Consider the following 115,343-nt stretch of genomic DNA (forward strand, 5'->3'; position numbering starts at 1 on the left):
CTCGCTGCTCCCGCCCGCGGTCAAGTGGAAGATGTTCTTCAAGAACCAGGCCAAGAACCCGAAGTATCTGCACGACGGCGACGTCGTCGAGGCCGCTATAGCCACCGACGACGGCGCGATCGACCTCGGCCGCCAGCGCACCACGGTGAGGTACCGGTGACCGAGGACCTGCGGTGCCCGCAGCGCGCCGACACAACCCGCCGGGATCTTCTCGGCGCCCTCGACGAGCCGGCCGGCGGGCGAAGTATCGCGGTCACGGTCGACGACGGCGCGAAAGTCGCCACTGTCGAGCTGGACCACATCGGCGACGAAAGCATTGTCGCGGTGATTCCGGATCGGTACGCGCTCGCGTGGAAGCCCGGGGTGCTCCGATGAGCGTCGCATCGGTCCTGCTCGCCGCGGTGCTGGCGGTGTTCTTCTCGGCGATCGGTGTGGCGAAGATACTGGCGGTGCCGTCGATGCGGGAACGGGCCACACACACCGGATACTCCGTCGCCGCCTACCGGGGCATCGGCTTCGCGGAGATCGCGGGCGCCCTCGGGCTCCTGCTCGGCATCGGCTGGTGGCAGCTCGGCCTCGCGGCGGGGATCGGCCTGGTGCTGTTGCTGGTCGGGGCCGCCGTCGTCCACGTGCGCATCGGCGACGGCGTCCGCGAGTTCGCCCCGGCGATCGTGGGTTGCCTCGTCGCCGTCGTGTATCTCGTGACGCTGCTGGGAGCCGCCCGGTGAACGTTCCGGTCGTGATCGTCGGCGCCGGACCCGCCGGGCTCACCGCGGCCCTACTGCTCGCCCGATACGGTGTCGAGTCGCTGGTCTTGGAACGGTGGGAGGGCATCTATCCGCAACCGCGCGCGGTGCACTTGGACGGTGAAATCCGCAGGCTCCTGGGAAGGTTGGGCGTCGGGGACGAATTCGACGCGATCTCCCGGCCTGCGCTCGGCCTGCGCCTGCTCGACCGGGATCTCCGGGTGCTGGCCGAATTCCACCGCGATCCGGCCGGCGGCCGCAACGGGTACCCGGACGCGAACATGTTCGACCAACCGGAGCTGGAGGCGATTCTGCGTGCCGCGGCGCAGCGCCATAGGGGAGTGACGGTTCGGGGTGATGCCGAAGTCACCGCGGTGACCCAGGTGCTCCGCGGCGCCCGGGTCGACTTCACCGACCGGACCACCGGCGCGGCGGAGTCGGTCCATGCGCGGTACGTCCTGGGCTGCGACGGGGCGAACAGCCTGGTTCGCGCGTCGATCGGCGCCGAGATGCGTGAGCTGAACTTCGAGCAACGGTGGCTCGTCATCGACGTGGCCACCACGGCCGACCTCGGGGCGTGGGAAGGCGTGCATCAGGTCTGCGATCCCTACCGCGCCGCGACCTACATGCGCATCGGAACGACACGGTATCGATGGGAGTTCCGCCTCCGTCCCGGTGAGGCAGCGGCCCACTACGAGGACATCGGTCGGGTTCACGAGCTGATCCGCCCCTGGACCGGCGACATTCCGGTGGCGGAAGTCCAGTTGCTCCGGGTAGCCGCGTACACCTTCCGCGCGCAGATCGCCGACCGCTGGCGGGCGGGCCGGGTCTTCCTGCTGGGCGACGCCGCCCATCTCACCCCACCGTTCATCGGCCAGGGCATGGGCGCGGGCCTGCGGGACGCGGCCAACCTCACCTGGAAGCTCGCAGGCGTGCTCGCCGGAGACCTGCCCGAACAGGTGCTGGACTCCTACGAGATCGAACGTAAACCCCACGCGCGAAACATGATTCGGCTGGCGAAGATCACCGGCATGGCGATGACCGAGGGCGGTGAACTGGGCAACATGCTGCGCCGTCTCCTCGCTCCGCGCTTGCGTCGCCTACCCGGATTCCACGCGCTGGTCACCAGCGGCGAGACACCGCCGCTACGCCGGTCCGGGCTGGTCGCGCGGCCGCGCCTGGGTGGCGGCCGGGCGGGCCATCTGGTGCCCAACGCGGTCCTGGAGGACGGTCGTCGCTACGACGACGCAATCGGGGGCCGGTACGCGATCGTCACCGCGGTTCAGCCGACCTCGGCGGACCGCACGCTGGTCAGCGAACGCGGGGGAGTGCTGGTGACGGCAGCCCCGGGGACCGATCTGCGGAGGTGGCTGCGGCGGGCCGGCGCTCGTGCGGTTCTCGTCCGTCCGGACGGCGCCGTGCAGCGCTCCGCCCGGGACCTGCCGGCACTCTGCGCAGCCATGCCTCGATTCGGTTCGCGCGCTCGCGAGGATCGCGCCGACGGCTCGAGCCCTCCTGGGCCCGCTCCCGGCAGCGCAGTAGGGTGGAAACCATGAAACTTCTCCTCACCGCCGGTGTCGCGCTTCTGGTTCTCTTCGGCATCTCCAAGCTGCGCCGGCGCAGCGACGCGGACATGTGGCACGAGGTGACCACCCGCTGAAACCCGGGGGCCTTAGCTCAATTGGCAGAGCACTGCCTTTGCAAGGCAGGGGTTAGGGGTTCGATTCCCCTAGGCTCCACGAACAGGCAGCTCAAAGCTCGTTCCGCACGGTCGGTGGCGGGAGTTGGTCGTCGGACCCCGCGGGGGTGTCGCGAGGGGCTCGATGAACTTCCCACAGGGAGTCGGCTGCATCTCCGACCGAAGAATCCACCTCGACGCCAACACTGGAGACCTCCTCGCGCGAGCGCCATGTCTGGGTCATCACGTCACCTTTCGCGGCATACACGTCACGATCGATGTTCGTCCGGCTGTGCAGGTGTCCGGACATCGATGCCGCCGCGGAACCGCCGGGTCGAGCCGGGCTGCAAGACAGCAGAACCAACGGCCCCGGTCGCGTGTCCAGCGCTTGCGCCAGATGTTTGTTGGCGGCCAGCAACTCCGCGTATGTCGCTCCATCGATCTGCACCGGTTTCGATCCCCAACGCCCCGTCTTGATCGAGACATGGAACGTGCGGGCGTCGGCATGCGCATGGGCGTAGACGGGGTCGGTGTCCGCCCACGGCGCCGGGCGTCGGCGGCCGAAGACCCACTTGGGCTTCTTCGCCGCCGGATCCTCCTTCCAGAAGGCATAGTGCACGTGATCGCTGGACATGAATTTCGCACGCGCCCATCGCTTCTTGCTCCCGACATCGCCCCTTCTCGAAGGAAACGACACGCCTATGACGTTCCCCCGCGAATCGGTCAGTGGAACGGTGATGACGTCGTCGGCCTGGAAGCGGACGAACTGTCCGGAACGAAGATCCCCACCGACCATGCGTCGGGCCACGGGTTGTGTGTCCGAATGCCGGAAGGGAAGTGCGCCTTCCGCATCGGCGTGTTCGAGGCGCACAGCCGTCCCGCGCAGATGAGCACCGGTGGTTGTAAGGCGCCCTGCCACCGCTCGCGCCGCGTTCTCGACAGCTGTATCCAGACGCCCGACCATCCGGGCGAATACCGGTAACACAGGGCGCGCTCACTGATTTCGGTCGGCGTTCCGCAACACCTCCGCCGCGAGACGGAATGGGGCCGGCCCGCCGGGATTGAGCAGGATATCGATTCCCGAGGGAACCACCGAGGGAAGTTCGCTCCCGAGTACCGGCCACCAGCGGTTGGGCTCCACGTCCACCTTCTGTGCTTCCGCGGTGGCTACGAGCACACACCGAACACCGTCCGGCGCGGTGTCCACGATCGGTTTGTCCTGTTCATCGCACACTATCTCGACCACCGAGTCGCGGATCAGAGCCGGCAGTTCCTCGCCGACCGGATTGCCCGCGGCGATCGAGCGCAGCAGCGCATCCGTGGGGTCGGTCGGTGTCGCTTCGTCACCGGGAAGATATGCCGGATTCGGTTGAAACGGACCGGCTTTGCCGCCCTCGTCCATCATCCAGCCGCCGATGACGGCTTCTGTGGGCGGTTCGGACCAGGGGCTGGCCCGCTTCCACCCGCGATCGAGTAACAACAGCCAGTCGTCACGCCGGATCGTCACCGGTTGCGGCTCCATCACAAACTGCCCTTCTCGACACGGTCCCTCATCGAACCGCGAGAGTCTTCGCGGTAATCATCGGTCCGGCACAGTCCGAGCTAACCTCGAATATTCCCAACATGGGGAAGTTCTGCTGGGTCCGGTGGTGTCGTCGTGACGTGGAAGGCGCGACGACGTAAGGCGGTTGTCCTGCCGGTCCTCGATTCGGCGGCACGATGGATTCGGCGGCCGATCCACCGACGGTTTTTGTGTCCAATTGGACACAGAGCAGTGGCGGCACAGCCGCAACAACAGGGCGCAATCGGACGGAATTCGCCGTTACTGTGCCAGACTGGCCCGGCACAGTAATGCACTCCTCACCCTCGGAGGACCGTCTATGACGAATTCTGTTGCGCCACTCGAATTGCCCGAACCTCTGGTCATCACGCTGGGGAATCTCAAGGGCGGTGTCGGTAAGACGACATCAGCGTTCTTCTTGGCGAGCTACTTCGCTTCGGTTCACGAACGTCGGGTGCTGGTGATCGATGCCGACCCGCTCAGCCAAACCGGGTACTCCTGGTACCGGCGCCTGGTCAAAGGGGGCATCGAGGTGCCGTTCGACCTGGTCGCTTTCCCCTCACGGCACGTCAACGACTGCATCACCGACAACGCCGCCGATTTCGATGTCATCATCGTGGATGCCGGGGGTGAGTCGGCCGAGATCTTCAAGGCCGCGATTCCCGAGAGCGATGAACTGTTGCTGCTGACGAGTGTCAGCCCGTCCGAGGTGAAACGAGTCCCGAGCACCTTCAAAGCGGCCGAGGAAGCAGCGGCCGACAGCAACCGGGAAATACGGGTGCGGGTGCTGATGACAAAAGTGCCGGTGATCATGAAGAAAGGCATGAATGTCTCGACCGAATACCGTGCGCAGCGGGGATATCTGGAGAGCGCGGGCTACGACGTCTTCGGTTCCTATTTGAGCGCGTGGAAATGGTATCGAGAAGCGGCCGACGGGGAGGTCGGGGAGGGCGCGGAGAACCCGATCGAGGATCTCGGCGAATACCGGCAGGTGGGCGACGAGCTGGTGAACGCGTACCGGGCGCTATTGGAGGTGCCGGCCTGATGCCTCCACAACGCAGGAAGGGTTCGATCGGCGGCGCCAATCCGCTGTCCGACACCGCGGAGCACACCCCGCCCGTCTCACCGCTGCGCGATGCCGAATGGCGGCGGCCGAAACCGGCCGTGAGCCCGAATGTCTTGACCATGCCGGTGCCCGACGCGGGTGACGGGCCGCTGAGCGACCGCGAGCGCGCGCAGTTGACGGTGTGCGAGTCATCGATCGACACGCTGCGCATCGCGTTCTGGGCGGCCGGGCGCGCTCTGCAGATCGTGCGCGACGGCCGACTGTACCGGGACAGCCACGAGACGTTCGACGAGTACGTGGAACAGCGGTGGGACATGCAGCGGTCCTACGCCCACAAGCTCATTCGCGCTTGGCCGCTGGCGGCGCGGCTGCATCCGATCGCGCCCGCGATCAACGAGGGGCAGGTGCGTGAACTGCTGCCGGTGGCGGCCGAATACGGCGAAGACGCGGCGGTCACCGTGTACACCACCGTGGCGGCGGCCGTCGACGTGAAGGTCACCGCGGGAAAGCTCCGGCAAGCGGTGGCGCTCCTGCCCGAACGCTATGACGAAGACGTGGTGATCGAGCGTCTTCAGGCGTGGCTGCGCGGTGAACTGGAGGGCAGCGAGAACGACCGTGCGGCCGACATCTTCACCGCCATGGAATCCCGGCTCGCCGCGCTGACCAAGCGCGTCGTCAGAGGGTCCAACGACGACCCGCGCGCGGCCCGCGAGTTCGCGGCGAGGCTCCGGACGATCGCCAGACAGATCGAGGAACAGATCACCGCGTGACCCACGAATGGACGATGCGCCCCGCAGCGGAACCGCTTCCGTGCGGGGCGCAGTGTCTCCAGGTGAATACATTTCGGTGTCGTGGAATTCATATCGCGGGACAACGCGTCGAAACGAGTTATTATTTCGTTACGAAATCAAAGGCGCGTTGTGCTTTACAAGGTGCGATATATGCCGAAAGGTGAACGCTCGGATCGGATCCGCTGGACTGACGAATCACCGTGATGGTTTTCGAATCAATTCGAAGTCTTTGGTGACGTCCCACGCGCCGGGAACCACGGCGTCGTACGGCCCACCGAAGGCAAGCGATATGAGCATCGGAGGACCGCATCATGGCATCATCGACCGACGTCCGATATATCCGCTACCTGCGGCGTGCCGTCTTCTGGGCACTCACCGCGGGAGCGGCCGCCCTGCTGGGCATGTTGTTCAACGCCGCGGAGGCATCGGCTCAGCCGCTGACCATCCCGGGCGTAGGAACATTCGAGGTTTCCGACGAAATACCGTTTCCCGACGCACCGGAAAAGCTGTTCCGGAACAACGCTATCCTTCCGGTCACGGAAGCTCCTGTAACGGCTGGAACCCCGGAAATCGAGGCCGCCGCCGCTACTGCCGTCTCGCACATCGAAATCGCACCGGCCACGCTCGGCCCGGCGGTCGAGTCCCCGGTCTCGGTCGTCGTCCCGGCGATCGAACTGCCGGTGCCGACGATCATTCCGGCGATCGAGATTCCGCTCCTCGGCGCACTCCCGGAGATCGAACTCCCGTTCCTCGCCGAGTTCCCGGACATCATGCCGAGGGCACCCACCCCGCCCGCGGCGGTGATACCGCAGAAGAGTGCCGGAGAGATGGCAGTCGACGCGGCACGAACCAAACTCGGCTCCGATTACAGCTATGGCGCGGTGGGCCCCGATTCCTTCGATTGCTCCGGTTTGGTGCAGTGGTCCTACGAGCAGGCCGGCGTGGAGCTGCCGCGCACCAGCTACGACCAGCTCGCCACCGGAACGCCGGTGCCGCTCGACGACCTGCAGCCAGGCGACGTGGTGTCGTTCTACGGCGGAAGTCACTCCGCCCTCTACGCGGGCGACGGCAAAGTCATCCACGCATCGACCTACGGCATCGGGGTGACCACTTCCCCGCTCTCCTCGATGCCGGCGACCGGCGCCCGCCGATTCTGACTTCAGCTGGTCAATCCCCACCGGCAGTTCCCGGTCCGGCAGAGACTGCCGCGACGAGCACCGACAGATGCCCGGCGACTCAGTCCGTGAGGGGACCGTGCCGGTCCAGGTGCAGGTAGGTGAATCCGGTGACCAACAGGCACACCACGGTCGCGGTGATCAGCATGGCCCAGCCCGCCACCAGCAGACTCAGCAGTCCGCCGAGCAGCGCGCCGAGCACGAAACCGGTGTAGAGCAGGAAGTATCCGAGCCAGTCGGCGTAGTCGCCGCCGCTGAGATGACGTTCGATACCCTGCCCCATCTTGACCAGTGTCCCGGTGACGTAACTGAGCGGCACCGATACCTCACCGTTCTGCACGAACGATGTGTTGAGCGCCCCGACGCCGAAAGCGACGAGCATGATCGGCAGCAGCCCGATCGGCTCGATTCCCCTCCGATACTCCAGAATATCGATGACGGATGCGAGCGCCAGGCACACGGTGGTGAGCAGAGTGGCTCCATGCGGGTGCCCCGACCAGTAACGCCGGCGGCACCACGAGGCCACGACCACACCGGCGAGAAATGACAGCAGCAACCCGGTGGCCGCCAACGCCATGTCCGGCTCGTCGTGGAAGTACCCGAGGACAGCCCGTTCGGTGTTGCCCGTCATGAACGTGACGAAATAACCGGCCGTATGCATGAATGCCGCGGCGCCGATCAGCCCGGCGAGTGCGGCCAGTACCCAGGACAGTCTGGCCTCGGAGTCGAATAGTGCTCTTCTCCGACTTTCCTCCAGTTCCGGCACAGGTCGAACTCCTTCCGGTACGACGCGACACCCCAGTGAAGCAGGCGGTTCATCGGATTGGCCGACGCAGCGCCGAGAGACTGCCCCGGCGGCGGCGAGGAGTCCCCGCGCGGTCGCCCTGCGCAACCGGCATCGAGCGTCCGGACGCGGCGGCGGGGTCGGGCTCGGTACGGCCCGGGGGAATCGCTGCTCGGTTACCGTGCTGAGGTGGATACTCTGTTCGACTTCCTGCTGACCGAGCCGGTGGCGACCGCGCCGCTGGACGATGTCGCCGCCGCGTGGACGCGACATCGCGTGGCCGCGAATCGATTCGACCAGCCGGTGGAGATCGCGATCGCGGGTGGCTTCGGCGCCGACCGGCTCGGGTTCGCCTTCCTGTCCGGCTATCAGGAGGCGTTGCGGACGCTGATTCCGGACCTGTCGGACGACGAGCTGGTCGCGATGTGCGCGACCGAGGAGGGCGGCGGCCACCCCGCGGCGATCCGCACCACGCTCACCGAACGGGACGGGGCCTGGCTGGTCGACGGTACGAAGTCGTTCGCGACCATGGGCTCGTTCGCGCGACAGTTGGTGGTGATCGCCAGTGTCGGCGCGGCGCCAGACGGACGGAATCGGCTGCGCGCCTGCATGGTCGAGGCGGGCGAAGCCGGCGTGTGTCTGGCCGATCGTCCGGCGCTCCCGTTCGCGCCCGAGGTTCCGCACGCTTCGGTCGTGCTGACCGGCGCGCCCGCGCTGGTGCTGCCCGGCGACGGATATCTGGACTACCTCAAGCCGTTCCGGACGATCGAGGACATTCACGTGCTGGCTGCCACGTTGGGCTGGCTGGTACGGGTGGCCCGGGCGTCGGATTGGCCGCGGGCGAGTCGGCAACAGTTGCTGACCGCGGTTGCCGCCGTGCGCGGCCTGGACATCGCCGCGCCGAGTTCCGCGGGCGTGCACATCGCTCTCGGCGGCGTCTTCGAGTTGTTCGGTTCGCTGCTTGCCGAACTCGAGCCGTTGTGGCAGTCCGCGGACCCGGTGACTCGACAGCGGTGGGAGCGCGACCGGCCGCTGCTGGCCACCGCAGGACGGGTGCGTGGGCAACGGCTCACCGCCGCGTGGCGGGCGATAGAACCGGACGACCAGTCGGAATAGCGCTCGACCTCGCCTGAAATGGGGAGCGGGCCTCGGCGAAGGGGGGGAGTTAGCCGAGGCCCGCGTAGGGTCGGCCCGGGGGGGAGGGGCCGACGTGAACGATGCTACTCGATGATGTGCGATTGTGTGTGCGGGGGGACGGCCGCGTTCCAAGTTTTTTCGGGTTGGCTCACCTTCCGGACGACCTCTGACGGCCCTTGCCGCGCGACCGGCCGACCCCCTCGCTCCGGACTGTTGTCCTATAGTTTGCCAAAAGCCTTGGCGAGCAACCTATTCCGAGTCATTTCGTGGTGGTGACCTGCTACGGCGCCGAGCGGCACAGAACATGCCGACCAGTCGCCGCGCCACGAAATCGATGGAAATTCCGGCGTGTCGACAACGCCGGGTGTGGCGCCGCGCGGCGTGCATGACGCCCGAACTTGTCGTACCCCGATGCGAACATGTGTTCGTGTTCACCGAATCGATGGTTCCCGCCGAGCGCACCCGCTCGTCGCGATGGTTAGCGCTCGAACGTCCCTCGTTCGAGTACGGGTCTTCCTCGATTCGGGTAGTCCGCTACGCGCGCTCCGATGACGGGGCACACGGGACCATCGAACCGGTCGCATTCCGATCCGGTAACCCCGAGCACCGACTGGATCGGAATGCGGCCTTCTTCCGTGTCCGGGTAGTTCGCGGGGCCGCCCACCCGGAACAAATCGGATGAAATTGTCGGCGGGCGGGACAATACTGACTCGGGTATCGGCCGGTCACCCGATCCAGCGAGTCGTTGGGCGCCTGGCGTCGCACTGCATCACATCGAACTCATCAACCCCAGGAGAATCATGCCCGACGCAATAGTCGCCGAGGGTCTGGTCAAACGATACGGCCAACTGGTGGCCCTCGACGGCCTCGACCTGAGCGTCCCGGAAGGGACCGTCACCGCACTGCTCGGACCCAACGGCGCAGGTAAGACCACCACCGTCCGGGTGTTCACCACCCTGCTGGTGCCGGATGCCGGACGCGCCACGGTCGCGGGAATCGATGTGCTGCGCGAGCCGCAGGCGCTGCGTTCCCGCATCGGGGCGTCGGGCCAATACGCCGCGGTCGACGAATACCTCACCGGTTTCGAGAATTTGGAAATGGTGGGACGTCTTTATCACATGGGCGTACAGCGAAGTAAGGAACGAGCGCGCGAATTGCTCGAACGATTCCGGCTCACCGACGCCGCGGACCGGCCGGTCAAGGGCTACTCCGGCGGTATGCGCCGTCGTCTCGACCTGGCGGGCGCGCTGGTCGCGAATCCACCCGTCCTGTTTCTGGACGAGCCGACCACCGGGCTGGATCCCCGCGCCCGTCTGGATCTTTGGGACGTCATCGAGGAATTGGTCGCGGGCGGGACCACGTTGCTGCTCACCACGCAGTACATGGAAGAGGCGGATCGGCTCGCCGATTCGATCGCGGTGATCGACCACGGCAAGGTGATCGCGAAGGGCACCGCGGACGAACTCAAGACCATGGTCGGCGGCGACCGGATCGAGCTGACCGTCGACCGCGTCGACAATCTCGCGACGGCCGAGACCGCGCTGAAAAGCCTGGCCGACGGCGAGATCCACCTCGAACCGGGGTTGCGCAGGATCACCGTCCCGGTCGCCGACGGATCGCAGGCCCTGGTGGAGGCGGTCGGGCGGCTGGCCGAGCACAACGTACAGATCCACGATGTCGGTCTGCGCCGTCCGTCCCTGGACGACGTCTTCCTCACCCTCACCGGCCACGAAGCGGAGACGAGCGCCGGCGGCGACGCGGCGAACGACAAGCTGGAAGCTACGGAAGGAACGATCCGATGACCGCGACGGCCCCGGCCCTGACACGGCCCTCGCTGGGCGAGCGACTGTCCATCGTGGTCAGCGACAGCGTGACGATCGCGAAACGCAATGTCATCAAGATCAAGCGGGTACCCGACGTCCTGATCTTCTCCACACTCTCGCCGATCATGTTCGTGCTGCTGTTCGCCTACGTCTTCGGCGCGGCCATCGATGTGCCCGGTCTGTCCGGCGGGTACCGCGAGTTCCTCATCGCGGGCATCTTCGCGCAGACCGTGGTGTTCGGCGCGACCTTCACCGGTGCCGGACTGGCCGAGGACATGCAGAAGGGCATCATCGACCGATTCCGCTCGCTGCCGATGGCTTCGTCGGCGGTGCTGGTCGGCCGCACGATCAGCGATGTGGTGATCAACGTGGTCAGCCTGACGGTGATGTCGCTGACCGGTCTGGTCGTCGGCTGGCGGATTCGCGGTTCGTTCCTGGACGCGGTGCTGGCCTACATCCTGCTGCTGCTGTTCGCCTACGCGGTGTCCTGGATCATGGCCGTAGTGGGCCTGTTGGTGCGGGCGCCGGAGGTGTTCAACAACGCCAGCTTCATGGTGATCTTCCCGCTCACGTTCATCGCCAACACGTTCGTCCCCAGCGACAAGTTGCCCACCGCCCTGCGGGTGATCGCGGAATGGAACCCGGTATCCGCGCTGACCCAGGCGACGCGCGACCTGTTCGGCAACACCAGCCCGCTCGCGCCGACGTCGGACTCCTGGCCGCTGCGGCACCCGGTGATCACCTCCCTGGTGTGGGTGGTGGTGATCATGGTGGTGTTCGTGCCGCTGGCTCTGCGTCAGTACAAGAAGACGGTCAGTCGCTGACCGGCGATTCCCGAATCAGCGATCGTGTTCCGCGCCGGCTTCCGCCAAGGGTGCCGGCGCGGAGCCGTTACGGGAGTACCCGATGCGCGGGGGAGCGGGGGCGGGCTCCGGCTGCTGTGGCCGCCGGCTACGGACCAGATAGGCCACGCCGCCCGCCAGCGCGACTGCCGCCGCGAGGAGGAGCCGGTTACGTGAACGCGAAGAGACATGCAAGCGCCCCGAGGTCATTGCACCACTCTAGGCACAGCCCGCCGATTCGCGCAGGAGGCCCAGCTCACAGCACGGTCCGGCCCAGTTCCGCGGCTGGATCGCCAACCGTGGCACGATGGGCGTCGTGACCTCACCGAATCAGACATCCGTGGCAACGCTGCACACGAATCACGGCGATATCAAGCTCGCGCTCTTCGGTAACCACGCGCCCAAGACGGTGCGCAATTTCCTAGGTCTCGCCGACGGTTCGGCGCCGTACACCACCGCGAACGCCAGCGGGGGCAACACCGGCCCGTTCTATGACGGCGCTCTGTTCCATCGCGTGATGGCCGGATTCATGATCCAGGGTGGCGATCCCACCGGTACCGGTCGCGGCGGCCCGGGTTACGAGTTCGGCGACGAGTTCCACCCGGAGCTGCGGTTCGACCGGGGCTACTTGCTGGCGATGGCCAACGCGGGGCCGAGCACCAACGGCTCGCAGTTCTTCATCACCGTTGGCCCGCAGCCGCATCTCAACCGCAAGCACACGATCTTCGGTGAAGTGGTGGATCCGGATTCCCGGAAGGTCGTCGACTCGATCGCGACCACCGGGACCGATCGCAACGACCGGCCGCTGGAACCCGTCGTCATCACCAAGATCACGATCGAATGAGACTATGAATCCCCAGCCGCCCGCACCCACGTGCGTCCGCCATCCGAATCGCCCGACCGGCCTGGCCTGCACGCGGTGCGGGCGGCCGTCCTGTGCGGAATGCCTGCGTCCCGCAGCCGTCGGCCAACACTGTGTCGACTGTCTGCGCACGGATCAGCGCGGCGTCGCTCCGGTGCGGACGGTTTCGGGCGCGGCAGCGGCCCGCAGGTCCGCACCTTATGTGACCTATGCGTTGATCGCGATCAACGTGGTGATCTACGCGATCACCGCGGCCCAGTCGAAGAACCTGATGGACAACCAGCTGGGCTCCGCGCTGTTCGTGGACTGGGTGCTGTGGGCACCGGCCGTCGCGGACGGCGAATGGTGGCGGGTGCTCGGTTCCGGGTTCCTGCACTACGGCCCGATCCACCTGGCACTCAACATGTTCGCCCTGTACGTGGTGGGCCGCGATGCCGAGCTGGTGCTGGGACGATTGCGCTATCTCGCGGTGTACTCGGTTTCGCTGCTCGGCGGGTCCGCCGGGGTCATGCTGTTCTCGCAGAACAGCATGACGGCGGGCGCGTCCGGCGCGGTGTACGGCTTGTTCGGTGCGATCACGATCATCCTGCTCCGGTTGCGCCAGAACCCGAATCAGATGCTCATCATCATCGGCATCAACGTCTTCATCAGTTTGTCGCTGCCCGGCATCTCACTCTGGGGCCATCTCGGCGGTCTGGCCGCGGGTACGCTCGCGACCCTCGGCATCCTGTTCCTGCCCGCGTGGCTGCGCGTGAAAACTCCGCAAGCGGCACGGGTGGTCGGTTGGGCAGCGGTGGCGCTCGTCGCCGTCGCGGCGCTGGCAACGGTAGTAGTGAGCGCGATCACTTCCGCTGCGTGACACGCGGATTCGCTTCACGTGAAACATTCGCGTCCGCGTGGGACGAATGCACGTCAGCGAGTCTTGTCCTCGGTGAGCCGCAGTGCTCCTACCAGGTCTTGGTAGACGAGTTCAGGGTTGGCGCCCAGATCCCAGCGGCCGAAGATCAGGAGCCGCTCGGTGCCGTCGTGCTGGACGTCGAGTTCCAACATCGGCATCTTGCGCCCGAGGCGTCGGTAACTCACCACACGGGCGCGAATGATCTGCTCAGGGGCGTATTCGTCCGCCCCCGTCAGCGTGCGGACAACCATGCGCGGGTGCGCGCCGGTTGTCACCGACAGCCGCGGGCGTTGCCGGAACCCGAGCCCGGCAAGGGCGAGCAGTCCGACGGCGGCGAGTCCTACGAGCAGGCGGCTGGCCGCTTCGGAGGTGACCACCGCGGCGACGGCCAGCGCGACGCCGCCTACGGTGACCGCGACGAGCGCGGGTGTCGGCGTGGTCCAGGCCAGGCGCGGCTCTTCGCGGTCCCGCGGGCCGGGGACCGGGAGCTCCGGACTCACAGCACTCCCCAATCGCTCCTCGAGTTGTCCACAGGCTCATCCACAGGTGTGCATGAATGACACGTCTGTAATCCGGGTCGGTGTTGTGCTCAGCGCCAGCGCATCGTCATGATCAGCCCGACCACCATCAGGCCGAAGCCGATCAGGAAGTTCCAGGCGTTGAGGTCGTTCATCCAGCTGATCTGCTCGGCCGCCAGGTAGTAGACGAGCAACCACACCAGCCCGGCGAGCATGAACCCGAGCATGATGGCGACATACCAGACCGGAGACGGCCCCGCCTTCACCTTCACCGGCGTCCGGCTGGCGGGGTTGATCGTATAGTCGGTCTTCTTACGGACCTTCGACTTGGGCATGACGTCCTCGTATTCGGCTGCAGGTCGTGGTCTCTAGGCTATCCCAACAGGTAATGGATGCGACGCGGTGCCGGGCGGGGACGTAATCTCGATGTCATGCGTGTTCTGGTCGTCGACAATTACGACAGCTTCGTCTTCAACCTGGTGCAGTACCTCGGGCAACTCGGTGTCGACGCTGTCGTCTGGCGCAACGACGACCCGAATCTGGCCGACGTCGGCGCGGTCGTAGGCGATTTCGACGGCATTTTGATCAGTCCCGGCCCCGGCACCCCCGACCGGGCGGGCGCGAGCATTCCGTTGGTGCGTGCCTGCGCGGAGCAGAGTGTTCCGCTGCTCGGCGTGTGCCTCGGCCACCAGGCGTTCGGCGAGGCGTTCGGCGCCACAGTCACCAGGGCCCCGGAGCTGCTGCACGGGAAGACGAGCGAGGTCTTCCACATCGGCGCGGGTGTGCTGGCCGGTCTACCCGACCCGTTCACCGCCACGCGATACCACTCGCTCACCGTCGTCGAAGACACTCTGCCCGAGGAGATCGAGGTGCTCGGACGCACCGAGAGCGGAATCGTGATGGCCATGCGTCATCGCACCTTGCCCATCCACGGCGTGCAGTTCCACCCGGAATCGGTGCTCACCCAGGGTGGGCACCGGATGCTGGCCAACTGGCTCGGCGTGTGCGGGGAGCGCCCCGCCGAGGGTTTGGTGCAGGCGCTGGAGGCGGAGGTCGCCGCACTGGTGCTGCAGTGACCCGTCCGCATGTGCTGCTGTCGGTCGCGGCGAGCATCGACGGGTACATCGACGACGCGAGCCCGCAGCGGCTGCGCTTGTCCGACGCGGCGGACTTCGACCGGGTGGACCAGGTCCGCGCGGACTCCGACGCCATCCTGGTCGGCGCGCAGACACTGCGCAGCGACAACCCGCGGTTGCTGGTCGACAGCGCCGAACGCAGGGCCGCGCGCGTCGCGGCGGGCAAACCGGAATTCCCGCTGAAGGTGACCGTATCGGCGAGCGGCGACTTGGCTCCGGAGCTGCGGTTCTGGCACTACGGCGGCGACAAGCTCGTGTACTGCACCGCGGCGGCCGCGCCGGAACTCACCGCCCGCCTGGCCGGATTGGCCGAGGTCGTGGATCTCGGGACCGAGCTCGATTTCGGTGCACTGCTGGACGATCTGGGCCGACGGGGTGTCGACCGGCTCATGGTGGAGGGCGGCACCCGCATCCACACCGCGTTCCTCGCCGCCGATCTGGCCGATGAACTGCATCTGGCGATCGCCCCGATCCTGGTGGGAGACACCGCCGCGCCGCGCTTTCTCGACCCGGCCGACTTTCCCGGCGCGCCGCATCGCCGGATGCGCCTTACCGGCGTGACGCAAGTCGGGGATGTCGCGGTGTTGCGTTACCTACCGAAGGCCGAGCCTGCCTGACACCGGTGCGATCCCTCGGCGTCGAGCGCACGCGGAACAGCTCGGCGCAGCCCTGGCGTGACGCCGCGAGCCGTCGAGGACGAGCGAACCGCGGACGGCCATCGGCCGTCCGCGGCCCGAACTCACCTGGCACCTCGCCCCGGCTGCCGGCACCGGCCCGATGAGCCGGTGCCCTCATGAGTCGCCGAGCGGGAGCGTGGCCGAAAGAAGCCGAAGTACGTTATGCGGACGCGGAAGGCGTTGTCGGGTACGTTCCTCCGCGCCGGTCCGAAACCTAGGGACGCCCGTAGACGGCGGTGACGAACTCGCCGAGCTGGTTGTCGTCCAGATGCCGGGCCAGGTCGGCCTCGCTGATCATGCCGACCAACCGCTTGTCCTCGATGACCGGCATGCGCTTGACCCGGTTGCTTTCCATCTCGTCGAGGACTTCCTCGATGTCGGCGTTGGCGTCGACCCACCGGGGCGTCGATTCACACAGTTCATCCACCCGGCAATCCGACGGGGTCTTGCCCTGGGCGATGCACTTCACCACGATGTCGCGGTCGGTGACGATGCCGCACATCCGCTCGTTCTGGTCGGAGACGATCAGGGACCCGACGTTGAGTTCGGCCATGGTTCGTGCGGCCTGCTCGATCGTCGTGTCCTTCGAAATCCACTGGACGCCGGGTTTCATGATGTCCCTGGCAGTGGTCATGAGCTACCTCCTCGTGCTCAGCTGCGCTGATTGGGATGAAGCAGCATCATTCTCCCGCAATTCACACCGGTTGGTCTCGTTTTCTGGATACCGGCGGCGGCGCCGATCACGGCGGGCCGAGTACCCCCACGCCGACCAGGATGGTGCTGTTCTTCTGGATCGAACTGCCCGCCGACGGTTGCTGGCTGAGGATGCGCCCGACATTGCCCGCGTCGAAGGTGCCCTGCGGGGACTGGCTGATCTGGCTGGTGCTGCCGGTCCAGCCTTCCGCGCGCAGCTTCTCCACCGCCTGCGAGACGGTGAGACCGACCAGCGACGGCATCTTCAGGTCACCCGCGGACACCTGGACGGTGACCGTGGAACCCTTCTCGGCGCTGCTGCCGCCTGCCGGGCTGGAGGCGACCACCTCGCCCTTGGGCTTCGAGGACTGCACCTCCTGGACCACGACCTTGAAGCCGTTGCCCTCGATGTTCGGCTGGGCCACGTCGATGCTCTGCCCGACGACGTAGGGAACGCGGACCGCCTCCGGGCCGGTGCCGACGGTGACGACGATCTCCCAGTCGACGTCGACCTTCGAACCCGGCGACGGGTTCTGCTCGATCACCTGGTCCTTCTCGGCGGTGCTCGACGGTTTGCGCTCGACGTTCGGATTGATCCGCAGGCCCTTGGAGTTCAAGACCTGCTCGGCCTGCTCCTGGGACAGGCCGGTCAACTTCGGCACCTGGACCTGCGCGGGACCCGAGGACACCTGGACCGTGACCGTGCTGCCCTCGTCGATCCGCGAGCCGCCGAGGGGCTGGGTCGCGATCACGTTGCCCGTGGCGACCTTGCTGTCGGGCTTCTGCTGGATCGCCACCGTGAAGCCGAGCTTCTGCAGCGCGTCCTGCGCTTGCTGCGAGGACTTGTTGGACAGGTCGGGAATGGCCACCTGGTCCGGTCGGCTTCCCGGCCCGAGCAGCACCCAGAACAGCGCGAAAGCCACCGCGACGGCCGCGACGGCGCCGATCGCGATATAGGCGGTCCGGCGCCGTCCGTTCGGCTCGGCCGGATCCTGCTCGGCGGTGTCGTCGTGGCGCTCGACCGTACGGTAGTTACGCGGCGGGGGCTCGTCCGCGCTCATCATGGTGGTGCGGTCCTCGTCGGTCATCACCATCGGGGCGCTGGGCTTCTGGCCGCCGAGCACCCGGATCAGGTCGGCGCGCATCTCGGCGGCGGTCTGGTATCGGTTGGCCGGATTCTTGCTCATCGCCTTGAGCACGACCGAGTCCAGTTCGCGCGGCACCCCGGAATACACGTGCGACGGCAGTCGCGGGTCTTCCCGGACGTGCTGGTAGGCGACGGCCACCGGGGAATCCCCCGTGAAAGGCGGCTCCGCGGTGAGGATCTCGAACAACACGCAACCGACGGAGTAGACGTCCGAGCGCGCGTCCACCGTTTCGCCGCGCGCCTGCTCCGGGGAGAGGTACTGCGCGGTGCCGATCACCGCCGCGGTCTGGGTCATGGGGTTGGAGTTGTCGGCGAGTGCGCGGGCGATGCCGAAGTCCATCACCTTCACCGCGCCCGACCGGTTGATCATGATGTTCGCGGGCTTCATGTCGCGGTGCACGATCCCGGCCTTGTGGCTGAAGTCCAAGGCGGCGCAGACATCCGCGATGATCTCCATCGCGCGGCGCGGTGGCAGCGGTCCCTTGCCGCGCACGATGTCGCGCAGCGTGTCGCCGTCGACGTACTCCATCACGATGTACGGCAGCGGACCGCCGTCCACCTCCGCCTCGCCCGTGTCGTAGACCGCGACGATGGCCGGATGATTGAGCGCGGCCGCGTTCTGCGCTTCGCGCTTGAACCGCAGGTAGAACGTTGGGTCACGGGCCAGGTCCGCCCGCAGGACCTTGATCGCCACGTCCCGGCTCAGCCGGATGTCACGAGCCTTGTGCACCTCGGACATACCACCGAACCCGATGATCTCGCCCAGCTCGTAGCGAGACGAGAGATTCTTCGGGGTCGTCATGGCAGTCCTTGCGAAGAAGTGGCGGATCCGCTGCGGGTGGCCGAAGGCCCTCGGGCACCGGGAATCTCCGGGAATGGTATGTCGAGAGTCGGGATGCGCGGACGGCTGGTGGTGGCGGTGGGCGCGGTGGTCGTCGGCTTCGTCGTGCTCGGTGCCGTGCTGGTGGGCGGCGGGGTGGTCGTCGTCGGCTCCGGTGTCGTGGTCTTCGGCTCGGTGGTGGGCGGTTCGTAGGTCTCGGTGTCCACGGGCGGAGGTGCGGGCTTGGGGGTCGTCGTGGCCACCGGCGGGACGGGCTTGGGGGTCGGCACGACCGTCACGGTCGGCGACGGCGTGGAATCCGGATTGGTGTCTCCACCGAAGAGCAGGTAGGCCGTGAGCGCCCCGAGCAGCACGGCGCCGATGCCGAGCCCGGTGAGCCATTTCTGGGTCGTGGTGAACCTGTTGCCGTTTCCGGGCGGGGGACCGCTCGCCGCGCCGCGGCTCAGCACCGTGGCCGGAGCCGCGAGGGTGCCCGGCTGATGGCCCGCGCCCACCGCGCCCGCGGCGGGCGTCGAGTAGCGCACCGTCGCACCGTCGAAGTCGGCGGGCGTGGAGGGGATCACGGCGGTCGGGCCGGGCGGGAGCACTCGCGTGGCACCGGTCAGAGGCGTGGCGGAGTGCGCCCCGCTGGGCGGCGGCGGGCGGCGGCCCGCGCGGACGGCGGCGACCGCGTCGGCGAACTCACCGCCGCTGGCGTAGCGCCGCGACGGGTCCTTCTCCATCGTGATCTCGATCAGTTCGCGCACGTTGCCGGGCAGATCGGCAGGCATCGGAGGCGGTGTCTCGCGCACGTGCTTCATCGCGACGGTGATCGCGCCGTCGCCGGTGAACGGCCGCTGTCCGGCCAGCACTTCGTAACCGACCACGGCGAGTGAGTACACGTCGCTGGCCGCGGTGGCGTCCTCGCCGACCGCCTGTTCCGGTGCGATGTACTGGGCGGTGCCCATCACCATGCCGGTCTTGGTCACCGGGGAGGCGTCCACCGCTTTGGCGATACCGAAGTCTGTGATCTTCACCTGGCCGGTCGGCGTGACCAGGATGTTGCCCGGCTTCACGTCACGGTGCACCACGCCCGCGCGGTGCGCCACGTCCAGCGCGCGCCCGGTTTGCTCGAGCAGATCGAGTCCCTGGGCCACCGACAGCCTGCCGAGCCGGTTGAGCACGGTGTTCAGCGGCTCGCCCTGGACGAACTCCATGACGAGGTAGGCGATCTCGCTGCCCTGCGGGTCGATGGTCTCGCCGTAGTCGTAGATGCCCGCGATGCCGGAGTGATTCAGCTGGGCGGTGGTCTTCGCCTCGGTGCGGAATCGATGCCGGAACGTCGGGTCGGCCGAGAACTCCGACTTCAGCACCTTGACCGCGACCCTGCGGTCGAGCCTGGTGTCCAGCGCTTCCCAGACCTGGCCCATGCCGCCGGTCGCGATCAGTCGCTGCAGCCGGTATCGGTCGGCGATCATCGCACCGTTGTTCAGCATCGAGGTCCCCGTACCTTCACTCGCACATCCATATCGTTCAGCCCCCTCGAAGACCGGCGTCCAGAACCGCGCGAGCCACCGGCGCGGCGACCGAGCCACCGGTCGCGGCAAGCGCCCGGTCCCCACCGTTCTCCACGATCACCGCGATGGCGATCTTCGGGTTCTGCGCGGGGGCGAACGCGATATACCAAGCGTGCGGCGGCGTGTTACGCGGGTTGGTCCCGTGTTCCGCGGTGCCGGTCTTGGACGCGATTTGATAGGGGGTCTGGCCACCTCCGGAGGTGTTGCTCTCCGACGCGATCATCAAGTTGGTTACGGTCGACGCTACATCGGCGCTGACGGCTTGGCCGACCGAGACCGGCTTGGTCTTGGTCAGTTCGCTCAGATCCGGGCGCTGCAACTGATCGACCAGGTACGGCTCCATCCGGACGCCGCCGTTGGCGATGGTCGCCGCGACGACCGCGTTCTGCAAGGGGGTCAGCGCCACGTCGCGCTGCCCGATGCTGCTCTGCGCCAGGGCGGCGTCGTCGGAGATCGTGCCGACGGTGCTCTCCGCCACCGGCATCGGGATCCCCCGGTGCGGGCCGACACCGAACGCGGCCGCCTCGTCCTTGAGGTCCGCGGCGCCCACCTTGATGCCGAGTTCGGCGAACGCGGTGTTGCACGAGCGCCGGAACGCCTCGAACAACGAAGCGGTCGGATTCGGACCGCAGGTGGTGCCGTTGTAGTTCTCCATCGGAGTGCTGGTGCCGGGCGGTGTGAAGGTCGGGGCGGCGGTGAACTGGTCGTCGGGGGTCGCGACGCCGTTGGCCAGCGCGGCCGCGGTGACCACGACCTTGAACGTGGACCCGGGCGGATAGGTCTGCGAGATAGCGCGATTCAACATGGGGTGGTTCGGATCCGCGCTCAGCGTTTCCCACGCCTGGGTGCCGCGCGCGCCGTCGTGCCCGGACAGCAGGTTCGGGTCATAGCTCGGCGTGGACACCATGGTGAGGATCTTGCCGGTGCTCGGCTCGATGGCCACCACCGAGCCGGTGTAGCCCTTGCTGGTCATCTGATCGTAGGCGACCTTCTGCATCAGCGGGTTGAGCGTGGTGAGCACGTTGCCGCCGCGCGGGTCCCGGCCGGAGATCAGGTCTACGAGACGGCTGCCGAACAGCTGACTGTCGGAGCCGTTGAGCACCGAGTCCTCGGCGCGTTCCAATCCGGTGCTTCCGTACTGCATCGAGTAGAAGCCGGTGGCAGGCGCGTACGCCTCCGGCTCGCTCGGGTAGGCGCGCAGGTACTTGTAGCGATCGTCGGTCGCGATCGAGCCGGCCAGCACGGTGCCGCCCGCCGAGATCTGCCCGCGCTGGCGGGCGTATTCGTCCAGCAGCACCCGGGAGTTGCGTGGATCCGAGCGCAGGTCGTCGGCCTTGATCACCTGCACGTAGGTGGCGTTCGCCAGCAGTGCGACGACCATCACCATCACCGCGACCGCGACTCGGCGTAGTGGAGTGTTCATGTCAGCGGCCCCGCATCCGGTCGTCCCCCGTCGCGGCGCAGCAGTTCGGTCTGCGCGTCGGCGATCGGCGCCGGTTCCTTCTTACGCACCGGGGCGGGCGCGCGGGCGGCGTCGGAGACCTTGATCAGCAACGCCAGCAATGCGTAGTTGGCCAACAGTGACGAGCCACCGTAGGACATGAACGGAGTGGTGAGACCGGTCAGCGGAATCAGCTTGGTCACACCCCCGACCACGACGAACAGCTGGATCGCGATGGTGAACGACAGACCGGCCGCGAGCAGCTTGCCGAAGCTGTCGCGCACCGCGAGGGCGGTGCGCAGCCCGCGCACCACGAACACCAGGAACAGCATCAGCACCGCGGCGAGCCCGATCAGGCCGAGTTCCTCGCCGATCGTGGTGACGATGAAGTCGGTCTTCGCGAAGGGCACCTGGCTGGGCCTGCCGCTCCCGAGGCCGGTTCCGGCGAGACCGCCGGTGGCCAGGCCGAACAGTGACTGCGAGATCTGATAGCCGGTGTTGTTGTAGTCGTCGAACGGGTGCAGCCAGGTCTCCACCCGGACCCGCACGTGGCCGAACAACTGGTAGGCGAAGATGAATCCGAGTGCGAGCAGCCCGCCGCCGATGACCAGCCAGCCGACCCGTTCGGTGGCGATGTAGAGCATCACGAGCACCGTGCTGAAGATCAGCAGCGAGGTACCGAGATCCTTCTCGAACACCAGCACGCCGATGCAGACGATCCACACGGCCAGGATCGGGCCGAGGTCGCGGCCGCGCGGGAACTCCATGCCCAGTACGTGACGCCCGGCGGCGGTGAAGATCTCGCGCTTGGCCACCAGCACCGAGGCGAAGAAGATGATCAGCAGGATCTTCGCGAACTCACCCGGCTGGACGCTGAACCCGGGCAGCCGGATCCAGATCTTGGCGCCGTTGGTCTCGGAGAACGCGCTGGGCAGCAGCGCCGGGATGGCCAGCGCGACGAGGCCGATCAGGCCGAGGGTGTAGCTGTAGCGGGCGAGCGTGCGGTAGTCGCGCAGGGCGATCAGCAGTGTGATGAAAACCAGCGTGCCCAGCGCGGTCCACAGAATCTGCTGATTGGCGTCGGGGGATGGGGTCGCCCACGAGTTGTAGGCGGCGGTCTGCTGGTCGGCCAGGTCGAGCCGATGGATCAGCACGAGACCGAGTCCGTTGAGCAACGCGACGATCGGCAGCAACAGCGGGTCGGCGAACGGGGCGAACCGCCGCACGGCCAGGTGCGCCACCGCGAACAGCGCCAGGTAGGCCAGACCGTACTTGGCGATATCCCAGGTGATCGACTGTTCTTGACTGGCCTCGACCAGGAAGAGGGACACGGTGGTGATGACCGCTGCCGCGGCGAGCAGCAGCAGTTCCGCATTTCGTCTGGTGCTCGGCGGTGGCGCGGGAGCGAAGCCGCCCGGGGGACTGGGAAAAGCCCCAGCCGACGGCGGTGCCGGCGCGGACATCAGTCCGTCACCCGGCAGTTCTCCCCCGTGGTCTGGGGATTGGGCGAGGTGCTCGACGGCGTGGCAGGAGCCTCCGACTTGGTCGGCGTCTTGATCTCGGTGCCCCTGGCGTCACCCTGTTCCGGCGCAGGCGCAGGCGCAGGCGCCGGTGCCGGCGCGGGTGTGGTGGTGGCCGGTGCGGGCGGAGCGCCGTTGGGCGCGGGCGGTGTGGCCTCGGCGGACGGGACGACTCCCGGCTGCGGCGCCGATTCCTTGACCGGGCACGGCGGCAGCAGTTCTCGCTGAGCGAGATAGGTCATCGAGTCCCTGGCCTTGTCCAGCGAACCCGGCGGCAATCCCTTGTCCACCTGGTCGCGGCCGGTCTGCTTCAGATCGCTTACCTTCAGCGGCTTGCACGAGGAGGGCGGATCCGCGCCGGGATCGGACAGGGTGAGTTCACCGTTGCGGGTTACGCACCCGACCAGGTTCACGTCATGGATCGAGTAGCCGAGGATCGACCCGGGCAGCCCGCGCAGGATCACCACCGAACCGTCGTCGGCGCCGACGTAGTAATTGCTGCGGATCATCTTGTAGCCGACCACGAGCCCCACGCAGACCGCGACGACGAGCGCAAGCGCGAGCACGATCCAGCGCAGCCGGTGTGACTTCTTCGCGGGCGGCTCGGGCGCGGCGGCGGCCCGGCGCGGAGCGGACCGCGGCGGACGCAGGGCGGAGGCCCGGCCCGCGGCGGTGTTGGGCGGAGGAGTGTCCTCGTCGACGCCGGACGCGGCGCCCGCCACGATCGGGTGGCTCTGGCCGTAGTCCAGATCGATGACGTCGGCCACGACGACGGTCACGTTGTCCGGACCGCCGCTGCGTAACGCCAGCTCGATGAGCCGGTCGGCGCACTCGTCGGTGGTGCCCTCGCGCATCGTGTTCGCGATGGTCTCGTCGCTCACCACGTCCGAGAGACCGTCGGAGCACAGCAGGTAGCGGTCGCCTGCGCGCGATTCGCGCATGATCAGTGTCGGCTCGATCTCGTTGCCGGTGAGCGCGCGCATGATCAGCGAACGCTGCGGGTGCGTGTGCGCCTGCTCCGGTGTGATCCTGCCCTCATCGACCAGCGACTGGACGAATGTGTCGTCCCGGGTGATCTGGGCCAGCTCGCCGCCGCGCAACAGATAGGCGCGAGAGTCGCCGATGTGCACGAGGCCGAGTTTCTTGCCCGCGAACAGGATTGCCGTGAGCGTGGTGCCCATGCCGTCGAGCTCGGGCTCCTCTTCGACCTGATCGGCGATGGCGGCGTTGCCTTCTCGGGTCGCCGCGTCGAGCTTGCCGAGCAGATCGTCGCCGGGTTCGTCGTCGTCGAGGTGGGCGAGCGCGGCGATCATCAACTGGGACGCGACTTCTCCCGCGGCATGGCCACCCATGCCGTCGGCGAGTGCGAGCAGCCGGGCACCCGCGTACACGGAGTCTTCGTTGTTGCCTCGGACGAGACCACGGTCGCTGCGCGCTGCGTAGCGGAGAACAAGTGTCACGATCGCAGCTCGATCACTGTTTTGCCGACACGAACAGGCGTGCCGAGTGGAACACGGACGGCGGTGGTGACTTTCGCGCGATCGAGGTACGTGCCGTTCGTCGAGCCGAGGTCTTCCACGTACCAGTCGTCACCACGCGGAGACAGTCGCGCATGCCTGGTCGAGGCGTAATCATCGGTGAGTACCAGCGTGGAGTCGTCCGCACGCCCGATCAGCACCGGTTGGGTGCCGAGCGAGATGCGGGTGCCGGCGAGTGAACCCTGAGTCACCACAAGAAATTTGGCGCCCTTCTGGCCCCGGCTGAAGGAAGGCAGCACCGCGGAACCGCGTGCGGCCCTGGGCTGAATCCGAATGCCGGATGCCGCGTAGATGTCGCTGCGCAACGTGCGCAGCACAGCCCACACGAACAACCACAACAGCAGAAGGAACCCCGCACGGGTCAGTTGCAGGATCAGTCCCTGCACGGCGCTCCACCTCCTGTTCGACCGTGTACGTCGGTGCCGTAGGTGCGGTTCGACCACCCCCACCAGCCTGCTGGTCTTGCCGGCCCCGGTGTCGGCGCCGCGCGTGTGTAGGCAGCATCATAGGGCCGTCGGTCGAGTTCGATCACGATACGGCCGACGAATCCCTCGAGAGCCATGTCGTGACCTGCACCGCGAGCTTACGGGATCAGACGATACGGATCAGGATCTCGGAGTGCCCGGCACGGATGACGTCGCCGTCGGCGAGCTGCCAGTCCTGCACGGGGGAGCCGTTCACCAGGGTGCCGTTGGTGGAGCCGAGGTCGGACAACATCGCGGTCTGTCCGTCCCAGCGCACCTCGATGTGCCTGCGCGACACGCCGGTGTCGGGCAGGCGGAAGTGCGCGTCCTGGCCGCGGCCGATGATGTTGCTGCCTTCCCGCAGCTGGTAAGTCCGGCCGCTGCCGTCGTCCAGCTGGAGGGTCGCCGAGTAGCCCGAACCGGCCTGCGGCGCGGCGCCGTAGCCCTGGCCGCCCGCGTAAGCCTGCGGCGCGCCGTATCCGGGTTGCTGCGAGTACGCCTGACCGTAGCCGCCCTGGTCGTCCTGACCGTAGCCGCCTTGATCGGCGTAGCTCTGATCGCCGTAGCTCGGATCGGTGTATCCCGACTGCCCGTATCCGGGCTGACCATAGCCTGGCTGGCCGTAGCCCGGCTCGGCGTAGCCCTGCTGGCCGTAACCGGCCTCGCTGTAGCCCTGCTGGCCATAGGCTTGGTCGGCGTAGCCCTGCTGGCTGTAGCCCTGGTCGCCGTAGCCTTGCTGGCCGTAACCGCGTTCGGCGTAGCCGCCCTGCTGGCCGTAGCCCGATTCGCCGTAGCCGGCTTGTTCGCCGTAGCCGGCTTGCTGGCCGTAGCCGGAGCCGGCTTCGCCGTAGCCCTGCTGGCCGTAGCCCTGACCGCCCTGGCCACCCTGGGGGTAGTCGTAGCCGTTCTGGTAATCGCCGTAACCCTGCTGTGCGTCCGGAGCCTGGTAATCCGCCCCGTACGCGCCGCCGCGGCCGTAGTCGTCGCGGTACGCGCCGTTCTGCGCACCGCCGCGACCGGCAGGCGGTGGAGCGTACCCGCGGTTGCGTGGATCGGACTCCGCGGGCTCACGGCTCGGGTCGTAGCCTGAGTTCTGCGTCATGGGGCCAGCTCCTGGTTGCGGGTTTGCAGGTCGTTGTGGCGGTGATTCGGGGCCGCGAGCCGCGCCGGCTCTGTGTCCGGCGTCGGGATCGACGCGGCCACTCGCCCTGAACTGTCCGGTGTGCAGCGTAGGTGATGCCTCGAACGCCACGTGTACTTCGCCGTAGGTCTGCCAGCCTTGTTCGCGGATGTAGTCCTGCAGGTGTTTGGCGAACGCGCGGGTGGTGAGGTCGTGGTCGGCGTCCAACTGCTGGTGATCGGAGGAGTTGATCGTGATCACATAGCTGTTGGGTGCCAGCAGATGCCCTCCGCCCACGTCTTGGACATGATCGGCGGCCTCGCGTTGCAGCGCCGCCTCCACCTCTTGGGGTACGACACTGCCGCCGAAGACTCGGGCGAACACGTCACCGACGGCGCCTTGCAGGCGACGCTCGAATCGCGAAACGATGCCCATCAAGGCCTCCCTTCGGTGCGCGTCTCTTCCTGATTCGTAACAACGACACGCGTGTATGGCGTGTCGTTAATCGACCACGTTCATTGCATGATATCCACGATCGTCCACACCTGTAACTCTTGGCGACGGCCGCGGGTTCCCGGGCCTGTCCAGCCCCCCGGTCAGGCCTCTGAAATGGCGATTTCGTATCCGGCGCGAGGCCGTGATACTGTCTCCCAGTCGCTCGGGCGAGTGGCGGAATGGCAGACGCGCTGGCTTCAGGTGCCAGTGTCCTTCGGGACGTGGGGGTTCAAGTCCCCCTTCGCCCACAGACGGGAAAGCCGCGTATCCGATTGGTACTGATACGCGGCTTTCCCCATTTTCGTGTTTCGAAACGCTGCGCTCGGGCCGCGTCGGTCAGTGTCCTCCCACAGCGGGTAATACGCCGAGCTGCTGAAGGAACCCGAGCACGTCCTTGTCGGACCACTTCTCGGCGATCCTGCCGTCCGCGATCCGATGGATCGCGGTACCGGTCATCGTCAATTCGTTCCCGGTCGCCGGTATCCCTGGGAGGTCCCCGGTATGGCGGCCATACGCGGTGAGTCGTGTCACGACCCGGTCGCCTTCCGCGAGCTGATCCTCGATCACGTGCCTCCCGGGAGTGGCGTCCCAGAACATGCGAAAGGCCTGTTTGAGGCCCTCGCGGCCAGTGGCGAGGCCGGGAAACGGCGGCGGCGAGTGGTCGAGGTAATCCTCCGCGACGAGGTCGTCCATGGCGTCGACGTTCCCCGCGTCGATCTCCTGATAGAACCGGCGGACCAGCGCCTTGTTGGCTTCCAGCGACATGATCGACCTTCCTGCTCGGGTGCCGGGCGGCGAACGGCCGTTGGGTACCCGAGTGTCGCGCCGCGCGGACAGCAACTTCTACCGACAGTGCTCAGAATATCGAATAAGCATCTCGGCGAACTATTGGCAAAGGAATCCGCCGGGGCAGTCAGGCCACCGGGCCGTGGCGATCGAGGAAGCGCTGCTCGAACCCGGCGATGAACTGCGCCCGATCGACAGCCGAAGACGAGTGCGCGAACTCGCCGTCGTCGGCGACGTAGAAGACCGCACGGCGGACCTTTGCGTTCGCGGGCACGTGCACCATCCAGCCGAAGCGGAAGCGCTCGGCGCTCAGCTGCGACAGCGGATACCCGGTGGTGTCCAGCTGCCGTCCGGTGATGTAGTCGCGTACCCGCCCGATCGCCTGTGCGGCGGGCATCGGCTCGGGCACGGTGGACAGCAGTCCGGCCGCCGAGAACTGGTAGAGCGCGCCGTCGATGTCGTAACGGCCGTCATCGGCGAACACGGCGACCAGCGCCGATCGCGTCACCCTTCCTGTCTCGGCCGCGGACAACAACGCGTCTATAGCCTCCGACGCGTCCCTTCCCGCGCTGTCCGCGAGCAGACCCGCCACGATCTTGATCGCCGTCTCCCGCGTCCACATGCCCGGCACGGCAGCCGCGCACTCCTGTGCGGGCGGTGACTGCCCCCGGTACCAGCGCCCCGCTTCCCACCAGTAACAGAACGACAGCAGGCCGGATGCCGCCCGCGGGTTCAAGACGGGGTCGGCCACCCAGTCCGGCGCGCCGCCGTACAACTCCGGCATCGGTGCGCCCGCGTTGTACGCCGCGTCCAAGGTCGGCGCGTTCCATACACCACCGGACAACACGGCCCGTCCGGCCGGGAGCGCGTGCAATGTCGATCCCCCGCGTGCGGTGCCTTCGAACACTCCTACCCAGGGCAGCATCCGTGGGCCCCATTCCGACCGCACCGCCACGAAGGCCGCGGCGATCGTCGTCCAACGCGACCACATCTGCGGGAACGGCGGGAACTCGTTCTCCGCGAGCACCGCCCACACCTGTTCGGCCCGGTCGGCGCGCGCCTGGGCGGCGGCCTGCTGCGGGGTGCGCCGCTGCCGGTCACCATGACCGATGTAGGCGGCCAACCACACGGGCACCTTCGCGCGCGGAAACGCCGCGAGGTCGGCGCGGTACGCCTCCGGCACGAACAGCTGATCGTCCGGGAAGGGCTCGTCGCCGTAGTCGTAGGCGACTTCGATCCGGCCGGAACTCGTCATTGCCAGCAGCAGACGCCACCAGGGTTCCGCGCCGCCGCCGGCCGAGACCGCACGGTGCTCCCGGACGATGGCGAGCACCGGCTCCGGCGGGTCTACCGGTATCGCCTGTTCGCCAACGACATACACGAGATGGGCGATCTCACCCACCACCGTGACAGCGAACACCGCGTCCACCCGCTGCCACCCCGTCGGCGCGTGTGCCGCCAGCGCACGAGCGAGCGGGTGTTCGACGGTCAGCCCACCGGGTTCGTCTGCCAAGTCGTCCTCCGTATCGATGTCGAGCCACTGGTCTCGCCGCACTCCGCCGAGTGAGCAATGCGCGTCCGCGGTGGCAGCGGACGTCGAAGATAGCCGGGGTGCGGCATGCTCTCACGGTTGCCATGAGCGGAGAATCTCGAGTTCCGCGCGCGGCGGCAGTAGCTTGGTGTGACCGGACAGCTCACGCACCTGGATCACAGCCTCACTGAATTCGCTGTTGACGAATTCGATCAGTTGGGGGGTGAGTTGTCCGGCGGCAGCCAGCGGCGCCAGCTTGACGGTGTCGTTCATGACCCGCTTGAACTTCTCGAGCCGGGCGAATTTGACCATGTCGGGGCCACCGAGTTCACGAGGCACCTCGATGCCGGGAATGAGATGGCCCAACCGGGCCCAGTCGTAGGCGCTCGGGCCGGTGACGGCGAGCTCCCAGTCGAGCAGTGTCACGTGTAGTTCGTTGCTGATGAGGAAGTTTCCCTCATTCGGGTCGGCATGCAGGATGTGGTGGCGGGACTCCCGCATCGATCCGGCCTCATCGATGAGTGGCTCGAAAGGATTTCCGCGCAGCAGGCCGAACTCGTCGAACAGCTGTCCGAAGCGGTCGTAGTGCCGACGATAGAAATTGTCTGTGTACCAAGCGATATGACTCAGGTACCAGGCGCCGGTGTCGCCCCTTGCGACGCCTGGTGGTGTCAGTCGCGCCAGCAGCGGATGGTCCTCCGGCATCGCGCGCAGCTGCTCGTGGATGTTCGCGAAAGCTCGCAGTATCAGGCCCTGATGGGATCGGATCGTTCTCCGGTCGGCCCGCCGGAACGTCTCGGCGAGATTGTCTCCCCGCGCGAGTCTTTCGATGAGAATCGGCGTCGATTCGTCGACGACGCGCCCGTCCGGCATGCGGCCGGTGATGACTTTCAGCAGTTGAGGCGCGTTCCGGACGTAACGAGAGATATCGGGGAGGGTGCTGTGCTCGGGTCCGAAACGTGGATCGTAGCTGTCGGTATCGGGCCGGCCAATGCGCAGGACCAAGCCGAGGGTCTCGAGGATGACTGTCGTGTTGTAGGTTCCCGACAGCGCATCATGAAGTAGTGGTTGAGCCGCTCGGTACACCGTCAGGCCCTCGTCGTGGTTCATGGCGAACCCCCGGCGGCCCCCGAGCGGTCGGTACTCGTGCGCGGTGAGCAGCTGAGACACGTCGCGGACGGTGGTTGGGGTCTCGATCAGCGGAGCGGCTGATCGGCTGGAGGCGTCCGGCGCGGATTCGATATCGGCGCCTTGCCCGACCATGATCAGCCCGATGGTGTTCGGGTCGCCGTCCCGGTCGCGGTGGGGGTTCAGCGTATACACATCTTCAGTGCCGATATGGAGCTGATCGGCGGTGAGGAGCCGGTCGTCGGCCGAGCCGGGAACGAGAACGATCTGGTCCACAGCTCGATCCATCCCCAGAGTATCGGCGGCCGAGCGCAGCACACCGATACCGTCGCCGTGGCCGATCACAGTGAACAACTGCGACCTGCGAGACCAACTCTGGTCGCTGCTGTCGAGGGATAATTCGCGGGTTGCGTCATAGGTGATGAGTTCCCGCATCACGTTGTCCCCGGCTACGTCTCGAGCCGCGACGACGTTCTCCATTGCCACGGTGTCCGGCTCAGCGGTGTGCGAAGGATGCCTTCGCCATCCCGCCCATCGTCGACGTCGATCCGCACCGGCTGCGCGCGGGCTTCGAGACGAAGGTGCCGGCGCATCGATTTCCCGCGGTGAGCCGACCGAGAACATGATCGCCACACGGGCGTCGCCGGGCGCGTGCTGCTGCGCTTTCTCGAACTGCTGGCAGGCGTGACCCGACCAGTGCGACAGGTCGGTTACAGGTGTGTCGGCTCCGGGGACGTTGAACGCGATGAAAGATGCGCTGTCGGCTTCGCCGATCGAGACGACACATCGGCCCGTGCCTCCTTCGGTGATGGGATCGTAGGAGATCAGCAGCACCGGTGGCGGACCCGAGCCGGGAACGGCGAGCCCGAAAGCAGCATGTCTGACCTCTGCCAACTGGTCGCGCAGCGTGGCCAGCTCATGCCGGCGTTCGGGCGCGATTCCGGGGGATTCGAGGTCGCGGGCGAGCGATAGCCGATTCGCCAGATCCCGCGCCCGGTATTCGATGCCGGGGGCAGCTCCGATGATGTGCGGATACTGTCTCAGCACCGCCAACTGCATCTGCGACACCGAAAAGTCCGTGGCCCCGGCCAGCAGGGAACCGATCGGTGTGTTCCCGCCGGTCCATCTCCCGAGTTTGTTCCACCATCGCATGTTCTTCGAAACGCTGTCGAAGGTGTCCTCGAACAGATCCGGGGAACCGCTGTGACGTAGCAATGACGAAATGCCGGCCTCCGGTCCCCGGACGTTGTGCAGCAAGTCCGCTGCGGTTTCGACGAGGGCACGCTCGTCATCGGTGGTATCCCAATCCCACGGCAGGACGGGGTCGAGCCGGTGCTCCCGAGTCGCGTACTCGATCCCCGGACTCTGGCTACCCAGTCCCCACAGCGCCCGCACGCCCCAGAGGAATGATCGGTGGAAGGGGGACTCCGATGCGAGGCCGAAAAAGTCCGACAGGGTTTCGTGAATGCGCCGCGCGCGGGTTTCGGACGATCGACGCGAGTCCGCGGCGAGGATGTCTTCGTAGAGTTTGTGTACGTTGTCGGCGGCGTCCTGGAGCGAATAGACGACGATGTGGTTCGCGAAGCGCGTGGTGGCCTCGGTCAGCAGGTCGTCGGCCTGACGCAGGCAGTCCAGTCCCAAGGCGAAGTTGCTCGTGGGGAGCAGGTAGAACGCCGCGTCGAGCAGATGCGGCAGGGCAGTCGCGGCCGTCGCGGCGAACAGCCGGTCGGAGCCGGTTCGCGCCCGATCGAGCGCGAGGGCGTGGACGGGCAGCGACTCGAAGATCGTGGCGTACCTGGACGAGAAGTTCTCCCCGGATCGCAGCTGTAGACGCGTGTTCATGACATAGGCCCACTCCGCGACCATTCGAGCGATCGTCGGGCTGCGCACGTCGTCCAGCACGACGGACTCCGCAAGCCGCACATGTTCCGCATCGAGGGCGCCATCCGGCGAGAATGCATCCTCCTCGAGCCAGATGCGATGCCGCACGGCTTCTTCGATACGGTTTGCCAGCTCCTGGAGATGTGCCGGGACCGTGTGGTGCATCGCACCCACCGACCAGCGGTGCTCGACGGCCGTACGGGACACAGCGAACGCGGCGTCGAGCACTGCGGTCATGCCGGCGTTCAGGTCGGCGAGGGTGCTTCGGCTCGTCCGCAGCCAGGACCCGAGAGCGAACAATTCGCGGTAGGTGCTCGGCGTGGTGGTAGGAGCGCTGTCGCCCAAGCGACCGGCCGCTTCCGACACGATCGCGCTCAGCAGGCGTGCCGGATTGATCACATGGTCGGTCGCCGATGGCGGTTCGCCGCGATGAATGGCCGCTAGCTGTCCGGCGACCCGGTGGGTGAAGCCGGTCAACAGGTGCTGGAGAGCGTCATCGGAGAGGCGTTCGGCCCAATTCCGGAGGTTGTCGAATGTGGCCTCGACTCGGAAGGTCGACAGGGCAGCGTTGGCGATTCGCTCGGCTTCGCTCCGTCCACCGCCGAACGCGCCGCCATGCGGGTCACCCACGTTCGCGGCATGGGCCACCACGCCCTCGGGCAAACCCCGTGGCACGCCGCCGAGGTGATTCGCCACTACCGACGGCGGATCGAAACCGACTCCATCGAGACCACGGGCACGTTGCGGGGGAAGATCCAGCACCACAGCCGGATCGACCGCAACGCGCTCCTCGAGCTGCTGCGCAGGGGTGGCTCGGGCGTGGTCCGCTGGCGTCCCAGCCTCTGGTGGGGGCGTGGGGGTGCCAGTCGCAGGTGCAGCCTGCGCTGGTGCTGTGGGAGGGCGTCGGGTGGCGCCGTCTCCGGCGGGGCCGGGCGGAACAAGCAGCTTGCGGCCGCCCAGGCTGCTGTCCACCGTGGGGAGAGTCGAAGCGGAGTTCCGGCAGGCCGCACAGTTGTCCAAGTGCTCTTCGACCTCGGCCCCTACCTTTCGGCCCAGGCCTCTGAGTGCCCACACGCCGAGCTGCTCCATTGTGGAGCGGCATGAATTCGGCAGGTGATGGGAAAGTTCATGGAGCAATACCCGGCCGGCTGCTACACCCTGACGGCGCAAGTACGGACGGACTACATCATCCAAGTACTGCACCTCGAGCGGTTTGGAGGCGATCTTGTCGAAGATGGCGACCGTCAGGTAGCGCGTGAGCAGGAAGTCGGGGGATTGCGGTTCCAGTTCCCGGCAGCCGGGATAGTGCACGGTCCACAGTGCGTCGTGGCTGAACATCAGCCACAACGCGTACTCCTCGGGCGTGAGGACGGGATCGCGTCCCGCCACCATGAGGTTGTAGCCCTCGGCATAACGGCCCGCCACCATGAGGTTGTGTCCCTCGGCGCGTAGCAGGCGGCCCCCGACGTAGGCCATTTCTCCCTGGCGAATCTGCTTGGTCTGGGGCAGCTCGTCCCCGGACACTCTCCTCCAGAACTTCTCGAAGGGCGTCATCTCCTCCACGTCGGCGCGATTGGCCTCGCGTACCTCCGCGTCGGCGTGAATGGTCCGCTTCTTCTCGGCATCGATCTCGCCACGGCCCGGAATGACCCGTCGTTGCTGGATCGTCGCGGGTCCAGGAGTCGCCTTGGGGGCCTTCAGCAATCGCTCGGCTCCGAGCGTCAACCGTACGGCCGCGTCGACTCCCGCATAGAGCGGTGCCCGTCGAATCGCTCGCCGCCTCATCCAAGCTTTTCGCTCGCTGCTTTCGATCCATTCCCGGCCGGATGGCTCACCTTCCCGAGGCAGCGGAAATTTCCAGAAGTAGGAAAAGATCTCCTTCCACGGACTCAGCCGCTCCATGAGCTCTTCCAGAGAGGGATCGGCGGGCATCACATGCGCGGCGGGCACGATCAAGCTGTTGGTCGGGTCGGCGGGCACGATCAGTCCGGCGGGAGTTATGCGAATACCGCCGCCGGTGTTCTCGCGAGCACCTGGCTGTCCTGCGGGGCGAGATTCGTTCTCATGGTGGTCGGTCGTTTCGATCTCGTCGCCGCGAGGCGTCGGTTGCGCGGCGGGTCGGCTGCCCGAGGCGTTTCCCGCTGGTTCGTGGGCACCGGACGGTCGCTGGGGCCCACGCCGACCGACCGCCCAGGCGTCCGGTCCGAGACGAGGGTCGACAGCATGGACCATGCCGGGGTCGAAGCGCCCGCGTGGGGGCGGCACTGTCCCTATGTCCCGGGCTTTTCGTTCGGGGATGTCCAGGGCCATTCCGGCGGGACCTGTCCCCGATACTCGATGCGAGTCGAACGGATTGGTCTGCCGTTCAGTCGAATGGTGCTGCTGAGCAGGGGCTTTCGGATGGTTCGATGCCGTGGGTGAATGCCGGTTCTCGGCTGTCGCCCGGCGATACAGCTGATCGGCGAACCGGGGCCGCGGCCGGGGCACCGCGTGGGCTTGCTCGAACGCGTAGGCGTAGCCGATCAGCGTGGGTTCGCTCCATGCCGCGGCTCGGAAGGTCACATTGACATGCTCTCCGGCTGGATGGTCGGGGTCGGCCGGAGTGCGGCCCGCCGGGACGAGGATGCAGGGGTATCCGGCCTTATCGCCTATCACCGATCCGTAGTTGTAGACGGATACCAATGCGGTGAGGTTGTGCTCGGCCATCACCGCGTCGATCCGGGTTTTGCTTTCGGCGATGTCCAATTGAACGTCTGCCTGGTATTTCGCCGTGTCGACGCTGTCCACGTCGAGGTCCATCGCCTCTGCGGAGAGAGCGAGGTCTTGGCCGTACTTCAAGGCGGTTTCGGCGTGGGCGTTGTTGTAGGCGATGATGTCGGCCAGGTTCTTCATCGGGGTGTCGGCCGGCAGCCGCGAAAGGTAGGCGTTCAGGTCGCGCTTGAATTCGTAGGAGAACACACTCGACCAGTCCGGGTTGTTGTCCTGGAAGCTGTGGGAGCTGTCCAGGTCGACGGTGATCAGGGTGGCGCCCTGGGCCGCCAGCGTATTCAACGCCGCATCCCACAAGGGGCGCTGTGGGGCATCCTCTGATGGAATCCCTGCCGTCATAACGCCGATCCGGGCCCCGCGCAGAGCTTCCGGATTCAGATCCGCGGTGAAATCATGGCCCGCCAAGGGATTGTGCGCGGTGGCAGGGTCTTGCGGATCGACGCCGACGAGCGCCGTCAACAACACCGCGGCGCCGGTGACGTCCGGACTGAACGCACCTGGGGTGTCACGGGTGGTGGCGAGGGGCAAGACGCCAGTGCGGGACACAGCACCCACAGTGGGCTTGAATCCGACAATCGAATTCCAATTGGCCGGAACCGAAATCGACCCTACTGTTTGGGTGCCTATGGCGAGCGGCACAAGCCCGGCCGCGACACCGACGGCAGATCCTGAGCTGGAGCCCCCCGGTACCAGGGACACGTCGATTGGATTGAGGGTCTGGCCGCCGTACGAACTGTACCCACCAGGCAAGGTGCTGCTCAGGTAGAACGCGAACTCGGTGAGATTGCCATGGCCGAGGATCACCGCGCCCGCCTCGCGCAACTGCGTCACCAGCGTGGCGTCCGTGCCGGGGTACGAGTCCGCGAGAGCCACCGAGCCAGCGGTGGTCGGCATGCCCGCGATGTCGATGTTGCCTTTGATCAGGACCGGCACCCCCAACAGTGGGCCGTGCGCGGCGCCGGTCCGCCGGAGTTCATCTGCGCGGGCAGCCTCCTCGAGGACCCGGGGATTGATGCCGATCACCGCATTCAGTGCCGAAAGCGCTTCAGCGCGTCGCAGACACAGCCGGGTCAGTTGCACGCTGGTGATCCGGCCGCTATCCAGCAGTTCGATAAGCTGCTCACTGGTCACCGGGACAAGATCCAGCGCCGGCACCGCGTCGGGTTCGGCATTGTGATCGCCGATGCCGATCGACTGGTCGCTGTCTATCGGCGTCGGTTCTGCCGTCACCGGAGCGGATTCCGCCGGAGACGGACCGGAGCTGTCCGCCGGATTGTCGTCGGCGTCGGTCGCGCGGGCCGGTTCCGAGTGGTTCGGAGTTTGTCGAGCTTCCGGTCGAGGTGCGCGTTCGCCCCAGGTCCGGCCGTCTTCGGGGTTGTGGTGGAATGCGAGATGGGCGTCGGGGGGAATGATCCCAGACCTGCGCCTGCCTGCGACGTGCCGGAAGCGCTCGGGGGCGAGACCGGCCGCTACGGCTGGGTCAGCGTGCCCACTTTCGACCTCGACCGCGTACGTGTGCGGTGCGGAACGGTCGATCGCGGCGGTTTCCGCCCGGGCGGCGGACTCGTCGCCTTCTTGCTCCGATCCCGCGCCGTGGGGCGCCGTGATCGCCGCGCCGGTCTCATCGAAGAATATCCCCTGCACGCCGGACGGTCTCGGCGATCGGGTGGAGGGCACATGATTTGCCCGCAGCACGCCCTCGACCGGACTTCGCAGCTCGATCCGCGTCGTCCCGTCCGGGGAGGCGCGGCGCACCAGCAGGTAGGGGTCTCGTTCCGGCAGGACGACAAGTGCCGAGACACCGTCGCCTCGATTGCCCGACGACTCGTCCCACGTCCGTAACCGGGCCTCGATCTCAGCGGCATCGGCGAAGTGCTGTGGCTGCCCACCGGTCGCGGCCGCCAGGACATCCACTGCCGTATCCCCCGGGCGAAGACGGGATGGTATCGCGATGTCATCGCGGCCGGTGACGTCACGGAAGTCCTGCAAAAGCAGCGATATGTCCGGATCGCCGGATGCTTGTCGCTGTGCCCATCGCGCCAAGAACTCTGCCGGCGATGATCCGTCACGTGTCACCGTCAACCAATGCAGCACTCGCGCCGGATGGGTCAGCGGCAAGGATGATTCGACCGCACCGGCCCTTGCCCCTTCGGCTACCCCCTCGACCGGGTCGAACGTATTCGTCACGGGGTCCGTGAACGTCAACAAGGAATAGTGGGGTAGCTGGGCAAGCCATTCGGTGTACCCGACATCGGCCGCGATCAGATCCAGTTCACGATAGAGCTCATAGGCCGCCCGCAACATCGCCGGTGCGAGGTGATGGAGCACCCAGTTACCCTCGTCCGCCACGACGTGGATGAACTCATGATGCGTCAGCTGGTAGATCATGTCCTCGGCCGACTCCGCCCAACGATGGTCCGCGGTCTGTTCCGCCCACGCTCGCGCGAACTCCGGATCGGTGAGGATCTTGCTGTTGAGGGTGACAGTGACGTAATAATCCTTGGCGTCGGGAGTGGTGGTGCCGAAGCTCTGGGTCAGGCCGAAGCCCTCGATTTCGTCGTCGAACCTGAAGTACCGCAGAGCGAAACGGCCGCCGTATTCCGCGATCAGGTCTCGCAGCGCACGGTCGACGGATTCGACGGCTCGCACCGGAACGACCGAATCCTTCCAACCCCGAAAGCGGATGCGGTGATCGTCGTGCAGTTTTCGAACGATGCGCGCTTTCGCTTCGAGAGCTCCCCGGGGCGGCGGATCGACGACGCTGTCGCCGCTCGGTTCCGTCCGCGGCTCGTCGAACCGAGCCCACACCTCACCCCATTGCTCGACACCCGACACGGTGGCGAGGTCGAGCAATTCCCGCACCTCTGCTCCGATCTCGGCGTGGCTGAACAGCGGCGCATGCCACGTGAACATCTCGATGTCGGGAGATCGCTGGGGACGGTATTGGTCGACGTCGAACGACACGTAGAGCGATCGGGCATCGGCCTGCGTGGATATCCGCAGTGTGAGCCGCGCCTTCATGTCCTGCACGGCCGTCTGTTCCTCGTACCACTCGACGCCGCGCCGTTGCAGTGAGCGGGTGTAGCGCTCCATGTACGTCATCGCGTTGCGCCCCGCGCCACGCACCAACTCGGTTGCGGCTTCGATCTGACTCCGATCTCGCCAGCCGCGCTCGCGCATCATGTCGGCGACGGCCATCGCGACCGCCTCCAAATCCTCCTCGGTGCGCAGACCATCGGGTGCGTACAGCGGAACGAATTCCACGGTCAGATCCGGATTCAGATCTCCTCGATCCACCGGCAGATCTCGTACCGCGGCAACGGCGGCCTCGTCCGGATCCATCCGGGAGTGCCGGCGTTGCCCTCCTCCGGAGACCCAACCACCCCCATCTATGTGGAGTTCGCCGAGTTCGCGCAGCCGTTTGCGCATTTGGCGCGGTGTTTCGTGAGCCGAGGGGCTACCGTCCGAGAGTGCGCCGGCCCCGCCTACGTCATCCCAGGTAGGAACGCTCGCGTGCCCGATCAGGCCAACCTGCCTCGAAGCGCGCTGTGATGCGGGGCGGTCGTGCGCGGTCGGCTCCTCCTCGGATGTCGGCGTCCGGCTCTCATGGGTCTCTGAAGCCGGTCGGTTGTCCGTGACCGGAGGTTCCGTCGTTGTGCGCTGTTCGGGATGATCGTCGGTACCGATGATTCGTCTTTGCCTGGCGACCGCCACGATCTCCGCTCGGTCGCCGATGACGCCGAGCTTGACCCGAATGCGTTCGAAGCTGTATTTCACCTTCTTCCGGGTGATATCGGCGGCTTGTGCGATCTCTCTCGCAGAGAGGCCCTTGGCAGTCAGTTCGAGGACTTCGATGTCGAGATCGGACAGGCCATGACGTCGGTGCGGTGTTATCGGCGCGGACGGCGGAGTCGCCTTGTTCGGACGGAGGGTGGAGGGTGCGGCCGCCTCGCCGACCTGCGCGTCATCAGCCACGCGCCGACCTACCACCGTGGTGCCCACCCCGAACTTGCCGACCACGTAGCCCTCAGTGCTCAACTGTCGATACATCCTCTCCACGGAGCTTTTCGACATATTCAGATGAATACCGAGTTCCGCAGGGGTGGGCAGTAACCGACCCGGGGAGAGCCGGCCGGAAAGGATCGATCGGCGCAACGCGGACATGACGGCGACACGCCAATCACCCCCCGCCGCCTGTGCCAATTCCTTCATCGACGACTCGCCGGTGAAGATCTCCAGCAACTCGTCAGGAGTAACCACAGCGTTCTGAGGCGCCGCTGCGCTCGGCCATCGGTCGCGGCTCGCTGTGGTCGCTCCAACCCCCTTCTTCATCACCAGGTAGCCCTCATCGGAGAGCTGCCGATACGCATTGCCCACGGGGGTTTTCGACGGTATGCCCAGATGCTCGGCCAGCGCCGGAGCCTGGGGCAGCCAGCGACCCTCGTGCAGCTGACCCGACTGGATCACCGCGCGCAACCTCTGAGTCAGCGCATTTTCCCAACCGATCCGCTCGGCATCCTGTGCCAGCCTCGTCCTCGTTACTGCTGCCTCTAACACCTCGAGCAGCTCCGGCGGGGTGAGCGGGAGCATCCTGGCGAGGGCGTGTACGGCGCGGTGCCGCAGTGACTTGGCGGCATCCGCCGAACGATTGCCGCTGATCGCGGCCGTCGCGTCGGCGACCGTCAGACCCTGTAGAAAACGGAATTCGAGATACTGTTCGTAGTCGGGGTTGCCGAGTTGCCGGATGGTATGCCGCAGCCGATAAAGCTCATGGTGGGCCCCATTGGCGGCCGCATCCAAAGCTGACTCGGCCGCCGCCTTGACCGCTGTCAATGCTTCGCCGTCCGTGTGAGCTTCGGCGGGCCTACTCTCACCGGCCACGTCGGAGACACCGGAGGGCGTCGCCGGGGCGTCGGGTGTGTCGGTTCCAGCTTCCGGCGCGGCTCCCGGATGCTCTTGGTCGACGGGCGCGGAATCGTCGGCATGGTCCGCGGCACTGCGCAGCCGTGTGACCACGCCAGGGTGCCATTCGGGAAATTCGTACTCCTCGAACAAAGGCAGTAGCGCCTCGACGTTGCGCCGATACGTGTCGAGCTGTGATCGGCTGCGGTGGTTGGACACCCACACGTACGGGTCTTCTTCCCTGTCGGCGACTACATCGCTGACATAGCGCCGTGAGAAGGGGCTCGAAGTGGGATCCACCGGAGCTCGAAACGCGAAAGCGTGGTCGTAGCCGTACACGCGATCCCCGTCGCGCATCCAATTGCTCTGCCGATCCCAGTTGTTGATCGCCACATCGAGCAGACCCAGTTGTTCCGCGTCCGGATGGCCGAGCAGAGCCTCCATAGCGGAGATGGCCCCGGGGTCCTCCATCGTTCCTGGCACGGTGATGCCGGGCAGCCACGGCATCCGTATGGCGTGATCGTCGCCCTCGACCGGAAGAACCGGCGGCACAGGCGCATCCATGGCATGCCCAACCGCGGAAGCCAGAATTTCGGCGGCCCGGGCGGTTCGTGACAGCGCACTCTTTTCGACCGCAAGGAAACCGTTGGGGTAGGTGAGCAATTCGGTCACACTGTTCTGGGTGAACATGTGCGCGGGTGCGGTCCGCAGCGGGGGACCGGAGCGTTCGGCCTCGGCCAGCTGCGCGGCGAATTCCGAGGCGGACATCATGCGAGGGGGCCGATTGTCATCAAAGGGAAGGTCCGGGGCGTTCACGGTAGTGCTCGAGGTGCCCAAACGGCGGAGCTCTTGCAACGTCTGGTCGAGCGACTGGGAGAAGCCGGTCGGCTCGGCGAGCCAGATCAGCGCCCAACTGCGCATCATCCTCGAGTGCTCGTGAGTGGGCAGCTCCGGATGGGCAGCGGTGATGGTTCCCCGCAGCAGTGTCATAGTTCGGGCGGCGTGCTGCGCCGGTTCCCAGTGGGGCAACCGCTCGGCGATGGCGGTGAAGGCACGACGGGCCTCGCTCAGCAGGTCGAGCGCCAGTCCGGTATCGCGGGATCGAGTCAGATAATGGGTGGCCACTGCGGTCAGATCAGCCAGATAGGGTGCCGCGGCGACGGCGAAATCCGGCTCGGATCCGGTTCGAGCACGAGCGAAAGCTTCCGCTTCCGCGGACAGCGACGCCATGGAGCGAGTGAGTTCGGGATCGAATCCGATCTCGGACCTCGACGTCAGGTACTCGTCGACGAACTCCGACCAGTCGGTTCCGCTGGTTTGTTGTACCGTTTCGAAATGCAGCAGCAGGCCCTGCACCTGGTCGATCGCGGCGGTGGTGCGTCCGCGGTGCTCCGGATCCGCGGCACTCCGCGGCGTGAATGACGACTCCGCGGACCACGGGACGGAACCGAAGGATCGTTCGATCTTGTCGACCGAACGGCCGAGATGCTCTGGCAGGCTGTGCATGAAGTCGAAGTCCTGGACCACGGTGGACCTGTGCGCTTCAGCTGTGCCGGCCGCGTCGAGCGCCAATGCTCCGGCCACGGTGAACACGGTGTTCGCCGCCGCGTACAGCTCACGGACAGTCGGTAGCTGGGCGGCCAGCTGCCGACTGACGGCGAACAGAGTCGCGTAGTCGTGGATCGGCCCCGAGTGCGTTTCCGCCCTGAGCCGGTGGCTCTGCTCCCACATCACGATGCTCAATGCCCGAGCGGTTGCCACCACCTCCGATCCCGAGGGAGGCGTGCCGCGCTCGAGCGCGTCCAGATGGGCGGTTGCATCGGCGTGCAGGCGATCGAGCAGGTTGCTCGCGTCCTCGTCGGAAAGCCCGGCGGCCCAGGCACGAAGATCTGCGTACTCGGCGTCGCGGAAGTCGGGAGCCGAGGACGGCTTCGGAGCCGTGGGCTCGTTCTCGGCCGAATCATGGGCTTGCGTCTCGGGCTTGCCGGACGGCTCGTGGCCACCCAGCTGTCCTGGCTCGTCCGGATCCGCGGTGTGCTTCGGTTCGGGTCGTCCGCCGCGGGCGAAACCGCCGCCGTCTGCGTGGGCTTCGGCGAGCCTTTCTATGCGCTTGTGTCTTGGGACGCGGCCTCCCCGTTCCCAGGCTGGGCCGCGGTCGTCGAAGGGGTTTACGAGATCGGGGACGCCCCCGATCAGACCGGTGCGCGGAGCACTGGCGGGTCGGCGTTCTTGGTCCACTCTCTCGGACGCCGCGGTCCGCTTCCCGGTGGACGGCTCACCATCGGTCCGCTGCCAAGGTGTCTTCCGTCGGCGAGGAGAATCCGCCGGGGTGGAGGAGCGGGTCGACGGCTTCTGGCTGCTCCAGGGCGTCGGCGCACCCAAAGCCCGGGGGTGCTGCGGCGCGGCCTTCGCTCCGAGGTCGCGCTGCACCGCCGGAATCTTGCCGTCGAAATCTTCGACGAGATCGATCACCCGGTCGGGGAACCGATCCAGCAGGGCGGCGTCGATCAACGCGCGTACTTTGTCGAAGTGGGGATTTTCCACATCCGGGTCCTCGAAGGAAACGAACCCGTGCAGACGCCCGTCATCGTGGATTCGCCACCGGATATTGCACTGCGCTGCGCATCCCTCGGTTTCGACGCTGATCAGCCATGGACTCCCGACCGTCTTCGCCAATGCCGCGTGTGCCGGTCCGCGTGCTTCGACCGCTGGGAGTACCAGGCGGTCCGGACCGCTTTCCGAAGCCACCGCGGTGACCAGACCGCCCACCGACGTCCGGTTCTCGCCGGGGAGCCCTCCGATTTCCCGCACTACGACAGTCCCTCGAACGCTCTGTTCGGCGGCGTGAACGGCGTGAGTCGGTGAGCCGGGGGTGAGCACCTGCTCGGTACCAGGAGCCCACGAGAAGTGCGACTGGGCGAGCCAAGGTGACAATTTGTCGTACAACGCTTGCAGGATCGGATAGGTCCGGTGCGGCTCGGGCCCTGGATCGAAATTGCGCAACCATGCGGTCGCGGTATCGGCAGCCGCGGTCTTTTCCAGGGTGACCAGACCCGGTTCGCCGCGGACCGGATTGAGCGTGATGTCGACCCGCAGACCGCCGTTCGCCGGGATGTGCACGCCTGCGACTTCCACCCAGAAATCGTCTCCGGCGCCCGGGATGAGTGCGGAGATACGGCGCTCCAGGCCGTTGCGAGATCCGATGAAACCAGCACCCGGAACTATTTCGGATGCGGAATATTCTCCTTGCGTTTCTGGCGCATCCCACCAGAGCCGGCCCTGGATCTCTGTGAGGTGCTTGAAGTGGATCGTCGAGATGTCCACGTGCTGACTCAATGCGAACCAAAGTTGTGCTAGATACTTGGGCTGCCTCGAAGCGGCCAGGAACAATCCACTGAGTGGGCCCACCAGTGTCGGCCGCCCATTGATGATGATCCAGTATCCGAAGCCGGAGAAAACGCTCTTTCCGCGAGGATCATCACCTTTGGTCCGGAGGTATGAATTGTACAGATGTGGATGCTCTCCCGATACGGTGCGAGTGGTGACCCATTTACCGGTGTCGGTGAGCAGAAAAGTGTCCCCTGCGCGGGCTCGGGTGTTGTAGGGTTCCCCGTCCGGCCCGATGAACAGGTCGTTTTCATCGGTATCGAGGATCACGACCTCGATCGGTTTCATCCAGTGGTCGTCGGAATCGGGCGGAAAACCCGGCTCCGCCGTCTCGTACCGCGGTTTGCTCGGTGCGGCGCGGGTCGCGGTCGGAAGGTGATCCGGGTTGCCGATTGGGCGCCCGGCGGAGTGCTGCCGGGGGGCGGACTCGACCGGGTCGTCGTTGGTGTCGGTCGAGGGCGCGGTTTCGTCGCTGTTCGCGTGTGAGTGGTTCGGGGGCTCCTCGGGTTCGTCCATACCCGAGAGCTGCCCGGTGACAGGATTCTTGTAGTTGACTACGCCCCAATCGAGTCCGTCAGGTCCGAGGATGCCCGTCAATGTCCGGTGCCGCTTGCGGGCGGGACGATCGGATGCGAACGGATCGGTGTCCTGGAAGGACACCACTGGTCCAGGAGACTGCCCACCGCCTCCCGGCTGCTTGGGACGGCTCGACGGGGCGACGTCCGTCGGTACGAACCTCGGGTTGCCGGTTTCCTGGAAAGGGCTGTCGACTGCGCCATGCGGTCGACTCGGCCGTCGTCCACTCGGGGAACCGCCGCCACTTCCCGTCTTCTCGGCGCCGGTGACCGGGGCAGCATCCATCAGCGGAAGGTTGCCTGTGCGTAGTGCGAAGGCCGCCATCCCCGCACGATGGTGGGTACCGAACTTCTGGTTGATATTGAAGACGTACGTTTTCACGCTCTGCCGGGTAAGGCCCAGCGCGGCGGCTATCTCGTTGTCGTTCTCGCCTTTCGCGACCAGGCCGAGCACTTCTCGTTCACGGGGCGTCAGTTCGGGCCGGGCGGCGCCATCCGACGCGGTCGCATCGATCGGGGGAATGATGCCGGTGCGGATGACGATCGCCACCGACCCGGCTCGGGTGCCTACTCCGAGTTTTCGATTGATCCGCGACGCGTAGGACTCCACAGTCTGCGGGGTCAGTGCGAGATCGACGGCTATCTCGGCGCTGGTCTTGCCTTTCGCGATGAGGGTCAGCACCTCGATCTCGCGTTGGGTGAGCTCAGGAAGAGCCTGGCCGGAATCGCCTGCCTGTGTGGTGCGAGGAAGGACGTCCGCGCTGACGGCCACGGCAACCATCCCCGCCCGGGTGGGTGAGCCGAGCTTCTCACCGGCGCGCTCCACGAGAGAATCCACCGCCGCCACGGAAATGTCCAACTGCGTGGCGATCTCGGGGCTCGATTTGCCTTCCGCGACCAGAGCGAGGACCTCGGTCTCGCGCGGGTTCAGGCCGGGCAAGGGCGGGCGGGTTCGATCCGCGGGCTCGTCGAGCGTTTGCGGCAGAATGTTTTTGCGGATCGCCGCCACTACCGCCGTTACCCGGTCCTCTGCGCCGAGTTTGCGTTCGATGCGGACGAGGTGGGCCCGGACCGTGGTTTCCCTCAACCCGATCAACACGCCGATTTCCCGGAGTGATTTGTCCTCCGCGACCAGCCGGAGTTCGGTCAGCTCGAGGTCTGTCAGCGTGCCGGTGCTGTCGAGCGGCTCCATCGGCAGCAAACGGACGAATGCCTTGATCGCGTCGCCCTGCAAGGGTGAGAGCTCTTGGCCCTTCCCGACCGCGGATACGACATCGATGACTCGCCTGCGCACCAGCGGACTCAACTTGCTGAGAATGGCCAGATCAAGTAACTCCATCCGGGCCAGTGCCTGGCTCACCGGGTGAAGCTCCCCCGCACCCTCGGTTTGCCGATAGGCGGCGGTGATCCCATCCCTTATGCGAGTGAAGTCGCGAGGAGGGCCGTCGGTTCCGTGGGTCGTGGCCTGCCTCTGCTGGTTCGGGTCGCGTAGCGGACTGGAACGGTTGTCGGAATTCTTCGCATCGGACCGCACGCCCGGCGTCGGCACCGAGATAGGCGTCCTGGTCGCGTCTTCCGGCGGTGGCGGAGGTGGGGGCGGCGGTTGTTTTTTGCGGCGTTTGGGTTTGTCCTCCGGCTCGGCACCCATCCGGGTGACCAGGCGCTTACCTTCCCTCTTCTTCGGTTGCGGGGCGGGTGAGAGGTGTGGGACTCCGCCTATGGCGGGAAGGCGGCTGGGGTCCTCGCTGTATTCGAGGGAATGCGGGTTCAGGTGGGGGGCCGCAGGTTTTTGCGGAGCGCCTGGGGTTTCGGAGTTCGGTTCGGTCGCATACCGGGACGGCATCGCCAGTGAGTCGGGCGTTTTGCCGAGACCGGCGTCCAGATCGGTTGCCGGTGCGGCCGAATGGCGGTCCGACAGAGGATTGGTGATGTCGGGTGGCCGTGGTGACGTGGGGTAGGGGGTGTTTCCCGAGTCGTCAGGATTCTGGAAGGCGCGGCCCAAACCGACGGAATTGTTGGGCAGGGGAGTCAAAACGGGAGTGTGCGGAATGACCGGGATGGCATCAGCCGGTGGTTCGTCCTCCAACGGGTAGGAGACGCCGGGGATGGTTACGTAATCCCCGGCGGGCTTCTTCTGGACGTTGTGGTCCCGGGGGTCTTGTTGGACGCTGTGCTCCCGCGGGTCTTTCTGGACGTTGTGCTCTCGGGGATCGTCCACGACGGTTCCCGGCGGGGTGGGGAACTCTTCTGGGTCGGCGTCGGGTTCGTCGTCGGTGCCCGACCGGACGGCTGCGGCGATGGGGGGAGGTGGCGTCGAAGAAGTCTGGGGCGTGGCCGAAGCCGAGGTTATCGGCGCATTCGTATGGGCACCCGGTGTGGGGCTCGCCAGCGGTCCGGTGCTTTGGGAGCCGCTGGGCGGTGTGGGGCCCAGGGGTGGCTTCGCTCCGCCGGTGTGCGAGGTGCTGCCTGCCGCCGTCGGGGCGGCCGCTGACGGGGTTGCCGAGTTCGTGACGTTCGAAGGGACGACGGGGTTTCGCGGCTCCGCCGTGGCGGAGGCATATCCCGCCTGCGCTGGGTCGGCCTTCGGTATCGCCGCACTGGACTGTGCGCCGGGAATCGGCGTATCGGTCCCGGCGGACACCGCAGGTGCGGAATCGGGAATCGATTGCGCGTGGCCCGCGACGAGGTCGTCCGTTGCGGTATGAGTCGCAGGCGACGGTGGGGCGTCCACCGCTTGCATCGGCGCTTCCACCGAGGGTGCGGTGGTATCCGCAGTCGCCGGTGGGGAAGTCTGTGCCAGTTCCGCTTCCAGCGTGGCGATCTCCGCGTCGAAATCGACTTTGTGAACGGGATGTGCCTCGTGGGTGGTAGCCCCCTGGTCCAGCGATTCACCGGACGGTCGCGGGCCTGTCATGTCCTGGCCCGCCGTCTGTTCCGGTGCGAGCAAGTACATTTCCCCGGCGGGGCCGTGTTCGATCGCGATGGGCGCGTAAGCACTGCTGCCGTCGTCGAACAGGACTTCGGTGCCCGGCGCGATGTCGGGTTGGGTGACCGCGCCTTCGGTGATCACATTGATCCCCTGCTGGTCCGGACGCACCTGAGGATCGCTGATCTGGAACTGGCGGGCAGGCAGTGGTGTGACCGGACCGCCTTCGGGATGTGCGGCCACCGCCACGCCGCCCCGTGCGGGCTGAGCGGTGTCCCACGCGGGCCAACCGGTGCCGCCGCCACGGGATGGGTGTGACGACCCTCCCGACGGGTAGTCGGGCGCGATGCCGGGTGTCGTTCCGCCGCTGCCGTCCGGCAGCTGTCCAGGGCCGTCGCCCCCCATTATTCGGGCGAGGGCGTCGTCGACCATATCGCGGAGGATCTGATCGCCCTCCGCCATCATCTCGGGGGTCAGGTCGTCCGGCCGGTCCATGGAACCATCACCGGACTCGGGCCCGGGGCGCCTCGCTTGCGGCGCGTCCACCTCACTGGTGGTGGAAACAGGTTCAGGAGTCGCCGATTGCGTCTGGGGAGGCTGACCGTCCCCAGGCGCGGAAATCCGCACCGATGGCGCGGCGTCGGAGGGTGGACCCGAATCCGCGGATGCCACCGGTTCGGGTACACCGGTATATGCCCCGGCACGCGCGGCCCGCACCGACGCCCCGAGCGACCCGACCAGTCCCGTGCCGAACCCGGTCCACACCATGGTGGCCAGGTCCTTGCCGCGCAGTTCGCCCTTCGTCAGAGCGAATGCGGTCAGGCCGCCCGCGAGACCACCGGCCATACCGCCCACGCCGCCCGCGGCGACGGTGCCGAGCACCCGGCCGCCCGCTCGCATCGCCGCGGGCGCGACACGACGACCGACCTCGACACCGACCAATCCGCCGACCGCGCCTGCTGCCGCTCCGATCCTGACCTGCTGCCAATCCACCGCCTTCCGGTGGCCTTGGGCGATCTGCACACGCTGGGCGACATAGGGAACCCCACCACCGATCGCCGTCCCGAAGAACACGCCTTTCGAAGCCAGCACGAGTCGTGGGTGTTCGGAGACGAACCGCGCGGCGCGTGTCAGCATGGTCAGCACCAAGTCGCGCTGGGCGAGTTCCATCCCCGCCCGGGCCTCGGCGCGATCGGCGATCGCCTTCACGATGCTGCCGGGTGGCGGCATCGCCATATCGATGATCACCTGCGCCAGCAGCGCTCCCGCGATCCCGATGAGGACGTACTGCTGGTACTCGATGGCTGTGGCGTTGTCGTACAACTGCCGCGCCATGGCGTTGTTGAACTCGATCTGCGCCCGGATCTGGTCGATGATCTTGCGGTATTGCTTCTGTACTTCCGTACCGGTCTCGCCCTCGACCGCCTTCTCCAGCTGCTCCACCACCGGCTGGAGCCGATGCAGCACCAGGACGAGCCCGTTCGCAGCGTCCGACCAGGTGTCGGCGCTGCGCCGCATCGCCTCGGGATCCCCCTCCGGAAAGTGTCCCAGCACCATCGCGGTCAGCCAGTCGGGGAAATAGTCGGGAATCTGCACCATCAGGCGCTCGATCGTCCGCGCGCGTGCTCGACGACCAGTCTGTGCAGTACTTTTGCCGGTCCGCAGGCGCCCTCGCCGCGCAGTTCGACTTCGGTGAACCCTTCGACCACCGCCGCTCGGGGGTCGAAGCGGTCGCCGGAGAAGCACGCTCGGATCAGTTGGGCACGCCATTGCCGGTAACCGCGGACGATCGCGGCGAGTGTGTCACCGCGGTCCCACGGCCCGCTGATGCGCTGGTACTCCATGAGCAACGACCGATGCGCGGACTGCCGGACCCGGGGCCCCGCACCCGCTTCGAGAATCCGGCCGAGGTCGTGCACGATGGTCGAATACATCGGCCGCTCACCGGATCCGGCTACCCGCTCGCCCGATCGAATCGCGGTCTCGACTTTCTCTTCGAGCAGCGCCTGACTGGCCGCCGTGACACGGTCGAGCAGGATCCGCTCACCGGTGACCGGACCCTCCGCCTCCTGCGTCGCGCGAGCCGACGTCACACGCGACACCGCACCGTCCGGTAGGTCGGTGATCTCTATCCCGGCCAGCTCGATGTAGGGGTGTTTGCCGAGGATGCCGTCGACGGCCGCCGCGATTTCGTCGACCGTACGTCTGGATATTCCGGAGGTGTCGAATCCGGCTATCCGGAGCCCATGGCGAGCGGCGAGCTCCTGCGCGGCGGTCACCGCGTCCGGATCCGTCCGTATCCGGGAGCGCTTCGCTTCCGCCGGGGCCGGTTTCGGCTTGCGCCGTCTCGCGTCCTTGCCGGTTTTCCCGGGTTGGGCCGCGTCGGGCCGGGGACCCTTCCGGCGCGGCGGGTAGGCCTGGCCCGGTGATGGATTACCGGCGTTTCGCGACCACGGCGTGCCGGGTGCGTTTCGCATCCACGGCGAATCGGGCGGCCTCGTCCATCGGCCTTCCGGTGTTCGCTGGACGGGCCCCGGTTGCGGTGCGCCGGGTTTGGATGTCGCCGCCGCAGCGGGTGAGCCGGTGGCGGGCGGCGTGGCAGTGGCGGGGGACGCCGGGGTTCGCGCGGCCGGCGCGGCGCCTCGCGCGATCGGCGTCGCTCGGTCCGGAACCGAAGGCGTCGGGGTGGAGTTGGGTAACGGCTCCTGCTCGGGTGAGTCGGGTCCGCCGATTGAGCCGTATTCGCCGGGGCTCGCGCCGGGCACGGTCGGATCCGCGGTCGGTTGGTAGCCGGGTTGCTCGGTTCCCTGCGCGGCGGTGGGGTCGTTTGCCGCAGCGGTGGGGTTGTACGCCGGAGCGGTGGAGTCGTAGGGCGGAGGGGTGGAGTCGTAGGGCGGGTTGGGCGAGGGGGAGTCGAGAGCGGAGTTCGGCTCGGCGGCATTCGGCGCGGAGACGGGTTGATAGGGAGCCGGGCTCCGCCATTGCGGCTGGTCGAACGGAGCGCTGCCGACCGGCCGCGCGGCGAACGGATCCTGATCGCGAAGTTGGGAGCCGAGGTTCTGGTCCTGGTCCCGCAGGACTTCGCCGGCGTCCGCGACGCTGCCGCTCATTCCGCGCAGATTGTGGACCAGGTTCTCGAAGCCGGTGATTCCCTTGTCGGCCGCGGGCTCGTAGCTGTCGCCGAAGATCCGGCCCGGCTCGTCGTCGCCCCAGCACTTTCCCTCGGCGGCGAGCCTCTGCTTCAGGCGCGCGAGTTCCTCCTGCGCCACGTCGGCGATCGCGGCGAGTTCCGGGGTCAGCGCTCGCAGCAGGTCGGTATCCACCCGCAACGACCGACCCATATCCCGGCAAACCCTTCACCTGCATCAACGACACCGAGAGAAGACATTGTCCTCCCGGAGCAGCTCCGGCACCCGTGGCGTCTCTTCCCGAAGGTGGGAACGGAACGACGGGTGGGACCTGCTCGATTGTGTGCGCGCAGTCGCCGATCGAATCGGGCGGTTGCCGGTCGGGCCCTGTTACTTCTGCGGCGAACTCAGCGACGGTTGATGCAGGTCGAAGTAGGCGACGTCACCCATGAGGGCGTTCTCCTCCTCGAACAGCGACCGCAGATCGTCCGGTATCTCGATCTTCTCGCGTTCGCGGGCTTCGGCTTCGGAGGTGAAGTACACCGTCTCGATGAATCCGTCGTCGCCGTAGGTCGCCAGCGTGCCGCCGAGAATCTCCGGGCGTACCTCGTGCAACCGATCGCCCGACTGGGCCAGTATCTCGCGCATCCGTCCGGCGTCCCGGGTATGACCCTCCATGACCTGCACGAATCCGGCGCGGTCGGAGCCACCACCCATCCACTGCGTGACTTCGGCGCAGTCCATGAAGGTGACCGGCCCGTCGAAGCACTGCTCGGTCTCCCGCCACCAGGCGCCCTGCTCCGGGCGCTCGCTGTTGCGGCGGGCGGCCTCCTCGGATTCGAATCGGGCGAGCGCGATGAAGGTGCCGTCGTCGCACAGTCCGCTGGTCGTGCCGAGATAGCCGACGGCTCCCGGCTTCAGTTCCTCGTTCCAGCGATCCATGCACCGATTCAGTCGGGCGGGGTCGGCGGCCTTGCCTTGAATGACTTGGATGAACATCGGTTCCTCCTCGAGCGGAGCGATCACTCCGCAGTGTCGCCGGGGCCGTCGCATCGTGGTCCACCGAGGGCGGGACACCGCACGGCCCGCGATCGCGGCCGGCGCACAGTCAATCGTTCGCCGCTCGGATGCCGCGCGCAAGTGCCGGATGCCGGGCCCCGCGCGGTCAGGCGGCGGGGAGGGGCGTGTGGGTGCGGCGGGATGCTTCGTTGTCGCGTTCGGTGATGCGGACGTACAGCCGGATCAGCACCTCGCGCAGGGTGACGCCGAGCTCAGCGGCGTGCAGGGCGGCCAGTTCCAGCGCGAGATCGCTGGTGAGCGTGCCGGGATCGCTGAGCATTTCGTCCAGCACCATCCCGGTGACCGCCTGATCGTGGGTCAGGACGACGGAGGGCAGCCAGCTGAGTTCCCACGCTGCGCCGGAGGACGAGGGAAGCAGCCGGGCGGTTTCCGGGCTGATGTCGCTGGTGATGATCGAATCGGTGATGTCGAGTGCCATGATTCGCTCTCATTCACGCTGTTTCGAGATGACGTCGACCCGCCGCTCGGCGGTTACCGTGTCCGAGCGCGATGGATTCGTCCGCCCTTCGGTCGTATCGGTGTCCGAATGCGTCGGGAGATCGGCGCGAGCGAGACGGCGGGGTGGTCTCACCTGGCCGCAGAGGATGCCGGGCCGCGCCATGACGAGGTATCCGCATCCGGCACCTCCTAGAGTTATCGGGCCACCGAGATCGGCAGGCCGGAAACCGTTGTGCCGAGACCGAATTGCGGTGACGTCGAGATCAAGGCTAGGTGCGGCCACATCTTGCTGTCAACGAAGCTTTAGCGCTTTGTGATGATAGTAGATAAGCTTCAATGACTTTAGATAGTCACTTAGCCCAATACGCATCTGGAATCCGGGCAAATTTTGGTTTCTGCTGCGGGGTAAAGCTGGTGCGGTACGTTCCTGGGCTCATGTGGCAGCCCCCTTTCGCGGGGGAGTCGGATGCGGCTGGATCTCTGCTCTACAACGAAATTCGGCGAGCGCGATTCGTCGGATGCCTGATGCCACTCGATGATTAGAATGATGCATCGTGACATGCCGTGAGCATGCGTATGCAAGGTGCAGGATGGGAGGCACGGGATGGCTGGCTCCGGCTCGGATGAGCAGGTCGGCGATCTGGTCCGCAGGCTACGACTGGAACGCGGCTACACGCAGGCGGCGCTCGCCACCCGAGCGGGCTGTTCCCGCAGTCTGATTCAGCAGATCGAGAACGGCAGCCGGATTCCGCCGCTCGCGCTGCGGGAACGCCTGAGCCTCGCCCTCGGCGCGGAACTGCCGACCGACGGCAGCGCCGATCCCGCGACCGATCCGACCAGCAGCAACTACTACGACCTGCGGATGCGATTCAACGTCCTGCTCGGCAAGGACCCCGAATTGGTGTCGCGCGCACTGGGTATCGCGCAGAGCCTGATCGACGCATCCGGCGCGCGAGCGGAAATCGAACCGCTGCGCCTGGTCGCCGACCGGCAGTTGGAACGCGCCGAGGAGATCCTCGCGCAGATTCCCTCGCGCAGCGCCACGGTATGGGAATGGAACACCGTCACCGACTGGCTGACGATCCTGGAACAGGCCACCACGTCGGTGCGCGCGATCCACACCGCCGACCTGGGCACGATCGGCGGCGACGTCGGCGACGACTATCACGCGGCGATCCTGCGCCTGGCCGACAAGGCCCATCCGCCGAAGATCGATGTGCGGCGGATGTACGTGCTCGACGACATCTCGGACGTCTGGCCCTATGACGACAAACTGTGGAAGCAGGCGCGCTCGGGCGTGGAGAGCGTGCTGGTCAAGCGCGAGTACGCCCGCAACGCGCAGAGCATGCTCGTGGTCGACGACCGCTACGTCGCGGTGGGCGAGTACGACTACTCGCGCCAGGCCCGGGTGGCGACGCGCTTCTCCGCGCTGAAGCACGACGTCGCGTTCGCGGTCCGGCGGTTCGAGAAACTCTACGACCTCCGGCGCGCCGGTTCGGCCATCGTGGTCGACCAGATCGTCGCGCAACCGCCACTGGCGGAATTCGAACGACTCGCCGAGGGCAACTGCCGCAGCCTGTTCCGCGCCGCGCTCCAGGAGAAATGGAACACCATGCCCGCACCGGGAGACTCTTCAGAAGGCGAGGTTCCGTGACTCAGAGCCACGTGCTCACCGATCCGCTCGCCGACCTGGCGATGCTGACCAATCGCTCCGAGGCCAGGAAACGGCTAGTGCGCGGGCACGTTTCGCGGGACGCCTGGTTCGCGGGGACCGGCGGCCTGCGCCACTCGGGCGTCATCGACGCCTACCACGGCGAGACCGGCCGCGCCCCCGACGCGCACGCCGTCGCGGCGCTGGATCGGGCGTGGCGAGAGAGCCTGCACATCGCGCCCGCCGCGGAGTATCTCGACGGCAGGCTCTACGACAAGCGGCAGCCGTTGATCCTGCGGGAGCTGGCGGCCCGCAGGTTGTTCGGGCGCCTGTCACATCCGGTGGAAGGGGTCCCCGGCGTCCGGGTGCGCGCGGAAGAGGTGATCGTCTGCCCGTACTCGAGCACGATGCTGCTCGAGGAGGCCGTCGCGAGCCTGGCCAGGCCCGGCGGGGTGATCGTGTGCCCGGAGGGCTTCTACAAGAGCTCCAGCATCCACGTGGAGAAATTCGGCTTGCGGATCGTGTCGTGCCCGGTGGCCCCGGACGACGGGTTCAAGATCGACCCCGTCCGGCTGGCCCGCTGCCTCGACGGGCTGCGGGCGACGGGCGAGCTGTGCGGGGTGCTGCTCACGCTGCCGGGCAACCCGGTCGTCGCCGACTACACGGCCGTCGAGCTGGCGGAGATCGGACGGGTGCTGCTCGACTGTGGCGTCCCCGTCATCTGCGACATGGCCTTCGACCTGCTGGTGGCCTCGCACATCCCGGTCGCCGCGCTGCACGTGCCGACCGAGCAGGGCGTTCGGCGGCTCTACGACGTGGTGCTGACCATCACGGGCAACTCCAAGGGCTACAACGCCTTCGGCCCCTGCAAGATGGGTGCGGCATGCACGGGCGACAGCGCCTGGCTGGAGCGGATCCGGGAACGGCTCACCATCTCGTTCCAGCGCGAGACCACCCACCTGGCTCGCGCGATCCTCGAGCACACCTCCGAGGACTACTTCGCCCGCAACCACGCGCTGATGCGCGCGCAGATCGAGCGGGCGTGCGGCCACATCGCCGCGATCAACACGCGGCTCGGAGCGGAGATCCTGCGACCGCTGGGCAATCCGGAAGGAATGTTCGTCTCGGTGGTGTTCGATCGCGCGCTCCTCGACGCTGCGGGTGTACACACGAGTGCGCAGGTGGAAGACCTGCTGCTCGCCGTGGCCGGCGTCGACAGCGTCGCGCTCGACCGCACCGGCTCGCTACGACCCGGCGTCCGGTTGAACGTTCTCGCTCCCCGCAAAGCGCCACGACACGAATCGCCCGCTTTGCTCGATGAACTCTTCGACCGGCTGGAGCAATTGATCCGCGATATCGCCGGCGGGCTCACCTATCGCGCCGCGCTCGCCGATCGCGGCCTGACCGCCTTGGTAGCGGAGCCCGGAGCCGCGCGGTGATCGTCGGGGTGCTTCGCGAGACCGCGCGACGGGAGACTCGTGTGGCGCTCACACCCGACGCGGTCCGCACGCTTTCGACGGCGGGACTTCGAGTGCTCGTGGAGGAAGGCGCGGGGCGAGGTGCGGGTTTCGCCGACGCGGCCTACCGGGCGGCCGGGGCGGACGTCGTCGGGGATCGCGCGGCGGTGTTCGAGCGCGCGGGCATCGTCGTCTGGGTGAAACCGCCCGCGTTCGACCTGGATTCGATGCCGTTGCGCGCGGGGACCACGCTGGTCGGCTTCCAGGATCCGCACTACCGTCGCGGCGAGATCGATCGGTTGCGTGGCCTCGGCATCGAATCGGTCGCCTTCGACCAGGTGCCGCGCGACGACTCGACCGCCGAGATCGATGCGCTGTCCGGGATGAGCCGGATCGCGGGTGCAGAGGGTTACGCCGAGGGCAGGCGGCTGCTCGCCCCCGCGCGGCTCACCCGTCCGGTCCGTGGCCTGGTGCTGGGGTGCGGGGCGGCCGGGCTCGCCGCGATCGCGGCCGCGCGCACGTTCGGCGACGAGAAGCCGACAGCGGTCGGTAACCGCCTCGCACAGCGGGCGGCCGCGTCGGCGGCGGGCGCCGGGCAGTTCGTGCCGAACCGGGACGACAACGCGGCGCTGCTGGAATCGCTCGCCGCCGCGCCGCCCGACCTCGTCGTCTGCACCGCCGTGCACCGCGGATCCCCGGCGCCCCGCCTGCTCGGGCAGGCGGAGTTGGACCTGCTCGGCCCGGGGACCGTGATCGTGGATCTCGTGGCCAAGGCGGGCGGCAATTGCGTCGCGACCGTTGCCGACCGGACGGTCACCCTGCCCAACGGCGTCGTCGTCACGCATCGCTCCAACTACCCGGCGAGCCGTCCGGCGGCGGCCAGTCGTGCGTACGCCGCGGCGACGGCCGCCATGGTGCTGCGGATCGCCGGAGAGCGCGGAAGTGCCTTGACGGTCGATGAGAACGTGTTCTAATTTTTGGCATGCGCAGATTTGACGGCCGCCGCGTGGTGGTGACGGGAGCGGGATCCGGCATCGGTCAGGGCATCGCCCTGCGACTGCTGGACGAAGGGGCGCAGCTGGTCGCCGCCGACATCGATGCGGCGGGCTTGGCCACCACCGCGGACAAGGTGGGCGACGGCGCCGAGCGACTGCGAACGGTCGAGGTCGACACCGCCGATCCGGCGTCGGTGCGCACCGCCGTCGAAACGGCGCTCGAGTTCCTCGGCGGACTCGACGTGCTGGTCAACGCGGCGGGCATCCTTCGCCCCGCGCGCACCCATGAGATGCCGCTCGAGGTGTGGAACCAGGTGATCGGGGTGAATCTCACCGGCACCTTCCTGATGACCCAGGCCGCGCTGCCCGCTCTGCTGGACACCGGACGCGGCGTGGTGGTCAACATCTCCTCCACCGCGGCGTTCAGCGCGGCGCCCTACCTGGCCTCCTACGCGGCGTCCAAGGGCGGTGTGAACGCTTTCACGCACGCCATCGCCTTGGAGTACGCCAAACAGGGCTTGCGCGCGGTGAACATCGTTCCGGCCGGCATCACCAGCGGTATCACGACGAAGTCCATCCTGGCCCAGCCCGAGGGTTTCGACCCGCAGTTGTTCTCCCGGATGACCGGGTGGCTCAATGGCGGCGCGCTCGGCTCTCCGGAGGACATCGCCGGGGTGGTCGCCATGGTCGCCTCCGATGACGGGCGGTACATGACCGGCACCGAGATCCGGGTCGACGGCGGCGCGCTGATGTGAGTCAGCGGGGCGTCGCCACCAGAAGGTGGTGCGGAATCGGCGTATTCGCGAGCCGTCGATGCTCGACCTGGCAGCCCGCCTGTTCCAGTGCCGCGATCACCTCCGGCACCGGGCGCAGGGTGAAGCCGTACGGGGTGAACGGCAGCTTCGCCATCGCGTCCGGATCTCCGATGCCGACCACCAGACGGCCACCCGGCCGGACCACGCGCGCGAGTTCGGCGCAGGCCGCTCGCAGGTCCGGCACGAAGTAGACGGTGTTGACGGTGATCGCGGCATCGAGACTGTCGTCAGGCAAGGGCAGCGCGGTGAGCGAACCCTCGAGCAGCCGCAGGCGCCCGGACTCGATGTCGCTTCCGTGACCGGAGCGGGCACGTGCCAGCATGTCCGCGGAGATCTCGACGCCGTGCACCACACCGTCCGCGCCGACCCGATCGAGCAGCAGCGAAAGCCCTGCGCCGCCGCCGAATCCGACGTCGGCCGCCGTGCCGCCGGGCGCGACGGACGCCGCCTCCACCGCACCGGCGATGGCGGCCTTGTTGCCTCGATTGAGCACGAAGGCGATCCCTTTGCCGAGTACGCCGTGGGGATTTCCGAGCTGACCGGCGAGACTGGACAACAAGCGGGCCCGAACGGAGTTCATGGGCGCCATCGTATCGGCCCGCCCGTACCGGACGGTGCGGCGAATGTCCGAATACTGTTCCGTTGGTATCCGTTCGACTACCGCGTTGTGAAGGACGACCTCGATGCGCCGACCGATGATCGTTCTCGCCGCCTGCGCGCTGGCTCTCCTGCCCGGTCAGCCCGCCTCGGCCGCCGCGCCATGGGGGCCGCTCGCGCCGCCGAACCCGTTCCTCGGTCCGCCCGGCGCCGCGACCATGCACGGCGACGCGGGGTCCTCGGACGTGACGGCGCTCGCCGGACCCGCCGCCGCGGGCGCGGTCGCGGCCTATCCACTGGCCTCCGCGTGCCCGACGCTGCTGGAAGGATCGGACCGCCTCGTGGTCGCCCTGTGCACCGCGATCGCGGGACAGACCCCGACGGTGTACCTGCTCGATCCCGCGGCGCCGGGCCCGCTGGCTGCTTCGCTCGCCGCACTGCCGTTGACCAGGGGAAGCCTGCTCGGCGGCGTGTACGCCTACCTCGACCAGGTCGACCGCTTGGTGGTCGTGGACGGCACCGACCGGCTGCTGCGCATCCGGCACGAGCGCGACGCGACGGGGACGTGGCGGCTGGTCAGCGAAGCCTTCGCCGATCTCGGTCCGGTGCTCCCGCCCGGAGACGCGGTGACCGGACTCGTGCCGGACTGGTCGGGCAATGTGTGGTTCGCGTCCGGTCAGGGCGTGGCCGGGTTCGTCACGGCTGGCGGGCAGGTCGCGGCGCTCATACTGCCCGCGGGAGAGCGCGTGGCCAACAGCATCTCGTCGGCGCCGAGCGGGCAGGTGGCGGTGGCCACGACGCACGCGCTGTACGAACTGCGCGCCGCCGCGTCCGGCGTTCCTGAGATCGTGTGGCGCGCGCCCTACGACCGGGGATCGGCGCGCAAGCCGGGACAGCTCAGTTGGGGCACCGGCTCTACCCCCACCTATTTCGGGCCGCGCACCGGTGCGGACTACCTGACCATCGTCGACAACGCCGACGGCCAGGTGCACGTCCTGGTATTGCGTTCGGGGACCGGCGAACTGGTATGCGCGGCGCCGGTGCTCGGTGAAGGCGGCCCGGGCAGCGAGAATTCGCCGGTCGGGGTCGGCCGCTCCGTCTTCGTGGCGAGCACATACGGATACCCCTACCCGGCGCTGCCGGAGGGTGCCGGACCGGCGGTGCCCCCGAGCGCGCCGTTCACCGGTGGCATGACGCGCGTCGATGTGGACGGCGACGGATGCCGCGTGGTGTGGGAGAACACGGTGCGCAGCGCGGCCGTACCGCGCCTGTCCACCGCCGACGGCCTGCTGTACACGGTCGCCCGCGTCGGCGCGGACCACACCACGCCCCTCGACGGGTACGCGTTCACCGTGCTCGACCCGGAAACCGGTGCGGTCACCGCCGCACAGCACCTTCCCGGCACCGTCGTCGACGATCCTCTCCAAACCGCGCCGCTGATCACGCAGGACGGCCACCTGCTCCAAGGAACGGTCATCGGGATCCTGCGCGTCGGCTGAGCCCAGTCGAGCCATTTCCGCCTCTGACCGGGGCGCACCGTTCCGTCCCCGCATCGACGAACTCGGTGTGCTTCCGGCCGCGCACAAGGGGATCGCCTCGGCGAGGGAACGAGAATCGGTCGAGCGCTGGACTGTGACGTGCGTCTCTCGAACTCGGCTGTGGTGGCATCGATTTCGCGCGGTTCCAGCCCTCGTTACGGCAGGTGAGGCGAAGATCACATAACCCGTTACGGTTGCGGCCGAGGTGCTGACTCGGGCAACTGAGTGGGGTCGGCGACCGCTCTTTCCGCACCCGGTTAATCCGGAGCCTGTCGGGGAACTGGCCGGTCTTCCCTCTGCGCCACTATGTCCTTGCCCGGTTTATTACCGCGTAAACAAACCTGTGGTCTCTTTCTTTCGTGTGCTGATCAGCAACCGGCAATTCTTGCAAATGAATGTGCAGGTGGGAGCCCATGTCAGCAACCATGGAGAGGTCTATCTTCCGCCCCGGCTAACGCCTCGGAGGAGTGCCCGAGCTATTGCGGAGGCGATTCCCATCGAGTGTTTCGGGAGTGTCACCGAGGCGGTGCCGGGCCGTCGAAACAGTGATCGCGCGTGTCGCATGCGGTTAGCTGGCGGGGGGTGAAAGTGCGCGGCCACCAGGGTTTGCTAGGGCGCTGCTTTATACGCTTGACCTCGACGGGGAGGGTTGCGTAGGGATAACGATTGTGTAGAGTTGACGGTAACGCTGGCCGCAGCTCGAGCCGGACTCGCTGCGGCCAGCGGAACTCAAATGGGGGACTTCCGAACCGATCTCACACCGCGTAGCTGCCGATTGTCCCAGCTGCGTCGCTCAGGGTGTGCTGAATGTTGTCTGCGTCACAGCGGACGGCTGATCGCTGGACGCCTCGGAATCCGAGCTCGCCTGCTCCGTGACCGCGCGGCGACCCACCCCGAACACGTACACCAGGAACAACGCCTCGGCGGTGAAGCCGATCGCGAGGCGAATCGGCGTTGGCAGCGGGCTCGGTGTCACGAATCCTTCGATGAAGCCGCACACCAGCAACACTCCCACCAGGCCGAGCGCGACGGTTGCGGTCGCCCGTCCCTGCCTGGCCACCGCCTCCACGCGGCTGAGCCGTCCCGGATCGATCAGCGTCCAACCGAGTTTCAGGCCCACGCCGCCCGCGACGAACACCGCGGTGAGCTCCAGCGTGCCGTGCGGAAGGATGAACCCGAAGAACGAGTCCAGCCGCCCCGCGTCGGCCATCAGCCCGGCGCTGACGCCCAGATTGAGCGCGTTCATGAACAACAGATAGACCGCGGGCAGGATCAGTACGCCGGTGAACAAGGCGATGGCGGTCACCCACGCGTTGTTTGTCCACACCTGTGCGGCGAAGGCGCCCTGCGGATGCTCCGAGTAGTACGTCTCGAACGCGCCGCCCGGTGCGGTGAGACTTCCGGTGTCCGCCGGGATTCCGAGTACTTCGCGCGCCGACTCGAATCGGTCCACCCAGACGGCCGAGCCGGCCGATACGCACAAGAACACCGCGGCCACGCCGACCCACCACGGCCAGGACCGGTAGAGCGCCGCGGGGAAGCGGTGGCCGAAGAACCGGCCGATCTCCTGCCAGGTGTCGGCTCGGGTCCCGAGTACCCGGCCGCGCGCACGCGCCAGCAGTGCGCTCAGCCCGGCGATCAGCTCCGGGTCGGGGCTGTGCGACTGCAACCGGGCCAGCTGCTGGGAGGTGCGGCGGTAGAGCGTGACGAGTTCGTCCGCCTCCGCGCCGGTCAGCTTGCTCCGTTTGGACAAGTAGTCGAGCCGGTCCCACGCCCTGCGGTGCGCCAGGCTGTATGCGTCCACGTCCATTCGGTTGCCTCCCACTCCCGCCGGTCGCAAGAATGCTATCGACATGGCTGAGTTCACCACCGGCGAAGCAGTGGCCCTGGAGCTGCCGATCGCCCGGATCCCCACCAGGGCGAGCGCGTTCCTGATCGACGTGCTGGCCCAGTGCACGCTCGCTTTCGCGCTGCTGTTCGCGATCGTCACGCTGCTGCTGCCCGCCGGCGTCGACTCGGCCTGGCTGGACGTGGTGATGCTGGTCACCATCGTGACCGTGCTGGTCGGGTATCCGGTGGCCTGCGAGACCGCTTGGCGGGGGCGGACACTGGGCAAACTGATGCTCGGGCTGCGCGTGGTGCGCGCCGACGGCGGGCCGATCGACTTCCGGCACGCGCTCACCCGCGGTCTGGCGGGCGCGATCGTCGATTTCTGGATGCTCGGCGGGTTCGGCGCCATCGCGGTACTCACCTCGATGTGCTCGCCGCACGCGCGGCGGATCGGTGACGTGCTCGCTGGCACCGTGGTCGTGCACGCGCAGCGCCCGCTGCCACCGCCCGCGCTCGCGATCGCGCCGCCGTGGCTGACCGGCTGGAGCGCGCAGCTCGATCTGTCCGGACTGCCGGAGGAACTCGCCTTGGCGGTGCGGCAGTACCTGACGCGGTTGCGCACCCTGACGCCCGCGGCGCGGCACCAGCTGGGCACGGCGCTCGTGGGTGAGGTGTGCGGGCGGCTGCGCGTCGCCCCGCCTGCCGGTTACCCGCCGCCGCAGATCCTGGGGGCGGTCATCGCCGAACGACAGCGCCGGGTGCTGCCAGCGCCGATGTACCCGATGTTCCCGCCGCGCATGGGTCAGCCGTTCGCCGCGACGTAGTCGTCCACCTCGCGAAGGAACGCGTCCTGCCGGGCGGGCGTCAGCCAGGAAGCGCGGAACGAATTCCTGGCCAGCTCGGCCAGCCGATCGATGCCGAGGCCGCCGTGCTCGGCGAGGGCGAGGTAGTTGTCGGCCACGTACGCCCCGAAGTAGGCGGGGTCGTCGCTGTTGACCGTCACCGTCAGCCCGCGATCGAGCAGGCCGACGATCTGGGCGGACTTCATCTCGGCGGTGACGAAGGAGTTCGACACCGGGCAGCAGGTGAGCGCGATTCCCTTGGCCGCGGCCAATTCGACCAGTCGGTCGTCCTCGACGATGTTCGTGCCGTGGTCGAGGCGGTCCACGGCGATGTCCTCCAGCGCCTGGCGGATGTGCTCGACCGAATCCGGCTGGTCGATGTCGCAGTGCATGGTCAGCAGGAAGCCTTCGGCGCGGGCGCGCTCGAAGACGGCGGCGAACTTGCTCGGCGGATTGCCGCGCTCGTCGGAATCCAGCCCGACCCCGAGAATCCAGCTCTTGTACGGCAGCGCCTCCAAAAGCGTCGCCATCGCGTACTCCGCGGAGTGATCGCGCAAGAAGCACAGGATCAGCTCGGCGGATATCCCCAGTTCCCGCCGCGCTCGCGCGATCGCCGACCGGTATCCGCTGATCACCGTGGGAAACGGGATCCCGCGCCCGGTGTGCGCCTGCGGATCGAAGAACAGCTCGGCATGGCGCACGCCTTGCGCGTGCGCCCGGCGCAGATAGTCGAATGCGAGGTCGTGAAAGTCTTCCGGGCGCTGGAGAACCCGCATCGCGGGGTAGTAGACCCGGAGGAACGACGTCAGGTCGTGGAAGCGATAGGTCTGCTTCACCTCGTCTACGGTCTTCTCCGGCAGCTCGATGCCGTTTCGCCGGGCGAGGCGGAACTTCAGCTCCGGCTCCAGCGTCCCTTCCAGATGCAGGTGCAGCTCCGCTTTCGGCAGTCCACGGACGAAGGCGGCGAGATCTGAGGCCATGGGGCCATGATCCTCCTCAGAGTGCGCCGGATTGCTTCAGTTCCAGGTATTCGTCGGCCAAGGCCTCCGGCAGTCGTTCCGGTGACGCGGCGACGACCGCGATACCGGTGCGGCGCAGCGATTCCTGGACCAGCGCGCGTTCGGCGAGGACGGATTCGGCCGCGGCCGCGGCGTAGAGGTCGGCCAGGTTGTCGCGGCGGGTGGCGGCCGCGGCGACATCGGGATCGGTCACCGAGACGATGAGCACACGGTGCCGCTGCGCCAGCACCGGCAGCACGGGCAACAGGTTCTCCTCGACCGCGGCGCCGTCGAGGCTGGTGAACCAGACGACCAGGCTGCGTCGGCGGGTGCGCTGGATGGCCGCCCGCACCAGCCCGGCGCTGTCGGTATCGACGAGCGCGGGGGTGATGCCCGCCATCGCGTGCATCAGCTTCAGTTGCAGACCTTTCCCGCCGACGCCCCGGACTTCGGCGCGGGCTCGCCGGTCGAAGGCGAGCAGGTCGACCGTGTCTCCCGCCGCCGCGGCCAGGCCACCGAGCAGCAGGGCCGCCTCGATGCTCGCGTCCAAGCGGGTGCCGTCGCCCACCCGGCCCGCGCTGACCCGGCCGGTGTCCAGCAGCATCAGCATGTGCCGGTTGCGCTCCGGACGCCAGGTGCGGACCAGGACGTCGGTGGCGCGGGCGGTGGCGCGCCAGTCGATGGCGCGCACGTCGTCCCCGGCGACGTACTCGCGGAAGGAGTCGAATTCGGTGCCCTGCCCGCGCAGGTTGGCCACATTGCGGCCTTCCAGGTGCTGCAACCGCTTGACCTTCGAGCGCAACAGCCGTTCGGCGCGGAACGCGGGCAGCGCGCGTACCCGGGCGGGCACGTCGTGCCTCGTCTGCCTGCCCGCCAGCCCGAGCGGGCCGAGCAGGCGCACGGTGACCTGGCCGGCGACCCGATCGCCGCGATAGGTGGGCGTGAGCGCGGTGCGGAAGCGGACTTTGGTACCCGGCGCGAGATCCAGTTCGTGCGTGCGGTTTCCGGCGCGTGCGCTGCCGGGCCAGTCGTCCCACACGGTGCCGCGCAGCGTGCGGGCTCCGGTGTTGACCGCGACGAGCTCCACCTCGACGGAGCGCCCGAGTCGCACCGTGGTGCGTGCCTCGCGAGACAGCGCCAGGTCGCGCGCCCGTCCCACCGCGCCGAGATCGATGAGCAACCCGGCCGCCAGGGCGCAGGTCACCACGACCACGCCGGGCACCGACGGCAGGACCAGGGTGACGAACAGGGCCGCCACGCCTGCCGCGGCGGCCAGCCGACCGGTGACGACCATGCGCTACACCGGAACCGGAACCGACAGCAGCAGCGACGACAGCACACCCTCGGTGGTCACGCCGTCCAGTTCGGCCTCCGGACGCAATTGCAGGCGGTGGCGCAGCACGGCGACGGCGACGGCTTTCACATCGTCGGGTGTGACGAACCCGCGACCGGTGAGCCAGGCGAACGCGCGCGAGGCCGCCATCAGCGCGGTCGCGCCGCGGGTCGAGGCCCCGTGCTGCACGGCGGGTGAAGTGCGGGTGGCCCGGCACACGTCGACGGTGTAGGCGAGCACCTCGGGGCTGATCGTCGTCTGCGCGATCGCGGCGCGGGCGGCGGTGATGTGTTCGGGGCCCGCGACGGGACGCAAGCCCGCGGCGGTCAGGTCGCGCGGATCGAAGCCGGCGGCGTGGCGTTGCAGGATGCGGAACTCGTCGTCGCGGCCGGGCAGGTGGATGTCCACCTTGAACAGGAACCGGTCCAGTTGCGCCTCCGGCAGCGGGTAGGTGCCCTCCTGCTCGATCGGGTTCTGGGTGGCGACGACGACGAACGGATCGGGCAGCGGCTGCGGCTTCCCGTCCACCGAGACCTGCCGTTCCTCCATCGATTCCAGCAGCGACGACTGGGTTTTCGGCGGCGTGCGGTTGATCTCGTCGGCGAGCAGCAGGTTGGTGAACACCGGACCGTGCCGGAAGGTGAACTCCGCGGAGTGCGGATCGTAGATCTGCGAGCCGGTGACGTCGCCGGGCATCAGGTCGGGGGTGAACTGCACCCGCGCGTGGTCCAGGTCCAGCGCCGTGGCCAGCGCCCGCACCAGCAGCGTCTTGGCCACGCCCGGAACACCTTCGAGCAGCACGTGGCCGCGGCACAGCAGCGCGAGCACCAGGTACATGACCGCGCTGTCGTTGCCGACCACCGCTTTGCCGATCTCGGCGCGCAGGGCGTGGAACGCGGCGCCCGCTTGCTCGGCCGTCGGGGTGGTCTCGGTGCTGGTCATTCGATCTCCTGTGGTTCGCGGGCGTTCCCGGATGCCGTGGGCCGGGCGAGGATTGGGCGAAGGCGTCTCATCCGACCTCCGATTCGATCCATTCGAGCTGAGCGGCGACAACCCGCAGGGTCCCCGGATCGGGCACCGGGCCGAACAAGGCGGCCCCGATCTGGGCGGGGTGGGCTCCGACGCGCGCGGCGACCGCGGCGACGATCCTGTCGGGCGGGGTGTCGGCCGTGATGCCGAGCGGGGCGCGGATGCGGCGCAGCGTGGCCGCCCGCAGCTTCCCGGCGACGTGGTCGTGGTCTTTCGAGCGGCGGTAGAGGGCGGCGTGGCCGGCGAGCAGTTCGTTCGCCGCCACCTCGACCGGGCGGGGCTCGCGCACCAGTGCGCCCCGCCTGCGGGCCCGCCACCACACCACCAGTGCGGCGGCGATCAGGAACTGCACGCCGCCGTAGAAGACCGGTGCGGGCAGCCGGTCCCAGATCGGGTCGTCGCCCGCCCCGAAGCCGGGGCGGCTGGGCGGCGGGACATCGGGCAGCTCCGGCGGGGGCTGTGGCGGCGGCGGGGTGGGCGCGGTGGGCGCACCGCAGGACTGCAGGGCGCCGTAGACCAGCAGCAGTAACGCGGCCGTCGCGGCGAGCGCCGCCCAGAACCTGGGGTCGCGCAGCAGACCGGGCAGCGGGGGAAACCTGCGCCTGGTGCGCGGCGCCTTCTCGACCGCCTCGACCTCGACCGGTTCCGGCGCGGGTGGCGGCGCGGAAGCGGAGAACCGGTCGGCGTACTCCAGCCTGCGGTATTCGTCTTCGGTGGCGCGGCGTCCGCCGTAGACCACCTCGTCGAAACTGTGTGCGGCGGGTTGGATCTCGGTGGCGACCTCGAGCGGCAACGCGGTCGTCACGTCGTCGGCGGTTTCCCGCGCGGTGCGCGAGCGCCGGACCTCCAGCACACCGCCCTGTTCCAGGCCGCGCAGCACGGCACGGAAACGTTCCCGCAAAGCACGGTCGAAATCGCGGTGCTGCGCGGCGGATTCGGCGGCGGCCCGATGATCGGCGGCGGCGCCGAGCCGCGGCGCGCCGGGCGCCGGGTCGTCGGTCGCGTGGGGACCTTCGGTCAGCCGGACCTCACCCGGATGCCGAGCCGACGGGATCTCCGGCGGTGTCGGATCGCTCATCGCGTCTCCTGCCGGGGAATGCGAATGTCCAATCCCTCCCTGCGGCAACGGCGATCGAGGTAGCACACCACCCGCGACGACGCCTCGACCACTTCGCCGAAGGCCGTCAGCAGCAGCACCGCCGACGTGGTCAGCACGATCACCGGCCATCTGTGCGTGCCGGAGAAGTCCGAGACGTACAGCGGGATGGCCAGCAGCGGGATCGCCAGCAGCCCGAACAGGACGCGTTGCGCGATCCAGAGCCCGACGGTCGGCCACTCCGCGCCTTCGGCGAGCAGCTTGGCGCGGGCGATTCCGTCGCGGTGCGAGGTGCGCTCCACGAACAGCACCGGCACCGCCACCCAGCGGCGGGCGCGCAGCCAGCCCAGCCAGAGCACCGCGAGGGGCAGCGTCACGATGGGCAAGCCGCTCACCGCGAGCACGCCGACGCCCACCAGCGTGAACAACAGCTGGAACACCAGCAGCGGGCCGAACGTCGCACCGAATCGGCGCAACGCGGTGCTGCGGCCGATCGGCGCGCCACCGACGGTCGCGAGCCCCAGGGCCACGGTCGTGCCGCGTAACGCGAACCGCAGCAACCAGGCACAGGCCGCGGTGGACCCGATCGCCGCCCAGGCGGTGCCCGCGTCGGAACCACCGGTCAGCTCGGAGACGCCCGCGGTCACCGCGACGACCACGGCCTCGGCCAGGAGCAAGCCCGGCACGATCGAACCCGCGATGGCGCGGATGTTCGCCTGGATCAGCGCGAACGGCGCATCGAGCAGTTCACGGAAACTCAGCGGTCGGATCGGCACCGTCGTTCCAGGAGACCCTGGTACCGGATCTGTTCCCGCCCCGACGGCGCCGGCCGGTTCGGCGGCTGGCAGCACGGGCCGAGTCTAGCCGTCAGCGGCGCAGTAAGCGGTCCACCACGTGCCGGTAGCGAACCGGATCGATGGGCGGGAGGCCGAGCAGCGCGCGCAGGTACCCGCCGTCGCCGACGAGCCGGATGAGGTCGGCCTGCACCGGGTCGGCGACCTCCGCGTCCAGACCGTCCGACCAGGCGTTCATCATCTCGACCAGCGCCTGCTGCACCTCGTCGGGCTCCGGTGTGGCGTCGATCGCGCGCATGGTCGCGAGCATGGACCGATAGAGCTCCAGTTCCACCGCTTCCGCCGCGTCGTCCGGGTTGGGCGTCTGTAGGTACCACTCGGCTACCGAGCCGCCTCTGGCGACCGCGCCGTCCAGCTGCTTGCCCGCACGGTCGGCCAGCCTGCGGACCAAGCCCGCGAGCAGTGCGTCCTTGCTCTTGAAGTGATAGAGCAAGCCGCCTTTGGAGACGCCCGCGGTGGCGGCCACCCAGACCGCGCGGCCCACCGGACGATCGGTCACCACGCCACCCCGCGCCGGAGCGCGCGAGTGGGCCGGATTGTCCGTGCTCGCGCTCGCCCTGCTACTGCTCGCCGTCGACGCGACCATGCTGGACCTGGCCGTACCCGCGATCAGCGCCGATCTCGCCCCGACAACGCCGCAGCTGCTGTGGATCATCGACGTGTACTCGTTCGTGCTGGCCGGGTTGCTCGTCGTCATGGGGAACCTGGGGGACCGGATCGGGCGGCGCAGGCTGCTGCTGCTCGGCGCGGCCGGATTCGGCATCGCCTCCGTACTCGCGGCGTGGGCGCCGACGCCGGAGATGCTCATCGCGGCGCGGGTGCTACAGGGCGTCGCCGGTGCAATGCTGATGCCCGCGACGCTGGCGCTGATCAGGTCGATGTTCCTCGATCCGCGGACCCCCGATGTGCTCGGCGGCGGCATGATCGCGACGAGCACCGGTTACCGCGGCCCGCGAGCTGTGGGCGCGTTCGAACCGGTGGCGGTCGCCGACGCAGCCGCCGGGTGGATCGAGCGACCGGAAGACCTCAGGCGGGACGCGCGAGCCGGGTCGGTGTGAGGCGGCCGCGGAGGGTGACGGATTCGCCGAGCTGCCACTGCGTGGTCTCGGCGTCGGCAGCAGCCGCGACGGTGGCACCGGAGGCGAGCAGCAGACCCTGCTGCTTGGCCAGCTCGCACAGGCGCGCGGCCTCGTTGACCGCGTCGCCGATGACGGTGAACTCATAGCGCTGATGAGCGCCGACATTGCCCGCCACCACCCGGCCCGCGGCCACGCCGATGGCCGCGACGAAATCGGTCGCGTCGGCGTCGAGCCGGGCCCGGATCGCGCGGGCGGTGGCCAGCGCCGCGCCCGCGGCATCGGACAGCGGCGCGGGCGTGCCGAAGACGGCGAGCGCGGCGTCTCCCTCGAACTTGTTGACCAGCCCGCCGTGCCGCTCCACCTCGTCCACCACGATGGCGAAGAACCGGTTGAGCAGGGCGACCATCTCCGGCGCTGGGATGGTCGCTGCCATCGTCGTGGAGCCGACGATGTCGATGAACAGGGCCGCGGCGTCGGTCTCCACGCCACCGAGCGTCGGATCGCCCGCCAGCGCGGCCGCGGCGACCTCGCGCCCGACATGCCTGCCGAACAGGTCCCTGATCTGCTCGCGTTCCCGCAGCCCCTCCACCATGTGGTTGAAACCGCTCTGCAGCTCGCCGAGTTCGGTGCCGTCGTAGACCGCCAGCGCGACAGCGAGATCGCCGTCCTCCACCTGGCGCATCGCGCGGCGCACCCCGAGGATCGGGGCGACGGTCGCGGCCAGTGTCTGCGTCATCAGCAGCAGGCCGAAGATCAAGGTCGCTCCGCCGAGGGACAGCACGCAGACCGCCAGCCGAGCCTTGGACACGTCGTCCATCACGAGCGCCGACACCGCGAGCACCATCATCCCGGCCACCGGAACGCCCGATCCGACCACCCACACCACCAGTGAGCGTCCGAAGACGCCGATGCCGCGGCGTCGACCGGAAGGCGCGGCCTCCAGCACCCGCGCGGTGACGGGTCGCAGCGCGAACTCGATGATCAGATAGCTGTTCGCGCACACCACGATGGCGCTGAGCGCGATGCCGAAGGCCACCTTCGGAATCAGCCGCGGTTCGGCCAGGCCGTACAGGGTGGTCAGCAGGACGAGGCCGCCGAACCACAGCAGCGCTTGGTTACGCACCAGCCTGCGCGGTACCACCGTGGCCGCGGCCTGCTCCTCCTCGGTGGGCACGTGCAGCGGGTCGGTGGCCCACCGCAGCGCGCGCAGCCCGCGTGTCGTGCCCCACCACAGCCCGAGCAGCAGCGCGCAGCTCGCGTACAGCGGTGCGGCGAGCACGTCTAGCAGCAGGAGATCCCGGGTGAACACCGACGGCCCCGGCAGCACGAAGCCCACCAGCACGATCGACACCACCATGCCCGTCAGGTTTCCCAACAGGGTGGGCACGGTGAGCAACAACTGAATGCGAAGGCGCCGCAGCCCCGACGACTCGTCGGCGGACCCGAGCAATGGCGAGCCCCACGGCGCCGCGGCGAGCGTCACCTCCCTGTGTTGCATGGGTGCAGCGTAGGCCGAGGCGCTGCCCCGTGCCGCAGGGCCGACCCGCCATCCGGGCACACGCGCGTCCGGCCGACTCGTACCGCACGGCCATGGCCGGCGCGGCAACGATCACCGAGGTACCCGCGCTGAATCGGCGCCCGCGCAGAAGGCGGGCGGGTTCGCGAGGGCGACGGCTGCTCCCCGGGCGGCAAGGGGCGAGTGCGTCACGGCGGTACGAGCGCGTGGCCGCACCTACGGCCGCTGCTTCGACGTGACGCCGCGGTGGTGAATCGTCAGCGCCCGGGCGGCAGTTCGCGCCGGTCGGATTCAGGCAATTCGGGGTACTGGCGACCGGGCAGTTCGTCTCGCCGGGCGCCGGTGGGCAGGCCGTAGCCCGCGGCGCCGGTCGGCGGGAGCGAGGAGTAGCGGGGCACCGCGTCGACGACGGTGGAGGCGACGTGCTGGGCGTGCGCGATCTCGGGGGAGCCGGGCTGCGGCTGGTAGCCGACGGCCTGCGGATGCGTGTCTTGGCCGTCGATGGTCACCTTGCGGGTGCGCCGCAGCGTGAACGTGATCTCCTCGACCTCCTCGAACGCCTGCCGAGCGGTGCGCAGCGGATGCGTCGCCGTGTCGATCGCGTTGGCGACGAACGACGGGACCAGCGGACGGATGAGACGCGCCGCGGTGTCGGTGAACGGCACCGTGCCGATCAGGGGCAGTTCGAGTCCGCCGCTCTGCGGCGCCGCCTGTGGGGCAGCGACGGCGGGCGAATGCACGGTCACCGGCGCGGGTAGGTTCGGCGTCACCTCGTCGGGCATGGCGCTTTCCTTTCGGTCTTCCGCCGCGGCGGGAAGTTCGGGGCGGCGCGGCGGCTCCGTGATGCCGATCTCGATGCCGCCGATGGCCGCGATGATGCGGGTGCGCTGCCGCTCCCGGTCGATGGCCGTGTCCGCCTCGACGGCGAGACGGGTGGCGGTGAGCTGCTGCTCGGCACGCAGGATCTCCGCTTCGGTGCGCACTTCGGCCTGCTTGACCGCGATCGCCGCGTCGGCGTCGCGCTCGGCGCGATCGTGCACCGTGCGGGCGGCGTTGTGCCGGTCGAACGAAGTCTCGCCACGCCACCACCGCAGCACAAGTGGCAGCAGGGCGAGTGCGACGAACGCCACGATGGTGAGAATGCGCAGCGGCAGCGCGTTGTGCACGGTGTAGTCGTTCATCGCCTGCCAGCGCGCGCCGAGTCCGCGATCGGTGTCGTCGAAGGCGGCGGTCCGCGCGGCCGCCAAGGCGTCCCGGTCGGCGTCGATCCGGCGGTCCGCGGCATCCACCCGCGCCTGCGCGGTGGCGAGTTGCTTGCGGGCGTCGTCGAGCATGGCGTCGGCCGTCCGCGCCTCCGGCCCGCGACCGGGCACGCCGGTGATCCTGGTGCGCGGGCACTCGGGGGCGGGGTTGAATTCGCAGCGGGCGATCACCAGGGCGTGATCGATATCGTTCTGGGCCATGCCGATCGCCTGTTCGAGCGCGGCCCGGTCGGCCTTCGCCCGGTCCAGTTCGGCCTGCGCCGCGACGACCCGAGGCGCCGAATCGAGCGAGCGCTGCGCCTTCTCATCCAGCACCCGGTCGACGGATCCGCTGAACAGCACGATCGCGGCCAGTTCCGCGAGCAATCCACCGGCCAGCACGGCGACCGCGAAGCGCGCGAGCAACCCGAGCCGATCCGGTCCTCCGCTCGGCCGCGCCGTGGCCAGCGCACGCGCCGACGCGCCGGTCAGCGCGCCGACCACGATTCCCACCGCCGTCGCTGCCCACCAGGGCCAGGCGGACGCCGCGGCCAGGGCGGCGACCACACCGGAGATGCCGGCGAACAACAACACGACGGCACCGGTGACGGCGTATCCGGCACGCTCGTGACGATCGGTGATCGCGCTGGTCCGGCCCCCGCCGAGCCAGGTGAACAAGCCGGTGACGGTCATCGGAAGGCACATCCTCTACGTCCCAGGCGCTTTCGCGGGCGCGACGAAACTGTCACGGATTCGTTGTGACAGCGTGACAGGCCGCGCGGGTGCCCAGCGAGCAGGGGAGGCCGGATGTGGTCAGGCTCACAGCCCGGTCGGCGGCGCGCCGGGCGGGCCGGGTGACCTCGCCTACGCTGACGCGGTGATTCGTTTCCATGCGGGCGATCCCAGGAGGTCACGACGTGCGCGAGTCGGTTGGACGCTGCTGGCGGCGGTACTGCTGATGTGGCCGGCCGGCGCGGGCGCCGCTCCGGCCGACGGTTCCTTGGACCGGCTGGTCGCTCTGGTGGTCGAGCGCTTGAACACCGCCGACGCGGTGGCCGCGGCGAAGTGGGTGGCCGCGGGCGAGCTCGGCATCGAGCCGACGATCGACGATCCGGCCAGGGAGGCGGAGGTCTACGACGCGATGGCCCGGTTGGGCGACGGTCGCGACCTGCCGGAGAACTGGGTGCGGCAGGTTTTCCTCGGGCAGATCGAGGCCAACAAGACGGTGCAGCGCGGGCTGATGCTGCGGTGGCGCTTCGACCCGGCCGCCGCGCCCATCGCGCCCGCGGGGCTCTCCTCGGTGCGCCCGGTCATCGACCGGGTGAATGTCGAGATCCTCGACCAGCTCGACATGCACCGTGCCGAGCTGACCGCGCCGGACTGCGCGGAACGGTTGGCGCGCAGCGTCTTCGGGGTGTTCACCTCGGGCAACGGGGACGCCCTGCACCGCGCGGCGCTGGTGCGGGCCGCCGTCTCGCTCTGCCGGTCGTAGGCCGGGCCCCACGGGTTCTGGGGCGCGTCAGCGGAAAGATGTGTCCAACACCACTTCCCGAGATTTGCTGGTTATGTGCTGAATGACACAGCAGGCAAAAGAGGCCGGACGGTCGGATCACATTCATGGCTTGTCACGCCGGTGTCGGAAATATCTCAACAGGCCGATCGCCGAGTTAGCCGCTGCCGCTTGGTTTGCCGCGCCGTCCCGCGGGGAAATCCACTTCGACGCAGGTGAGGGCGGTTTCCGGGCTTTGTGAGGAAAGTCTCGGGTCGGTGTCGCGCGCCGGTTTCCCCAGCTGGCACCGGGTGCCATGGGGATCGATCGCACGGCACTCGCTGCTTTACACTGGACGACGCGCACACGTGGAGGACCAAATGCAGAAGCCCAGCTAAACATGGTTATTAGCACAACCTAAGTTGGTTGGGCCCTGGACCTGACTTATCGTTTGCTCTTACGCCGAACACAGAACGTTCGGCTACCTCGCCCGCTCGGGCAGCCCTAGCCAGGTGCTCAGCGTAGCGGGCGAGCACCCGCTCGGAGGTAAGGATCTTGTTAGGGATCCGTTACCGAAGGGCACCCACTACGTCACAGAAGCGGGTGGAGAGACAACTGCAGACCTGACTGCACGCCGAAGACCATCAGCGCGGCTGGCTTCGGAACGTACGGGCGCAGTCTTGTACGGAGGCGTTCGGCGAAAGGCCGTTTTCTTCGAAGGCCGACTTTCTTGAAGGCAGAGGCATGACGCAACTTCCTGGCCACAGGTCACCTGGACCCATCGGGCTCTACGACCCGGCGAACGAGCACGACGCCTGCGGCGTCGCATTCGTCGTCGACATGCACGGCCGCCGCAGCCGCGACATCGTCGACAAGGCTATTACGGCTCTGTTGAACCTGGAGCACCGTGGCGCCGCGGGCGCCGAGCCCAACAGCGGCGACGGCGCGGGCATCCTGATCCAGGTCCCGGACCGGTTCTTCCGCGCCATCGTGGACTTCGAGTTGCCGCCGGAGGGCTCCTACGCCACCGGTATCGCCTTCCTGCCGCAGGCCCGCCGCGAAGCCGCGCGCGCCGCCTACGGCGTGGAGAAGATCGTCAAGGAAGAGGGCCTCGACGTCCTCGGCTGGCGCGAGGTGCCGATCGACGAGTCGTCGCTCGGCGCGCTGGCCCGCGACGCCATGCCGAGCTTCCGGCAGATCTTCATCGCCTCCCCGAAGAACGCTTCCGATCCGCTGTCGGAGATGGATCTGGAGCGTCGCGCCTACGTGGTGCGCAAGCGGGTCGAGCGCGAGCTGGGGTCGGCCGGTGCGGGTGAGGGCGCGGTCGGCAGGGAGTCGGTCTACTTCCCGAGCCTGTCCGGGCAGACCTTCGTCTACAAGGGCATGTTCACCACGCCGCAGCTGCGCGCGTTCTATCTGGACCTGCAGGACTCCCGGGTGGAGAGCGCCCTTGGCATCGTGCACTCCCGGTTCTCCACCAACACCTTCCCCTCCTGGCCGCTGGCGCACCCGTTCCGCCGGGTGGCGCACAACGGTGAGATCAACACCGTCACCGGCAACGAGAACTGGATGCGCGCCCGTGAGGCGCTGCTGCGCAGCGACGTCTTCGGCGTCGACTCCGCGGGCAAGAACCGGCTGGAGAAGATCTTCCCCATCTGTACCCCGGGGGCGAGCGACACCGCCCGGTTCGACGAGGTGCTGGAACTGCTGCATCTCGGCGGCCGCAGCTTGCCCCACGCCGTGCTGATGATGATTCCCGAGGCCTGGGAACGCAACGACACCATGGACCCGCGCCAGCGGGCCTTCTACGAGTACCACTCGATGCTGATGGAGCCGTGGGACGGCCCCGCCTCGGTGTGCTTCACCGACGGCACCGTCGTCGGCGCCGTGCTCGACCGCAACGGCCTGCGGCCGAGCCGTATCTGGGTGACCGACGACGGCTTGGTCGTGATGGCCTCCGAGGTCGGCGTGCTGGACATCGACCCGTCCAAGGTGGTCAGGAAGGCGCGCCTGCAACCGGGCCGCATGTTCCTGGTCGACACCGCCCAGGGCCGCATCGTCGGCGACGAAGAGGTCAAGTCCCAGCTCGCCGCCGAGCACCCGTACCAGGAGTGGCTGGACGCGGGCGTGTCCCGCCTCGCCGACCTGCCCGACCGCCCGCACGTGCACATGTCGCACGACCGCGTGCTGATCCGCCAGCAGATCTTCGGATACACCACCGAGGAGCTCAACCTGCTGATCTCGCCGATGGCCAAGACCGGCGGCGAAGCGCTCGGCTCGATGGGTACCGACACCCCGATCGCGGTGCTGTCGGCCCGTCCGCGCCTGCTGTTCGACTACTTCTCCCAGCTGTTCGCGCAGGTCACCAACCCGCCGCTGGACGCGATCCGGGAAGAGGTGGTCACCAGCCTCAAGCGCAACATCGGCCCGGAGGCCGACCTGCTGCACCCGGGGCCGGAGTCGTGCAACATGATCGCGCTCGAGCAGCCGATCCTGGACAACGACGAGCTGGCCAAGCTCGTGCACATCAACGACGACGGATCGCACCCCGAGCTGCGCTCGGTGGTCGTGCGCGGCCTGTACCCCGTCAAGAAGGGCGGCAAGGGCCTGCGCAAGGCGCTGGAGGCGATCAACACCCAGGTGTCGGCCGCCATCGACGGCGGAGCGCGGATCATCGTGCTGTCCGACCGCGAGTCCAACGAGAAGCTGGCGCCGATTCCGTCGCTGCTGCTGACCTCCTCGGTGCACCACCACCTGGTGCGCGAACGCACCCGCACCATGGTCGGCCTCGTCGTGGAGGCCGGTGACGCCCGCGAGGTGCACCACATGGCCACCCTGGTCGGCTTCGGCGCCGCCGCGATCAACCCCTACATGGCCTTCGAGACCATCGAGGACATGCTTGAGCGCGGCGCCCTCGAGCTGCCGGGCAGCACCGGCGACCTGGCCGCCGACTACCGCAAGGCGGTCGCGAACTACAACAAGGCCGCGGGCAAGGGTGTGCTGAAGGTGATGTCCAAGATGGGCATCTCCACGCTGGCCTCCTACAACGGCGCCCAGCTCTTCCAAGTGATCGGCCTGTCGCAGGACCTGGTGGACGAGTACTTCACCGGCCTGCGCTCGCACCTGGACGGCATCGGCCTCGACGAGATCGCCGAGGACGTCGCGCAGCGGCACCGGATCGCGTTCCTGGAGAACCGCAACGAGCGCGCCCACCGCGAGCTCAAGGTCGGCGGCGAGTACCAGTGGCGGCGTGAGGGCGAATACCACCTGTTCAACCCGGACACGGTGTTCAAGCTGCAGCACGCCACCCGGTCCGGCCAGTACCCGATCTTCAAGGAGTACACCAAGCTGGTCGACGACCAGTCCGAGCGGCTGGCGTCGCTGCGCGGTCTGTTCAAGTTCAAGCACAAGGCGCGCAGCCCGATCTCGATCGACGAGGTCGAGCCCGCCTCGGAGATCGTGAAGCGGTTCTCCACCGGCGCGATGAGCTACGGCTCCATCTCGGCCGAGGCGCACGAGACCCTGGCGATCGCGATGAACCGCCTCGGCGGCCGGTCGAACTCGGGTGAGGGCGGCGAGTCGCCGTCGCGCTTCGAGCCGGAGGAGAACGGCGACTGGCGGCGCAGCGCGATCAAGCAGGTGGCCTCCGGCCGCTTCGGCGTGACCGCGCACTACCTGACCAACTGCACCGACATCCAGATCAAGATGGCGCAGGGCGCGAAGCCGGGCGAGGGTGGCCAGCTTCCGGCACACAAGGTGTACCCGTGGGTCGCCGAGGTGCGGCACTCGACGCCGGGCGTCGGCCTGATCTCGCCGCCGCCGCACCACGACATCTACTCGATCGAGGATCTGGCGCAGCTGATCCACGACCTGAAGAACGCCAACCCGCAGGCGCGCATCCACGTGAAGCTGGTCGCCGAACCTGGCGTCGGCACCGTCGCGGCGGGCGTCTCCAAGGCGCACGCCGACGTCGTGCTGATCTCCGGCCACGACGGCGGCACCGGCGCGTCCCCGCTGACCTCGCTCAAGCACGCGGGTGGCCCCTGGGAGCTCGGCCTCGCGGAGACCCAGCAGACGCTGCTGCTCAACGGGTTGCGCGACCGCATCGTCGTGCAGGTCGACGGTCAGATGAAGACCGGCCGCGACGTGATGATCGCCGCGCTGCTCGGCGCCGAGGAGTACGGCTTCGCCACCGCGCCGCTGGTGGTCTCGGGCTGCATCATGATGCGCGTCTGCCACCTGGACACCTGCCCGGTCGGCGTCGCGACGCAGAACCCGGTGCTGCGCGAGCGGTTCACCGGCAAGCCGGAGTTCGTCGAGAACTTCTTCCTGTTCATCGCCGAAGAGGTCAGGGAGCTGCTGGCGCAGCTCGGCTTCCGCACGCTGGACGAGGCCATCGGCCGGGTCGACCTGCTCGACACCTCGCGGGCCAAGCAGCACTGGAAGGCCAGCAAGCTGGACCTGTCGCCGATCCTCGACGACGTCGAGACGGCGTTCATGTACCAGGACCGCCGCTGCACCAAGTCCCAGGACCACGGCCTGGACAAGGCGCTGGACCAGCAGCTGATCGTGCAGAGCCGCGACGCGCTGGAGCGGGGTCAGGCGGTGAAGTTCGAGACCAAGATCACGAACGTCAACCGCACCGTCGGCACCATGCTCGGTCACGAGGTGACCAAGCTCTACGGCGGCGCAGGCCTGCCCGACGACACCATCGACATCACGTTCACCGGGTCGGCGGGCAACAGCTTCGGCGCCTTCGTGCCCGCGGGCATCACGCTGCGCGTGCAGGGTGACGCGAACGACTATGTCGGCAAGGGTCTTTCCGGCGGTCGCCTGGTGGTGCGCCCGTCGCTGAACGCGCCCGCCGAGTTCGTCTCGGAGCAGAACATCATCGCGGGCAACGTGATCCTGTTCGGCGCCACCAGCGGTCAGGTGTTCCTCCGCGGCGTGGTCGGCGAACGGTTCGCCGTGCGCAACTCCGGCGCCACCGCGGTGGTCGAAGGCGTGGGCGACCACGGCTGCGAGTACATGACCGGTGGCCGGGTGGTCATCCTCGGCGAGACCGGACGCAACTTCGGCGCCGGTATGTCCGGCGGCGTGGCGTTCGTGTTCGACCCGAACGGCACCTTCGCGTCCAAGCTCAACCCCGAGCAGGCCGACGCCGTCGAGCAGTTGTCCGGTGACGATTTCACCTGGCTGCACGACATCATCACCCAGCACCGTGACCAGACCGGTTCCGCGGTGGCCGAGCGCATTCTGAGCGACTGGTCGCAGCAGGTGAACCACTTCGCGAAGGTCATGCCGCGCGAATACAAGAAGGTTTTGCTCGCCATCTCCGAAGCTGAGAAGAGCGGCAAGGACGTGGACGAAGCGATTATGGAGGCCGCTCGTGGCTAAGGAAGTTCTAGAGATGACGTGGACGAAGCGCTGTGACCATTCGGGGGCCGCACGTGGCTGACCCCCAGGGTTTTCTGAAGCACACCGCACGCGAACTGCCCAAGCGGCGGCCGGTGCCGCTGCGCCTGATGGACTGGAAAGAGGTCTACGAGGAGAAGTTCTCCCACGAGACCCTGCGCACCCAGGCCAGCCGGTGCATGGACTGCGGTATCCCGTTCTGCCACAACGGTTGCCCGCTGGGGAACCTGATCCCCGAGTGGAACGACCTGGTCTACAAGGACCGCTGGCGGGAAGGCATCGACCGGCTGCACGCGACCAACAACTTCCCGGAGTTCACCGGGCGGTTGTGCCCTGCGCCGTGCGAGGCGTCCTGCGTGCTCGGCATCAACCAGGATCCGGTCACGATCAAGCAGGTCGAGGTCGAGATCATCGAGAACGCCTTCGACGAGGGCTGGGTGACCCCGGTCTACCCGACCCGCCTCACCGGCAAGAAGGTCGCCGTCGTCGGGTCCGGTCCGGCCGGTCTGGCCGCCGCGCAGCAGCTGACGCGCGCCGGGCACACCGTGACCGTGTTCGAGCGGGCCGACCGCATCGGTGGCCTGCTGCGCTACGGCATCCCGGAATTCAAGATGGAGAAGCGCTTCATCGACCGCCGCATGGCGCAGATGGAGGCCGAGGGCACCATCTTCAAGACCGGCGTGAACGTGGGCGTCGACATCACGGCCGAGCAGCTGCGGGAGAAGTTCGACGCGATCGTGCTGGCCGGTGGCGCCACCCTGGCCCGCGACCTGCCGATCCCGGGCCGCGACCTGGACGGCATCCACCAGGCCATGGAGTTCCTGCCGTGGGCCAACCGGGTGCAGCACGGCGACGACGTCACCGATGACGAGGGCCTGCCGCCCATCCACGCGAAGGACAAGAAGGTCGTCATCATCGGCGGTGGCGACACCGGCGCCGACTGCCTCGGCACCTCGCACCGGCAGGGCGCGGCCAGCGTGCACCAGTTCGAAATCATGCCGCGCCCGCCGGAGGAGCGGGCCGCGTCTACCCCGTGGCCGACCTATCCGCTGATGTACCGGGTCTCCTCGGCGCACGAGGAGGGCGGCGAGCGGGTGTTCTCGGTGAACACCGAGCGATTCGTCGGCGCGGACGGCAAGGTGACCGGCTTGGACGCCCACGAGGTCAAGATGGTCAACGGTCGCTTCGAGAAGGTGGAGGGCACCGACTTCACCCTCGAGGCCGATCTGGTGCTGCTGGCCATGGGCTTCGTCGGTCCCGAGAAGCCGGGCCTGCTCACCGATCTCGGCGTGGGCTACGACCAGCGCGGCAACGTGCAACGCGACAAGAACTGGGCCACCAATGTTCCCGGCGTCTTCGTCGCCGGTGACATGGGCCGCGGTCAGTCGCTGATCGTCTGGGCCATCGCCGAAGGCCGTGCCGCGGCCGCGGGTGTGGACCGGTACCTGGAAGGCGAGACCGCCCTCCCGGCGCCGATCACCCCCACCATGGTGGCGCAGCGCTAGAACCCCTCTCTTACCGGAGCGGAAACAAAGGCGCCTGTGGACAACTCGTCCGCAGGCGCCTTTTCGCGATCGCTGGTCCGCCCACGCCGCACCTGTGTTCCAGCCCGAGCAGGTATCGGAAATCCGACACACTACGAGGTTCGAATGGCATTGCGGCGTTCGTGGCTTTATTGTGATCTCCGGCGAGCTGCTGATCTTGGGATGCGGTAATGGGTGCACGTCATACCGGTCGGGTGATCGTTGTTCACCCGGCGTGCACTGAAACGACATCCGGTGAGTTCAGCATTGACGCGGCAACTCGGCGGGCAGTTCGACGAGGGCGAGGTTTGGAGCGGTATGCAGTGGAAGAAGGTCGTCGCGGCTCTGGGCGCGTCCGCGACCGTGATGTCCGGCTTGGTTTTCGGCAGTGGGTCGGCGAGCGCCGCTCCCGGTTGCCCGAGCCTGTACGTGGTGGCGATCCCGGGTACCTGGGAGACCGGGCGGGACAAGACCCCGCAGCCCGGCATGCTCGCCGGCGTCACCCGGGGGCTGCCCGGTTCCGCGGAAGTCGACTACGTGACCTACGCCGCGACCGCCTTCCCTTGGGAAGGTGAGATCTACGGCAACTCCAAGAAGGAGGCGGTCGACAACGCGCGCGGCCTGATCGCGAACATGGCGCAACGGTGCGGCGCGACCAGGATCGCGCTGGTCGGCTACAGCCAGGGTGCGGACGCCGCCGGTGATCTGGCCGCCGAGATCGGCACCGGCCTCAGCGTCGTGCCCGCCGATCGCATCGCCGGTGTCGGCCTGATCTCCGATCCGCGCCGGTCGCCCACCGACGTCCAGGTCGGCCCCGTCGCTCCCGGCGCGGGCGCGGGCGGCCCCCGGGTCGGCGGCTTCGGCTGGGTCAGCGATCGCACCCGCACCATCTGCGCGCTCGACGACCTCTACTGCGCGACCGCGACCGACGACTTCGTCACGCGGTTCGCCGGTTTCCTCGCCCAGGCGTCGGACGCCAACCCCGCCAACATGTGGCGCTACCAGATCGAGGCGGGCAACATCCTCGGCGACCTGATGTCCTCGGGCGGTGTCCCGGTCCTGCAAGCGCAGCTGACCGACTCGGCCACCCAGCAGCGGGCCAAGGACCTGGAGCGCTTCTACAAGTCGCAGTCCCACACCCTGTACGGCAGCTACCCTGTGGGCGGCGGTCAGACGGCCATCTCCTGGATGCACAACTGGATCGCGGGCATGGCCTGAGCCCCCGCTGAAACACAGGCCCACCTCCGAACTCGGAGGTGGGCCTTTTCGTCGGAGCGGAACGACTAGCTCGAGCCGGTCGGCGGCAGGACATGCTCGAACTTGTAGAAGTGCCGCGGGCCGTCCGGCCCGGGGCCGCCGTCCGGCCCGCAGTCGCGGTCGTCCGGCCCACGACCCGGCCCGTCATGCCGTTCGTGACGTTCGAAATGACGGGGCCCGCCATCGATGTCGGCGCCCTGCTGCGGTGCGTCCACCAGCTGCACCTGGCCCTGGTCGGCGGGAGTTTCGGCGGATGCGGTCGATGCGAGGGCCGCGAGCGGGACGGCGATCAGCGCACCGGCCACGGCGACCCGGGCCAGACGCCGCAGCGGCGTAGCGGTTTTGGAGAGCGACACGGAATTCCTTTCTCTCGAACCGTGAACCACTGTCGGGAGCGGCTCACCGGTCCTATCGAAGATTCCGTCACTGGGACACCGGTGCGACAGGCCTGGCAATCGGCTGTGAAATGCGCAGCGCGACTGATATTGCGGGGCAGGAGATCTCTGCCAGACCGAGGACAACTCGATGCCGGACCCGCCTTCGATCCTGGATTCGATGGCGCGCGACGCGCTCGATGACGCGGCGGCGATGCGCCGGGCCGCGTTGTGCGCTGGTCGCGATCAGGTGGTGCTCGGGACGTGAATGCCGCGCGGTCCACAGGGCGACATCCACGGCGGGACAACGAACGTGACCGTGCTGGTCGACACCTGCGGCGGGTCTTGGATGCCGCCGCTCGATGCGGTAGTGGCGCCGCCGGAGGGCGATCCGCGAGGGCCGACTCCGTGACCTGCGTCGGTCTGCCTGTCGACGAGTAACGCCCCGCCCCCGTGGATTCGGGAGCGGGGCGGGAATTCGCTGTATCCGCTGTACCGGACTACTTCTCCAGCTTCTCCAACATCCAAGTGCCGACGACGTACATGTCGTCAGCGGGGATGGCGCGCGTGTAGTGCAGCGGTGGGGTTATCCAGCGGATCCGACGCCACCCGCTGGCCGGACGGATGACCCATCCGCCGTACTCACGGCGAGGGTTCCACTGGTTCTCGCCGGTGTAGCCAGGCGCGCGGGAGACACCCCGGATCCGGAGGTACAGGGTTTGGCGCAACCAGAGCCAGCGAGTCGACCAAGTGACAGGGCCGCTGCTGATAAATAGCAGCTTCACGGGGCCAACCTAGCACTGGATGAAGGTCGCTATGGTCTCCTTGCGGCCCTCATCCGTCCCGGTGCCCCAGGTAGCCCGCATGACGATCTTGCCCTGCCACACGCCGGGTACGCAGTCCAACGCCATCGTGGCGACGTGAAGAGTGGGGTTGGGGATCTGGGTGACAACGACGTGGTCACCCTTCGGCTTCGGGTTGCTGGTGCCCGACCGGTGCCATAGCTGCAATTCAATGCGGAACGCGGCCGGGGCGGGGTCGCATTTCACTGTTCCGCCGACGACGACGGCTTTGTGCAGCAGGTAGGGCTCCTTGTTGAACGCGAAGGTGCAGGCACGGTCAGCGGTGGCCTGGTATCCGGGGTCGGCGTGCGCGGCGGCCGGGGCGACTCCGGCGAGCACTGCCGCTGCGGCGCACCCCACGCGCAGAGAGCGGCCGATTCGTAATTTCATGTCTTCCTCCTTCTGGGGTGGGCGTGCCGACCACCTCGCCGGGTCGGTGCCGTTGATGTGACGTAGAGGGGTGGGGCGACTCCGGCCGCACGCAGTACCCGCTGGATCTCCCGCTTGCGTGCGCAGCAGCCGAGACGGCAGCCGAAGATGCCGGGCCCACTGCTGGCGGGCCTGCTCGACCGTCAGCGGCAGGGGCGGAGGCTCGTGGCTGAGGCGTTCGTCGATTTCGATGAACCGTGGCCCGGTCGCTGGTGCACCGGTTGCCAGCCAGGCAGTGACGAACACGCAGGCGATGACGGCGGCGGCCATCGCGGCGAGGGTCAGCACCGGCCCGGCGGGCATTGCTGTCCGTCCACCACCGCGGCGACGAGGTCGGCCCACTGGGTGGCGAGGTACCCCACCTGCGACCACGCTGCGTGGAGGTCGTCCTGCGGGACTTCGTTCGGTGCGAGCAGCAGCACTTCGGCGTCGATATACGCGGCGGCGAGCGCGTCAGCGGCGGGCCCGACATCGGCGGCGCGGGTGGCCGGCGCGAGGTGGGTGGTCACCCACTGGTTGATCAATGTGACGAGCTCGGCGCGGAGGTGGTCGACGTCTGCGGTGCGGCCGGGGTCGATGTACCGGGTGCGGTGCAGGTGCCCAAGTGCGCGGGCCCACTTCGTGATCAGGTGATCGCCCGGCCTGTCACCAGCGACGTAGCGGATCGCGGCACTGAGCTCGTGCCAGTCCGGCAACCCACATTGAGACCTGTTGCCCGCGTCCATCACCGCGCCTACCCCCGCGATCCGAGCGAGTAGGCCATCGCGGCGAGGTATTGCAGGCACCCGCCGCCGTGGCCGGAGTGGTCGACGAGGACGAAGCGGGCGCGGTCCAGGTCGAGATCGGTGGGTTCGGTTCCGCAGTCGCGGTAGTGCGCGGCCCACAGGTCCCGGGTGTCTCGCGAAATACGCATGGCGGCCTCCGTGGCAGGCAGGTTCGGGGGCACACCGGTGCCGGAACCGGCCGCGCAGTCCGAACCGAAGATGACCTCCGCACGCGGCCGGGTACGCATCCGAGACGGAGATGAGGAATCGCCTGCGGTCCAGCACCGGTGTGCTGTTTCATCGTCGTCGGGGCGGGTTGAAGCAACCAGGCAGTAGCGACGCAGTTGCAACGCAACTTCGCAGGATCTCCTCTGAGCGATTCGAGAGCGAATGCGGTTGAACCGGTGTAGCTTTCGATATCGCCACGGCGGCACGAGCAGGGGGCTGGAGCGAGCCGATGATCATCTATCGCTGGACCGGAGTGGAATCGAAAGCGCTGCGCGAGGCGATGCTTCTCAGCATCGAAAAGTTCGCGGCCAGAACGGGAATCTCGTCACGGTCGGTTACGAACTGGGAGCTTCAGGGTGTCTCGGCGCATATGCGTCCGAGCAGCCGGGAACTGCTGGACAAGGCGCTCGCGGAAGCGTCGCCGGAGGTGATTGCCCGGTTCGAGCGGGCCCTCGCCGAGATCCGATCGCAGCGAGACGAACCCGACGACGGTCTTCCGGTAACGGTTACGCTGGCGAATGACACCCCCGGTCGGTTGGTGCCGATCGCGTCGGGTGCTGGTGATGCTGATCAGGTCTGGGTGCGCGCCCGGACCGCCGCCGGAGAGGTCGTCCTCGTGTCACTCCCACGTCGCACCGTAGTCGCAGGATTCGGTGCCGCAGCCCTAGCCGCCGCCGTGGGCGCCAAGTCCGCGGCGGCCCTGGCTCACAGTCACATCGACCATCCCGCCCACTTCCGCACGCTGCGCACGGCGTTGATCGAGAGCGACAACCTCTACGGCGGACAATCAGTGGTCCCGCTGGTCGAGCAGAATCTCGAAATCATGAACCAGCTGCGGTGCGCGGGGATCGGCGACGCCGCCGAGATGCAACGCATGCGGATCTTCTACGCCGAGTTCGCGGCGTGGCTGTATCAGGACGCGTGCAACTGGTCTCGTGCTCAGCACTGGACCGATCGCGCCCTGACGTGGTCGCACCAGCTCGGCGACGACTACTGCATCGCGGCGACCCTGATCCGGAAGGCGCAGATCGCGAACGACATGGAAGACGGCACCGAGGCAATGGAGTTGGCCGAGGCTGCCGAACGCGCCGCGCCTCCGGGAACCCGCTTCGCTGCGGTGGCAGCGACATTCGCCGGGCACGGTGCCGCGCTGGCCGGTGACCGCTCGGGCAGCGCCCGTGCGTTCGACCGGGCCCGGACGCTGGCGGCCGACTCGGACGCGGATCCAGTGTGGGGTGGGTTCCTCGACGGGCCGTACATCGACGCGCACCAGGCGCACGGGCGCGCAGCGCTGGGCGACTATCGGACGGCGATCGACCAGTTCGGTCGGGCGATCAGCGGAATGCAGTCCGGGTTCACGCGCGATGAAGCTGTTTACACCTCGCGGCAGGCGCTCGCGTACGCGTGCGCGGGTGAGGCCGAGCCAGCTGCCACGCTTGGGCTGGCGGCGATGCAGGTCGGCGTCAGCACCGGATCCGAACGCGTTCTGCAGAATGTGCGCAAGGTCGATGAGCTGCTGTCGGGGCGGCACCTGCCCGAGGTCGCGCAGTTTCGTGAGGCCGCCGAGCGTTGGGCGGTCCTCTCGTGACGCGCCCTTTCGTGCTGCTGTCGGTCGCGACCAGCATCGACGGCTACATCGATGACACGACCGCCGAGCGGCTGCTGCTGTCCAACGCCGAGGACTTCGATCGCGTCGACCAGGTCCGCGCCGACTCCGATGCCATCCTGATCGGAGCGGGCACGATCCGCGCCGACAATCCCCGGCTCATCGTGAAGAGCGAGGACCGGCAGAACGAACGCGCGGCCGCGGACCGGGCACGGCAGCCGTTGAAGGTGACCGTCACCGACAGCGGCAACCTCGACCCCGAGGCGAAGTTCTGGCACCACGGCACTGACGAGCACCGGCCCGTGGTCTACACGACCGAGGCCGGCGCAGCGAAGGCGCGCGAACAGCTCGGCGACCTGGCGGACGTGGTCGCGCTCGGCGAGACAGTGGACTTCGGTGCGCTGCTCGATGACCTCGGTGCCCGGGGTGTCGGCCGGTTGATGGTCGAGGGCGGCTCCCACATGCACACGGTGTTCCTGTCAGCGGGACTCGCCGACGAGCTGCACCTCGCGATCGGCCCTACCCTGGTCGGCGACCCCAGTGCGCCGCGGTTCGTGAATCCTGCGCAATTCCCGGGCGGCTCGACGCGGCGGATGCGTTTGGTCGACGTCACCCAGCTCGGCGACGTCGCGGTGCTGCGCTACCACCCGAAGGCGTAGGTCGGTACCGGTCGTCGGTATCAGTCTGCGGCGGCCGCTATTCCTCCCCATCGCAACAGCTCGCGGCACGTCGAGGATCCGGTCGAGCGCCATACTGGGCCGTTCGCCGCGTCGGGCGTTCTCGTTCACGGCGGCGGCCGTGTGCGGCAGCGTCGACTTGCACAAGAGGCCCACCTCCGCGCTCGGAGGTGGGCCCGCTTCGATGTGGCGGGTCGGCTAGCTCGACCCGGTCGGCGGCATGAACTGCTGCTGCGGGCCGTCCTGCCGTTGGCCGTCGTTCGGGCCACGGCCCGGTCCGTTGTCCGGTCCGCGCCCCGGACCGTCGTTCTGCCCACGGCCCGGATCGTCACGCCGTTCGTCATGTGCGGACTGGCGCGACCAGTCGTCGTGGTCGGCTACCTGCTGCGGTGCGTCCACCAGCTGTACCACGCCCGGGGCTGCCGGGGTTTCGGCGGATGCGGTCGACGCGAGGGCCGCCAGGGGGACAGCGATCAGCGCGCCGGCCACGGCGACCCGGGCCAGACGTCGCAGCGGCGTAGCGGTTTTGGAGAGCGACACGAAGTTCCTTCCTTTCGGATCGTGGGCCGCCGTTCGGAGCGGCTCACGTGTCCTATTTCAGATCGTGTCACTGGCAAATCGATGCGACCGGCCTGGCACTCGGCTGTGAATGCTCAGCGCGGGCCGATATTGCGCGGCAAAAGATCCCAGACGTGCCCGTTCTCGTTGACGGTCGCGGCGGTGCGGCGTCCCGTGCGGGAGAACAGGATCCTGGTGATCGAGCAGTAATCGATGGGGAAGGTCAGCGGCCTTTCCAGCGCGAGGACCTCTTGCAGCAGCACGTTGATCACACCGCCGTGCGCGAACACGACCACGGTGTCCGCCGGATCGGTGGCCGCGACGACATCGGAGACGGCGGCGTGCACCCTGGCCTTGAATGCCGCACCGTCGACCTGCACCGGAAGATGCCCGGCCTTGATCCGGTCATAGGCGTCGCGGAATTCGACCTTGGCATCCTCGATGGGGATGTAGGCAGGCAGATCGCGATCGTATTCGGCGAGTCCGTCGATGACGTCGACGCCGAGACCCAGCTTCGCGGCGGTCGGTGCCGCCGTTTCCCTGGCCCGCCGCTGCGGGCTGCTCACCACACGGGACACCCGGTGATGACCGAGCGCCGCGGGCACCCGCTCGGCTTGCTCCAGCCCCACCGGAGCCAACTCCGGATCGGCGGGCCCGCTCGAACTCGACATCCGGACCGGCTGAGCATGGCGAACGAGAATCAACTGCACCCGCCCACTCTGCCGCATTCGCCTGGCCGGTCTCATCCCGCCCCGGGAGGACGTACGCAAAGCACGCCGCCGTGGAGGACGGAAGACGACGGCCCGGTTCGCTTCGCGCGAGCCGGGCCGTCGATGTCTGCCGCTAGGTGTTCTTCTTGCGCTTGGTCAGCAGGTAGATGCCGCCGATGATCAGCGCGACCACCAGCAGGCAGCAGATCGCGCCGATGATCAGGCCGCCCCCGCCCCTGCTCTTCTTCTTCTTGGCGGCCAACTCGAGCGCGGAGTTCCACGTGTCGGGGCTGGCCCACACGGTGTGGTCCAGCAAACTCGCGTTCGTCAGCAGGTCAAGGTACATATTCGAACCCCTTACGGTGTAGCGGCCTCCTCCCGGGGCCGAATCTCCAAGGGTAGCGGCCCGATTCGCTCGATGAGACCCTTCCGAGACGAAGCCCCGGTCAGCGTGGTTTCACCAAGGGGAACGGCAGTGTCTCGCGAATGCTGCGTCCGGTGATCAGCATGACGACTCGGTCCACGCCCATGCCGAGGCCGCCGGTCGGAGGCATGGCGTGCTCCAGCGCCTGCAAGAAGTCCTCATCCAGCTCCATCGCCTCCGGATCACCGTTGGCCGCGAGCAGCGACTGCTCGGTGAGCCTGCGGCGCTGCTCCACCGGGTCGGTGAGTTCGCTGTAAGCGGTGCCGAGTTCGACGCCCCAGGCGACGAGGTCCCAGCGTTCGGTGACGCCGGCGATACTGCGGTGCTGCCTGGTCAACGGGGACACCGAAGTCGGGAAGTTGATATAGAACGTCGGCTCCTCGGTACGGGATTCGACCAGGTGCTCGTACATCTCCAGCACCACCTGGCCCGCGTCCCAGCCGTGCTGATAGGGCACCCCCGCCTTCTCGCACAGTTCGCGCAACTCCTCGACCCCGGTCTCGGGGGTGATCTCGGCTTCGATCGCCTCCGACACCGCGCCGTGCACGGTCCGCACCCGCCACTCGCCGGAGATGTCCACTTCCTCGAAGGTCCCGTTCCCGTTGGGCCGCAACGCCACCATGGCGCCGTTGGCCGCGATCGCGGCGTTCTGGATCAGCCTTCGGCAGGTGTGCATCATGCGCTCGTAGTCGCTGTGCGCCTCGTAGGCCTCGAGAATGGTGAACTCGGGGTTGTGGCTGAAATCGACGCCCTCGTTGCGGAAGGTCCGCCCGATCTCGAACACCTTCTCCATACCGCCGACGCACAGCCGCTTCAGATACAGCTCGGGTGCGATCCGCAGGTACAGGTCGAGGTCGTAGGCGTTGATGTGCGTGACGAACGGCGTGGCGTTGGCGCCGCCGTGCACCTGTTGCAGGATCGGCGTCTCCACTTCCAGGTAACCCAGGGAATTCAAGGAGTCCCGCAGCGAGCGCACCACCGCGCTCCGCTTGGCCAGCACCTCGCGGATCTCGGTGTTGATCGCCATGTCCACATAACGCTGCCGCACCCTGGCCTCGGGATCGGCCAGCCCTTTCCACTTGTCCGGCAACGGGTGCAGGCACTTGCCGAGCATGTGCCAGTCCGCCGCGAGCAGCGAGAGCTCACCGCGCCTGCTCGCCCCGATCTGTCCGCTCACCTCGATCAGATCGCCGAGATCGAAGTACTCGCCGAACTCGGCGCTGCGTGCGGCGCCGACCCGGTCGCGATCGATGACCAGCTGGATATCGTCGGTCCAGTCCCGGACCACCGCGAAGATCACGCCACCGTAGTCGCGGATGCGCAGCAGCCTGCCGCACACCCGGACCGTGGTGCCGCGCGGGGATCGGCGCGCATCGGCGACGGTATGCGTCGGCGGGTAGGCCACCGGGTAGGGATCGATGCCGGATTCGGCCAGGCGCGCCAGCTTGTCCATGCGCACGCGGACCTGTTCGGGCCTGCGCGGAAGCTGCTCCGCACCGTCGACCTCGGCGATGTCCGGCGGGCTGCCGTCCGCGTGCAGGCCCGTCACCGTGGCGGGCACCGCCGTGTGCTCGCCGGTGTGCGTCGCGGTGTCGGGCTCCTTGCCGAACCGCGGCAGGAAGCCCTCCGCCAGCGCGCTGGCCACCGCGACGCGCGGAAGCTGCCTGCGCTCCTCGAACAGGAAGAACCGGGGCACCCAGTACGGCTGGTACTTCACGTTCGAGCGATACAGCGCCTCGAGCTGCCACCAGCGGGAGAAGAACAGCAGCACGCCGCGCCACAAGCGCAGCACGGGACCGGCCCCGATCCGGCCGCCCTCCTCGAACACCGAGCGGAAGACCGCGAAGTTCAGCGACACCTTGGTGATGCCGTACAGCTCGGAATTCAGCGCGAGCTGCGAGATCATCAGCTCCATCACACCGTTGGGGCCACCGGGGTCGCGGCGCATCAGCTCCAGCGAGACACCGGTGCGGCCCCACGGAACCAGCGACAGCATGCCGAGCACCCGCTCCTGCGGGTTGACCGCCTCCACCAGCAAGCAGTCGCGGTCCAGCGAATCGCCCAGCCGACCCAGCGCCATGGAGAATCCACGCTCGGTCTCGGTGTCGCGCCAGGCATCGGCGCGGGCGATGATCCGGGCGAATTCCTCGGCGGGGATATCGCGATGCCTGCGGATACGGACCGCTACGCCGTGCTTGCGCAGCCGGTTCGCGGCCTGCCGCACCGGCTTCATCTCGGGCCCGGCCAGTGAGAAGTTCCTGGTGTCCAGGATGGCTTCGTCGCCGAGGCGCAATGCGGAAAGGCCCGCCCGGCGGTACGCCGTCGCACCGAGTTCGCTCGCGCCCATCACCGCCGGAGCCCACCCGAATTGATCGGCCTGGCGCAGCCAGGCATCGATCGCCTGCGGCCATGCCTCGCGGATGCCGATCGGATCCCCACTGGCCAGGCAGACACCCAGTTCCACCCGGTAGGTCACCGCCGCCTTGCCGCTTGGCGCGAACACCACCGCCTTGTCCCGGCGGGTGGCGAAGTAGCCGAGGGAATCCTCCACGTCCGAACGCTCCAGCAACCCGCGGATGGCCGACTCGTCGGTGCCGGTCATCGCGTTCGCCGCCCGCTGCGAGCGCAGCAGGATCAGCACCGCGGCCAGCAGCGCGACGGCGCCGAACAGGCCGAGCAGGAAATTCACGAACGGCGGCGGATGCCCGTCGAAGTGCTCGTTGTCCGCCAGCACCGCCGCGGTCACGCGGTAGATCGCCCAGCCCGGGCGCTGCACGCCCCGCGGGAGACTGCCCGGGAACAATTCCACCAGGCCCCAGCCGAGCAGAGCGCCGATCGCGAGGCCACCCGCCAGCACACCGAGCGCCTTCCACCCTGCGCCGCGGCGCACCTTGGTGTAGAACTCCGGCCATGCCGCGATGAGCACACCGATCACGGCGAGATGCAGCACCATCGCCACCAGCGCGTGGATACTGCCCCGATTGGCGAAGGTTACGCCGTTGACGATCGTGTAGACCGCGAGGTAACCGGTCAGCAACCACCAGGCGATCCGTTTGCGGCTGGATATCGCACCCGCCGTCAGACCGACCACCAGCGCCCACATCAGGTTCGTGTCCGGCGCGTCGAAGTAATAGGTATCGATATAGCGGCGCGGCACCTGGGTCAGGAAACGCAGTCCCGGCGAGAGGCTCCAAAGGAAGCACAGCGCCGCGAATACACCGAGCGTCAACCCCGCGATATGCGGCACTTCCGAAAGTCGTCCGTGACCCCGGTGGGGAACCGGCGGAGTCGGTTTATCCGCGCGTGGTGCGGTGTCGAGGTGTTGCTGGGCTTGCGTGGAGGTCACGGAACCAGTGTGTACGTGAGTGTGTCGGATTTGCCAAGCCTGCGGCGCGCGTGTTTGTGCGGTGTTTGCGCGGGCGGACTTCTTCGCGGCGTGTTCCTCGCCGGGCGGAGCCGAACGCCGACTTTCCCGATTCCGCGCTGACCTGGGCGGAGTAGCCGATCAAATCGGCGAGAATTCGACGCATACGGTTCGACGGTGGGATTTCCGCGTGGTGCGGAAGGTCCGGCTCGAGTTGCCCGGAGATCGCGGAGGGGATGGGGCGGTGTCCGGCGAGTTCGGATGGGGGAGTAAGTATTTACTTCATGTCGGAACCAGTCGAAGTGCCGATCGATGACGACGTTATTCGGCTCGGCCAGTTTCTGAAGCTGGCCAACCTGATCGAATCCGGTTCGGAGGCGAAGACGGTGATCGCCGCCGGATTGGTGCGGGTGAACGACGAGGTGGAAGTGCGGCGCGGGCGGCAACTGCACATCGGCGATGTGGTAGCGATCGCCGGTCACAAGGCGATCGTGTCGGCCTGATCACGGTTCGGGCGGCGGCCGGAGCGACCCGTGCGCGCCGCCGAACCGCTCAGTCCTCGGCGCGCACGACGATGCCGTCGTGGTCGCTGTAGAGCACCTCGCCGGGCACGAAGGTTACCCCACCGAACTCGACCGGCACATCGCGCTCGCCGCTACCGGTCTGCGTGCTCTTACGCGGGTTGGTGCCCAGCGCCTTGATGCCGATGTCCAGGGTGCGCAGGATGGCGGAGTCGCGGACCGCGCCGTTGACGATGACGCCTGCCCAGCCGTTCTCGACGCCGCGCCCGGCGATGATGTCGCCGACCAGCGCCGTGTGCACGCTCGCGCCGCCGTCGACCACCAGCACCTTGCCCTCGCCCGGCTCGCCGAGCGTCTGCTTCACCAGCAGATTGTCCTGAAAGCAGCGGATGGTGGTGATGCGTCCTGAGAACGCCGCACGCCCGCCGAACTGGATGAACTGCGTGTCGCAGCTGCGGATCTCCGGGCCGATCTCGTCGGCCAGGTCGGCGGTGGCGATTACATTCTGCGATTCGGTCACTGGGTTATTTTGCCGCGACTTCGTCGCGGCGTGTTCGCGGCCCCTTCTTGGCCGCGAACGGAACATGCTCGGTCTCGCTTCGCTCGGAACCGGGAGTTGGGGTGCGCTGGGCCCGTGGGGGCGGGAGCTTTGGGCATCGTGCACGCGGTTCGCTGTGGTCGGGGGTCGTCCTGGTGGCCGGTGATCAGTCGCGTACGCGCCGGGGCTGGGGTGGACGTGCTTCGCCCTCGCGCGTGGTTTCTCGGCGCGCGGAGGGAGGTGGGCGGAGCTATCGGTGGCCGTAGCGCAGTTCGTACAGTTCGCGTTCGTGGTCGGTGCACTTGCCGTGGTCTACCAGGTCGGGGCTCAGGCCGTGCTGGATCAAACGGAAGCGGCGCCAGACGTAGCTGAGCGCGACCGTGAAGACGATCAGCGGGACGATCATCATCACGATCAAGCCGATCTTCAGGGGCAGCGGTCCGGGGAACAGCAGCACCAACGCGAAGAACGGGATGATCGGCCCGATGAAACGGACGAGATAGCGCTCCATGGCCCCGTGGCCGACGAGGTCGTGGATGACCCACTCGTGCAGCTCCTCGGGGAGCTCTCGACCCAGGTCGTAGGCGATTCGCTGCCCAAATGTCGGGGTCTTCATGCTTCTAGGCTATGCCTGTGGTATAAGTCACCGCTAGATGTCGGTGGGCCTCAGGCGCGCCCGTGCCTGCGTTCGTAGTCGAGGCGGTCGCGATCGTCGCGGCGGCGGGCGTCGGCGTCGGCGAGCGCGGGGTCGAGACCGTGCTTGATCAATCGGTGGCGCCGGTAGACGTACAGCAGCGCCACCGTGAAGTAGATCAGCGGGATGTACAGCAGTGCCATCATCGCCAGACCCATCCACAGCGGGCCGGGCAGCAACAGGAACAGCATGAGCACCGGGAGAACGGGCACCAGGAACCGCAGCAGATAACGCCGCGTAGCGCCGGGCCCGACCAGATCCTCCCGCACCCATTCGGACATCGATTCCGGCAGCGTGCGACCGAAGACGTAGCCGATCCGCTGTCCGAACGAGGGTGTAGCGCTCACACCTACAGCATCCCCACCCCGCCACCACCGGCGCAACCGAGTCGACGACATGGCATCCCGAGGCGCTCGGCGAGGGCCATGGGTCTCGACCGACCGCGACCATCCGGTATGGAGGCCGCCCTCCGGACAAACACGGTGATGCGCCGCAGGCGCGGCGAATCGAACAACAGATCAGACCGAGTCCGCGTGGAACGCGGCGATCTGGGTGACCAAGTTGTGGGTCGTGTGCTGCACGGCGATCTTGACGAACGGTTCGATGGTCTTACCGAGGGCCCGCCCCGCCAGGCCTCCGGGCACCCGATAGTCCACGATCGCGTCGACGGTGCACAAGCCCTCACCCTTGTCGTGGAACAGGAAGGTGGACTCGACGTCGAAACCCTTGATGGACTTGACGCCGATCGCGAAGTCCTTCTCCCAGCGAACCACTCGGATCCGCGACTTCAGCGACGCGGGCCCCAGCTTCATGTGCCCGTCGAACGTGGCGCCGACACCTTCGGTCTGCTCACCGACCGGGGTGAAGGACTGGATGCCGTGCAGGAATCGCGACAGGTTCCGATAGTCGTTCACATAGGCGAACGCGGACTCCGCCGAGGCCGAGCAATCCTCGACGATCTTCACTTCGGTCATACGCAGACCTTAACGGGTGCGGTCGGACGTAGTCCGTCCTCAGCCCGCGCATGGCCGGAGCGAAGGCGGAGGTACGCATAACCGGGCCCCGGCGGTACGGCTCAGGCCGTCACCGCCAGGGTCGCGGCGAGCCCGAAGGCCAGCGCCATCACCACCACCTCGGCTACCGCGCGGCGCAGCGAGTCCTTCGCGTCCATCCGGTGATCCGCCGCCTTCGGCACCCAACTGCGCCGCCACCACCAGCCGAGGGCGAGCAAACCGAGCAGCACCACGGTCTTGGCGAGCAGGATCCGGCCGTAACCGGTGCTGACGAACGGGGTTACCCCTCCCACCCGGATCAGTCCGTTGAGCAGTCCCGTCACCGCCACGACCGCCACCAGGGGCAGCGCAACCGCCGAGTACTTCGGCAGCACGACCGCCCACTCACCGCGGGTGCGCACGACCAGCGTCAGCGCGATCAGCAACCCGAACCAGGCGCCCGCCGCCAGGGCGTGCACCGCCGCGAGCACGGAGCCGAACGCCTGCTGCGACATGTGCCCGGTGATCGGCCGCAATGCCAGCGCGACCGCCGCGAACACCAGAACGAGGTCGGCGGAGGCGGACGCGGGCCGCCGGAAGGCCAGCGCCGAGCCACCGGCCACCGTCGCGACGCCGATCAGGATCGCGATTCCGACCTGCCCACCGCTGACGTCGACCAGATAGGTGCCGAACTCCTCGGCGCCGAGTTCGCGCACCGGAACGCCGACCACGTCGGCGGCCTCGAAGACCAGCACGGCGAACTCGGCTACCGCCCAGATCCCGGCGAGTACCGCCAGCAGCCGCCAGGGTGTGAGCAAGCGCGGCGCGACCCTGGGCAGCGCGGCCAAGCCGAGCGCGGTCGCCCCGACGCCATCGGCCACCACCCGGACCACGGCCTCCCCTGGCAACGGGACCGGCCGGATCAGAACCCAGGCGAGTGCGACGCCCAGGAGCCCGGCGGGGATGGTCAGCAGCAGTACGGGCCAGGGCATTCGGCCGGGAGCGCGCCGAGCGCCACCCCGGCCGCCGATCTTCACGCCGTTCACCGCTTGGAGTCGCGGTTCCTGCCGCCGAACAACGCGAACGCGAGCCCGCCGCCGAACAAGACGACCGCGCCGACGATGAACACCCACAGCGGGATACCGTCCGAGCCGCCCGAGCCGTCCTCGGCTTTCGCATTAGGTTTCGGTCCAGGCGTGCCGTTGCCGGGCTTGCCGAGCGTGAAGTGCCGCTTGCCGCTGACCGGGTGTCCGTCGGCCGAGGTCACCCGGTAGGCGATGGTGTACTCGCCGACCGGTCCCAGCTCGCCCAGGGCCACGCTGACCGTCTTGCCGTCGACCACCGGATCACCCTTCGACCACAGATTGCCGTCCGGCCCGACGACGGTGAGCGACGGGAAGCTGGGCTGCAGTTCCTCGTTGAACGTGACGCTCGCGCGCTCCGGGCCCGCGTCGACGGTCGCGTTGTCCTCCGGGACGCTTCCCGTCGCCGCGGAGTGCGCGGCGGCGACTCCCGTTGCGGCGATACCGAATCCGAGCAGGAACAGTCCCGCCACCACGGCGACGAGGAGACGGCGGGTCATGCGCGCCGCCCGCGGATCACGTTGCCGAGGCCGAGCGCGACACCGAGTAGACCGAGCGCGAGACCGATCCCGCCGAGCCAACGGGCCGTCTCGTCGTCGTGGTCGTCGTCGTCCGCTTCGGCTTCGCTGCTCACCTTGTGCCCGTCCGGCGCGTGGGTTTTGCCCGCCGTCAGGGTCACCGAGGGAGCCGGATGTTCGGGTTCGTCGCCGTCCTTGCCGACCGGCTGATCCCAGCTGACCACCTTGCCGTCGGAATACGTCTGCTCGGCGGGGAAACCGACCGAATCCAGGGCGGGCAGCGGGCCGACGGAGACCGCGAAACGCTGGAACTGACCGGGCGGAATGCCCGGCGCGCCAGGGTCGGCGGTCCAGGTGATCGCGGTGACCTCCTTCTTGTCGTTGCGTTCGACCTTGGCCGACCATCCGGGAATCGATTCGGTCCGAGCCGATTTCACGTTGGGCAAGGTGACGGTGAGCGCCGTGGTGCTCGCGGTGTCGGATTCGGTGGGCACCCGGAAGGTGGCGACGGTGTATCCGCCTTGGGTCGCGCCGGGAGCGTCCACCGTGACGTGGGCCGCGGCGGTGCCGCCTGCGAACAGGGCGAGTGCCGTTGTGGTGACCGTCGTCGCGACGGCGCGCGAGATCGAGCTGTGCATGCTGAAGCCTCTTGTGCGAAGGGAAAGGTGTCGGGGATCAGACCGACACCGGCGGCGCGCGCGGACCGAGCGCGCCGAGCGCAGCACAGCGATGGGGCAGGAGACCGGGATCCGACCAGGTCGGTGCACCGGCGATCCGCGCGGGGCGCGGCGGAGCGAATATCGCGCGCAGGGCGGCGGAGGCCGCGGCGTAGAGCCGCTCGGTGAGCATGATCAATGCCGCGCAGCCGACCGCCGCGGCGGTGTGCGCGAGCAGCATCCATCCGGCAGGCAGCGGGGAAGCCGTTGGGGCCGAGCCGGTCCCGGGGTGGTCGTGACCGAGCAGAACCGACAGCGCGGCGTGGCTCAGCAGCTGGCCCGCGCCCAGCAGCCAGGCCAGGACGGTCGGGCGCGTGCACGCCCGCACGGCTCCCGCGGCCGAGCCGGCCACGGCGGCGATCAGCAACAGCAACGTCAGCTCGGTGGAGCCCGGCGCACCGCCACCCGCTGCCCCGTGCGCCGCCACGGCGAGCACGCCCACCAGCACGCCGACCAGGCCACCACGCAGGTGGCCGGTGATCGGGTGCGGGTGCATCGAGAGGGGGAGGGTCAGCGCACGCCGAGCCGGGCCAGGATGTCGGACTCGATCCCGGACAGCTCGTGCGAGATCGACGTGTGCACCGAACGGCGGCGGTTGGCGGGCATCTGGTCGGCGGTGTGCACGGCGGCCGTCAGGCTGCCGAGGCGGTCCTTGGTTGCGGCGACGAACTTCTGCGTCTCGCCCTTGTCCTTGCCGTTCTGCGCGCCGATCTTCAGCAGCGCCGCTTCGGCATTCGTGATGCGCGCCTGCAGCTTGGCGCCGTGCCCGGTGAAGTCGCCGAGCTGGTCGACGCCGACGCCGAGTTGCTGAGCGCGGCGGGTGTCGAGCTGCCCGCGCAGGAAGGTCGCGCCACGGTAGGCCAGCGGAGCGAGCACCGGGATGAGCACACGCGCCACGCCGAGGTACTTCTTCACCTGGCCGGCGCTGAACGGATCGCGCTCGGCCTTGGCGGCCGCCTTCAGCGCGGCTTTCTCCTCCGCCTGGAACGCCGCGATCTGCGCCTTGGCGACCTTGCGCTGGGTGCGGGCCTCGGCGCGGCGCGCTTTGCGGTCGTTCTTCGCGGCGAGCCTGGCCTCGATCGCGGCCTTGTGCTTGAGGGCTTTCGCCTCGGCCCTGCGGCTCGGCCGCCGCTTGCGCTTCGTGAACAACCCCATCGAAGGCCCTCCGTCATGCTGGTTCGCCATGGCAGTACGACGCCGGGGAAGCCCGTCCGCCCATGTCACACGCTTTGCCGCCACCCTATCGGGTCCGCAGCGTCCGCTGCGAGGGTAGTGCGGCCCAGGCGCTGGAATTCAACACTGTCGGGGGTAGGGACCATACTGCTTAGCGTGGATTCGGACATCGGTGACCAAGACGGCCTCGAGCGCAACGGAACGGCCGTGGATCGGGCCACCGGCGCGCCGACCGCCTTCATCGATGCCAGGGCGCTGATCGGCTGCCGCCATCGCCTGCGTCTGGACGCTACGCACCCCGACGCACTGGTGGGCATCTCCGAGGACGCCGGTGTGCGCCAGCGCCGGGATGCCGCCGTCGCGCACCGCGCCCGGGTGCGCGACGCGCTGGTCGGCGCCGACCCGGACGCCTGGGTGGTGATCGATCCCGGACTGCGCGCCGCCGAGCGCGCCGAAGCGACGATGCGCGCGTGCGAGATCGGCGCACAGCACATCTGGGGCGGCCTGCTGCCGCAGGAGCCGGACACCGGCAGGCGCGGAGGCTCGGAGATCCTGCTGCGCGACGCCGATCGCGGCGGGTACATCCCGATCATCGTGGTGAACCACAAGGTGACCGATCCGCGTCAACCCGAGCGGGCCGACTTCCATCCCATCACCTCGGACCCCTATCGCTGGAATCCGCAACCGGATCCGCACCGCAAACTCCGTCAGCAGCCGCGCGACCAGCAGCGGCTCGCCCATCTGCACCGGATGCTGCAACGGCACGGCCTGGCCAGCCCCGCGCTGGTCGGCGGCGTGATCGGCTTCGACTTCGATCGCATCCTGGTGCACGATCTGGCTCCGCTGCTGGCCGACTACGACCGCCGCTACGCCGACCGGATCGCGGTGGTGCGCGGCGAGCTGCCCACCATCCCCTCCAAAGTGCCCGAGTGCAGACAGTGCCCGTGGTGGACGCGCGGGGTCGATGGGCCGAGCTGCGAGGGCTGGCTGATCGAGCATCGCGACGTCAGCCTGGTTGCGCCCGGCTCCCGGGCCGAGGTACTGCGCAGGCACGACATCGAGACCATCGACGAACTCGCCGCCTGGGTGGGCGAGGAACCCGAGGACTGGCAGCACGGCCCGTTCGACGAGGCCGTGGTGACGGCGCGGGCGTGGATCGCGGGCTCGCCGCTGGTGCGGCGGGTCGAGCAGGTGCGGGTGCGACGGGCGGACGTGGAGGTCGACGTCGACCTGGAGAGTTTCCAGGAATACGGCGCGTACCTGTGGGGAACGCTGCTCGACGGCGTGTACCGCCCGTTCGTCACCTGGGATCCGTTGCCCACCGATGACGAGGGCCGCTCCTTCGGCGAGTTCTGGACCTGGCTGATGACGGTGCGCGCCGAGGCGGCCGCGACGGGCAGAACGTTTGCCGCGTATTGCTATTCGCGCACGGCGGAGGACAAGTGGCTGTACGAATCGGCGCGCCGGTTCGCGGGCCGCCCTGGCGTGCCGACGGTGGAGCAGGTGCGCGCGTTCGTGGACGGGCCGCAATGGGTGGACATGTTCCAAGCCGTGTCGGACCAGTTCATCTGCCCGAACGGCAAGGGACTGAAGAAGATCGCGCCGGTCGCCGGGTTCTCGTGGCGTGATCCGGAGGCGAGCGGCGAGGCGTCGATGAGCTGGTATCGGCTCGCGGTCGGCTACGACGGCGCCGCGCCCGACCAAACCCAGCGCACCCGTTTGCTGGAGTACAACGAGGACGACGTGCGCGCCACCCAGGTGCTGCGCGAATGGATGACCACCCGTGCCGACGAAGAGGTTCCCGGTCTCGCCGACTTCGGGCCGGTTACCGATCCGCGATCGCACGATGTCGTCCCGGATTACGCCTCGGTGCCACCTTCGGCCACGTAGTCCGAGCGCGGCGGTACCATCGCCGACGTGACAGAGCACGTCGAACAACTCGAGTTCCAGGCAGAGACACATCAGCTGCTCGAGCTGATGATCCATTCCGTCTACTCCAACAAGGACACCTTCCTGCGGGAGCTGATCTCGAATTCCTCCGACGCGCTGGACAAGCTGCGCCTGGAGTCCTTCCGGGACAAGGATCTGCACGTCGACACCTCGGACCTGCACATCGAGCTGGGGGTCGACAAGGACAACCGGATCCTGACCGTACGGGACAACGGCATCGGCATGTCGCGCGCCGAGGTCGTCGACCTGATCGGCACCCTCGCCAAGTCCGGTACCGCCGAGCTGCGCAAGAAGCTGAACGAGGCGAAGTCCGAGGCCGCGGCCGAGGAATTGATCGGCCAGTTCGGCATCGGTTTCTACTCGACGTTCATGGTGGCCGACAAGGTCACGCTGACCACCCGCCGCGCGGGGGAGACCACCGGCACCCGGTGGGAGTCGAGTGCGGGCAGCTCCACCTACACGATCGAGGAACTGGACGAGGCCCCGCAGGGCACGTCGGTCGCGCTTCATCTCAAGCCGGTGGACGAGGAGGATCACCTCTTCGACTACACCCTGGAGTGGAAGCTGCGCGAGATCGTCAAGAAGTACTCCGACTTCATCGCGTGGCCGATCCGCATGCAGGTGGAGCGGACCGTCACAGAGGGCGAGGGTGAGGACGCCAAGGAGACGACCATCCTCGAGGACCAGACGCTCAACTCGATGAAGGCGCTGTGGACGCGCCCCAAGAGCGAGGTCTCCGACGAGGAGTACAAGGAGTTCTACAAGCACGTCAGCCACGGCTGGGACGATCCGCTGGAGATCATCCCGTTGAAGGCCGAGGGCACCTTCGAGTACCAGGCGCTGCTGTTCATCCCCTCGCACGCGCCGTTCGATCTGTTCACCCGCGAGCACAAGCGCGGTGTGCAGCTCTACGTCAAGCGGGTGTTCATCATGGACAACTGCGAAGAGCTGATGCCGGAGTACCTGCGCTTCGTCAAGGGTGTGGTCGACGCGCAGGACCTGTCGCTCAACGTCTCACGCGAGATCCTGCAGCAGGACCGGCAGATCCAGATGATCCGCAAGCGCTTGGTGCGGAAGGTGCTGTCCACGGTCAAGGATTTGCAGGGCGCCGAGGACCAGACCAGCTACCAGACGTTCTGGAAGGAATTCGGCCGCGTCCTGAAGGAGGGCCTGCTCTCGGACTTCGACAACCGCGAGACCATCCTGCAGGTCTCCTCGTTCGCCTCGACGAACTCCGAGACCGAGCTGACCACGCTGGCGCAGTACGTGGAGCGGATGCCCGAGGGGCAGGACACGATCTACTACATGACCGGCGAGACCCGTCACCAGGTCGAGAGCTCCCCGCATCTGGAGGCGTTCAAGGCCAAGGGCCGCGAGGTGCTGATCCTGACCGACCCGGTCGACGAGATGTGGGTCGGCTCGGTGCCGGAGTTCGACGGCAAGGCGTTCCAGTCCATCGCCAAGGGCGAGGTCGACCTGGAGACCGAGGAGGAGAAGAAGGCCTCCGAGGCGCTGCGTGAGCAGCAGGACAAGGACTTCGCCGAGGTGCTGACGTGGCTGGGCAAGACGCTCGAGCAGAACGTCAAGGAGGTGCGCCTGACCAACCGGCTCACCACCTCCCCGGCCTGCCTGGTCGGTGACGTGTTCGACTTCACGCCGATGCTGGAGCGGATGTACCGCGCCTCGGGTCAGGCGCTGCCGGAGAGCAAGCGGATTCTGGAGCTCAACCCGGCCCACCCGTTGGTCACCGGTCTGCGCGACGCGTACGCCGCCAAAAAGGAGGAGGCCGACGCGGGCTCGGCGACCGAGCTGTCGGAAACCGCCGAACTGCTGTTCGGCACGGCGGTGCTCGCCGAGGGCGGTGAGTTGAAGGATCCGGCGCACTTCGCCCACATCCTCACCGATCGGCTGACCCGCACGCTGTGAACCCGCCCGCGACCGGAGGGCCACATCGAGGTTCTCCGGTCGCGGCCGGTGCGGTCGGCGACGTTTCGGCCATTTCTCGGTTACGGTGACCGTCGAGGTGGCATATTCGCAGGACTGGGGAGTATGCCCCCGGGTGGCGCGGTTAGATGTGGATGCCTGAAAGGATCGTCACAACATGTCCGCAAACCCGCTTGCCGTCGCCGAGCCATGGGATCTCGTCGCCGACGGGTACGCCGAGTTCGCGCCAACCATCATGCGACCGTTCTCGGCGCGGGCACTCGAGTTCGCCTCGTTGTCCCCGGCGTCGCGGATCGTGGATGTCGCCGCCGGGCCGGGCACGCTCAGTCTGCTGGCCGCGAGCCAGGTCGCGCAGGTCGAGGCGATCGATTTCGCGGAGTCGATGATCGCCCGCTTGGCGAAGGACGCCGCTGCCGCCGGGCTGACGAACATCCGAGCGCGGGTGGGCGACGGGCAGAATCTGCCGTACGAGTCCGACCGGTTCGACGCCGGATTCTCCATGTTCGGCCTGATGTTCTTCCCGGACCGCGCTCGTGGCTTCGCCGAGCTGTTCCGGGTGCTGCGGCCGGGCGGCACCGCGGTGGTGTCGAGCTGGGCGCCGATCGCCGACTCACCGCTGATGCGGATGATGTTCGGCGCCCTGACCGCGGCCGACCCGAACATCCAGGAGCCGCAACCGAACTTCTTGAGCCTGGAGAATCCCGAGGTCTTCGAATCCGAGATGCGCGGCGCGGGTTTCGAGGCGGTGTCCATCCAGCGGCATTCGATCGCGCTCGCCTTCGGCAGCCCCGAGGAGATGTGGGAGGCCATGGTGCGCAGCAGCGCCCCGTTGGAGCTCATGCGCCACAGTGTGAGCGCGGAGGTCTGGGGTCGGCGCGCCGCCGTCATGAAAGCGTTTCTCGCCGAGAAGTACCGGCCGAACTATCCGCTGTCCACCACGGCCTATCTCGGCATCGGGCACAAGCCGCAGGCGTGAAAGACGGCAGCGCGCGGCCCTGCCAGGGAGGGGCCGCGCGCTGCCGGAGTAGCGCAGCGGGATTACCGCGGCGCCATGCGCAGCGCGCCGTCCATGCGGATGGTCTCGCCGTTCAGGTAGTCGTGCTCGACGATGTACTGCGACAGCTGCGCGTACTCGTCCGGACGGCCCAGGCGGGACGGGAAGGGCACCCCAGCCTCGAGGCCCTTGCGGTATTCCTCGGTGACGCCGGCCAGCATCGGGGTGTCGATGATGCCGGGGGCGATGGTGTTGACCCGGATGCCGAACTGGGCCAGGTCACGCGCGGCCGGAACGGTCATGCCGTGCACGCCGCCCTTGGAGGCCGAGTAGGCGATCTGACCGATCTGGCCCTCGAACGCCGCGACGGAGGCGGTGTTGATGACGACGCCGCGCTGGCCGTACTCGTCCACGGCGTCTGTTTTGGCGATCGCGTCGGCGGCCAGTCGCATGACGTTGAAGGTGCCGAGCAGGTTCACCGTGATGACCGTGCGGAACAGCTCCAGGTCGTGCGGACCGTTCTTGGACAGGATGCGGCCGGCCCAGCCGACGCCGGCGCAGTTGACCACGATGCGCAGCGGCGCGCCGGACTCGACGACCTGCGCGACGGCCGCGGCGACCTCGTCGTTGCTGGTGACATCGGCGGGAATGAGGGTGACCCCGGCGGGCACGTTGTCGCCCGCGCGCTCGATCGACTGCGGTACATCGAGCCCGAAGACGGTGGCGCCCAGTTCGGCGAAGCGCTTGGCAGTGGCGGCGCCGAGGCCCGATGCGCCTCCGGTGACAATGGCGGCGGAACCCGAAATCTCCACGATGGTCCTCTCGTTCGTGACAGCCAGTTGGCCTTTCGTCAATTGCACCCTAACCGGTGCGCGGCGCGCGGCCCTGCACGGCTCCCGCGACTCGTTCCCGGCGCGCACCCTCTTCGACCGGCCTGCGGACCCGACCGCGCAGAATGAAGCAGCCCAGTTCAGCTCGACCGAACACCGGAGTCACCGCATGACCGAATCGGCCCTCAGCGCACGTCTGCCCCGAGGCAGGCACGGTCTGCCGCGGGAGCAGGTGATCGCCTCGCAGCGCGAGCGGATCCTCGTCGCGACGGCGGAGGCCATGGCCGAGAACGGGTACATCGGGACCTCCGTCGCGGCGATCCTGAAACGGGCGGGCGTGTCGCGGGAGACCTTCTACGAGCAGTTCCGGTCCAAAGAGGACTGCTTCGAGGCGGCCTACGAGCGTGCGGTGCAGCTGTTGCTCGACCGGATCGCCGAGGCCACCGGGACGGAAGACGAGGCGGACGCCATCACTCGCATGGACCGGATCCTTCGTGCCTATCTCCAGTATCTGGTGGACGACCCGGCCAGCGCGCGGCTGTTCCTGGTCGAGGTCTTCGCGGTGGGCTCGGCGGCGATCGCGCGCCGGGCCCGGCTGCTGGAGCGGTTCGTCGAGTTGATCGCCGACGTGCTCGACGCTCGGACCGAGCCGCAGCGCTTCGCTTGTCAGGCCGTGGCCGCGGCCATCGGTTCGATGGTCACCGCTCGGATCGCGGCAGGGGACGTGGACGGTCTGCCCGCGCTGCGGGAACCGCTACTGGATCTGCTGCGCCGGGGTGGCGGACTGTATGGAGCCGCGCTGGACTCGTGCGGCGAGCCATCCGCGTGAGCAGCAGCGCCGCGCCGGCCAGCGCGGGAGCCAGCGCCGCGAGTCCGGCGACGGCGGCGCCGCCGAGGGCCGGTGCGGCCGCGCCGAGCAGGGTCGCCGAGCCGAAGTAGAGGAAAAGCAGGCCCGAGCCGATGCCGATGGCGTGTTCCGGCAGATGCTTGCCGACCAGGATGCCCACCGCGATGGCGAGCGCGTCGGCGGCGACCATGCCGATGGTCGAGCCGAGCCAGACGCCAACCCAGTCGTAGTCGGTGGCCAGCGCGGCTGTCGCGAACATGGTGCGGTCGCCCAGCTCGGCGAGCAGGAACGCGGACAGCACTACGAAGAACGGCGCCCCGGCGGCCTTCGGCGTCTTCGGTTCGGGATTGTCGTCGCCGGTGCCGAAGTGTTCGCGCAGGGTCCACAGTCCGACGGCCAGGAAGGTGACGGCGGCGACCAGCGCGATGGCTCTGGTGGGCAGGGCCGCGCCGAGGAAGTGACCGACGCCGACCGAGATCAGGTGGACCGCGGCGGAGGCCGTCGCGATACCGCCCAGGACCACCCACCAGCGATAGCGCAGCGCGAACGTCAGTGCCATCAGCTGGGACTTGTCACCCAGTTCGGCGAGAAAGACGATGCCGATGCTCAGCAAGACGGTGGCGATCATGTGTGGCGGTTCTCCCAGGTCTCCGGCCTGCCGGTCGGAGATGCGGGGACTCCGGCCGACAACGAAATGGTTGTCCAGGCCGAAGGTCTCGCCCACCGGACGGATGCCGGTTCACACAGCCGGACCCGCCGGTGGGCCGGAGGGTCAGTATGTCGACTGTGTGATTGGGGGCTACTCCCCTTCGCTGTAGCCGACTCTACCCGGCCCAACCGGCTCCTGCCAACCCGCTGTCATCGAAATCGCTATGCGCACAATAAGTTTGGCGATCCAACCGGCGAGTTTCGGTTACCCTTACGCGGCCAGCAGCATAGCCAGAACCGCAGTGTCGGGATCGCTGATCGGGTCCAGTCCGACCCGGCTGACCAGCGAAGTGATCGTTCCGTCCGACTCCGCTTCCACCCACGCGGCACGGTGCTCCAGCCCCAGATGGGGCACACCGGGCAGGAGCACGCAGCCGGACGCCGCGCCGGCGCACTCGGGCAGCGAGGGGCGGGTTTCCGAAGGAGGATGCAACATCAGCAGCGCCGGGGGAACATGCTCGGCGAAGTGGCCCGGCTCGACGGCTTCCTCGCCCAACACCGGACCTTCGGCCATCACCAGGCCGACCGTGCCGGGCGCGGGATCGTCGGGCAGGTCCTCTCGGACCCCGAACACCGTCGAGGTCGTCAGCAACCCGGGTAGCGTGGCCACGCGCACGGCCAGGACCAGCACCTGAGCCCATTCCTTGGTGGTGTCCGGCCAGCGGCCGGAGATCAAGAAGCCACGCAGCGATCCGCGCGAATGGAACGGCGTGATGCCGATCGGTTCGTTCGTGCGCATTTCTGCCTCCCGTTGTCGAACCCGGGGGCGACCTTGCCCGTCCCTTTTTGGTGTGGATCCCGAATATGAACCACGAGTCACCTGGCACACAAGTACCAAAGAGTGCCAATCGGACAGTCGGACGGAGATCGGCGGGCAATCGGGCTGCGCATGTGGCGGATCCGGCCCCACCTCGCCGGGCCCGAGTTCGGGGTCACGGGGCGGGGTTCTCGGCAAAGTGCCCGCGTCGCCGGGAAACAGAACGGGCCCGCGAATCCGCCCGCGCGCGGCGGACGGATTCGCGGACCCGGTTCCGGTGCTCGATCCGGCTCAGCCGAAGATGAGGCCCTTGGCCTGCGAAGTGGCCTTGGCGAAGCGCTCCTGCACGTCGGCCCAGTTGACGACGTTCCAGAAGGCGGTGACGTAGTCGGCCTTGACGTTCTTGTACTGCAGGTAGAAGGCGTGCTCCCACATGTCGACCTGCAGCAGCGGGATGATGCCCAGCGGGACGTTGGCCTGCTGGTCGTAGAGCTGGAAGGTCAGCAGCTTCTGGCCGAGGGTGTCGAAGCCGAGCACCGCCCAGCCCGAGCCCTGCAGACCGTTGGCCGCCGCGGTGAACTGCGCGCGGAACTTGTCGAACGAACCGAACTGGTCGTCGATCGCCGCGGCGAGTTCGCCGACCGGCTTGTCGCCGCCGTTGGGGGAGAGGTTCTTCCACCAGATGGAGTGGTTGACGTGCCCACCCAGATGGAACGCGAGGTTCTTCTCGTGCAGGAAGATGGCGCTGTGATCGCCCGACTCGCGAGCGGCTTCCAACTTCTCCAACGCGGTGTTCGCACCGGCGACGTACGCGGCGTGGTGCTTGGAATGATGAAGCTCGTTGATCTGCCCGGAGATGTGGGGCTCCAGGGCGCTGTAGTCGTAATCCAGATCTGGCAGCGTGTACTCAGCCACGATGTCCCTTCCTATGTCGGGCCGGTTGTGCCCGTTGTTCCGAGCACAGCCAACCATCATTCGTACACCCGGTCGATTCCAACTCGGGCCCACGCCCGCACATTCCGGTGACGCCGCTCACAGCCTGCGGGTCGCGCACCGTCACATCACGCACATCGGCCCCACGGGAAACGCACGCGTAGCATCGAACCATGTCGTGGTACGACGAACTAGTGGGGCGTCTGAGCCTCCCCGAACCCGTCATGATCGCACCCGAACGAGCCCTGCCCGGGCGGGCGGAGCCGCTCGACGTGCCGGATACCCACTACGTCAACGGTCACCCGATCCACCCGCCGTTTCCCGAAGGGCTTCAGCTCGCGGTCGTCGCGATGGGCTGTTTCTGGGGCGCGGAAAAGGGCTTCTGGGAACTCGACGGCGTCTACACCACGGCGGTCGGCTACGTCGGCGGCTACACGCCCAACCCCACCTACGAAGAGGTGTGCAGCGGACGGACGGGACATACCGAAGCCGTGCTCGTCGTGTTCGATCCCGCGGTGATCGACTACGCGGGCATCCTCAGGCACTTCTGGGAGAACCACGATCCCACCCAGGGCATGCGTCAGGGCAACGACCGCGGCACCCAATACCGTTCGGCCGTTTTCACCTTCGGCCCGGAGCAGGCAGATCTCGTGCGCTCGACGGCCGAGGCGTACGGCAAGCGCCTGGCCGCGGCGGGGTACGGGCGGATCACCACGGACATCGCGCCGCTGCCCGGCCTGGCGGCCTTCTACTACGCCGAGGGCTATCACCAGCAGTACCTGGCGAAGAACCCCGGCGGATATTGCCCGGTGCACGCCACCGGAGTGAGCTGCCCCGTGGGCACGGGCGCCTGAGCGGCCCCGATACGAAAAACCGCACATCCGGTCGGGCGGATGTGCGGTCGGCTCGCGAATATCCCGGGTGCGGCGCTCACAGGGGCGGAGCGATACCGGGACGCATCGCCCGTGGATCACCCACATCGTGCGCCCGCCACCACCGCGCACCACCCTCGATGAAGTCCGCCAGGGGAATCTGCTTGCCCCGCGTGTCGTATACGACGATGTCGTCGAACCACACCCGGACGTCCAGCTCGCGCGGATCGATGCCCTCCTCCTGGGAGAACTCCAGCACGTGCGCGGACTCGTGATCGTCGATCCTGGTATCGAAGCTGAGCAGTTCGCTCCACAGCGCCCAGCTGCTGTCGTCGAGATCGATGAACTCCCAGCCGTGCAGCCGCCCGCCGCCGAAACTGCGGATCGCCTCGTCCAGGCCGTCCAGTTGCAGCGGCAGCACCCGGGGTTCCAGGTCGTCCCAGTGCTGCGTGCGCAGTGACGCGGCGACCCGGCTCACGCGGGTGAACCGCACCTGCACCCGGCTGTCCTCGGCGGCCGTCCCGTGTTCGGGGAGCGTCAGCACTTCGAGGTCGAGTCGCAACTCGCCCGCGGTCTCGTCGACCGCGAGCCCGAGGCACGTGGCCTCGGACAACGCGACGTTGAGCCCTTCGGTGTCCATTCCGTGGCGTAGCCCCCTGCTCACGTTCATGCGCTCAGGCTACCGATCGTCGACGCCGGATCGCGGCATTTCGGCGGCGTTCTGAATTTCATGGAACCGAACGCGCCCCGGCCCCGTCCAAGTAGATGTCGGAACCCCTCGGCCCAGGTTCCGATGTCGGCGACGAATGGCCGCTCCGGGATCACTAGGAGGGGAGTCCCGGATCGGCCATTCGCACCGCACGGCCGTTAGGGGGTGAATCCTGTCACCTATCAGGTTTCGGCGCTCTGATCCGGACCGGAAGTACGGAAAGACCCCGAAGCGGTAGCTGATAAGTTGCGCAAATGGTCCGCCAACGCGGCAAAATGCCCTCGACAGCTGCGCCTTGTGGATCAACCTGTGGATTATGTGGATAACTTCGTCCGAGTTATGCACAACCCGCATCGAGCGGGGGCGTGGTCGGTTCCGGAAGGGAGAACATACCCGAAGTCGTCGCTCGCTGTCGAGGCCGCTCCCCAGGCATGGAACTGCACGGCGGCCCGCCGCCCATGGCAGGATCGAATCTGTGACGAGCCCCCACGTTCCGTCGGTCACGGTGGAGGACGTGCCTGCCGAATTCGACAGCGCGCCCGCGTCGGCCGACACGCCGCGACCGATCCTGCTCGACGTCCGCGAGGACGACGAGTGGCGGCTCGGACACGCCCCGGGTGCGACCCACATCCCGATGGTCGACGTCCCCGCCCGGATCGACGAGCTGGACTACGACGCGGAACTCTATGTCATCTGCAGGCAGGGCGGCCGGTCCTTGCAGGTGGTCGAATATCTCGCGCACATCGGCTATGAGGCCGTTCAGGTCCGTGGGGGCATGGTGGCGTGGCAGCAGGCCGGCCGCCCGCTGGTCGCGGAGGGCGACCACGAGGCGAAGATCTACTGACGAAAGAACGAGGTGCGCGGGTGAGTACGGTGGTACAACCTTGTGCGCGCTGCGGTGCGCGCTGGGCCGTGCAGCGGGCGCCTATGCACTGGTGCCCGCGTTGCCGCGGCGTGCTCCTCTCGCCGGCGCCGATCGACGCGCCCGCCGACCGCCGCAACTACCGCTGGGTGGCCCGTAAACCGGGTCATCGCGTCCGCAGGCAGCCGCCAGGGCCCGCCGAGCAGAGCCGCACACCTCGCTACACGCGGATTCCGCGCTGGGGTCTGATCGATGCGCCACCGCAGGCCGCGGGCGCGGCACGCCGCCCGCTGGGCAAGTTGACCGACTCGGTGACCCGACTGCTCGTCGCGGCCACGGGCGTTTTCGGGCTGGCGGCCGTCGCCGAGCTGGCGCGCTATGCGCTCTTGCTGCACAACCGGACGCGCCTGATCCACCCCGTCGTGCTCTTCGCCTCCGACGCGTTCGTGATCGGTGCGGGGGTGCTGGCGATCCTGATCGCTCCGCTGGCGGCCTTGTCCGCGGTCGGAAGGTTGATCGAGCTCAGGCGGGCGGCCTACGACGCCGTGGGCCGGAGCGACCCGCGTTCGCCGCGAGCGCTGATATCCGGCTGCCTGATCCCGGTGGTCAATTTGCTGTGGCCCGGGATCTTCCTGATCGAAGTGGCCGCGTTGAAAGGTGATCCCCGGGCGGTACGGGCGGCCCGGATGTGGTGGGCGGCGTGGGTGTTCGGCGGGGTCGTCGCGGCGGCCGCGCTACTGTGGCGCACCGCGGATTCGTTGCAGGCGGAGGCGGACGGGGTGTTGTTCACCGCGTTCACCGACGTGGTCGCGGCGGCGGTCGCGCTGCTGACCCTGTGGGTGCTGCGCATGCTCGAGGGGCGTGACCTGCTCGGTCGCCACCGGACCGCGCGCCGCTGGCTGATCGCGGTCGATCCCGCCGTGCCGGTGATCGAGCCGGTGCATCCCGGCGGAGGCGGACACGCGGCCGAACCGGCGGGCGCCGAGCAGGCACCCGAGGACAACGGTGCTCAGGACCGTGAGCAGGAGGAGGTTATGGCCAAGTGAGCCAGGGCAGTCGCGCGCCATTCGTCGTCGCGCATCGAGGCGCCTCGGCGGCGCGTCCCGAGCACACGCTCGCCGCATACGAGCTGGCGCTGCAGGAGGGCGCCGACGGCGTCGAATGCGATGTCCGGCTGACCAGGGACGGGCATCTGGTGTGCGTGCACGATCGCACGGTCGACCGAACCTCCTCGGGCAGCGGGCTGGTCAGCGAGATGACGCTGGAGGAACTGCGGGCTCTCGATTTCGGCGCCGACGGCTCGCCCGCCTCGGTGCTGACCCTCAGCGAGCTGATCGGCCTGGTGCTGGACTGGCGCAGCAGGCCGACCAAGCTGTTCATCGAAACCAAGCACCCGGTCCGCTACGGCGCGCTCGTCGAGAACAAACTGCTCGCCGAGCTCCAGCGCTTCGGCATCGCCACCCCGGCCTCCGCCGACCATTCCCGGGCCGTCGTGATGTCGTTCGCGGCCACCGCGGTGTGGCGCATCCGCCGCGCCGCGCCGCTGCTGCCCACCGTTCTGCTCGGCGAATCATCGCGCTACCTGGGCGGCTCCGCGGCCACAACCGTCGGAGCCACGGCTGTCGGCCCCTCGGTGAAGACCTTGCGCGAACACCCCGAACTGGTCGACAAGGCCGCGGCCGCGGGCCGCGCCACCTACTGCTGGACTGTCGACGACGCCGACGACGTCCAACTGTGCGCGGACCTCGGCGTCAGCTGGATCGCCACCAACCACCCGGGCCGCACCAAGTCGCTGCTCCCGGCCGCCTGATCGGCCGCGCGGGGCGAACGAGCGCATGCCGATCGGACCATCGGCTCCATAACGATCGCACCAGCCGCTCTCCCGCCTACGGCGAAAGCCCCACCCGCCCGCCGCCCGGGTAGCCGTGGCGTCCACAACACAGCCGCCCGCGAAGTCGGGGCGCGTACGAGATCCGCGGCATCTGCGATCCACGGTGCGACGGCGTTCGCTGCCGCGTCCTGACGACGGCGCAACCCCGTTCGCGCGGTGACCGCATGATGCACCAAACCACCTCAACCACAGGTCTCGAGGGCGCGGTACCACGCAGTGCCCGTTCGCCACACCGAGTCGCGCGCCCCATGCCCAGAACTCGAATGCCAAGCGTGCCCAGCTCACCTCGACTCCCGGTTTCGAGCGAAGCGAGACCGAGCATCCGCCGTTCGCGGCCCGGCTCGCGAACACCCAGCGCGCCGCAGGCGCTGGAAAACCAACACAGCGAACACGCCGCGCCGTAGGCGCGGCCGGTCCAACACTGTGTAGGTTGAGCCCTCGTGGGTAAGAGCAAGCGCAACAGTCCTAAGCCCGGCGGGAACCGGGCCCAGCGTCTCGCCGAGCGGCGGACAGCGCAGGAGCAAGCGGCACAGGCCGTCACGCGTCCGTTCGAGGGCTTGGCCGCGGAGTGCGATCTGGTCGCGCTCCGTGAATTCGTTCCCTCGGCGACCGCGCGGTTGACGCCGGTGGCGTCGGTCGCGGCCGAGCGGCCGGTCGTGCTCGCCACGGTGCTGCCCGGCGCGGTGGCCGCGCTGGTGCGCGCCGGCGACGAGCCCAGCGGGTACGTGGGCGTGCAGACGCAGTTCCAGGGCGCCGACCCGGCAGCCGATCTGGCCGCGGCGATCCTGTGGACCCAGTCCGCCGAGCCCGGTGATTCGCTGTCTTCCGTGGCGAGCGTCGCGGGCGGCCCGCGGCTGTCCGATGTCATCGATCCCGCCGCGAGCCTGGAGCTGACCGTGCACCAGGACTTCGACTGGTGGGTGCCTGCCGGAGTCGAGCCCGACGCGCAGGTCGCCGCCACCATCGAGCAGGCCAAACAGGCGATCATGCCGTCGGCGCGGCTCGGGCTGGACGCGGACGCGATCGGCGCGGCCTGGTGGGTGGACGCGGGCGAGAAGGCGCATATCCGCTGGGTGCGGCCGGAGGACGAGGACGCGCTGATGCTGGCGCTGGCTCGTCTGCACGCCTCCGGCGGCCTGCACCTCGGCGAGGGTTCCCGATTCGCCGGGTCGTTCCGTACGCACGGCGTGCTGGTCCCGGTGTTCGACTTGGACCCGGAGCGGCACCCCGACGAATGGGTGAAGCCCGCAACCGAATTCGGTGCGCGCCTGTCCGAGGCGCTGGCCGCCGACGCCCCGCTGACGGCCGACGAGCGCCGCTCCCGTGACGGCCTGCGGTCACGTCAGGTCACACTGCGCTGAGTTCCCGGTCGACGGGATTCATGCGAAGTACCTATCGATCCGCGGCGACCCTTTTCTATTGTCGCCGGTAACGCTGGACGATAGGGAAGTCTCACCGAACTCTCGACGAAAAGCGCCGAAACCGTCTCGCGCGGATTCGGCGGAAAAAAGAGTCCGAACAGCGGCAGGCCCGGTTCCTGATAAGAAACCGGGCCTGTTCGCCTTCTCGGCGCGAACTCCGTCAGACGGAGCCGCCCGCCACCGAAGGCCCACCGGAGGTGTCGCTCGGGCCGCTCATTTCCCGGGCGACGAATTCCTCCAGGTCGAACAGGTTCGACCCGGCGCGATCGGCGATGGTGAGCAGTGTGGTCATGTTCGCGACTTCCTCGACCTGTTCCTTCAGGAACCACTGCATGAACTGTTCGCCGAGGTAGTCGCCCTCTTCCCGGGCGGTGCTCGCCAGCTGGATGATCTGCTCGGTGACCGTCTTCTCCTGGGCGAGCGCGAGCGCGATCGGCTCCCGAGCGCTCTCGAAATGCGATTTCGCCGCGTCGATGCCGGAAATCTCGATGCTGATATCCCGGTCCAGGAAGTACTGCACGATCATCATCGCGTGATTGCGTTCTTCGACCGACTGCTTGTAGAACCGCTTGGCCAGCTGCGGCAGGTCGGCATTGTCGAACCACACCGCAATCGCGATGTACTGATGCTCGGCATTGAATTCATGCCGGATCTGATCGTGCAACAGGCTGTGAAATTTGCTGCGGGGTGCGTCCGGATGGCTTGACATGGCATCGACATTAGCGCTGGTCAGATCGCGTGTCATCCAAGTGCAGCCTTATTGAGGCTAGTGTTGCCTAATTAATTCCGCGCTGCTCCAGCCATTCTCGGCGCCGGTATATCGGTGCGCTGGCGCGCCCGCATCTCCCGGGCGACGAACTCCTCGACATCGAACAACTGCCCGTCGGCGCGGTCGAGTACGGCCAGCAGCGTGGTCATCCGGGCGACGCTCTTCACCTGTTCCTCCAAGAACCACCGGACGAATCGTTCGCCCAGGTAGTCACCGGAGCCGCGGGCCGCACGGGCGAGATCGCTGATCCGGGTGCTGCGGTCCTGTTCGATCTCCAGCAGCAGAGCGATTGCGCCGCGCGGGGTTTCGAAGGTCGATGTGATCTCCTCCAGCCCCCCGATCTGCACCGGGAGATCCCGATCCAGCAGGTACTGGACCATGCGCAGCGCATTGCCGTGGTGCTCGCGTGAGCGGCCGTACGCGTGTCCGGCCAATTGCGGCAGTCTCGCCGAGTCGAAGTACACGGCGGCGGCGAGATACTGCTGGGCGGCGGTGAATTCGTGACGGATCTGCGTGCGCAGCAAGTCGGGGAAGGACTCGTCGGCCTCGTCGGTGTCCGGCATGGCATCGACGCTACCGCGTCAGCAGATCCTCTGGAACGGCACGGTCGGCGGCCAGTGCGTCGAAGAAGCGCCCGGCCTTCTCCTTGTCCCACAGCAGCACGTTGCCGCTGTCGGTGTCGTCGAATCCGCCGATCGGTACCGTCGTGGCGACGGTTTCGCCGCGCAGCGCCCAGCCCAGTCCGCCGAGGTCCCAGATGTGGTCGCCGTTGTCGACCTTCAGCGACTCGGCGGTGTCGGAGGCCAGCGGCCAGAGTTTGAACGGGTTGGCCAGGGTGGCGCCGCTGGTCGCCTTCTTCAGCAGGGCGGCCATGAACAGGCGCTGATTGTTCATCCGGTCGATGTCCGCGAGCGCGGTCGCCCGGCTGCGGACGAAGCCCAACGCCTGTGGTCCGTTCAGCCGCTGGCAGCCCGCGGGCAGGTCGATGCCGGCGAGCGGGTCGTCGATCGCCTTGGGGACGCACACGTCGATGCCGCCGAGGGTGTCGACCACGCCGGCGAAGCCGCCGAAACCGATCTGCGCGTAGTGGTCGATGCGCAAGCCGGTGGCGATCTCCACGGTCTGCACCAGCAGTGCGGGACCGCCGATGGCGAACGCGGCGTTCAGCTTGTCCTTGCCCTGGCCGGGGATGCCGACGTACGAGTCACGCGGCAGGCTGACCAGGGTGGTCTTGCCCGATTTCGGCACGTGCACCAGCATGATCGTGTCGGTGCGCTCGGGACCCACCTCGCCGCCGGTGGCGAGTTCCTGCTCCTGCTCGGGAGTCAGCTCACCGCGGCCGTCGGAGCCGACCAGCAGCCAGGTCGTGCCGGGGGTGTTCCCGACCCGCTTGGCGTAGTTCGCCAGGGCGGGGATGCGGTTGAGCGAGTTGTCCAGTTGGATGACGGCCCCGACGGCCGCGATCACCAGCACCAGCAGGATCACCAGGAACCAGCGGAACGGGTGTCGCTTGCGGCGCGGTCGCGGCGCTCGCGGCGGGCGTTCGCCACGCGGCGGCACGGGCGGTGGGCCCTCCCGGAACGGCCGTGGCTTCCGGGGCGGCGTCGGCGGCGGACCTTCGTGATAGGGCACCGGGCGCTGCGTGGGCGCGGGCGTTGGAGCTTCGTGATGCGGCGCCGGGCGCTGGGTGGGGGCGTGCCTGCGGGCCGGGGGAGGCGGCGGCATGCGTCGTGCCTGTTCCGGCGGGACCTGCGAATATGCCAGCGGCTGCCCGTGCGGGTCGACCGCGCCATCGCGGCGCATCACCTGGGTGGGCTCGATCGGCGGCGGCGCGCCCGGACCGGGCGGTGGCACGCGGCGGCGCATGGGAGGCTCACCGGGCCTGCCGGGCGGCGGCATCCGGCGCGTGTGCGCGTTGCGCTGGGGGTCGTCGCCGTTCATCACTGAAACTCTACTTATCGTGCGGTTGTGAGGTGTCGCATGTGGACACCGGGCGCACACGGAAGCGGCGCTGCTTCCTAATTCGCACGCGGCGCCGGGTTGTTAGCGTTCCGCAGGGCACGGTTGCGTCACGGGAGCCACGAAACATGGCCACGCAGAACGGTATAGCCGAGATAGGCGACCGCATCGATGGTGGCGTGCGCGAGCACCAGCGGCCACAGCCGATTCGTGCGCTGCCAATAGCGACCGAATATGACGCCCATCACAAGATTTCCGAGTCCTCCGCCCAGTCCCTGATACAGGTGATAGCTGCCACGCAGCAGCGCCGAGGCCAGCAGCGCCGAGTTCGCCGACCATCCGAGCCTGCGCAGCCGGGTGAGCAGGAACGCCACCACGATGACCTCCTCGGCCAGGGCGTTCGCGCAGGCCGAGAGGATGAGCGCGGGCAACCGCCACCAGTAGTCGCCGAGCGAGGCGGGCACGATCGTCACGCTGAGGCCCAATGCGTGGGCAAGGAGATACAGTCCCAGCCCCGGTACTCCGATGATCGCGGCGAGCGTCAAGCCGGGTAGCACGTCCGCGCGCCACCGGAGCCGATTCGCCAGCCCGATCAGTCGCGGCCCGATGCCGCCGCGCCACAGCAGATACAGGCCCAGGGCCGCCCACCCCAGCAGCCGCAGCACGCTGAGTAGCTGGAACAGCAGGTCGATGGTGGATTGGGTGGATCGCGACGGGTTCAGCGCGACGGTCCGCCCGCCGATCCCGCCCGGCGCGAGCGCACTCTCCACCAGCGAAAGCGCGGCGCTGAGCCCGCTGAGCCCGAAGGTGACGAGCAGCACCACCGCGATCTCGAGTTTGAGCGCCAGCCGCTCGCGATCGGTCGGCTCGGCCTCGTCCCACTGGGCATCGGACTCCGCACGCATGGGTCGAATCTATTGCGCTCGCCCGGCCCGGCGCGCGGCGCGTCACCGTCGAGTTCCGCGACGGTCGGGAACCCGCCCCGTTCGGTGCGTCACCGCGCTTCGCGTCGTATTCGGACCGGGTCAGATGCGGCGCAGGCCATTGAGGAACGGGCAGCCTGCCAGCGTGCGTACGGCCCGGCTGAGGCCTTCGATATCGTCGGCCGGAGCGCTGAACGGCAAGCGGAAGTCGTGGTCGCCGTCGTGTCCCTCCACCCGCAGGGTGAGGCCGTAGCGGTCGATGGCGAGCGGGTGCACGATGCCGCGCTGTAGGTGCGGCGGAAGGTGCCTGGCCAGCTGGGCGACGACATCGGCGTGGTCGGCCTGCATGTGCTGCAGCCATGCGGATTCCATGGCGCAGAACGGATCCGGCTGCGCCGAGCGCAACTCGTCGCTGCTCACCGATTCCGCGCCGGTCGAGTCTGCCACCACCGCGGAGTTGATCACCAGCCGCAGCAGCGTGGCGCCGAAGCCGATGTCGAGCAGCCCGGGATGCGGGTGGTCCTCGGCCACCTCGGTGGCCAGCGCGCGCTGCGCCTGCGTGGGCACCGCACGCACCCAGCCGCGTAGCCAGACCAGTGCGCGCACCGGCTCGCGCAGCGGCAGCGGAGCGTGATCGGTGAGTTCGAGCACCGCGGGCGCGCCCTGCTCGCCGGAATTGCCCGCCAGGATCGCGGCGACCGAGGCGGTGGGCACCGCGATCACGGCGTCGCCGCACTGGCGTAGGTGGTGCACCGACGCGGGGGTGGGATCGATGCCCGGCATGGCCAGCACCGCTTGCTCCGCGTGGGCGCACGCGCTGCGCACCCGCTCGGCGGTGGACGGTGCGACGGTCGAGGACGGACTCGGCATACAAACCTCCGTAGAGCGGGCGGCGCGTAATATTGATTAGGTTACCCTAAGCTAAGTGACAGCGCGTGGGTTCCGCAAGCGTTCCGATCGAGCCGAATCGAAGCGACCCGTGGCATACGGCCGACGCGGCGAATCTCATGTGCACCGGTCTCGCGGGCAGCCGGCCTCGGCTCGAAGAGTGTTGTTACGGTGAGGGCGTGTCGGAAGGGACGGAATCCGGAGAACCGGTGCTGGTGACGTTGTCGACGCCGCCGCGGCGCAGTCTGGTCGACGGGTTGGTCCGCAACATCGGCGCAAGC

At 68.1% G+C, this 115,343-nt stretch carries 93 protein-coding genes, 2 tRNA genes and 2 pseudogenes (2 of these 97 running past the window's edge); 40 read left to right on the forward strand and 57 right to left on the reverse strand.

Going from position 1 to position 115,343, the window contains the following annotated elements:
* From NG1_RS00735 to NG1_RS00755, 5 genes are all read left to right on the forward strand, one after another.
* On the forward strand, nucleotides 1-160 hold the 3' end of the coding sequence (locus NG1_RS00735) for a fumarylacetoacetate hydrolase family protein (protein ID WP_062966917.1). 776 nt of this gene lie to the left of the window's left edge; the window shows 160 of its 936 coding nt (coding positions 777-936); the start codon falls outside the window, past its left edge; its stop codon occupies nucleotides 158-160.
* Nucleotides 157-375: a hypothetical protein gene (locus NG1_RS00740; RefSeq protein ID WP_062966919.1), complete on the forward strand. Its 219-nt coding sequence runs from the start codon at nucleotides 157-159 to the stop codon at nucleotides 373-375. Before NG1_RS00735 ends, NG1_RS00740 begins: the two co-directional genes overlap by 4 nt.
* Nucleotides 372-728: a DoxX family protein gene (locus tag NG1_RS00745; RefSeq protein WP_062966921.1), complete on the forward strand. Its 357-nt coding sequence runs from the start codon at nucleotides 372-374 to the stop codon at nucleotides 726-728. Before NG1_RS00740 ends, NG1_RS00745 begins: the two co-directional genes overlap by 4 nt.
* The gene (mhpA, locus tag NG1_RS00750) at nucleotides 725-2,302 is read left to right on the forward strand and encodes a bifunctional 3-(3-hydroxy-phenyl)propionate/3-hydroxycinnamic acid hydroxylase MhpA (RefSeq protein ID WP_062966923.1); all 1,578 of its coding nucleotides are present in this window, start codon (nucleotides 725-727) and stop codon (nucleotides 2,300-2,302) included. Before NG1_RS00745 ends, mhpA begins: the two co-directional genes overlap by 4 nt.
* 110 nt (nucleotides 2,303-2,412) lie before the next feature.
* Nucleotides 2,413-2,485: transfer RNA gene (locus NG1_RS00755), tRNA-Ala, on the forward strand.
* A gap of 12 nt (nucleotides 2,486-2,497) precedes the next feature.
* Here NG1_RS00755 and NG1_RS00760 read toward each other — a convergent pair.
* On the reverse strand, nucleotides 2,498-3,388 hold the full coding sequence (locus tag NG1_RS00760) for a hypothetical protein (RefSeq protein ID WP_157113787.1): 891 nt from the start codon (nucleotides 3,386-3,388) through the stop codon (nucleotides 2,498-2,500).
* A gap of 30 nt (nucleotides 3,389-3,418) precedes the next feature.
* Nucleotides 3,419-3,931, reverse strand: coding sequence for a type VII secretion system-associated protein (locus tag NG1_RS00765; protein WP_168434147.1), 513 nt, complete (start codon nucleotides 3,929-3,931; stop codon nucleotides 3,419-3,421).
* A gap of 253 nt (nucleotides 3,932-4,184) precedes the next feature.
* Here NG1_RS00765 and NG1_RS00770 point away from each other — a divergent pair, with 253 nt between their 5' ends.
* The 3 genes from NG1_RS00770 (at nucleotide 4,185) to NG1_RS37985 (ending at nucleotide 6,999) form a co-directional block, all read left to right on the forward strand.
* Complete coding sequence (locus NG1_RS00770) at nucleotides 4,185-5,030, forward strand: ParA family protein (RefSeq protein ID WP_157113789.1); 846 nt, start codon at nucleotides 4,185-4,187, stop codon at nucleotides 5,028-5,030.
* Complete coding sequence (locus NG1_RS00775; RefSeq protein WP_062966930.1) at nucleotides 5,030-5,821, forward strand: hypothetical protein; 792 nt, start codon at nucleotides 5,030-5,032, stop codon at nucleotides 5,819-5,821. Before NG1_RS00770 ends, NG1_RS00775 begins: the two co-directional genes overlap by 1 nt.
* Nucleotides 5,822-6,510: 689 nt before the next feature.
* Nucleotides 6,511-6,999: a C40 family peptidase gene (locus tag NG1_RS37985; RefSeq protein WP_245659746.1), complete on the forward strand. Its 489-nt coding sequence runs from the start codon at nucleotides 6,511-6,513 to the stop codon at nucleotides 6,997-6,999.
* Nucleotides 7,000-7,078: 79 nt separating this feature from the next.
* On the opposite strand, the gene NG1_RS00785 is transcribed toward NG1_RS37985, so the two are convergent.
* Nucleotides 7,079-7,783 carry a YoaK family protein gene (locus NG1_RS00785; RefSeq protein WP_245659738.1) on the reverse strand — a complete coding sequence of 235 codons (705 nt, stop codon included), beginning with the start codon at nucleotides 7,781-7,783 and terminating at the stop codon, nucleotides 7,079-7,081.
* A gap of 207 nt (nucleotides 7,784-7,990) precedes the next feature.
* Between NG1_RS00785 and NG1_RS00790 the strand changes: the two genes are divergently transcribed.
* The 5 genes from NG1_RS00790 to NG1_RS00815 all read left to right on the forward strand — a co-directional run bounded on the left by NG1_RS00790 (nucleotide 7,991) and on the right by NG1_RS00815 (nucleotide 13,324).
* Complete coding sequence (locus tag NG1_RS00790; RefSeq protein WP_062966932.1) at nucleotides 7,991-8,917, forward strand: acyl-CoA dehydrogenase family protein; 927 nt, start codon at nucleotides 7,991-7,993, stop codon at nucleotides 8,915-8,917.
* An 821-nt stretch (nucleotides 8,918-9,738) separates the two neighbouring features.
* The gene (locus NG1_RS00800; protein WP_062966936.1) at nucleotides 9,739-10,740 is read left to right on the forward strand and encodes an ATP-binding cassette domain-containing protein; all 1,002 of its coding nucleotides are present in this window, start codon (nucleotides 9,739-9,741) and stop codon (nucleotides 10,738-10,740) included.
* Nucleotides 10,737-11,585: an ABC transporter permease gene (locus tag NG1_RS00805; protein WP_051175735.1), complete on the forward strand. Its 849-nt coding sequence runs from the start codon at nucleotides 10,737-10,739 to the stop codon at nucleotides 11,583-11,585. Before NG1_RS00800 ends, NG1_RS00805 begins: the two co-directional genes overlap by 4 nt.
* Before the next feature lie 334 nt (nucleotides 11,586-11,919).
* The gene (locus tag NG1_RS00810) at nucleotides 11,920-12,447 is read left to right on the forward strand and encodes a peptidylprolyl isomerase (RefSeq protein ID WP_281218008.1); all 528 of its coding nucleotides are present in this window, start codon (nucleotides 11,920-11,922) and stop codon (nucleotides 12,445-12,447) included.
* Between the two features lie 4 nt (nucleotides 12,448-12,451).
* On the forward strand, nucleotides 12,452-13,324 hold the full coding sequence (locus NG1_RS00815; protein WP_062966940.1) for a rhomboid family intramembrane serine protease: 873 nt from the start codon (nucleotides 12,452-12,454) through the stop codon (nucleotides 13,322-13,324).
* 53 nt (nucleotides 13,325-13,377) lie between these two features.
* Here NG1_RS00815 and NG1_RS00820 read toward each other — a convergent pair whose 3' ends face one another.
* Both NG1_RS00820 and crgA read right to left on the reverse strand, forming a co-directional pair.
* Complete coding sequence (locus NG1_RS00820; protein WP_062966942.1) at nucleotides 13,378-13,863, reverse strand: PH domain-containing protein; 486 nt, start codon at nucleotides 13,861-13,863, stop codon at nucleotides 13,378-13,380.
* Nucleotides 13,864-13,952: 89 nt separating this feature from the next.
* Complete coding sequence (crgA, locus tag NG1_RS00825; RefSeq protein WP_040871406.1) at nucleotides 13,953-14,216, reverse strand: cell division protein CrgA; 264 nt, start codon at nucleotides 14,214-14,216, stop codon at nucleotides 13,953-13,955.
* A gap of 96 nt (nucleotides 14,217-14,312) precedes the next feature.
* Between crgA and NG1_RS00830 the strand changes: the two genes are divergently transcribed.
* The gene (locus NG1_RS00830; protein ID WP_062966943.1) at nucleotides 14,313-14,957 is read left to right on the forward strand and encodes an aminodeoxychorismate/anthranilate synthase component II; all 645 of its coding nucleotides are present in this window, start codon (nucleotides 14,313-14,315) and stop codon (nucleotides 14,955-14,957) included.
* Nucleotides 14,954-15,634: a RibD family protein gene (locus NG1_RS00835; protein ID WP_062966945.1), complete on the forward strand. Its 681-nt coding sequence runs from the start codon at nucleotides 14,954-14,956 to the stop codon at nucleotides 15,632-15,634. Before NG1_RS00830 ends, NG1_RS00835 begins: the two co-directional genes overlap by 4 nt.
* 274 nt (nucleotides 15,635-15,908) lie before the next feature.
* On the opposite strand, the gene NG1_RS00840 is transcribed toward NG1_RS00835, so the two are convergent.
* From NG1_RS00840 to NG1_RS00875, 8 genes are all read right to left on the reverse strand, one after another.
* Nucleotides 15,909-16,328, reverse strand: a complete 420-nt coding sequence (locus NG1_RS00840) for a CBS domain-containing protein (protein ID WP_062966947.1) — start codon at nucleotides 16,326-16,328, stop codon at nucleotides 15,909-15,911.
* Between the two features lie 106 nt (nucleotides 16,329-16,434).
* Nucleotides 16,435-18,336 (reverse strand): Stk1 family PASTA domain-containing Ser/Thr kinase, encoded by a 1,902-nt coding sequence (gene pknB, locus NG1_RS00845; protein WP_062966949.1) that lies wholly within the window; start codon nucleotides 18,334-18,336, stop codon nucleotides 16,435-16,437.
* A complete protein-coding gene (locus tag NG1_RS00850; RefSeq protein ID WP_062966952.1) occupies nucleotides 18,333-19,850 on the reverse strand; it encodes a protein kinase domain-containing protein in 1,518 nt (505 codons plus the stop codon). The genes pknB and NG1_RS00850 overlap by 4 nt, the downstream gene beginning before the upstream one ends.
* A 37-nt stretch (nucleotides 19,851-19,887) precedes the next feature.
* A complete protein-coding gene (locus NG1_RS00855; protein WP_062966954.1) occupies nucleotides 19,888-21,354 on the reverse strand; it encodes a peptidoglycan D,D-transpeptidase FtsI family protein in 1,467 nt (488 codons plus the stop codon).
* Nucleotides 21,351-22,835, reverse strand: coding sequence for an FtsW/RodA/SpoVE family cell cycle protein (locus NG1_RS00860; RefSeq protein WP_062966956.1), 1,485 nt, complete (start codon nucleotides 22,833-22,835; stop codon nucleotides 21,351-21,353). Before NG1_RS00860 ends, NG1_RS00855 begins: the two co-directional genes overlap by 4 nt.
* Nucleotides 22,835-24,352 (reverse strand): PP2C family protein-serine/threonine phosphatase, encoded by a 1,518-nt coding sequence (locus NG1_RS00865; RefSeq protein WP_062966958.1) that lies wholly within the window; start codon nucleotides 24,350-24,352, stop codon nucleotides 22,835-22,837. Before NG1_RS00865 ends, NG1_RS00860 begins: the two co-directional genes overlap by 1 nt.
* The gene (locus NG1_RS00870; RefSeq protein ID WP_014980860.1) at nucleotides 24,349-24,816 is read right to left on the reverse strand and encodes an FHA domain-containing protein FhaB/FipA; all 468 of its coding nucleotides are present in this window, start codon (nucleotides 24,814-24,816) and stop codon (nucleotides 24,349-24,351) included. The genes NG1_RS00865 and NG1_RS00870 overlap by 4 nt, the downstream gene beginning before the upstream one ends.
* Before the next feature lie 205 nt (nucleotides 24,817-25,021).
* The gene (locus NG1_RS00875; RefSeq protein ID WP_062966960.1) at nucleotides 25,022-26,449 is read right to left on the reverse strand and encodes an FHA domain-containing protein; all 1,428 of its coding nucleotides are present in this window, start codon (nucleotides 26,447-26,449) and stop codon (nucleotides 25,022-25,024) included.
* Nucleotides 26,450-26,674: 225 nt separating this feature from the next.
* Between NG1_RS00875 and NG1_RS00880 the strand changes: the two genes are divergently transcribed.
* A tRNA-Leu gene (locus tag NG1_RS00880) sits at nucleotides 26,675-26,757 on the forward strand.
* 88 nt (nucleotides 26,758-26,845) lie between these two features.
* Here NG1_RS00880 and NG1_RS00885 read toward each other — a convergent pair.
* The 6 genes from NG1_RS00885 to NG1_RS00910 form a co-directional block, all read right to left on the reverse strand.
* The gene (locus NG1_RS00885; protein ID WP_062966962.1) at nucleotides 26,846-27,274 is read right to left on the reverse strand and encodes an ester cyclase; all 429 of its coding nucleotides are present in this window, start codon (nucleotides 27,272-27,274) and stop codon (nucleotides 26,846-26,848) included.
* Between the two features lie 148 nt (nucleotides 27,275-27,422).
* Nucleotides 27,423-28,808, reverse strand: a complete 1,386-nt coding sequence (locus NG1_RS00890; protein ID WP_062967204.1) for a hypothetical protein — start codon at nucleotides 28,806-28,808, stop codon at nucleotides 27,423-27,425.
* 111 nt (nucleotides 28,809-28,919) lie between these two features.
* Nucleotides 28,920-47,993 (reverse strand): amidase family protein, encoded by a 19,074-nt coding sequence (locus tag NG1_RS00895; RefSeq protein ID WP_062966964.1) that lies wholly within the window; start codon nucleotides 47,991-47,993, stop codon nucleotides 28,920-28,922.
* Nucleotides 47,993-49,735 carry a WXG100 family type VII secretion target gene (locus tag NG1_RS00900; protein WP_062966966.1) on the reverse strand — a complete coding sequence of 581 codons (1,743 nt, stop codon included), beginning with the start codon at nucleotides 49,733-49,735 and terminating at the stop codon, nucleotides 47,993-47,995. The genes NG1_RS00895 and NG1_RS00900 overlap by 1 nt, the downstream gene beginning before the upstream one ends.
* A gap of 177 nt (nucleotides 49,736-49,912) precedes the next feature.
* Entirely contained in the window at nucleotides 49,913-50,521 is a 609-nt protein-coding gene (locus tag NG1_RS00905) for a hypothetical protein (protein ID WP_062967206.1), read from the reverse strand.
* A 166-nt stretch (nucleotides 50,522-50,687) separates the two neighbouring features.
* Nucleotides 50,688-51,020, reverse strand: coding sequence for a hypothetical protein (locus NG1_RS00910; protein ID WP_062966968.1), 333 nt, complete (start codon nucleotides 51,018-51,020; stop codon nucleotides 50,688-50,690).
* Between the two features lie 624 nt (nucleotides 51,021-51,644).
* On the opposite strand from NG1_RS00910, the gene NG1_RS00915 reads away from it, so the two are divergent.
* The 4 genes from NG1_RS00915 to NG1_RS00930 are packed head-to-tail and all read left to right on the forward strand — an operon-like array spanning nucleotide 51,645 to nucleotide 55,898.
* On the forward strand, nucleotides 51,645-52,694 hold the full coding sequence (locus NG1_RS00915; protein WP_062966970.1) for a helix-turn-helix domain-containing protein: 1,050 nt from the start codon (nucleotides 51,645-51,647) through the stop codon (nucleotides 52,692-52,694).
* A complete protein-coding gene (locus NG1_RS00920) occupies nucleotides 52,691-54,130 on the forward strand; it encodes a pyridoxal phosphate-dependent aminotransferase (RefSeq protein WP_062966972.1) in 1,440 nt (479 codons plus the stop codon). Before NG1_RS00915 ends, NG1_RS00920 begins: the two co-directional genes overlap by 4 nt.
* Before the next feature lie 8 nt (nucleotides 54,131-54,138).
* Entirely contained in the window at nucleotides 54,139-55,122 is a 984-nt protein-coding gene (locus tag NG1_RS00925; RefSeq protein WP_281218018.1) for a Rossmann-fold NAD(P)-binding domain-containing protein, read from the forward strand.
* 8 nt (nucleotides 55,123-55,130) lie between these two features.
* Nucleotides 55,131-55,898: an SDR family NAD(P)-dependent oxidoreductase gene (locus NG1_RS00930; RefSeq protein ID WP_062966976.1), complete on the forward strand. Its 768-nt coding sequence runs from the start codon at nucleotides 55,131-55,133 to the stop codon at nucleotides 55,896-55,898.
* Nucleotide 55,899: 1 nt separating this feature from the next.
* Here NG1_RS00930 and NG1_RS00935 read toward each other — a convergent pair whose 3' ends face one another.
* Nucleotides 55,900-56,538, reverse strand: coding sequence for a methyltransferase domain-containing protein (locus NG1_RS00935; RefSeq protein WP_062966978.1), 639 nt, complete (start codon nucleotides 56,536-56,538; stop codon nucleotides 55,900-55,902).
* 103 nt (nucleotides 56,539-56,641) lie between these two features.
* On the opposite strand from NG1_RS00935, the gene NG1_RS00940 reads away from it, so the two are divergent.
* On the forward strand, nucleotides 56,642-58,054 hold the full coding sequence (locus tag NG1_RS00940) for a hypothetical protein (protein ID WP_062966980.1): 1,413 nt from the start codon (nucleotides 56,642-56,644) through the stop codon (nucleotides 58,052-58,054).
* 832 nt (nucleotides 58,055-58,886) lie between these two features.
* On the opposite strand, the gene NG1_RS00945 is transcribed toward NG1_RS00940, so the two are convergent.
* Nucleotides 58,887-59,903 (reverse strand): stage II sporulation protein M, encoded by a 1,017-nt coding sequence (locus NG1_RS00945; protein WP_062967208.1) that lies wholly within the window; start codon nucleotides 59,901-59,903, stop codon nucleotides 58,887-58,889.
* 43 nt (nucleotides 59,904-59,946) lie between these two features.
* Here NG1_RS00945 and NG1_RS00950 point away from each other — a divergent pair, with 43 nt between their 5' ends.
* Nucleotides 59,947-60,747 carry an RDD family protein gene (locus NG1_RS00950; protein WP_062966982.1) on the forward strand — a complete coding sequence of 267 codons (801 nt, stop codon included), beginning with the start codon at nucleotides 59,947-59,949 and terminating at the stop codon, nucleotides 60,745-60,747.
* Here the strand turns inward: NG1_RS00950 and add are convergent.
* From add to NG1_RS00980, 6 genes are all read right to left on the reverse strand, one after another.
* Nucleotides 60,726-61,745, reverse strand: a complete 1,020-nt coding sequence (gene add / locus NG1_RS00955) for an adenosine deaminase (protein ID WP_062966984.1) — start codon at nucleotides 61,743-61,745, stop codon at nucleotides 60,726-60,728. The two genes, NG1_RS00950 and add, sit on opposite strands and share 22 nt — an antisense overlap.
* 16 nt (nucleotides 61,746-61,761) lie before the next feature.
* Nucleotides 61,762-63,057, reverse strand: coding sequence for a DUF58 domain-containing protein (locus tag NG1_RS00960; RefSeq protein WP_062966986.1), 1,296 nt, complete (start codon nucleotides 63,055-63,057; stop codon nucleotides 61,762-61,764).
* Between the two features lie 3 nt (nucleotides 63,058-63,060).
* On the reverse strand, nucleotides 63,061-64,038 hold the full coding sequence (locus NG1_RS00965; protein WP_062966988.1) for an AAA family ATPase: 978 nt from the start codon (nucleotides 64,036-64,038) through the stop codon (nucleotides 63,061-63,063).
* Between the two features lie 67 nt (nucleotides 64,039-64,105).
* On the reverse strand, nucleotides 64,106-65,203 hold the full coding sequence (locus NG1_RS00970; protein ID WP_084498604.1) for a DUF4129 domain-containing protein: 1,098 nt from the start codon (nucleotides 65,201-65,203) through the stop codon (nucleotides 64,106-64,108).
* Nucleotides 65,200-65,997: a hypothetical protein gene (locus NG1_RS00975; RefSeq protein ID WP_245659739.1), complete on the reverse strand. Its 798-nt coding sequence runs from the start codon at nucleotides 65,995-65,997 to the stop codon at nucleotides 65,200-65,202. The genes NG1_RS00970 and NG1_RS00975 overlap by 4 nt, the downstream gene beginning before the upstream one ends.
* Before the next feature lie 91 nt (nucleotides 65,998-66,088).
* Complete coding sequence (locus tag NG1_RS00980) at nucleotides 66,089-66,574, reverse strand: TetR/AcrR family transcriptional regulator (protein ID WP_245659740.1); 486 nt, start codon at nucleotides 66,572-66,574, stop codon at nucleotides 66,089-66,091.
* Between NG1_RS00980 and NG1_RS00985 the strand changes: the two are divergent.
* A pseudogene (locus tag NG1_RS00985) lies at nucleotides 66,531-67,040 on the forward strand (MFS transporter); the annotation flags it as partial. The gene NG1_RS00980 and the pseudogene NG1_RS00985 overlap by 44 nt on opposite strands.
* A 61-nt stretch (nucleotides 67,041-67,101) precedes the next feature.
* On the opposite strand, the gene NG1_RS00990 reads toward NG1_RS00985, so the two are convergent.
* Both NG1_RS00990 and NG1_RS00995 read right to left on the reverse strand, forming a co-directional pair.
* A complete protein-coding gene (locus NG1_RS00990; protein WP_062966994.1) occupies nucleotides 67,102-68,652 on the reverse strand; it encodes an adenylate/guanylate cyclase domain-containing protein in 1,551 nt (516 codons plus the stop codon).
* A gap of 275 nt (nucleotides 68,653-68,927) precedes the next feature.
* On the reverse strand, nucleotides 68,928-70,604 hold the full coding sequence (locus tag NG1_RS00995) for a DUF4407 domain-containing protein (protein WP_062967215.1): 1,677 nt from the start codon (nucleotides 70,602-70,604) through the stop codon (nucleotides 68,928-68,930).
* 184 nt (nucleotides 70,605-70,788) lie between these two features.
* Between NG1_RS00995 and NG1_RS01000 the strand changes: the two genes are divergently transcribed.
* The 4 genes from NG1_RS01000 to NG1_RS01015 all read left to right on the forward strand — a co-directional run bounded on the left by NG1_RS01000 (nucleotide 70,789) and on the right by NG1_RS01015 (nucleotide 79,556).
* Nucleotides 70,789-71,403, forward strand: coding sequence for a chorismate mutase (locus NG1_RS01000; protein WP_157113792.1), 615 nt, complete (start codon nucleotides 70,789-70,791; stop codon nucleotides 71,401-71,403).
* A gap of 741 nt (nucleotides 71,404-72,144) precedes the next feature.
* Complete coding sequence (gene gltB / locus NG1_RS01005; RefSeq protein WP_062966998.1) at nucleotides 72,145-76,797, forward strand: glutamate synthase large subunit; 4,653 nt, start codon at nucleotides 72,145-72,147, stop codon at nucleotides 76,795-76,797.
* 53 nt (nucleotides 76,798-76,850) lie between these two features.
* Nucleotides 76,851-78,320 (forward strand): glutamate synthase subunit beta, encoded by a 1,470-nt coding sequence (locus NG1_RS01010; RefSeq protein ID WP_062967000.1) that lies wholly within the window; start codon nucleotides 76,851-76,853, stop codon nucleotides 78,318-78,320.
* Nucleotides 78,321-78,656: 336 nt separating this feature from the next.
* Nucleotides 78,657-79,556, forward strand: a complete 900-nt coding sequence (locus NG1_RS01015; RefSeq protein ID WP_062967002.1) for a cutinase family protein — start codon at nucleotides 78,657-78,659, stop codon at nucleotides 79,554-79,556.
* A gap of 65 nt (nucleotides 79,557-79,621) precedes the next feature.
* Here NG1_RS01015 and NG1_RS01020 read toward each other — a convergent pair whose 3' ends face one another.
* The 5 genes from NG1_RS01020 to NG1_RS01040 all read right to left on the reverse strand — a co-directional run bounded on the left by NG1_RS01020 (nucleotide 79,622) and on the right by NG1_RS01040 (nucleotide 82,153).
* Nucleotides 79,622-79,951 carry a hypothetical protein gene (locus tag NG1_RS01020; RefSeq protein WP_062967003.1) on the reverse strand — a complete coding sequence of 110 codons (330 nt, stop codon included), beginning with the start codon at nucleotides 79,949-79,951 and terminating at the stop codon, nucleotides 79,622-79,624.
* Between the two features lie 518 nt (nucleotides 79,952-80,469).
* Nucleotides 80,470-80,754, reverse strand: coding sequence for a hypothetical protein (locus tag NG1_RS01025; RefSeq protein WP_157113793.1), 285 nt, complete (start codon nucleotides 80,752-80,754; stop codon nucleotides 80,470-80,472).
* A 9-nt stretch (nucleotides 80,755-80,763) separates the two neighbouring features.
* Nucleotides 80,764-81,510, reverse strand: coding sequence for a hypothetical protein (locus NG1_RS01030; RefSeq protein ID WP_157113794.1), 747 nt, complete (start codon nucleotides 81,508-81,510; stop codon nucleotides 80,764-80,766).
* 11 nt (nucleotides 81,511-81,521) lie between these two features.
* Nucleotides 81,522-81,965, reverse strand: a complete 444-nt coding sequence (locus NG1_RS01035) for a hypothetical protein (protein ID WP_062967009.1) — start codon at nucleotides 81,963-81,965, stop codon at nucleotides 81,522-81,524.
* A gap of 8 nt (nucleotides 81,966-81,973) precedes the next feature.
* On the reverse strand, nucleotides 81,974-82,153 hold the full coding sequence (locus NG1_RS01040; protein WP_062967217.1) for a hypothetical protein: 180 nt from the start codon (nucleotides 82,151-82,153) through the stop codon (nucleotides 81,974-81,976).
* A gap of 359 nt (nucleotides 82,154-82,512) precedes the next feature.
* Here NG1_RS01040 and NG1_RS39290 point away from each other — a divergent pair, with 359 nt between their 5' ends.
* Together NG1_RS39290 and NG1_RS01050 are read left to right on the forward strand one after the other, a co-directional pair.
* On the forward strand, nucleotides 82,513-83,820 hold the full coding sequence (locus NG1_RS39290; protein ID WP_501193571.1) for an NsdA family TPR-like regulatory protein: 1,308 nt from the start codon (nucleotides 82,513-82,515) through the stop codon (nucleotides 83,818-83,820).
* Nucleotides 83,817-84,497, forward strand: coding sequence for a RibD family protein (locus NG1_RS01050; RefSeq protein ID WP_062967013.1), 681 nt, complete (start codon nucleotides 83,817-83,819; stop codon nucleotides 84,495-84,497). Before NG1_RS39290 ends, NG1_RS01050 begins: the two co-directional genes overlap by 4 nt.
* 216 nt (nucleotides 84,498-84,713) lie before the next feature.
* Here the strand turns inward: NG1_RS01050 and NG1_RS01055 are convergent, their stop codons facing one another.
* The 4 genes from NG1_RS01055 to lysX form a co-directional block, all read right to left on the reverse strand.
* Complete coding sequence (locus NG1_RS01055) at nucleotides 84,714-85,055, reverse strand: hypothetical protein (protein WP_062967015.1); 342 nt, start codon at nucleotides 85,053-85,055, stop codon at nucleotides 84,714-84,716.
* 113 nt (nucleotides 85,056-85,168) lie between these two features.
* Nucleotides 85,169-85,783, reverse strand: a complete 615-nt coding sequence (locus NG1_RS01060; RefSeq protein ID WP_062967017.1) for a histidine phosphatase family protein — start codon at nucleotides 85,781-85,783, stop codon at nucleotides 85,169-85,171.
* A gap of 133 nt (nucleotides 85,784-85,916) precedes the next feature.
* On the reverse strand, nucleotides 85,917-86,129 hold the full coding sequence (locus NG1_RS01065) for a hypothetical protein (protein WP_062967019.1): 213 nt from the start codon (nucleotides 86,127-86,129) through the stop codon (nucleotides 85,917-85,919).
* A gap of 100 nt (nucleotides 86,130-86,229) precedes the next feature.
* Entirely contained in the window at nucleotides 86,230-89,553 is a 3,324-nt protein-coding gene (lysX, locus tag NG1_RS01070; RefSeq protein WP_062967021.1) for a bifunctional lysylphosphatidylglycerol synthetase/lysine--tRNA ligase LysX, read from the reverse strand.
* Between the two features lie 302 nt (nucleotides 89,554-89,855).
* On the opposite strand from lysX, the gene NG1_RS01075 reads away from it, so the two are divergent.
* Nucleotides 89,856-90,074, forward strand: coding sequence for an RNA-binding S4 domain-containing protein (locus NG1_RS01075; RefSeq protein WP_062967023.1), 219 nt, complete (start codon nucleotides 89,856-89,858; stop codon nucleotides 90,072-90,074).
* 49 nt (nucleotides 90,075-90,123) lie between these two features.
* Here the strand turns inward: NG1_RS01075 and rraA are convergent, their stop codons facing one another.
* The 9 genes from rraA to NG1_RS01120 all read right to left on the reverse strand — a co-directional run bounded on the left by rraA (nucleotide 90,124) and on the right by NG1_RS01120 (nucleotide 95,787).
* Nucleotides 90,124-90,612, reverse strand: a complete 489-nt coding sequence (gene rraA / locus NG1_RS01080) for a ribonuclease E activity regulator RraA (RefSeq protein WP_062967025.1) — start codon at nucleotides 90,610-90,612, stop codon at nucleotides 90,124-90,126.
* A 268-nt stretch (nucleotides 90,613-90,880) separates the two neighbouring features.
* Entirely contained in the window at nucleotides 90,881-91,246 is a 366-nt protein-coding gene (locus NG1_RS01085; RefSeq protein ID WP_062967027.1) for a DUF5313 family protein, read from the reverse strand.
* A gap of 50 nt (nucleotides 91,247-91,296) precedes the next feature.
* Nucleotides 91,297-91,671 (reverse strand): DUF5313 family protein, encoded by a 375-nt coding sequence (locus NG1_RS01090; RefSeq protein ID WP_084498605.1) that lies wholly within the window; start codon nucleotides 91,669-91,671, stop codon nucleotides 91,297-91,299.
* Between the two features lie 171 nt (nucleotides 91,672-91,842).
* Nucleotides 91,843-92,298 (reverse strand): SRPBCC family protein, encoded by a 456-nt coding sequence (locus NG1_RS01095; protein WP_062967032.1) that lies wholly within the window; start codon nucleotides 92,296-92,298, stop codon nucleotides 91,843-91,845.
* A gap of 101 nt (nucleotides 92,299-92,399) precedes the next feature.
* A complete protein-coding gene (locus tag NG1_RS01100; protein ID WP_062967219.1) occupies nucleotides 92,400-93,308 on the reverse strand; it encodes a CopD family protein in 909 nt (302 codons plus the stop codon).
* Between the two features lie 50 nt (nucleotides 93,309-93,358).
* Nucleotides 93,359-93,898 carry a copper resistance CopC family protein gene (locus NG1_RS01105; protein WP_062967034.1) on the reverse strand — a complete coding sequence of 180 codons (540 nt, stop codon included), beginning with the start codon at nucleotides 93,896-93,898 and terminating at the stop codon, nucleotides 93,359-93,361.
* Nucleotides 93,895-94,554: a YcnI family copper-binding membrane protein gene (locus NG1_RS01110; protein WP_062967036.1), complete on the reverse strand. Its 660-nt coding sequence runs from the start codon at nucleotides 94,552-94,554 to the stop codon at nucleotides 93,895-93,897. The genes NG1_RS01105 and NG1_RS01110 overlap by 4 nt, the downstream gene beginning before the upstream one ends.
* Nucleotides 94,555-94,591: 37 nt before the next feature.
* Nucleotides 94,592-95,128 carry a hypothetical protein gene (locus NG1_RS01115; RefSeq protein ID WP_062967038.1) on the reverse strand — a complete coding sequence of 179 codons (537 nt, stop codon included), beginning with the start codon at nucleotides 95,126-95,128 and terminating at the stop codon, nucleotides 94,592-94,594.
* Between the two features lie 14 nt (nucleotides 95,129-95,142).
* The gene (locus NG1_RS01120) at nucleotides 95,143-95,787 is read right to left on the reverse strand and encodes a DUF6474 family protein (protein WP_040864172.1); all 645 of its coding nucleotides are present in this window, start codon (nucleotides 95,785-95,787) and stop codon (nucleotides 95,143-95,145) included.
* A 225-nt stretch (nucleotides 95,788-96,012) separates the two neighbouring features.
* Between NG1_RS01120 and NG1_RS01125 the strand changes: the two genes are divergently transcribed.
* The 3 genes from NG1_RS01125 to NG1_RS01135 all read left to right on the forward strand — a co-directional run bounded on the left by NG1_RS01125 (nucleotide 96,013) and on the right by NG1_RS01135 (nucleotide 100,675).
* Entirely contained in the window at nucleotides 96,013-97,695 is a 1,683-nt protein-coding gene (locus NG1_RS01125) for a TM0106 family RecB-like putative nuclease (protein ID WP_174315472.1), read from the forward strand.
* A 27-nt stretch (nucleotides 97,696-97,722) separates the two neighbouring features.
* The gene (gene htpG / locus NG1_RS01130; RefSeq protein ID WP_062967040.1) at nucleotides 97,723-99,681 is read left to right on the forward strand and encodes a molecular chaperone HtpG; all 1,959 of its coding nucleotides are present in this window, start codon (nucleotides 97,723-97,725) and stop codon (nucleotides 99,679-99,681) included.
* Between the two features lie 175 nt (nucleotides 99,682-99,856).
* Entirely contained in the window at nucleotides 99,857-100,675 is an 819-nt protein-coding gene (locus tag NG1_RS01135) for a class I SAM-dependent methyltransferase (protein ID WP_062967042.1), read from the forward strand.
* 62 nt (nucleotides 100,676-100,737) lie between these two features.
* Here the strand turns inward: NG1_RS01135 and NG1_RS01140 are convergent, their stop codons facing one another.
* The gene (locus NG1_RS01140) at nucleotides 100,738-101,505 is read right to left on the reverse strand and encodes an SDR family NAD(P)-dependent oxidoreductase (RefSeq protein WP_040864299.1); all 768 of its coding nucleotides are present in this window, start codon (nucleotides 101,503-101,505) and stop codon (nucleotides 100,738-100,740) included.
* A 187-nt stretch (nucleotides 101,506-101,692) separates the two neighbouring features.
* Between NG1_RS01140 and NG1_RS38730 the strand changes: the two are divergent.
* Nucleotides 101,693-101,908, forward strand: a pseudogene (locus tag NG1_RS38730) (helix-turn-helix domain-containing protein); the annotation flags it as partial.
* Between the two features lie 313 nt (nucleotides 101,909-102,221).
* On the opposite strand, the gene NG1_RS01145 reads toward NG1_RS38730, so the two are convergent.
* From NG1_RS01145 to NG1_RS01155, 3 genes are all read right to left on the reverse strand, one after another.
* On the reverse strand, nucleotides 102,222-102,998 hold the full coding sequence (locus NG1_RS01145) for a TMEM165/GDT1 family protein (protein ID WP_062967221.1): 777 nt from the start codon (nucleotides 102,996-102,998) through the stop codon (nucleotides 102,222-102,224).
* Nucleotides 102,999-103,289: 291 nt separating this feature from the next.
* Nucleotides 103,290-103,817 carry a hypothetical protein gene (locus tag NG1_RS01150; RefSeq protein ID WP_062967044.1) on the reverse strand — a complete coding sequence of 176 codons (528 nt, stop codon included), beginning with the start codon at nucleotides 103,815-103,817 and terminating at the stop codon, nucleotides 103,290-103,292.
* A 309-nt stretch (nucleotides 103,818-104,126) separates the two neighbouring features.
* Nucleotides 104,127-104,750, reverse strand: a complete 624-nt coding sequence (locus NG1_RS01155; protein WP_039794275.1) for a superoxide dismutase — start codon at nucleotides 104,748-104,750, stop codon at nucleotides 104,127-104,129.
* A 191-nt stretch (nucleotides 104,751-104,941) separates the two neighbouring features.
* Here NG1_RS01155 and msrA point away from each other — a divergent pair, with 191 nt between their 5' ends.
* Nucleotides 104,942-105,622, forward strand: a complete 681-nt coding sequence (gene msrA, locus NG1_RS01160) for a peptide-methionine (S)-S-oxide reductase MsrA (RefSeq protein WP_062967046.1) — start codon at nucleotides 104,942-104,944, stop codon at nucleotides 105,620-105,622.
* A gap of 76 nt (nucleotides 105,623-105,698) precedes the next feature.
* Here the strand turns inward: msrA and NG1_RS01165 are convergent, their stop codons facing one another.
* Nucleotides 105,699-106,310, reverse strand: a complete 612-nt coding sequence (locus NG1_RS01165; RefSeq protein WP_062967047.1) for a hypothetical protein — start codon at nucleotides 106,308-106,310, stop codon at nucleotides 105,699-105,701.
* Between the two features lie 514 nt (nucleotides 106,311-106,824).
* Between NG1_RS01165 and NG1_RS37995 the strand changes: the two genes are divergently transcribed.
* The 4 genes from NG1_RS37995 to NG1_RS01185 all read left to right on the forward strand — a co-directional run bounded on the left by NG1_RS37995 (nucleotide 106,825) and on the right by NG1_RS01185 (nucleotide 110,463).
* Nucleotides 106,825-107,193 (forward strand): rhodanese-like domain-containing protein, encoded by a 369-nt coding sequence (locus NG1_RS37995; protein ID WP_373686182.1) that lies wholly within the window; start codon nucleotides 106,825-106,827, stop codon nucleotides 107,191-107,193.
* 110 nt (nucleotides 107,194-107,303) lie between these two features.
* Nucleotides 107,304-108,257, forward strand: coding sequence for a DUF4328 domain-containing protein (locus NG1_RS01175; protein ID WP_062967051.1), 954 nt, complete (start codon nucleotides 107,304-107,306; stop codon nucleotides 108,255-108,257).
* Nucleotides 108,254-109,021 carry a glycerophosphodiester phosphodiesterase gene (locus NG1_RS01180; protein WP_062967053.1) on the forward strand — a complete coding sequence of 256 codons (768 nt, stop codon included), beginning with the start codon at nucleotides 108,254-108,256 and terminating at the stop codon, nucleotides 109,019-109,021. Before NG1_RS01175 ends, NG1_RS01180 begins: the two co-directional genes overlap by 4 nt.
* 521 nt (nucleotides 109,022-109,542) lie before the next feature.
* A complete protein-coding gene (locus NG1_RS01185) occupies nucleotides 109,543-110,463 on the forward strand; it encodes a DUF5926 family protein (protein WP_062967055.1) in 921 nt (306 codons plus the stop codon).
* A 220-nt stretch (nucleotides 110,464-110,683) separates the two neighbouring features.
* Here NG1_RS01185 and NG1_RS01190 read toward each other — a convergent pair whose 3' ends face one another.
* The 5 genes from NG1_RS01190 to NG1_RS01210 all read right to left on the reverse strand — a co-directional run bounded on the left by NG1_RS01190 (nucleotide 110,684) and on the right by NG1_RS01210 (nucleotide 115,044).
* On the reverse strand, nucleotides 110,684-111,232 hold the full coding sequence (locus NG1_RS01190) for a ferritin (RefSeq protein ID WP_062967057.1): 549 nt from the start codon (nucleotides 111,230-111,232) through the stop codon (nucleotides 110,684-110,686).
* Nucleotides 111,233-111,303: 71 nt separating this feature from the next.
* Nucleotides 111,304-111,855 (reverse strand): ferritin, encoded by a 552-nt coding sequence (locus NG1_RS01195; protein ID WP_062967059.1) that lies wholly within the window; start codon nucleotides 111,853-111,855, stop codon nucleotides 111,304-111,306.
* A gap of 10 nt (nucleotides 111,856-111,865) precedes the next feature.
* Entirely contained in the window at nucleotides 111,866-113,233 is a 1,368-nt protein-coding gene (locus NG1_RS01200; protein ID WP_084498607.1) for an LCP family protein, read from the reverse strand.
* A 128-nt stretch (nucleotides 113,234-113,361) separates the two neighbouring features.
* Nucleotides 113,362-114,156, reverse strand: a complete 795-nt coding sequence (locus NG1_RS01205) for a CPBP family intramembrane glutamic endopeptidase (protein ID WP_062967061.1) — start codon at nucleotides 114,154-114,156, stop codon at nucleotides 113,362-113,364.
* A gap of 120 nt (nucleotides 114,157-114,276) precedes the next feature.
* Nucleotides 114,277-115,044, reverse strand: coding sequence for a DUF2470 domain-containing protein (locus NG1_RS01210; protein WP_062967063.1), 768 nt, complete (start codon nucleotides 115,042-115,044; stop codon nucleotides 114,277-114,279).
* Between the two features lie 197 nt (nucleotides 115,045-115,241).
* On the opposite strand from NG1_RS01210, the gene NG1_RS01215 reads away from it, so the two are divergent.
* Nucleotides 115,242-115,343, forward strand: partial view of a hypothetical protein gene (locus tag NG1_RS01215; RefSeq protein ID WP_062967065.1) — the start only. The gene runs 312 nt beyond the window's last position; the window shows 102 of its 414 coding nt (coding positions 1-102); its start codon is at nucleotides 115,242-115,244; the stop codon falls past the right edge of the window.

Origin of the sequence: Nocardia gamkensis NBRC 108242, from assembly GCF_001612985.1 — a bacterium.
Lineage (GTDB): Bacteria > Actinomycetota > Actinomycetes > Mycobacteriales > Mycobacteriaceae > Nocardia > Nocardia gamkensis.

Excerpts from the sequence above, each read along its gene's own strand:
- NG1_RS00745 (WP_062966921.1), top strand. The coding sequence starts at position 372 with ATGAGCGTCGCATCGGTCCTGCTCGCCGCGGTGCTGGCGGTGTTCTTC.
- NG1_RS00760 (WP_157113787.1), bottom strand. The coding sequence starts at position 3,388 with ATGGTCGGGCGTCTGGATACAGCTGTCGAGAACGCGGCGCGAGCGGTG.
- NG1_RS00775 (WP_062966930.1), top strand. The coding sequence starts at position 5,030 with ATGCCTCCACAACGCAGGAAGGGTTCGATCGGCGGCGCCAATCCGCTG.
- NG1_RS00800 (WP_062966936.1), top strand. The coding sequence starts at position 9,739 with ATGCCCGACGCAATAGTCGCCGAGGGTCTGGTCAAACGATACGGCCAA.
- NG1_RS00805 (WP_051175735.1), top strand. The coding sequence starts at position 10,737 with ATGACCGCGACGGCCCCGGCCCTGACACGGCCCTCGCTGGGCGAGCGA.
- NG1_RS00815 (WP_062966940.1), top strand. The coding sequence starts at position 12,452 with ATGAATCCCCAGCCGCCCGCACCCACGTGCGTCCGCCATCCGAATCGC.
- crgA (WP_040871406.1), bottom strand. The coding sequence starts at position 14,216 with ATGCCCAAGTCGAAGGTCCGTAAGAAGACCGACTATACGATCAACCCC.
- NG1_RS00830 (WP_062966943.1), top strand. The coding sequence starts at position 14,313 with ATGCGTGTTCTGGTCGTCGACAATTACGACAGCTTCGTCTTCAACCTG.
- NG1_RS00840 (WP_062966947.1), bottom strand. The coding sequence starts at position 16,328 with ATGACCACTGCCAGGGACATCATGAAACCCGGCGTCCAGTGGATTTCG.
- pknB (WP_062966949.1), bottom strand. The coding sequence starts at position 18,336 with ATGACGACCCCGAAGAATCTCTCGTCTCGCTACGAGCTGGGCGAGATC.
- NG1_RS00850 (WP_062966952.1), bottom strand. The coding sequence starts at position 19,850 with ATGCTGAACAACGGTGCGATGATCGCCGACCGATACCGGCTGCAGCGA.
- NG1_RS00855 (WP_062966954.1), bottom strand. The coding sequence starts at position 21,354 with ATGAACACTCCACTACGCCGAGTCGCGGTCGCGGTGATGGTGATGGTC.
- NG1_RS00860 (WP_062966956.1), bottom strand. The coding sequence starts at position 22,835 with ATGTCCGCGCCGGCACCGCCGTCGGCTGGGGCTTTTCCCAGTCCCCCG.
- NG1_RS00875 (WP_062966960.1), bottom strand. The coding sequence starts at position 26,449 with ATGGGCATCGTTTCGCGATTCGAGCGTCGCCTGCAAGGCGCCGTCGGT.
- NG1_RS00885 (WP_062966962.1), bottom strand. The coding sequence starts at position 27,274 with ATGTCGCTGGAAGCCAACAAGGCGCTGGTCCGCCGGTTCTATCAGGAG.
- NG1_RS00895 (WP_062966964.1), bottom strand. The coding sequence starts at position 47,993 with ATGGTGCAGATTCCCGACTATTTCCCCGACTGGCTGACCGCGATGGTG.
- NG1_RS00900 (WP_062966966.1), bottom strand. The coding sequence starts at position 49,735 with ATGGGTCGGTCGTTGCGGGTGGATACCGACCTGCTGCGAGCGCTGACC.
- NG1_RS00905 (WP_062967206.1), bottom strand. The coding sequence starts at position 50,521 with ATGTTCATCCAAGTCATTCAAGGCAAGGCCGCCGACCCCGCCCGACTG.
- NG1_RS00910 (WP_062966968.1), bottom strand. The coding sequence starts at position 51,020 with ATGGCACTCGACATCACCGATTCGATCATCACCAGCGACATCAGCCCG.
- NG1_RS00915 (WP_062966970.1), top strand. The coding sequence starts at position 51,645 with ATGGCTGGCTCCGGCTCGGATGAGCAGGTCGGCGATCTGGTCCGCAGG.
- NG1_RS00930 (WP_062966976.1), top strand. The coding sequence starts at position 55,131 with ATGCGCAGATTTGACGGCCGCCGCGTGGTGGTGACGGGAGCGGGATCC.
- NG1_RS00935 (WP_062966978.1), bottom strand. The coding sequence starts at position 56,538 with ATGAACTCCGTTCGGGCCCGCTTGTTGTCCAGTCTCGCCGGTCAGCTC.
- NG1_RS00940 (WP_062966980.1), top strand. The coding sequence starts at position 56,642 with ATGCGCCGACCGATGATCGTTCTCGCCGCCTGCGCGCTGGCTCTCCTG.
- NG1_RS00945 (WP_062967208.1), bottom strand. The coding sequence starts at position 59,903 with ATGGACGTGGACGCATACAGCCTGGCGCACCGCAGGGCGTGGGACCGG.
- NG1_RS00950 (WP_062966982.1), top strand. The coding sequence starts at position 59,947 with ATGGCTGAGTTCACCACCGGCGAAGCAGTGGCCCTGGAGCTGCCGATC.
- add (WP_062966984.1), bottom strand. The coding sequence starts at position 61,745 with ATGGCCTCAGATCTCGCCGCCTTCGTCCGTGGACTGCCGAAAGCGGAG.
- NG1_RS00960 (WP_062966986.1), bottom strand. The coding sequence starts at position 63,057 with ATGGTCGTCACCGGTCGGCTGGCCGCCGCGGCAGGCGTGGCGGCCCTG.
- NG1_RS00965 (WP_062966988.1), bottom strand. The coding sequence starts at position 64,038 with ATGACCAGCACCGAGACCACCCCGACGGCCGAGCAAGCGGGCGCCGCG.
- NG1_RS00970 (WP_084498604.1), bottom strand. The coding sequence starts at position 65,203 with ATGAGCGATCCGACACCGCCGGAGATCCCGTCGGCTCGGCATCCGGGT.
- NG1_RS00990 (WP_062966994.1), bottom strand. The coding sequence starts at position 68,652 with ATGCAACACAGGGAGGTGACGCTCGCCGCGGCGCCGTGGGGCTCGCCA.
- NG1_RS00995 (WP_062967215.1), bottom strand. The coding sequence starts at position 70,604 with ATGACCGTCACCGGCTTGTTCACCTGGCTCGGCGGGGGCCGGACCAGC.
- gltB (WP_062966998.1), top strand. The coding sequence starts at position 72,145 with ATGACGCAACTTCCTGGCCACAGGTCACCTGGACCCATCGGGCTCTAC.
- NG1_RS01015 (WP_062967002.1), top strand. The coding sequence starts at position 78,657 with ATGCAGTGGAAGAAGGTCGTCGCGGCTCTGGGCGCGTCCGCGACCGTG.
- NG1_RS01030 (WP_157113794.1), bottom strand. The coding sequence starts at position 81,510 with ATGGCCGCCGCCGTCATCGCCTGCGTGTTCGTCACTGCCTGGCTGGCA.
- NG1_RS01035 (WP_062967009.1), bottom strand. The coding sequence starts at position 81,965 with ATGGACGCGGGCAACAGGTCTCAATGTGGGTTGCCGGACTGGCACGAG.
- NG1_RS01040 (WP_062967217.1), bottom strand. The coding sequence starts at position 82,153 with ATGCGTATTTCGCGAGACACCCGGGACCTGTGGGCCGCGCACTACCGC.
- NG1_RS39290 (WP_501193571.1), top strand. The coding sequence starts at position 82,513 with ATGCTTCTCAGCATCGAAAAGTTCGCGGCCAGAACGGGAATCTCGTCA.
- NG1_RS01065 (WP_062967019.1), bottom strand. The coding sequence starts at position 86,129 with ATGTACCTTGACCTGCTGACGAACGCGAGTTTGCTGGACCACACCGTG.
- NG1_RS01075 (WP_062967023.1), top strand. The coding sequence starts at position 89,856 with ATGTCGGAACCAGTCGAAGTGCCGATCGATGACGACGTTATTCGGCTC.
- NG1_RS01085 (WP_062967027.1), bottom strand. The coding sequence starts at position 91,246 with ATGAAGACCCCGACATTTGGGCAGCGAATCGCCTACGACCTGGGTCGA.
- NG1_RS01095 (WP_062967032.1), bottom strand. The coding sequence starts at position 92,298 with ATGACCGAAGTGAAGATCGTCGAGGATTGCTCGGCCTCGGCGGAGTCC.
- NG1_RS01100 (WP_062967219.1), bottom strand. The coding sequence starts at position 93,308 with ATGCCCTGGCCCGTACTGCTGCTGACCATCCCCGCCGGGCTCCTGGGC.
- NG1_RS01105 (WP_062967034.1), bottom strand. The coding sequence starts at position 93,898 with ATGACCCGCCGTCTCCTCGTCGCCGTGGTGGCGGGACTGTTCCTGCTC.
- NG1_RS01110 (WP_062967036.1), bottom strand. The coding sequence starts at position 94,554 with ATGCACAGCTCGATCTCGCGCGCCGTCGCGACGACGGTCACCACAACG.
- NG1_RS01115 (WP_062967038.1), bottom strand. The coding sequence starts at position 95,128 with ATGCACCCGCACCCGATCACCGGCCACCTGCGTGGTGGCCTGGTCGGC.
- NG1_RS01120 (WP_040864172.1), bottom strand. The coding sequence starts at position 95,787 with ATGGGGTTGTTCACGAAGCGCAAGCGGCGGCCGAGCCGCAGGGCCGAG.
- NG1_RS01135 (WP_062967042.1), top strand. The coding sequence starts at position 99,857 with ATGTCCGCAAACCCGCTTGCCGTCGCCGAGCCATGGGATCTCGTCGCC.
- NG1_RS01145 (WP_062967221.1), bottom strand. The coding sequence starts at position 102,998 with ATGATCGCCACCGTCTTGCTGAGCATCGGCATCGTCTTTCTCGCCGAA.
- NG1_RS01150 (WP_062967044.1), bottom strand. The coding sequence starts at position 103,817 with ATGCGCACGAACGAACCGATCGGCATCACGCCGTTCCATTCGCGCGGA.
- msrA (WP_062967046.1), top strand. The coding sequence starts at position 104,942 with ATGTCGTGGTACGACGAACTAGTGGGGCGTCTGAGCCTCCCCGAACCC.
- NG1_RS01165 (WP_062967047.1), bottom strand. The coding sequence starts at position 106,310 with ATGAACGTGAGCAGGGGGCTACGCCACGGAATGGACACCGAAGGGCTC.
- NG1_RS01190 (WP_062967057.1), bottom strand. The coding sequence starts at position 111,232 with ATGTCAAGCCATCCGGACGCACCCCGCAGCAAATTTCACAGCCTGTTG.
- NG1_RS01195 (WP_062967059.1), bottom strand. The coding sequence starts at position 111,855 with ATGCCGGACACCGACGAGGCCGACGAGTCCTTCCCCGACTTGCTGCGC.
- NG1_RS01200 (WP_084498607.1), bottom strand. The coding sequence starts at position 113,233 with ATGAACGGCGACGACCCCCAGCGCAACGCGCACACGCGCCGGATGCCG.
- NG1_RS01205 (WP_062967061.1), bottom strand. The coding sequence starts at position 114,156 with ATGCGTGCGGAGTCCGATGCCCAGTGGGACGAGGCCGAGCCGACCGAT.
- NG1_RS01210 (WP_062967063.1), bottom strand. The coding sequence starts at position 115,044 with ATGCCGAGTCCGTCCTCGACCGTCGCACCGTCCACCGCCGAGCGGGTG.